The sequence below is a fragment of the Rheinheimera sp. B2H12 genome, assembly GCF_059620065.1.
In genome coordinates, this window is the sequence record NZ_CM184363.1 from 2707709 (window position 1) to 2823051 (window position 115343).

General features: G+C 49.1%; 102 protein-coding genes and 5 tRNA genes (1 of these 107 cut by a window edge). 49 read left to right on the forward strand and 58 right to left on the reverse strand.

Annotation, left to right across the window (positions count from 1 at the left end; genetic code table 11):
• Nucleotides 1–629: the 5' end (the start) of a DNA gyrase subunit A gene (gene gyrA / locus AC53GJ_RS11675; RefSeq protein ID WP_496727879.1), read on the reverse strand. Its footprint begins 2017 nt before the window's first position; 629 of the gene's 2646 nt are visible here — the first part of the coding sequence; its start codon is at nucleotides 627–629; the stop codon falls past the left edge of the window.
• A 211-nt stretch (nucleotides 630–840) separates the two neighbouring features.
• Here gyrA and ubiG point away from each other — a divergent pair, with 211 nt between their 5' ends.
• From ubiG to yfaE, 5 genes are all read left to right on the forward strand, one after another.
• Complete coding sequence (ubiG, locus tag AC53GJ_RS11680; protein WP_496727880.1) at nucleotides 841–1557, forward strand: bifunctional 2-polyprenyl-6-hydroxyphenol methylase/3-demethylubiquinol 3-O-methyltransferase UbiG; 717 nt, start codon at nucleotides 841–843, stop codon at nucleotides 1555–1557.
• Entirely contained in the window at nucleotides 1554–2225 is a 672-nt protein-coding gene (locus AC53GJ_RS11685; RefSeq protein ID WP_496727881.1) for an HAD family hydrolase, read from the forward strand. The genes ubiG and AC53GJ_RS11685 overlap by 4 nt, the downstream gene beginning before the upstream one ends.
• A gap of 483 nt (nucleotides 2226–2708) precedes the next feature.
• Nucleotides 2709–4997 carry a class 1a ribonucleoside-diphosphate reductase subunit alpha gene (gene nrdA, locus AC53GJ_RS11690; protein ID WP_496727882.1) on the forward strand — a complete coding sequence of 763 codons (2289 nt, stop codon included), beginning with the start codon at nucleotides 2709–2711 and terminating at the stop codon, nucleotides 4995–4997.
• Nucleotides 4998–5099: 102 nt separating this feature from the next.
• Entirely contained in the window at nucleotides 5100–6230 is a 1131-nt protein-coding gene (gene nrdB / locus AC53GJ_RS11695; RefSeq protein WP_496727883.1) for a class Ia ribonucleoside-diphosphate reductase subunit beta, read from the forward strand.
• Between the two features lie 5 nt (nucleotides 6231–6235).
• A complete protein-coding gene (gene yfaE, locus AC53GJ_RS11700) occupies nucleotides 6236–6490 on the forward strand; it encodes a class I ribonucleotide reductase maintenance protein YfaE (protein ID WP_496727884.1) in 255 nt (84 codons plus the stop codon).
• A 99-nt stretch (nucleotides 6491–6589) separates the two neighbouring features.
• Here the strand turns inward: yfaE and AC53GJ_RS11705 are convergent, their stop codons facing one another.
• Both AC53GJ_RS11705 and AC53GJ_RS11710 read right to left on the reverse strand, forming a co-directional pair.
• Complete coding sequence (locus AC53GJ_RS11705) at nucleotides 6590–7156, reverse strand: YceI family protein (RefSeq protein ID WP_496727885.1); 567 nt, start codon at nucleotides 7154–7156, stop codon at nucleotides 6590–6592.
• A 10-nt stretch (nucleotides 7157–7166) separates the two neighbouring features.
• The gene (locus AC53GJ_RS11710) at nucleotides 7167–7736 is read right to left on the reverse strand and encodes a cytochrome b (protein ID WP_496727886.1); all 570 of its coding nucleotides are present in this window, start codon (nucleotides 7734–7736) and stop codon (nucleotides 7167–7169) included.
• 294 nt (nucleotides 7737–8030) lie between these two features.
• Here AC53GJ_RS11710 and AC53GJ_RS11715 point away from each other — a divergent pair, with 294 nt between their 5' ends.
• Genes AC53GJ_RS11715 through AC53GJ_RS11755 form a run of 9 tightly spaced genes read left to right on the forward strand, consistent with a single transcriptional unit; the run spans nucleotide 8031 to nucleotide 17436 of the window.
• Nucleotides 8031–9161 carry a methyl-accepting chemotaxis protein gene (locus AC53GJ_RS11715; RefSeq protein ID WP_496727887.1) on the forward strand — a complete coding sequence of 377 codons (1131 nt, stop codon included), beginning with the start codon at nucleotides 8031–8033 and terminating at the stop codon, nucleotides 9159–9161.
• A 10-nt stretch (nucleotides 9162–9171) separates the two neighbouring features.
• Nucleotides 9172–9537: a response regulator gene (locus AC53GJ_RS11720; RefSeq protein WP_496727888.1), complete on the forward strand. Its 366-nt coding sequence runs from the start codon at nucleotides 9172–9174 to the stop codon at nucleotides 9535–9537.
• A 10-nt stretch (nucleotides 9538–9547) separates the two neighbouring features.
• Nucleotides 9548–9862: an STAS domain-containing protein gene (locus AC53GJ_RS11725; RefSeq protein ID WP_496727889.1), complete on the forward strand. Its 315-nt coding sequence runs from the start codon at nucleotides 9548–9550 to the stop codon at nucleotides 9860–9862.
• Nucleotides 9863–9864: 2 nt separating this feature from the next.
• The gene (locus AC53GJ_RS11730) at nucleotides 9865–11964 is read left to right on the forward strand and encodes a chemotaxis protein CheA (protein WP_496727890.1); all 2100 of its coding nucleotides are present in this window, start codon (nucleotides 9865–9867) and stop codon (nucleotides 11962–11964) included.
• 27 nt (nucleotides 11965–11991) lie between these two features.
• Complete coding sequence (locus AC53GJ_RS11735) at nucleotides 11992–12489, forward strand: chemotaxis protein CheW (protein ID WP_496727891.1); 498 nt, start codon at nucleotides 11992–11994, stop codon at nucleotides 12487–12489.
• Between the two features lie 15 nt (nucleotides 12490–12504).
• Nucleotides 12505–14262: a methyl-accepting chemotaxis protein gene (locus AC53GJ_RS11740; RefSeq protein WP_496727892.1), complete on the forward strand. Its 1758-nt coding sequence runs from the start codon at nucleotides 12505–12507 to the stop codon at nucleotides 14260–14262.
• A complete protein-coding gene (locus AC53GJ_RS11745; RefSeq protein WP_496727893.1) occupies nucleotides 14249–15085 on the forward strand; it encodes a CheR family methyltransferase in 837 nt (278 codons plus the stop codon). The genes AC53GJ_RS11740 and AC53GJ_RS11745 overlap by 14 nt, the downstream gene beginning before the upstream one ends.
• Nucleotides 15086–15143: 58 nt before the next feature.
• Nucleotides 15144–16208 carry a protein-glutamate methylesterase/protein-glutamine glutaminase gene (locus AC53GJ_RS11750; protein ID WP_496727894.1) on the forward strand — a complete coding sequence of 355 codons (1065 nt, stop codon included), beginning with the start codon at nucleotides 15144–15146 and terminating at the stop codon, nucleotides 16206–16208.
• A gap of 10 nt (nucleotides 16209–16218) precedes the next feature.
• Entirely contained in the window at nucleotides 16219–17436 is a 1218-nt protein-coding gene (locus AC53GJ_RS11755; protein ID WP_496727895.1) for an EAL domain-containing response regulator, read from the forward strand.
• Between the two features lie 12 nt (nucleotides 17437–17448).
• Here the strand turns inward: AC53GJ_RS11755 and AC53GJ_RS11760 are convergent, their stop codons facing one another.
• From AC53GJ_RS11760 to AC53GJ_RS11785, 6 genes are all read right to left on the reverse strand, one after another.
• Entirely contained in the window at nucleotides 17449–17937 is a 489-nt protein-coding gene (locus AC53GJ_RS11760; RefSeq protein ID WP_496727896.1) for a chemotaxis protein CheD, read from the reverse strand.
• A 62-nt stretch (nucleotides 17938–17999) separates the two neighbouring features.
• Complete coding sequence (locus AC53GJ_RS11765; RefSeq protein WP_496727897.1) at nucleotides 18000–19565, reverse strand: methyl-accepting chemotaxis protein; 1566 nt, start codon at nucleotides 19563–19565, stop codon at nucleotides 18000–18002.
• A 107-nt stretch (nucleotides 19566–19672) separates the two neighbouring features.
• Nucleotides 19673–20071: a response regulator gene (locus AC53GJ_RS11770; RefSeq protein WP_496727898.1), complete on the reverse strand. Its 399-nt coding sequence runs from the start codon at nucleotides 20069–20071 to the stop codon at nucleotides 19673–19675.
• Nucleotides 20072–20293: 222 nt separating this feature from the next.
• Nucleotides 20294–21211 carry an oxygen-dependent tRNA uridine(34) hydroxylase TrhO gene (trhO, locus tag AC53GJ_RS11775; RefSeq protein WP_496727899.1) on the reverse strand — a complete coding sequence of 306 codons (918 nt, stop codon included), beginning with the start codon at nucleotides 21209–21211 and terminating at the stop codon, nucleotides 20294–20296.
• Nucleotides 21212–21252: 41 nt separating this feature from the next.
• Complete coding sequence (locus AC53GJ_RS11780; protein WP_496727900.1) at nucleotides 21253–21846, reverse strand: YaeQ family protein; 594 nt, start codon at nucleotides 21844–21846, stop codon at nucleotides 21253–21255.
• A gap of 58 nt (nucleotides 21847–21904) precedes the next feature.
• On the reverse strand, nucleotides 21905–22546 hold the full coding sequence (locus tag AC53GJ_RS11785) for a LysE family translocator (RefSeq protein WP_496727901.1): 642 nt from the start codon (nucleotides 22544–22546) through the stop codon (nucleotides 21905–21907).
• Between the two features lie 219 nt (nucleotides 22547–22765).
• On the opposite strand from AC53GJ_RS11785, the gene AC53GJ_RS11790 reads away from it, so the two are divergent.
• A complete protein-coding gene (locus AC53GJ_RS11790) occupies nucleotides 22766–25207 on the forward strand; it encodes a TonB-dependent receptor (protein ID WP_496727902.1) in 2442 nt (813 codons plus the stop codon).
• 66 nt (nucleotides 25208–25273) lie between these two features.
• On the opposite strand, the gene AC53GJ_RS11795 is transcribed toward AC53GJ_RS11790, so the two are convergent.
• The 3 genes from AC53GJ_RS11795 to AC53GJ_RS11805 all read right to left on the reverse strand — a co-directional run bounded on the left by AC53GJ_RS11795 (nucleotide 25274) and on the right by AC53GJ_RS11805 (nucleotide 29303).
• Nucleotides 25274–25660: a VOC family protein gene (locus tag AC53GJ_RS11795; RefSeq protein WP_496727903.1), complete on the reverse strand. Its 387-nt coding sequence runs from the start codon at nucleotides 25658–25660 to the stop codon at nucleotides 25274–25276.
• A gap of 116 nt (nucleotides 25661–25776) precedes the next feature.
• The gene (gene ydiJ, locus AC53GJ_RS11800; protein WP_496727904.1) at nucleotides 25777–28815 is read right to left on the reverse strand and encodes a D-2-hydroxyglutarate dehydrogenase YdiJ; all 3039 of its coding nucleotides are present in this window, start codon (nucleotides 28813–28815) and stop codon (nucleotides 25777–25779) included.
• Nucleotides 28816–28991: 176 nt separating this feature from the next.
• Complete coding sequence (locus tag AC53GJ_RS11805; protein WP_496727905.1) at nucleotides 28992–29303, reverse strand: hypothetical protein; 312 nt, start codon at nucleotides 29301–29303, stop codon at nucleotides 28992–28994.
• A gap of 261 nt (nucleotides 29304–29564) precedes the next feature.
• Here AC53GJ_RS11805 and AC53GJ_RS11810 point away from each other — a divergent pair, with 261 nt between their 5' ends.
• The gene (locus AC53GJ_RS11810) at nucleotides 29565–30263 is read left to right on the forward strand and encodes a substrate-binding periplasmic protein (RefSeq protein WP_496727906.1); all 699 of its coding nucleotides are present in this window, start codon (nucleotides 29565–29567) and stop codon (nucleotides 30261–30263) included.
• A gap of 119 nt (nucleotides 30264–30382) precedes the next feature.
• On the opposite strand, the gene AC53GJ_RS11815 is transcribed toward AC53GJ_RS11810, so the two are convergent.
• The 3 genes from AC53GJ_RS11815 to seqA all read right to left on the reverse strand — a co-directional run bounded on the left by AC53GJ_RS11815 (nucleotide 30383) and on the right by seqA (nucleotide 35273).
• The gene (locus tag AC53GJ_RS11815; protein WP_496727907.1) at nucleotides 30383–32878 is read right to left on the reverse strand and encodes a glycogen/starch/alpha-glucan phosphorylase; all 2496 of its coding nucleotides are present in this window, start codon (nucleotides 32876–32878) and stop codon (nucleotides 30383–30385) included.
• Nucleotides 32879–33089: 211 nt separating this feature from the next.
• A complete protein-coding gene (gene pgm, locus AC53GJ_RS11820; protein ID WP_496727908.1) occupies nucleotides 33090–34739 on the reverse strand; it encodes a phosphoglucomutase (alpha-D-glucose-1,6-bisphosphate-dependent) in 1650 nt (549 codons plus the stop codon).
• Between the two features lie 9 nt (nucleotides 34740–34748).
• The gene (gene seqA / locus AC53GJ_RS11825) at nucleotides 34749–35273 is read right to left on the reverse strand and encodes a replication initiation negative regulator SeqA (protein ID WP_496727909.1); all 525 of its coding nucleotides are present in this window, start codon (nucleotides 35271–35273) and stop codon (nucleotides 34749–34751) included.
• 125 nt (nucleotides 35274–35398) lie between these two features.
• Here seqA and AC53GJ_RS11830 point away from each other — a divergent pair, with 125 nt between their 5' ends.
• From AC53GJ_RS11830 to fldA, 4 genes are all read left to right on the forward strand, one after another.
• Nucleotides 35399–36160, forward strand: coding sequence for an alpha/beta fold hydrolase (locus AC53GJ_RS11830; protein WP_496727910.1), 762 nt, complete (start codon nucleotides 35399–35401; stop codon nucleotides 36158–36160).
• A 61-nt stretch (nucleotides 36161–36221) separates the two neighbouring features.
• On the forward strand, nucleotides 36222–36443 hold the full coding sequence (locus AC53GJ_RS11835) for a DUF2788 domain-containing protein (RefSeq protein WP_496727911.1): 222 nt from the start codon (nucleotides 36222–36224) through the stop codon (nucleotides 36441–36443).
• Nucleotides 36443–36715, forward strand: a complete 273-nt coding sequence (gene ybfE, locus AC53GJ_RS11840; protein ID WP_496727912.1) for a LexA regulated protein — start codon at nucleotides 36443–36445, stop codon at nucleotides 36713–36715. The genes AC53GJ_RS11835 and ybfE overlap by 1 nt, the downstream gene beginning before the upstream one ends.
• A gap of 12 nt (nucleotides 36716–36727) precedes the next feature.
• Nucleotides 36728–37258: a flavodoxin FldA gene (fldA, locus tag AC53GJ_RS11845; protein WP_496727913.1), complete on the forward strand. Its 531-nt coding sequence runs from the start codon at nucleotides 36728–36730 to the stop codon at nucleotides 37256–37258.
• A gap of 70 nt (nucleotides 37259–37328) precedes the next feature.
• Here the strand turns inward: fldA and AC53GJ_RS11850 are convergent, their stop codons facing one another.
• On the reverse strand, nucleotides 37329–37805 hold the full coding sequence (locus AC53GJ_RS11850) for a DUF4442 domain-containing protein (protein ID WP_496727914.1): 477 nt from the start codon (nucleotides 37803–37805) through the stop codon (nucleotides 37329–37331).
• Between the two features lie 156 nt (nucleotides 37806–37961).
• Here AC53GJ_RS11850 and fur point away from each other — a divergent pair, with 156 nt between their 5' ends.
• On the forward strand, nucleotides 37962–38402 hold the full coding sequence (gene fur / locus AC53GJ_RS11855) for a ferric iron uptake transcriptional regulator (protein WP_496727915.1): 441 nt from the start codon (nucleotides 37962–37964) through the stop codon (nucleotides 38400–38402).
• Nucleotides 38403–38502: 100 nt separating this feature from the next.
• On the opposite strand, the gene AC53GJ_RS11860 is transcribed toward fur, so the two are convergent.
• The 3 genes from AC53GJ_RS11860 to AC53GJ_RS11870 all read right to left on the reverse strand — a co-directional run bounded on the left by AC53GJ_RS11860 (nucleotide 38503) and on the right by AC53GJ_RS11870 (nucleotide 40825).
• A complete protein-coding gene (locus AC53GJ_RS11860) occupies nucleotides 38503–38922 on the reverse strand; it encodes a hypothetical protein (RefSeq protein WP_496727916.1) in 420 nt (139 codons plus the stop codon).
• Nucleotides 38923–39149: 227 nt separating this feature from the next.
• On the reverse strand, nucleotides 39150–40076 hold the full coding sequence (locus tag AC53GJ_RS11865; RefSeq protein ID WP_496727917.1) for an electron transfer flavoprotein subunit alpha/FixB family protein: 927 nt from the start codon (nucleotides 40074–40076) through the stop codon (nucleotides 39150–39152).
• Nucleotides 40076–40825 (reverse strand): electron transfer flavoprotein subunit beta/FixA family protein, encoded by a 750-nt coding sequence (locus AC53GJ_RS11870; protein ID WP_496727918.1) that lies wholly within the window; start codon nucleotides 40823–40825, stop codon nucleotides 40076–40078. Before AC53GJ_RS11870 ends, AC53GJ_RS11865 begins: the two co-directional genes overlap by 1 nt.
• A 229-nt stretch (nucleotides 40826–41054) precedes the next feature.
• On the opposite strand from AC53GJ_RS11870, the gene AC53GJ_RS11875 reads away from it, so the two are divergent.
• A complete protein-coding gene (locus tag AC53GJ_RS11875) occupies nucleotides 41055–42689 on the forward strand; it encodes an electron transfer flavoprotein-ubiquinone oxidoreductase (protein ID WP_496732790.1) in 1635 nt (544 codons plus the stop codon).
• Between the two features lie 51 nt (nucleotides 42690–42740).
• Here AC53GJ_RS11875 and AC53GJ_RS11880 read toward each other — a convergent pair whose 3' ends face one another.
• Nucleotides 42741–43703: an aldo/keto reductase gene (locus AC53GJ_RS11880; RefSeq protein ID WP_496727919.1), complete on the reverse strand. Its 963-nt coding sequence runs from the start codon at nucleotides 43701–43703 to the stop codon at nucleotides 42741–42743.
• Nucleotides 43704–43918: 215 nt separating this feature from the next.
• On the opposite strand from AC53GJ_RS11880, the gene AC53GJ_RS11885 reads away from it, so the two are divergent.
• From AC53GJ_RS11885 to AC53GJ_RS11905, 5 genes are all read left to right on the forward strand, one after another.
• A complete protein-coding gene (locus AC53GJ_RS11885) occupies nucleotides 43919–45739 on the forward strand; it encodes a sensor histidine kinase (RefSeq protein WP_496727920.1) in 1821 nt (606 codons plus the stop codon).
• Nucleotides 45732–47141 carry a sigma-54-dependent transcriptional regulator gene (locus AC53GJ_RS11890; RefSeq protein ID WP_496727921.1) on the forward strand — a complete coding sequence of 470 codons (1410 nt, stop codon included), beginning with the start codon at nucleotides 45732–45734 and terminating at the stop codon, nucleotides 47139–47141. The genes AC53GJ_RS11885 and AC53GJ_RS11890 overlap by 8 nt, the downstream gene beginning before the upstream one ends.
• A 207-nt stretch (nucleotides 47142–47348) precedes the next feature.
• Nucleotides 47349–48707 (forward strand): dicarboxylate/amino acid:cation symporter, encoded by a 1359-nt coding sequence (locus tag AC53GJ_RS11895; protein ID WP_496727922.1) that lies wholly within the window; start codon nucleotides 47349–47351, stop codon nucleotides 48705–48707.
• On the forward strand, nucleotides 48694–49671 hold the full coding sequence (locus AC53GJ_RS11900) for a porin (protein ID WP_496727923.1): 978 nt from the start codon (nucleotides 48694–48696) through the stop codon (nucleotides 49669–49671). The genes AC53GJ_RS11895 and AC53GJ_RS11900 overlap by 14 nt, the downstream gene beginning before the upstream one ends.
• Before the next feature lie 73 nt (nucleotides 49672–49744).
• The gene (locus AC53GJ_RS11905; protein ID WP_496727924.1) at nucleotides 49745–51157 is read left to right on the forward strand and encodes an SLC13 family permease; all 1413 of its coding nucleotides are present in this window, start codon (nucleotides 49745–49747) and stop codon (nucleotides 51155–51157) included.
• A gap of 80 nt (nucleotides 51158–51237) precedes the next feature.
• On the opposite strand, the gene AC53GJ_RS11910 is transcribed toward AC53GJ_RS11905, so the two are convergent.
• The 9 genes from AC53GJ_RS11910 to AC53GJ_RS11950 all read right to left on the reverse strand — a co-directional run bounded on the left by AC53GJ_RS11910 (nucleotide 51238) and on the right by AC53GJ_RS11950 (nucleotide 55724).
• On the reverse strand, nucleotides 51238–51495 hold the full coding sequence (locus tag AC53GJ_RS11910) for a CBU_0592 family membrane protein (protein WP_496727925.1): 258 nt from the start codon (nucleotides 51493–51495) through the stop codon (nucleotides 51238–51240).
• A 308-nt stretch (nucleotides 51496–51803) separates the two neighbouring features.
• Nucleotides 51804–51879, reverse strand: a tRNA-Gly gene (locus tag AC53GJ_RS11915).
• A gap of 48 nt (nucleotides 51880–51927) precedes the next feature.
• A tRNA-Leu gene (locus AC53GJ_RS11920) sits at nucleotides 51928–52014 on the reverse strand.
• A gap of 30 nt (nucleotides 52015–52044) precedes the next feature.
• A tRNA-Cys gene (locus AC53GJ_RS11925) sits at nucleotides 52045–52118 on the reverse strand.
• Nucleotides 52119–52158: 40 nt separating this feature from the next.
• Nucleotides 52159–52234: transfer RNA gene (locus AC53GJ_RS11930), tRNA-Gly, on the reverse strand.
• Nucleotides 52235–52368: 134 nt separating this feature from the next.
• Nucleotides 52369–52911 carry a CDP-diacylglycerol--glycerol-3-phosphate 3-phosphatidyltransferase gene (gene pgsA, locus AC53GJ_RS11935; protein ID WP_496727926.1) on the reverse strand — a complete coding sequence of 181 codons (543 nt, stop codon included), beginning with the start codon at nucleotides 52909–52911 and terminating at the stop codon, nucleotides 52369–52371.
• 21 nt (nucleotides 52912–52932) lie between these two features.
• The gene (gene uvrC, locus AC53GJ_RS11940; protein WP_496727927.1) at nucleotides 52933–54762 is read right to left on the reverse strand and encodes an excinuclease ABC subunit UvrC; all 1830 of its coding nucleotides are present in this window, start codon (nucleotides 54760–54762) and stop codon (nucleotides 52933–52935) included.
• 7 nt (nucleotides 54763–54769) lie between these two features.
• Nucleotides 54770–55456 carry a UvrY/SirA/GacA family response regulator transcription factor gene (uvrY, locus tag AC53GJ_RS11945; protein ID WP_496727928.1) on the reverse strand — a complete coding sequence of 229 codons (687 nt, stop codon included), beginning with the start codon at nucleotides 55454–55456 and terminating at the stop codon, nucleotides 54770–54772.
• A gap of 177 nt (nucleotides 55457–55633) precedes the next feature.
• Nucleotides 55634–55724, reverse strand: a tRNA-Ser gene (locus tag AC53GJ_RS11950).
• Between the two features lie 212 nt (nucleotides 55725–55936).
• On the opposite strand from AC53GJ_RS11950, the gene ansA reads away from it, so the two are divergent.
• Nucleotides 55937–56953 carry an asparaginase gene (gene ansA / locus AC53GJ_RS11955; protein ID WP_496727929.1) on the forward strand — a complete coding sequence of 339 codons (1017 nt, stop codon included), beginning with the start codon at nucleotides 55937–55939 and terminating at the stop codon, nucleotides 56951–56953.
• 70 nt (nucleotides 56954–57023) lie between these two features.
• Here ansA and AC53GJ_RS11960 read toward each other — a convergent pair whose 3' ends face one another.
• The 5 genes from AC53GJ_RS11960 to AC53GJ_RS11980 all read right to left on the reverse strand — a co-directional run bounded on the left by AC53GJ_RS11960 (nucleotide 57024) and on the right by AC53GJ_RS11980 (nucleotide 63400).
• On the reverse strand, nucleotides 57024–59744 hold the full coding sequence (locus AC53GJ_RS11960; RefSeq protein ID WP_496727930.1) for a DUF349 domain-containing protein: 2721 nt from the start codon (nucleotides 59742–59744) through the stop codon (nucleotides 57024–57026).
• Entirely contained in the window at nucleotides 59734–60039 is a 306-nt protein-coding gene (locus AC53GJ_RS11965) for a YeaC family protein (RefSeq protein WP_496727931.1), read from the reverse strand. Before AC53GJ_RS11965 ends, AC53GJ_RS11960 begins: the two co-directional genes overlap by 11 nt.
• Nucleotide 60040: 1 nt before the next feature.
• The gene (locus tag AC53GJ_RS11970) at nucleotides 60041–60364 is read right to left on the reverse strand and encodes a zinc ribbon domain-containing protein (RefSeq protein WP_496727932.1); all 324 of its coding nucleotides are present in this window, start codon (nucleotides 60362–60364) and stop codon (nucleotides 60041–60043) included.
• Nucleotides 60365–60587: 223 nt separating this feature from the next.
• Nucleotides 60588–61712 (reverse strand): M14 family metallopeptidase, encoded by a 1125-nt coding sequence (locus AC53GJ_RS11975; protein WP_496727933.1) that lies wholly within the window; start codon nucleotides 61710–61712, stop codon nucleotides 60588–60590.
• 212 nt (nucleotides 61713–61924) lie between these two features.
• A complete protein-coding gene (locus AC53GJ_RS11980) occupies nucleotides 61925–63400 on the reverse strand; it encodes a glyceraldehyde-3-phosphate dehydrogenase (RefSeq protein WP_496727934.1) in 1476 nt (491 codons plus the stop codon).
• 134 nt (nucleotides 63401–63534) lie between these two features.
• Here AC53GJ_RS11980 and AC53GJ_RS11985 point away from each other — a divergent pair, with 134 nt between their 5' ends.
• Nucleotides 63535–64326: a DUF2989 domain-containing protein gene (locus AC53GJ_RS11985; RefSeq protein WP_496727935.1), complete on the forward strand. Its 792-nt coding sequence runs from the start codon at nucleotides 63535–63537 to the stop codon at nucleotides 64324–64326.
• A gap of 26 nt (nucleotides 64327–64352) precedes the next feature.
• Here the strand turns inward: AC53GJ_RS11985 and msrB are convergent, their stop codons facing one another.
• The 5 genes from msrB to malQ all read right to left on the reverse strand — a co-directional run bounded on the left by msrB (nucleotide 64353) and on the right by malQ (nucleotide 72936).
• Nucleotides 64353–64736 (reverse strand): peptide-methionine (R)-S-oxide reductase MsrB, encoded by a 384-nt coding sequence (msrB, locus tag AC53GJ_RS11990; RefSeq protein ID WP_496727936.1) that lies wholly within the window; start codon nucleotides 64734–64736, stop codon nucleotides 64353–64355.
• A gap of 12 nt (nucleotides 64737–64748) precedes the next feature.
• Nucleotides 64749–66227, reverse strand: coding sequence for an NADP-dependent phosphogluconate dehydrogenase (gene gnd / locus AC53GJ_RS11995; protein ID WP_496727937.1), 1479 nt, complete (start codon nucleotides 66225–66227; stop codon nucleotides 64749–64751).
• A gap of 185 nt (nucleotides 66228–66412) precedes the next feature.
• Nucleotides 66413–68479 carry a glycogen debranching protein GlgX gene (glgX, locus tag AC53GJ_RS12000; RefSeq protein ID WP_496732791.1) on the reverse strand — a complete coding sequence of 689 codons (2067 nt, stop codon included), beginning with the start codon at nucleotides 68477–68479 and terminating at the stop codon, nucleotides 66413–66415.
• Complete coding sequence (gene glgB / locus AC53GJ_RS12005) at nucleotides 68479–70650, reverse strand: 1,4-alpha-glucan branching protein GlgB (protein WP_496727938.1); 2172 nt, start codon at nucleotides 70648–70650, stop codon at nucleotides 68479–68481. The genes glgX and glgB overlap by 1 nt, the downstream gene beginning before the upstream one ends.
• 84 nt (nucleotides 70651–70734) lie before the next feature.
• A complete protein-coding gene (gene malQ / locus AC53GJ_RS12010) occupies nucleotides 70735–72936 on the reverse strand; it encodes a 4-alpha-glucanotransferase (RefSeq protein WP_496727939.1) in 2202 nt (733 codons plus the stop codon).
• A gap of 234 nt (nucleotides 72937–73170) precedes the next feature.
• On the opposite strand from malQ, the gene gap reads away from it, so the two are divergent.
• Both gap and AC53GJ_RS12020 read left to right on the forward strand, forming a co-directional pair.
• Nucleotides 73171–74181 (forward strand): type I glyceraldehyde-3-phosphate dehydrogenase, encoded by a 1011-nt coding sequence (gap, locus tag AC53GJ_RS12015; RefSeq protein WP_496727940.1) that lies wholly within the window; start codon nucleotides 73171–73173, stop codon nucleotides 74179–74181.
• A gap of 111 nt (nucleotides 74182–74292) precedes the next feature.
• Nucleotides 74293–75132 (forward strand): D-hexose-6-phosphate mutarotase, encoded by an 840-nt coding sequence (locus AC53GJ_RS12020; RefSeq protein ID WP_496727941.1) that lies wholly within the window; start codon nucleotides 74293–74295, stop codon nucleotides 75130–75132.
• Between the two features lie 9 nt (nucleotides 75133–75141).
• Here the strand turns inward: AC53GJ_RS12020 and AC53GJ_RS12025 are convergent, their stop codons facing one another.
• Complete coding sequence (locus tag AC53GJ_RS12025) at nucleotides 75142–75543, reverse strand: hypothetical protein (RefSeq protein WP_496727942.1); 402 nt, start codon at nucleotides 75541–75543, stop codon at nucleotides 75142–75144.
• A gap of 300 nt (nucleotides 75544–75843) precedes the next feature.
• On the opposite strand from AC53GJ_RS12025, the gene ccoN reads away from it, so the two are divergent.
• From ccoN to AC53GJ_RS12090, 13 genes are all read left to right on the forward strand, one after another.
• Nucleotides 75844–77271 carry a cytochrome-c oxidase, cbb3-type subunit I gene (gene ccoN / locus AC53GJ_RS12030; RefSeq protein ID WP_496727943.1) on the forward strand — a complete coding sequence of 476 codons (1428 nt, stop codon included), beginning with the start codon at nucleotides 75844–75846 and terminating at the stop codon, nucleotides 77269–77271.
• A 10-nt stretch (nucleotides 77272–77281) separates the two neighbouring features.
• A complete protein-coding gene (gene ccoO / locus AC53GJ_RS12035) occupies nucleotides 77282–77890 on the forward strand; it encodes a cytochrome-c oxidase, cbb3-type subunit II (RefSeq protein WP_496727944.1) in 609 nt (202 codons plus the stop codon).
• A 38-nt stretch (nucleotides 77891–77928) separates the two neighbouring features.
• Nucleotides 77929–78075, forward strand: a complete 147-nt coding sequence (locus AC53GJ_RS12040; RefSeq protein ID WP_496727945.1) for a cbb3-type cytochrome oxidase subunit 3 — start codon at nucleotides 77929–77931, stop codon at nucleotides 78073–78075.
• On the forward strand, nucleotides 78068–79042 hold the full coding sequence (gene ccoP / locus AC53GJ_RS12045; protein ID WP_496727946.1) for a cytochrome-c oxidase, cbb3-type subunit III: 975 nt from the start codon (nucleotides 78068–78070) through the stop codon (nucleotides 79040–79042). Before AC53GJ_RS12040 ends, ccoP begins: the two co-directional genes overlap by 8 nt.
• Before the next feature lie 64 nt (nucleotides 79043–79106).
• Nucleotides 79107–79586, forward strand: coding sequence for a FixH family protein (locus AC53GJ_RS12050; RefSeq protein ID WP_496727947.1), 480 nt, complete (start codon nucleotides 79107–79109; stop codon nucleotides 79584–79586).
• A 1-nt stretch (nucleotide 79587) separates the two neighbouring features.
• Nucleotides 79588–81990 carry a heavy metal translocating P-type ATPase gene (locus AC53GJ_RS12055; RefSeq protein ID WP_496727948.1) on the forward strand — a complete coding sequence of 801 codons (2403 nt, stop codon included), beginning with the start codon at nucleotides 79588–79590 and terminating at the stop codon, nucleotides 81988–81990.
• The gene (gene ccoS, locus AC53GJ_RS12060; protein WP_496727949.1) at nucleotides 81987–82181 is read left to right on the forward strand and encodes a cbb3-type cytochrome oxidase assembly protein CcoS; all 195 of its coding nucleotides are present in this window, start codon (nucleotides 81987–81989) and stop codon (nucleotides 82179–82181) included. Before AC53GJ_RS12055 ends, ccoS begins: the two co-directional genes overlap by 4 nt.
• Before the next feature lie 20 nt (nucleotides 82182–82201).
• On the forward strand, nucleotides 82202–82876 hold the full coding sequence (locus tag AC53GJ_RS12065) for a sulfite exporter TauE/SafE family protein (protein WP_496727950.1): 675 nt from the start codon (nucleotides 82202–82204) through the stop codon (nucleotides 82874–82876).
• A gap of 43 nt (nucleotides 82877–82919) precedes the next feature.
• Nucleotides 82920–83630: a fumarate/nitrate reduction transcriptional regulator Fnr gene (fnr, locus tag AC53GJ_RS12070; RefSeq protein WP_496727951.1), complete on the forward strand. Its 711-nt coding sequence runs from the start codon at nucleotides 82920–82922 to the stop codon at nucleotides 83628–83630.
• 92 nt (nucleotides 83631–83722) lie between these two features.
• A complete protein-coding gene (gene uspE / locus AC53GJ_RS12075; protein WP_496727952.1) occupies nucleotides 83723–84646 on the forward strand; it encodes a universal stress protein UspE in 924 nt (307 codons plus the stop codon).
• 159 nt (nucleotides 84647–84805) lie between these two features.
• Nucleotides 84806–85735, forward strand: coding sequence for a tRNA 2-thiocytidine(32) synthetase TtcA (gene ttcA, locus AC53GJ_RS12080; RefSeq protein ID WP_496727953.1), 930 nt, complete (start codon nucleotides 84806–84808; stop codon nucleotides 85733–85735).
• 561 nt (nucleotides 85736–86296) lie between these two features.
• Complete coding sequence (locus AC53GJ_RS12085; RefSeq protein WP_496727954.1) at nucleotides 86297–87925, forward strand: methyl-accepting chemotaxis protein; 1629 nt, start codon at nucleotides 86297–86299, stop codon at nucleotides 87923–87925.
• Nucleotides 87926–88116: 191 nt separating this feature from the next.
• Nucleotides 88117–88296: a DUF6435 family protein gene (locus AC53GJ_RS12090; RefSeq protein ID WP_496727955.1), complete on the forward strand. Its 180-nt coding sequence runs from the start codon at nucleotides 88117–88119 to the stop codon at nucleotides 88294–88296.
• 37 nt (nucleotides 88297–88333) lie between these two features.
• Here the strand turns inward: AC53GJ_RS12090 and AC53GJ_RS12095 are convergent, their stop codons facing one another.
• The 7 genes from AC53GJ_RS12095 to AC53GJ_RS12125 are packed head-to-tail and all read right to left on the reverse strand — an operon-like array spanning nucleotide 88334 to nucleotide 95565.
• Nucleotides 88334–88741, reverse strand: coding sequence for a 3-phosphoshikimate 1-carboxyvinyltransferase (locus AC53GJ_RS12095; RefSeq protein ID WP_496727956.1), 408 nt, complete (start codon nucleotides 88739–88741; stop codon nucleotides 88334–88336).
• A gap of 17 nt (nucleotides 88742–88758) precedes the next feature.
• A complete protein-coding gene (locus tag AC53GJ_RS12100; protein WP_496727957.1) occupies nucleotides 88759–89490 on the reverse strand; it encodes a hypothetical protein in 732 nt (243 codons plus the stop codon).
• 13 nt (nucleotides 89491–89503) lie between these two features.
• Entirely contained in the window at nucleotides 89504–90235 is a 732-nt protein-coding gene (locus AC53GJ_RS12105; protein ID WP_496727958.1) for a tyrosine-protein phosphatase, read from the reverse strand.
• On the reverse strand, nucleotides 90232–92424 hold the full coding sequence (locus AC53GJ_RS12110) for a GumC family protein (protein ID WP_496727959.1): 2193 nt from the start codon (nucleotides 92422–92424) through the stop codon (nucleotides 90232–90234). The genes AC53GJ_RS12105 and AC53GJ_RS12110 overlap by 4 nt, the downstream gene beginning before the upstream one ends.
• Nucleotides 92424–92942, reverse strand: coding sequence for a polysaccharide biosynthesis/export family protein (locus AC53GJ_RS12115; protein WP_496727960.1), 519 nt, complete (start codon nucleotides 92940–92942; stop codon nucleotides 92424–92426). The genes AC53GJ_RS12110 and AC53GJ_RS12115 overlap by 1 nt, the downstream gene beginning before the upstream one ends.
• A 9-nt stretch (nucleotides 92943–92951) precedes the next feature.
• Nucleotides 92952–94148, reverse strand: coding sequence for an outer membrane beta-barrel protein (locus AC53GJ_RS12120; protein ID WP_496727961.1), 1197 nt, complete (start codon nucleotides 94146–94148; stop codon nucleotides 92952–92954).
• A gap of 16 nt (nucleotides 94149–94164) precedes the next feature.
• The gene (locus AC53GJ_RS12125) at nucleotides 94165–95565 is read right to left on the reverse strand and encodes an undecaprenyl-phosphate glucose phosphotransferase (protein WP_496727962.1); all 1401 of its coding nucleotides are present in this window, start codon (nucleotides 95563–95565) and stop codon (nucleotides 94165–94167) included.
• A gap of 239 nt (nucleotides 95566–95804) precedes the next feature.
• Between AC53GJ_RS12125 and AC53GJ_RS12130 the strand changes: the two genes are divergently transcribed.
• Together AC53GJ_RS12130 and AC53GJ_RS12135 are read left to right on the forward strand one after the other, a co-directional pair.
• On the forward strand, nucleotides 95805–96683 hold the full coding sequence (locus AC53GJ_RS12130) for a hypothetical protein (protein WP_496727963.1): 879 nt from the start codon (nucleotides 95805–95807) through the stop codon (nucleotides 96681–96683).
• A 284-nt stretch (nucleotides 96684–96967) separates the two neighbouring features.
• Entirely contained in the window at nucleotides 96968–97819 is an 852-nt protein-coding gene (locus AC53GJ_RS12135; protein WP_496727964.1) for a PEP-CTERM sorting domain-containing protein, read from the forward strand.
• A 624-nt stretch (nucleotides 97820–98443) separates the two neighbouring features.
• Here AC53GJ_RS12135 and AC53GJ_RS12140 read toward each other — a convergent pair.
• From AC53GJ_RS12140 to AC53GJ_RS12180, 9 genes are all read right to left on the reverse strand, one after another.
• Nucleotides 98444–99832, reverse strand: a complete 1389-nt coding sequence (locus AC53GJ_RS12140; protein WP_496727965.1) for a phosphohexomutase domain-containing protein — start codon at nucleotides 99830–99832, stop codon at nucleotides 98444–98446.
• Entirely contained in the window at nucleotides 99833–101257 is a 1425-nt protein-coding gene (locus AC53GJ_RS12145; protein WP_496727966.1) for a mannose-1-phosphate guanylyltransferase/mannose-6-phosphate isomerase, read from the reverse strand.
• Between the two features lie 101 nt (nucleotides 101258–101358).
• Nucleotides 101359–102357 carry a GDP-L-fucose synthase family protein gene (locus AC53GJ_RS12150; protein ID WP_496732792.1) on the reverse strand — a complete coding sequence of 333 codons (999 nt, stop codon included), beginning with the start codon at nucleotides 102355–102357 and terminating at the stop codon, nucleotides 101359–101361.
• Nucleotides 102350–103495: a GDP-mannose 4,6-dehydratase gene (gene gmd, locus AC53GJ_RS12155; protein ID WP_496727967.1), complete on the reverse strand. Its 1146-nt coding sequence runs from the start codon at nucleotides 103493–103495 to the stop codon at nucleotides 102350–102352. The genes AC53GJ_RS12150 and gmd overlap by 8 nt, the downstream gene beginning before the upstream one ends.
• A gap of 23 nt (nucleotides 103496–103518) precedes the next feature.
• Nucleotides 103519–104304, reverse strand: a complete 786-nt coding sequence (locus AC53GJ_RS12160; protein WP_496727968.1) for a WecB/TagA/CpsF family glycosyltransferase — start codon at nucleotides 104302–104304, stop codon at nucleotides 103519–103521.
• A gap of 78 nt (nucleotides 104305–104382) precedes the next feature.
• A complete protein-coding gene (locus AC53GJ_RS12165) occupies nucleotides 104383–105528 on the reverse strand; it encodes a glycosyltransferase family 4 protein (protein WP_496727969.1) in 1146 nt (381 codons plus the stop codon).
• Complete coding sequence (locus tag AC53GJ_RS12170) at nucleotides 105528–106421, reverse strand: glycosyltransferase family 2 protein (RefSeq protein WP_496727970.1); 894 nt, start codon at nucleotides 106419–106421, stop codon at nucleotides 105528–105530. The genes AC53GJ_RS12165 and AC53GJ_RS12170 overlap by 1 nt, the downstream gene beginning before the upstream one ends.
• A gap of 35 nt (nucleotides 106422–106456) precedes the next feature.
• Nucleotides 106457–107707 carry a hypothetical protein gene (locus AC53GJ_RS12175; RefSeq protein WP_496727971.1) on the reverse strand — a complete coding sequence of 417 codons (1251 nt, stop codon included), beginning with the start codon at nucleotides 107705–107707 and terminating at the stop codon, nucleotides 106457–106459.
• A complete protein-coding gene (locus AC53GJ_RS12180) occupies nucleotides 107698–108900 on the reverse strand; it encodes a glycosyltransferase family 4 protein (RefSeq protein ID WP_496732793.1) in 1203 nt (400 codons plus the stop codon). Before AC53GJ_RS12180 ends, AC53GJ_RS12175 begins: the two co-directional genes overlap by 10 nt.
• 252 nt (nucleotides 108901–109152) lie before the next feature.
• Here AC53GJ_RS12180 and AC53GJ_RS12185 point away from each other — a divergent pair, with 252 nt between their 5' ends.
• The 3 genes from AC53GJ_RS12185 to AC53GJ_RS12195 are packed head-to-tail and all read left to right on the forward strand — an operon-like array spanning nucleotide 109153 to nucleotide 112089.
• Nucleotides 109153–109722 carry a metal-independent carbonic anhydrase family protein gene (locus tag AC53GJ_RS12185; protein WP_496727972.1) on the forward strand — a complete coding sequence of 190 codons (570 nt, stop codon included), beginning with the start codon at nucleotides 109153–109155 and terminating at the stop codon, nucleotides 109720–109722.
• Between the two features lie 45 nt (nucleotides 109723–109767).
• Entirely contained in the window at nucleotides 109768–111381 is a 1614-nt protein-coding gene (locus tag AC53GJ_RS12190; protein WP_496727973.1) for a sensor histidine kinase, read from the forward strand.
• 12 nt (nucleotides 111382–111393) lie between these two features.
• Nucleotides 111394–112089, forward strand: a complete 696-nt coding sequence (locus AC53GJ_RS12195) for a response regulator transcription factor (protein ID WP_496727974.1) — start codon at nucleotides 111394–111396, stop codon at nucleotides 112087–112089.
• 250 nt (nucleotides 112090–112339) lie between these two features.
• Here the strand turns inward: AC53GJ_RS12195 and AC53GJ_RS12200 are convergent, their stop codons facing one another.
• Together AC53GJ_RS12200 and AC53GJ_RS12205 are read right to left on the reverse strand one after the other, a co-directional pair.
• Nucleotides 112340–112873 carry an REP-associated tyrosine transposase gene (locus AC53GJ_RS12200; protein ID WP_496727975.1) on the reverse strand — a complete coding sequence of 178 codons (534 nt, stop codon included), beginning with the start codon at nucleotides 112871–112873 and terminating at the stop codon, nucleotides 112340–112342.
• A gap of 1691 nt (nucleotides 112874–114564) precedes the next feature.
• Complete coding sequence (locus AC53GJ_RS12205; protein ID WP_496727976.1) at nucleotides 114565–115080, reverse strand: hypothetical protein; 516 nt, start codon at nucleotides 115078–115080, stop codon at nucleotides 114565–114567.
• Between the last annotated feature and the right edge of the window lie 263 nt (nucleotides 115081–115343).

The window sequence follows — 115343 nt, forward strand, 5'->3', positions numbered from 1 at the left end:
TCCATCAGTTCAGGAATGGTAATATCCGGGTTGGCAATCAATGCCAGACAGGCATTGATCACTTCATTAAGGTTATGCGGCGGAATATTGGTCGCCATACCAACGGCAATACCGCTGGAACCATTGATCAATAAATTCGGGATCTTGGTTGGCAATACTGCCGGGATCATTTCAGTGCCATCGTAGTTCGGCACAAAATCGACAGTTTCTTTGTCTAAATCAGCCAGCAACTCAGTGGTGATTTTTGCCATCCGCACTTCGGTATAACGCATGGCTGCAGCCGAGTCACCATCGACCGAACCAAAGTTACCCTGACCATCCACCAGCATGTAGCGCAGTGAAAATGGCTGTGCCATCCGCACGATAGTGTCATACACAGCGGTATCGCCATGTGGGTGATACTTACCGATCACGTCACCGACCACACGGGCAGATTTTTTATAAGCCCGGTTCCACTCGTTGCCGAGTTCTTTCATCGCGAACAGAACACGACGATGCACTGGCTTTAAACCGTCCCGAACATCGGGTAAAGCCCGGCCGACGATCACGCTCATGGCGTAATCGAGATAAGAATTTTTTAATTCTTCTTCAATATTAATGGGAACGATTTCTTTGGCCAGATTTGTCATAATAAAGCTTTTTTCCCTTAAAATCAGACAGATGACTCGCGTTTAGTTTGATTATCCGCGCGGCGAGAACCGGGGATTCTAACACAATCCGTCAACCTTGCCATGCCTTCGCACAGATTGTCTGTGACAAGCCTGCTGACAGTTGCATTGCACCTTGGCGCTAACACCTTATAATAGCGGCAAAATTAAGCCAGAATCTTTGAGAGCACTGATGTCTTTTGCCCAAAACCCGAATGTTGATGCCGACGAAATTGCCAAGTTTAATCAAATCGCTTCACGCTGGTGGGACCCTACCGGCGAATTTAAACCGCTGCATCAATTAAACCCGACCCGGTTAAGTTATATCAGCGATCAACTGCAGGGCCTGTTTGGCAAAGTGGCGGTGGATGTCGGTTGTGGTGGCGGCATCCTGGCCGAAGCTATGGCCAAAGCCGGCGCTGTCGTCACAGGTATTGATATGGCCGAAGAAGCCTTGATGGTCGCCAAATTGCATGCGCTGGAAAGTGGCGTCAAGCTGGATTATCAGCAAAGTACCGCCGAAGCCTTTGCTGGTGCCCATGCCAACAGCTTTGATCTGGTCACTTGTATGGAGATGCTGGAACATGTGCCGCAGCCAGCCTCGGTGGTACAAGCATGCGCCGATTTAGCCAAACCTGGTGCGACCTTAGTATTTTCCACTCTGAATAAACACTGGAAAGCGTATCTGCTGGCCATTATTGGTGCCGAACAGCTGCTAAAACTGGTGCCGCGTGGGACCCATGACTTTAACAAGTTTATCCGCCCTTCAGAGCTGATGCGGATGATTGAACAGGCAGGTTTAGAACTGGTGGATGCCACCGGCTTGCATTACAACCCAATTCAGCAAAGTTTCCGCACCGGACCTGGCGTTGATGTGAATTATTTTGTCGTAGCAAGGAAACCGCTATGAGCGCGCAGTTGAAAACGCCGCAAGCGGTGTTGTTTGATTTGGACGGCACCCTGGTCGATACCGCCGATGATTTGGGCGCGGCACTCAATCATGTCTTGGCGCATTTTGGCAAACCACTGTGCAACAGTCAGCAATATAGACCTGTGGCATCGCATGGTGCTAAAGGGCTGTTACAGCTTGGCTTTGGTGCTGAATTGGCCAATTACGATTTTGCGCTGTTACGCCAGATGTTTTTGCACTACTACGCTGCGCATATCGCTGTGCACAGCCAGCCATTTACCGGTGCAGAAAGCTTATTACAGCAACTGGACAAGCTGCAAATGCCCTGGGGTGTAGTGACCAACAAGCCATATAAGTTGGCGGCCAGTTTATTGCGGCAATTACCGGCACTGGCAAACTGCCGGGTGTTGTTGGGTGGTGATAGTCTGGCACAGCGTAAACCGGATCCAACGCCGCTCTGGGTCGCATGTCAGCAGCTAAAAGTCGATCCACGGCAATGTTGGTATGTCGGTGATGCTGAGCGGGACATCGAAGCTGGACGCCGCGCTGGCATGCAAACAGTGCTGGCTGCTTTTGGTTATATTGCCAAAGCAGATCAACCAGAGTTGTGGCAGGCTGATGTGACCATTGCCAGTCTGACCGAATTGCAACTGCAATTGAGCGAATAGCAACCAGACGGTGGCCTATTTAGGGTGACCGTTTTGAGTGCTATGCCTGAGCTTGAGCGCCATAGTCCTGACCTAGAGTGGTGATGAAACAACCAGACCTTCTAAAAAATAACCGCTCAGAATTATTTAGTCTGGCAGCGCAAAAAAGCTTGCTTCTGCTGCAGGTTTTTCGGTTACGCGCCTCTCAAGTGAGCATCCACTAACATAAGCCAGATCAAGCTTTTTTTTCACTTTTTTCGGGGCTTGCAATTGAAACTGATCCACTCTATCTTGTGCTTCGTTAATACGAAAACCCCATATCTAGTGCATTGCCGCAGCGCGTTGTCCATTTATCCATTGATACTGGCCGACTGTCGGCGCAACCGTTTGAAGCAACGGAATTTTCGCACTTGGGGCCGAACTGCCAGTCTGGCCGAAACTTAAGCAGCGTCAGTTCTGCACTTTTGAGCATCATAACAACAATTGAAACGGAACCCTTCAGCAATGAATCAACCATTATACGTAACCAAACGTGACGGCCTGCGTGAACCTCTGGATCTGGATAAAATCCATCGTGTGATTACCTGGGCAGCCGAAGGTTTACAGAATGTCTCAGTCTCTCAGGTTGAATTACGTTCCCATATTCAGTTTTATGACGGCATTAAAACCGCTGATATTCATGAAACTATTATCAAAGCTGCAGCTGATTTAATTTCGAAGGAAACTCCGGATTATCAATACATGGCTGCCCGGCTGGCGGTGTTCCATTTACGCAAAAAAGCTTACGGCCAGTTTGAACCACCAAAGCTGTACGACCATGTGGTCAAAATGGTGGAAAATAATCGTTATGATGCGCATATCCTGGCCGACTATAGCCCGGCTGAAATCGCCGAGATCGACAGCTTCATCGATCACCAGCGCGATATGAATTTCTCTTATGCTGCCGTCAAACAATTAGAAGGCAAATACCTGGTGCAAAATCGGGTCAGTGGCGAGATTTACGAAAGCGCCCAATTTCTGTATATCCTGGTTGCAGCTTGTTTGTTTGCCACTTATCCAAAAGAAAACCGGCTCAGTTACATCCGTCGTTTTTATGATGCCGTTTCTTTATTCAAGATTTCATTGCCAACACCTATCATGTCCGGTGTGCGCACCCCAACCCGTCAGTTTAGCTCTTGCGTGTTAATCGAATGTGGCGATAGCCTGGATTCAATTAACGCCACTTCCAGCGCTATTGTGAAATATGTGTCACAACGTGCCGGTATTGGTATCAACGCTGGCCGGATCCGTGCACTGGGTAGCCCAATCCGCAATGGTGAAGCTTTCCACACCGGTTGTATCCCGTTTTATAAACATTTCCAGACTGCGGTCAAAAGCTGTTCACAAGGTGGCGTCCGGGGTGGTGCAGCCACACTGTTTTACCCACTGTGGCATCTGGAGGTTGAATCTTTATTAGTGCTGAAAAACAACCGCGGTGTCGAAGAGAACCGTGTGCGGCATTTAGATTACGGTGTGCAGTTTAACCGCCTGATGTATACCCGCCTGATCAAAGACGACATGATTACCTTATTCAGCCCGTCGGATGTACCAGGTTTATACGATGCCTTCTTCCAGGATCAGGATCTGTTTGAACAGCTGTATGTCAAATATGAAGCTGATAACAACATCCGCAAAAAACGGATTAAAGCACTGGAGTTATTTACTTTGTTTATGCAGGAACGCGCCAGCACAGGCCGTATTTACCTGCAAAACGTTGACCACTGTAACACCCATAGTCCGTTTGACCCGGCGGTGGCGCCAGTGCGGCAAAGTAATCTCTGCCTGGAAATTGCCCTGCCGACCAAACCACTGAATGACGTCAATGATCCAAACGGTGAGATCGCCCTTTGTACTTTGTCAGCCTTTAACTTAGGTGCCATTGACAATCTGGATGAACTGGAAGAGCTGGCTGAACTGGCCGTGCGGGCGCTGGATAGTTTACTGGGTTATCAGGATTACCCGATCCCGGCGGCGTTTTCTGCCTCTATGGGTCGTCGTACTTTAGGTGTTGGTGTGATTAACTACGCTTATTACCTGGCGAAAAACGGCGTGAAATATTCTGATGGTTCTGCCAATGCGCTGACGCACCGTACTTTTGAAGCCATTCAGTATTATCTGATGAAGGCTTCCACCAAGCTGGCGCAGGAATTCGGTGCTTGCCCTTTATTCCATGAAACCACTTACTCTAAAGGCATTCTGCCCATTGACAGCTACAAAAAAGATCTGGACAAGGTCTGTGCTGAGCCATTGCAGTATGATTGGGAAGCTTTACGTCAGGATGTGCTGCGCTATGGCATGCGCAACTCGACCTTATCAGCGCTGATGCCGTCTGAGACCTCGTCACAAATTTCAAATGCCACCAATGGTATTGAGCCACCGCGCGGTCATGTCAGCGTCAAGGCCAGTAAAGATGGTATTCTCAAGCAAGTCGTACCTGAGTATGACCGGTTAAAGCAGCAATATGAACTGCTGTGGGATATGCCAAACAACGATGGTTATATCGCACTGGTGGCCATCATGCAGAAGTTTATTGATCAGACCATTTCTGCCAATACCAACTATGATCCGGCTAAATTTGATGGCGGCCGCGTCCCGATGAAGTTGTTATTAAAAGATTTGCTGACTGCTTATAAACTTGGTGTAAAAACCCTGTATTACCATAACACCCGTGACGGTGCTTCTGATATTCAGGAAGATATCAAAGCCGAAGCAGCAGAAGACGACGGTTGCGCTGGTGGCGCTTGTAAAATTTAATCGATCCGGGGCTGCTTCAGCCCCGTATTTTTTCGGCAGTGTCGGCTGATGACAACTAGCCAGCGAAGTTCCCAGCATTTATTTGGAAGAGATCACGAAACAATGGCGTATACCACTTTTAATCGTACCAACAATGATCAGATGAAAGAGCCGATGTTCTTCGGAACTTCGGTCAATGTGTCGCGTTACGATCAGCAAAAATATGTCATTTTTGAAAAGCTGATCGAAAAGCAACTGAGCTTTTTCTGGCGACCGGAAGAAGTGGATGTCAGCAAAGACCGCATTGATTTTCAGGGTTTGCCAGAGCATGAAAAACATATTTTTATCAGCAACCTGAAATATCAGACTTTATTGGATTCGGTACAAGGCCGTTCGCCGAACGTGGCGTTATTGCCAATAGTGTCGTTACCTGAACTGGAAACCTGGATTGAAACCTGGGCTTTTAGTGAAACTATTCACAGCCGCAGCTACACCCATATCGTGCGCAATATCACCAATGAACCGCATAAAATCTTTGATGATATTCTGGTCAATGAAAAGATCATTGAACGGGCTGATGATGTCACCCGCTATTATGATGCACTGATTGAAGGGATAAATCTGTATCATCTGTGTGGTGAAGGCAGCCATCAGATCAATGGCCAGACCATGCAAATCAGCCTGCGCGAATTAAAACGCCGGTTATATCTGTGCCTGATGTCAGTCAATGTGCTGGAAGCCATTCGTTTTTATGTCAGTTTTGCCTGTAGTTTTGCTTTTGCCGAACGTGAGCTGATGGAAGGCAACGCCAAAATCATCAAACTGATTGCCCGCGATGAAGCGCTGCATCTGACCGGCACTCAGCATATGCTCAATATCATTGCCAATGGTGAAGATGATCCGGAAATGGGTGAAATTGCCAAAGAATGTGAAGAAGAAGCTTATGCCATTTTCCGCAAAGCGGCCGAGCAGGAAAAAGACTGGGCTGAATTTTTGTTTAAAGACGGTTCAATGATTGGTCTGAATAAAGATATTTTGTGTCAGTATGTTGAATACATCACCAATATCCGGATGCAGGCGATTGGCTTTAAACCAATTTTTGGCACCACCCAAAACCCGATCCCTTGGATCAATGCCTGGCTGGTGTCTGATAATGTGCAGGTTGCTCCACAGGAATCGGAAATTAGCTCTTATCTGGTTGGCCAGATTGATAATGAAGTTGATGGCGCTGACTTTGGCGATTTCGACCTTTAAGCCGGATGAGCAAGGTCGGCTTGCCGGATGGCAGCAGCCTGCCATTTGATGGCAGTTGCCCTACACTGCTTGAAGCGCTGGAGCAGCAAAAGCTGACGGTCAGTTATCACTGCCGCGCCGGCTTTTGCGGCGCCTGCCGCTGTAAATTACTGCAAGGGCAAGTGCGTTATTTGCAGGAGCCACTGGCTTTTGTCCGTAAAGGTGAGTTTTTGCCCTGTTGCAGTGTGCCGGTCGGCGATATTGAGATTGAAATTCCCTGACGCCTCAACAGATTGAAACTGCAACCTAGCCATGTAGCTTTGCTTGGATATAAAAAACCGCCGTGCTGGTCTCAGCACGGCGGTTTTCATCAACTGCTATTACTTGCGGACGCCTTCAACCACCAGATCCAGGTGCACGGTTTCTGAAGCCGGGCCAAGGATGTTTTTAATGCCGTAGTCAGACAAATTGATCGTGGTTTTACCTTCAAAACCGGCGCGGTAACCACCCCATGGATCTTTGCCTTCACCGGTTTTACTGGCGGCAATAGTGATTTCTTTGGTCACACCGTTAAAAGTGAAATTTCCCACTAAATCAAAGTTGTTACCATCTTTTGGCACCACTTTAGAACTGACAAAACTGGCTTTACCATGTTTGTCAACGTTCAGGAAGTCCGGGCTGCGTAAGTGTTTGTCGCGTTCAGCATGGTTAGAGTCAACACTTTTGGTATCAATCTCCAGTTGGATCTTCGAGGCTGCCAGATTTTTGTCATCGTAGCTGAATGTACCTGAAAAGGTATTAAAACGACCATGTAACCAGCTGTAACCTAAGTGGCTGACTTTAAACTGGACAAACGCATGGGCACCCTGAGTATCAATCACATAATCAGCAGCCTGGGCAGATACAGATAACACAGCCAGCGCACTGGCGATCATAAGCTTTTTCATCGGTATTCCTTCAATGATTATTAATGTCAGATTTTTTACTACCAGACCACCACATCCGTCGTAATGTGGCATCTTTATCCAGCAGGTGATGTTTGACCGCACCTGCCGCATGTAACAACACCAAGGCCATCAGGCTGTAAGCCAGCCATTGGTGCAACAACCCAGCCCGGTCTGCTTGCTCAGCAAATAATTCACCAAAGCCCGGCAACACAAACCAGTTAAATACTTCAATCCCCCGCGCATCCGCCGTCGAAATCAGATACCCGGTCAGCACAATAGCAACTATCAGCAGATACAACAGCAGATGAGTCCAGTGCGCCACACGCTGCACAAACTGACTATGGCTACTGATGGCCGCCGGTTTACCTTTTTTCCACAGCCAACCCAGTCTGATCAATAACAATATTGCCAGCACGACACCGACACTTTTATGATAATGCGGCGCCGTTTTATACCAGGCACTGTAATAAGTCAGTTCCACCATCCAGTAGCCAACACCAAATAAGGCAAAAATCATCACCGCCATCAACCAGTGCAGAACTTTACTGAGCTGGCTGTATTGTTGTACTTGTTGTTCCATCTTTTCCTCCGAGCAAGAACCACAGCATAACTTCAAGTTAAGCAAAAGAATATGGCAAAAGAGTGCTAACTTAGTTCGAAAAAATAGAATGAAACTTTCTCAGAGGTCCAGCAAAAACGGCCACAAAGCCATGCCAATGATCCTGGCTGCAGCGGCGCAGTCCCCACTGAACTAGTAAAAATCCTGAATAATTTCTGGACTTTACCTTGACACTGGCGCAACAGCGGTTATTGCTTATAGGCGGTCGGGCAAAGATTAGCGCCTGTCATTCAGAAGTATGAAAAAGGATCGGACATGCAAACCAATTCCCGTCTGCTGCTGGCGCTTGCCTTGCAGCTAATTGCACTGATGATGTTATGGCTATCCGCCGCCTGGTCAACCGCGGCGACGCTGACAGTGATAGCCGCAGCCATTTTCTGGTTGTTGTGGCCAGCCCCATCAGCGGTCAGCCCACAGCAACGGGAAACGGTTGTCACACCAGATCTCACCCCAGTGACAACCAACTGGCTGGACCTTGTGAGTCAGGTAACACCGGTTTGGTCGAAACAGTCACAATTAGTCAGACAACAAACCGAAAACGCGGTGGTCAATCTGACCGACAAGTTTCACCAGTTGCTACAGATGTTATCTGGTGAACAACAGCAGCAACATCAACCGCAAAATCAACAGTTGGTCAGCATGATCCGCCAGTCGGAGCAAAAACTGCTGGCCATGACTGCTCTGTTGGTGTCGGCCCAGCAAAATCGGTTACGCATGTTGCAAGAAGTGCAACAACTGGCCAAAGTAACCGAAGCACTGCAAAGCATGACCTCAGAGGTCGGTGACATCGCTGCCCAAACCAATTTATTAGCACTTAATGCCGCGATAGAAGCGGCCAGAGCCGGCGAAAGTGGGCGTGGCTTTGCGGTCGTTGCCACTGAAGTCAGAGCCTTGTCGAATCGCAGCAGCGAAGCGGGTAAACGGATCAAAGAACGGGTGGCTGAAGTAACACAGGCGCTCACCAAAGTGGTGCACGACAGTGAAGGCCAGGTGGAGCAGGAACAACAGATCATTGTGCAAACCGAACAGACCATCCATGGTGTGATGGCCGATTACGAAAATGCCGTGCAGGCGATCACCAGTGCGAATCAGCACCTGAATGAACAATCAGGCTATGTGCAGCAACAGTTATCAGATGTTGTGGTGAATCTGCAGTTTCAGGACAGAGCCAGCCAGATTATCAGCCATGTCATCGCAGATATGGACAAACTGGCGACTGCCGCCAGTCAGATCCGCCAGCGACTGAGCACAGGGCAACAGCCGGATCCGATTTCTGTTGCACAGTGGCTGGCACAACTAGAGCAAACTTATACTACGCTGGAACAAGTTCAGGCCCATTCAGGCCGGCAAACCAGCAGTTCGGCCGATGAAGTTACTTTTTTCTGAAGGATAAGGCATGAAAACAATTTTAATCGTTGATGATTCCATCAGTATTCGTCAGGTCGTTGGGATGACACTCAAAGCCAATGGCTACCAGGTGATCGAAGCTTGTGACGGTAAAGATGCGCTCGGTAAACTCAATGGCCAAAAAATTCATCTGATTATCTCGGATGTGAATATGCCAAATATGGATGGCATTACCATGCTCAAAGAAATCAAACAATTAGCAGCTTATCGTTTTACCCCCGTCATTATGCTGACCACCGAAGGTTCAGATCAGAAAAAAGAAGAAGGCAGAGCTGCCGGTGCCAAAGCCTGGGTGGTGAAACCTTTTAAACCCGAACAAATGCTGACAGCAGTGCAAAAACTGATTTTGCCCTGAGGAGACTGTGATGCCACTGACCATCAGTCAGAAAGCTGATTTTCTGATCGCAGAGTTTGATACTGAGCTGACTATTTTTAATGTGCGGGAGGCGCATGCGCTCCTTAGCCCTGCCCTGGCTGGTTTGCATGGCCGACTAATTTTTGATCTCACTACTTTGACAGATATTGATACCGCAGGCTTGCAGTTGCTGCTCTGGAGTCTGCAACAAATCAAAACACCGGCCGAAGCCATAGTGGCCAGCAGCGAAGATTGTGCTTTTCATCGCATCAGCCAAAGTTATGGCCTGCAATGGCCAACTGAATTTCACAGCGGGAAACATTGAGCATGGATCTGAGTCAGGCAAAAGGTTTGTTTATCGATGAAGCCCATACGCTGCTGGCAGATATGGAGCGTTTCCTGTTGGAAATTGAAGCTGGTGAAGCCAGCATGGTGCAACACATTGATGCGATATTCCGCGCAGCCCATACCATCAAAGGCTCGGCTGGTTTGTTTGGTTTTGATGCGATTGTGGCCTTCACCCACAATGTCGAAAGTGTGCTGGATAAAGTCCGGGCCGGTCAATTACCGCTCGATGAGAGCCTGATCGGTTTAATGCTGCAATGTCAGGATCATATTGCCAGCTTGATCCGACAGTTGGAGGACACTCAATGCCTGATCGATGTTGCAACCGGGACTCTTTTGCTGGAGGCTTTGCATCAGTATCTGGATCCACAACCCGCCAGCACGCCGGCAGCACCGGCTCACACGGCGCCGGAACACTGGCAGATTGATATTCAGTATGGTCAGGATGTATTTCGCGACGGCATGGACCCACAGTCGCAGCTGAATTATCTGCAGAGTCTGGGGCAACTGTTATCCATTGCGCTGCAGAGCCATTTTCCTGAAGCAAACTTGTTTGATCCGGAAAGTTGTTATTTGCAGTTAACTTTGGTACTGGACAGTGACGCCAGTAAGCAGCAAATCGAAGATGTATTTGAATTTATTCAAGATACCAGCAAAATTAGTATCAGTAGCCCGGAAAAAGTCCGCCAAACTCTACAGCAGATGCCAACCGTCGATGAAAAAATTGGCACTTTATTGGTCCATGCCGGCGCAGTCACTGAACGTGAATTACAGCATGCGCTGAGTCATCAGAAACAACAGCCGCAAAGCGATAAAGCACTTGGACAGGTATTAATTGAACAAGGTGCAGTCAGTACTGAAGTCGTGGCAGCTGCGCTTGATAAACAAAAAGCCACCGAGCATAAAAGGCCGGCAGATTTTCAGTTCCTGAAAGTTGAAGCACGTAAACTGGATGAATTAATTAACCTGGTTGGTGAGCTGGTCACCGCCGGTGCGGGCATTGATGTGCTGGTGCAACAACTGGCTGACGAAAAACTGCGAGAATCTTTTGGTGTGTTAACTTCCTTGCTGGAACAAATTCGCGATGGTGCACTCGGCCTTCGGATGGTGCAAGTCGGTGAATCTTTTAGCCGGTTAAAACGTATAGTGCGCGATGTTTCGAAAGAACTGGGCAAAGATATTGAACTGACGATTGCCGGCGCTGATACCGAACTCGATAAAAGCATGGTGGAAAAATTATCCGATCCATTAATGCATATTGTCCGCAATGCTTTAGATCATGGTATCGAAAACAAAGAGTTACGCCTGTATAAAGGCAAACCGGCACAGGGGCAACTGAAACTGAGCGCCTGCCACGAAGCTGGTTCGGTGGTGATTGAGATTGCAGACGACGGAGCGGGCCTCAATGTTGAACGGATCCGCGCCAAGGCAATCGAAAAAAACATTATTCCGGCGGATAAAGAACTCACTGAAGAAGAAGTCTACAAACTAATTTTTGCACCCGGTTTTTCCACAGCAGCGGCGGTCACCAATCTGTCAGGTCGTGGTGTCGGTATGGATGTCGTCAAACGCAATATCGAAGAATTACGCGGCCAAATCCAAATCAGCTCAGTGCCGGATCAAGGCACTAATTTTAAAATCCGCTTACCACTGACGCTGGCGATTATTGATGGTTTTCTGGTGAGTGTTGGCGATACTTTTCTGGTGCTCCCGCTCAATATGGTGCAGGAATGTATCGAGTTTAAGCAGCATCAACTGGACAACGAGCGCAATTATCTGGATTTACGTGGCGAAGTCTTGCCTTTCATCCAATTACAACAGTTGTTTGAGCTGCCTGCAGGCAAATCCAATCGTGAAAACATTGTGGTGGTGCAATATGGCAACCAACGTGCCGGCCTGGTGGTTGATCATCTGCACGGTGAACTACAAGCCGTGATTAAACCACTGAATTCATTGTTCCGCTCGTTAAAAGGCATTGGCGGTTACACCATTCTGGGCTCAGGTAAAGTTGGCCTGATCCTGGATATTCCACAGCTGGTGCAATTTGCCACCGCAGTTGAAAGTCAGAGTTTTGAACATTAACTGCCATCAAAGCAGAAGGAGCAGGATGTGGACGAACAATTTAATAAAGATCCGCTGAGCCATCAGCATTTTTTAACCTTTTTACTCAGAGATGAATGTTTTGGCATCAGTATCAACTCAGTGAAAGAAATCATTGAATATGACAATGTCACCCCTATCCCGCTGATGCCTGATTTTGTGAAAGGAGTCCTGAATTTACGGGGTGATGTGGTACCGGTGATTGATTTATCGATCCGCTTTAATAAAGCGCCGACCGAAGTGCAGAAAAGAACCTGCATTGTGATTCTGGAAATTATTTTTGAAGATCAGATAGTCACTATTGGTGCCGTGGTCGATAGTGTCAGTGAAGTGATTGAAATTAATATGGATAATATTGAACCTGCGCCGACTTTTGGTGCCAGGATCCGGGCACAGTTTATTCTTGGTGTCGCTAATGTTGGTGAACAGTTTGTGATCCTGCTGCGTGGTGAACGGGTACTGTCGCTGGATGAAATGGCGGCTATTATCGAGAAAGTGGCGGACTAAGCACAGGAGTTGTCGATGTTCGATCAAATGTCGTTATTCGCCCGCCAGGGGTTATTGGCCCTGAGCATGATCCTGTTGCTGATTTTATCCGGGCTGCTTGGGCTGCGGGGCATTTGGCTAGAACAACAAAGTATGGCGACTATGTATCAGGATCGGGTGGTTCCGATGCAACAACTGATCACTGTGTCCGATCTGCTGTCAGACCTGCTGCAAAAGCAGCCGCTGCAGATCCAGCAGCAAGGTTTTGCCACTGCGCCACAACTGGAGCAACAGCGCCAGCAACAAACTGAGTACCAGCAACTATGGCAACAGTATCTAGCCACCCGGCTGACCACGGAAGAGCAGCGCTTAGTTGACGCGATCAAAGCCGATATCGCGCAAGTCAATGCACAACTACAACAATTACAGCAATGGTACCAACCGCTGAACGCAGCAGCACTGGCTGCTTATTTACAACAAGAGCAAGTAGCCTTAGTGCCAGAGCTACAACAGCAATTTCGCCAGCTCATTGCATTGCAAACCCGGGAGTCTGCGCTGCTGTATCAACAATCCAGCCAGAATTACCAGCATAATCTGCAGTTGATGCTGGGTCTGATGCTGCTGAGCCTGGCGGTTGCCGTGTTACTGGCAGTCCTGATCAGCCGCAGCATTCTACGTCAACTCGGCGGTGAACCAGCAGCCGCAGTGCAAGTGATCCAACAAATAGCTGCTGGTGATTTGAGTGTGATAATCCCGGTTGCAGCGACCGATCAACACAGTATGTTGCGCCACTTACAACAAATGGTACAACGACTGGCACAGATTATTAGCCAGGTCCGCAGCTCGGCGGATACCTTATCATCGGCTTCAGCCCAGATGAGTGGCACGGCCCAAGGGTTGAGTCAATCTTCCACTGAACAAGCAGGCAGCGTTGAACAAACCAGCAGTGCAATGGAACAAATGTCGGCTTCAATCGCGCAAAATAATCAAAACTCGACAGTCACTGAAGCGATTGCCAAGGACAGTGCCAGCGATGCCGTGATCGGTGGTGAAGCTGTGCGCAATACCGTCAAAGCTATGCATCAGATAGCCCAGAAAATCAGTATTATCGACGATATCGCTTACCAGACCAATTTATTGGCGCTCAATGCTGCGATAGAAGCTGGCCGGGCTGGTGAACACGGCCAAGGCTTTGCCGTGGTCGCTGCTGAGGTGCGCAAGTTAGCGGCACGCAGTCAAACCGCAGCCAAAGATATCGGTGACGTTGCAGCCAGCTCAGTCGCACTGGCTGAACAGGCAGGACAACTGCTAGACCAAATGCTACCAGCCATTCAGCGCACCTCAGAATTAGTCCAGGAAATTTCCGCCGCCAGCACTGAGCAAAGCCAGGGCGCCGGCCAGATTAATACTGCCATCAGCCACATTACCCAAGCCACGCAACAAAATGCCGCAGCCTCGGAGGAGCTATCCGCCACTTCGGAAGAATTAACCGCTCAAGCACAACAGTTACAGCAACTGGTGGCCTATTTTCAGTTACCAGGGCAATCACATGAACCCCGCCGTATTGGCACTATCAGCCCCGCGGCTGCCAAATCATCAACTGAGGCGAATCACGGCAGGAAAAAGACGGTGTCGCAGCCGCCACGTGCAGCTAAACCAGCTACGCCAGCACCATCAAAACGTTTGCCTGCCACAACCCGCTCTGTCAAGGTGAAAATTCCAGCCATGTCAGTCCAAACAACAGCCGGTGTCAGACCCCGGCAGGATGATGATTTTGAATATGAAAAGTTCTGAAGCCGGCAGCGGAAACCGGCTTCATACTTTATCCAAAGCGGAATTTGTGCAATTTCGTGACTGGTTGTATCAGCAGGCCGGCATCCATCTGGCAGATGTGAAAAGTAGTATGGTCAGTGGTCGCCTGCAAAAAAGGCTCAGTGCCCTGCAACTATCTGGTTTTGGCGCTTATCTGGAATATTTGCGGGTGCCGGCACATCAACAGGAGCGGCAGACTTGTTTGAATTTGCTGACCACCAACGAGACCTATTTTTTCCGTGAAGAAAAGCATTTCGCTTTTTTGCAAAAACTGTTGCAACAACAACCTGGTTACCGGCAATGGCAGATCTGGAGTGCGGCAGCGTCTTCCGGTCAGGAAGCCTATTCCATTGCCATGGTACTGGCTGCTGAACTTGGCTTGGAGACCCCCTGGAAAATCTGTGCCACTGATATCAATACAACAGTGCTGGAAAAAGCACAACGCGGTATTTATCCAATCGAGGAGATCGAAAAAATTCCGTTGCCGATGCTGAAAAATTATTGTGAAAAAGGCGTCGGTAAAGATCAGGGCTGGTTCAGAGTCGGTCAGCCAGTACGTCAGCATGTCCAGTTCAGTCTGGCTAACTTATTTAAACTGGACGCTAAATTACCGCAGTTTGACGTCATTTTTTTACGTAATGTATTGATCTATTTTGAATTGGAAGACAAAAAGCTCATCGTATCAAATGTGGTGCGGCAATTAAAACCAGGTGGCACCTTATTGGTTGGTCACTCGGAAAGCATCCATGGTTATCACCCCTCACTACAGCAGGTACAACCGAGCTGCTATTGTTATCAGAAGTAGTGTTCAAAAGTAACGGCCGACAATATCAAGCTGATAGTTATCACTGTTTGGAGTTTAGATGCAAGCACGACGGATCAAAGTTTTAATCGTTGACGACTCCGCCCTGGTTCGACAAGTGTTGACCCAGCTGTTGGAAGGTTTTGCCGACATTGAAGTATTGGGCAGTGCGCCTGATCCGTTATTTGCCATGAATAAGATGAATAAGGATTGGCCTGACGTCATTACGCTGGATGTCGAAATGCCACGGATGGATGGCATCACCTTTTTAAAACAAATTATGCAAACCAGACCGACCCCGGTGCTGATCTGCTCATCCTTAACTGAAAAAGGCGCCGCTACCACAGTTCAGGCGATGCAAGCAGGCGCCGCTGGTATTTTTACCAAGCCGCAGCTTGGTGTGAAAAATTTCTTGCAGGCCAGCAAACAACAATTCGCCGATGCGATCCGGGAAGCAGCCCGCACCAATACCCGTAACCTGTTACCGAGACAGTTACAACCGCCAGCTCCACTGTTGCAGCCTGTGGTCAACACTGACACCCAGGCAATGGCACGCACCACAGAGCGAGTGATTGCCATCGGCACCTCCACCGGCGGTACTATCGCACTGGAGTTTCTGCTATCGCAACTCACATCAGTCTGCGAAGGCATTGTCATTGTTCAGCATATGCCAGAGAAATTTACCGCAGCTTTTGCGGCGAGGCTCAATTCCATTTGTGCCATTGAAGTACGCGAGGCAAAACATGGTGACAGGATCCGGCCAGGTCTGGCACTGATAGCCCCAGGCGGCCAGCATTTATCAATAGCTCGCAGTGGTGCTTATTATCAGGCACTGGTGAAGCCTGGTCCGGCGGTGAACCGGCACTGCCCTTCAGTCGATGTATTATTTCGCAGTGTGGCTAAAATTGCCGGCGCCAATGCCATCGGCATTATCATGACCGGGATGGGAGATGATGGCGCACGAGGACTGCTGGAAATGCGCGAAGCAGGCGCCCGCACTTACGCACAGGATGAAGAGTCTTCTGTGGTGTTTGGCATGCCAAAAGAAGCCATTAAGCGCCAGGCAGTAGACCAGATTGTTGGGCTGGATCGGATCCCTGCCGTCATTATGCAATACAGTCAATAAGGACATTTGCATGCAAAATCTGAAATTGTTGATTGTGGATGATAGCCCGGTACAACGTGAATACATGCTGCAGCTATGCCGTGACATTGGCTTTACTGAACTAAGCTGCGCCGAAAATGGTGAAATTGCCTTACCTATGCTACAACAGCAGCAATTTGATGTGCTGATTTGTGATTTAGAAATGCCAGGTTTAGATGGTATTGAGTTATTGCACAGAGTGGCCTCGCTAAACTGCAATGCAGCCGTGATTATTGTCAGTGGACGCGAGCAAAATCTGCTCACTGCGGTTGAGCTGATGGCTCGCGCCGATGGATTGCAGGTATTGGGCAGTTTACAAAAGCCACTGGACACTGCGGCATTCAGTCAATTACTCAGTCAGTTAAAGCCGCAAACGCAAAGCAATAAAAACGCATCCCAACAGCAGCAGCAACCCCTGCTTGATTTCAAAGAGTTATCTGAGGCCTTACAGCAACATAGATTTGTGTTGCACTATCAACCCAAAGTTGACATCCAAAGTGGACAACTGACTGGGGTCGAAGCGTTGGTCAGACTGCAACATCCCAGCCGTGGCCTGATCTATCCAGGCCATTTTATTGCCGTCTGCGAACGTTTTAACCTAATCGATGCCTTGAGCTACGAAGTGCTGTTACTGGCCATAGCCCAGCTGCAGCAATGGCGTGTCAAAGGCTTTGTGCCGAATATTTCGGTAAATCTCTCAGCGACTTCGTTTGAAAATGCGTTTTTCTTGCAACAAGTGAATCAATTGCTGGCTGATTCGGCCATCGACCCCACCCAGTTAATGTTTGAAGTTACTGAAACCGCCGTCATTCGTAATATGGGCCAGGCATTGGCTTTTTTAAGCCGGCTGCGGCTGTCGGGTTTTGGCTTATCCATCGACGACTACGGCACTGGCTATTCTTCGGTCAAACAACTGTCGCAAATTCCATTTACCGAATTGAAAATAGACCGCAGTCTGATTGATGGCATCGCTAGTCGTCGGCATTTACAAGTGATCCTGAGCAGCACCTTATCCATGTGTCAGCAACTGGGTATTAAAGTGGTGGCTGAAGGTGTGGAAAATCCGGCTGATTGGAAATACTTGCAGCAATTCAATAACTTAGTGGCTCAAGGCTATTACCTGGCAAAACCCATGTCATGCCATGCACTGGAAGAATGGATCCAACAAGGTTGCCGCTGCGCCGGTGCCAGCCTGGACTTGGGCGGGTAAGGACAGCCATTGTTATAGTTTGACCTGACGCAACCAGACATGGCCAGTGCCAATCTCGAAAATCAGATTGCGATGACCCTGACCACCCACATGTTCGGCGGCAAATTTACCCCCAAGGCGCTGCACAAATTGTCGGGCGGCGCTGATATTTTGTTGGCCAATTTGCCTGGCTGAAATATCCTGGCCGCTGAACATTGAAGCACCGCCAAATAACTTCATTTGCAACTCAGACACTTGAATGCCCTGCCGGCCAAATTGTTGCAGCATGGCCTGCAAAGCACTATCGGCATAACGGCCGGCATCTTCAGCTTTTTGCTTGCTATGGGCCGTCGGCAATAAAAAATGTGTCATGCCGCCAGTTTTGCTGGCAGCGTGCCAACAAGTGACTGAAACACATGAACCTAATAAGGTGCGGATACGATAATCCTGATCAGCCAGGCACCATTCCCCGGGTTGCAAAAAAATATCTATCAGATGCGTTGGAGTGACCGGTTGTGCCATCAAACTGCTCCAGAACGGTCAACAGGCAAGCGATATCACGCCTGCCTGTCGCCGCGACCCGGCTAATAAGCGTATTGTTTGTCGGTCGATAGTTGCGAGCTGAAGCCACCACTGGCGCCTACTTTAAAGAAGCCGATTAATTCTTGCAGCTGTTCGGCCTGTCCACTCATTTCTTCAGCGGTCGCCGCCAACTCTTCGCTGCTGGCAGCATTTTGCTGAGTGATTTGATTCAGTTGCGACATCGCGATATTGATCTGACTGGTACCGCTGCTCTGCTCATCACTGGCGGCACTGATTTCCTGCACCAGTTCAGAGGTTCGCAAAATGCCCGGCACAATATCAGACAACAAAGAACCGGCTTTTTCCGCCAGACTGACACTGTTGCGGGCCACTTCGCCTATTTCCTGCGCTGCCACCTGGCTACGCTCTGCCAGCTTACGCACCTCTGCCGCCACCACAGCAAAACCACGGCCATGGGTTCCGGCGCGGGCCGCTTCAATTGCAGCATTGAGGGCCAGTAAGTTAGTCTGATAAGCGATGTCATCAATGATACTGATTTTGTTGGCGATACTTTTCATCGCTGTCACGGTTTGTTCCACCGCCTGACCGCCATCTGTGGCCAATTGCGCAGCTTTAGAGGCAATACTTTCCGTCACTTTGGCATTTTCAGCATTCTGACCAACTGAAGCGCTCATCTCCTCCACTGAAGCACTGGTTTCTTCCACACTGGCGGCCTGTTCGCTGGTCGCTTGTGACATCGTTTGCGCGGTAGAACTAACTTCTTCAGAAGCAGAAGACAAATTATCGGCCGCACTGCGCACTTCGCCAACAATGGCTGATAATTTCACCACCATCTGCGCAATACCTGCCAGCATACTACTGTGATCACCTGTCTTTAATCGAACTTGCACTGTCAAATCGCCAGCCGCAACTTGCGACACCAATTGCGCGGCATAAGACGGTTCGCCACCTAACTGACGCAGTAAATTTCTGACAATTAAGGTTGCGATCAAAATGCCCAACACCAAGCTGATACTCATCACCACCATCACCATCTGGCGGGCCGTGGCATAAATCTCATCGCCCATCAGACTGGCGTCATCCGCACCTTTGGTATTTAAGGCCGCCAGCTTGAGTGCCAGCGCTGAAGTGCTATCAAACAGCTTTTGCGATGGTCCATTAATAATCTGCATCGCTTCTTCTGTTTTTAACTGACGGGAAAGCTGGAGTACTTGTTGGTGATATTGCAGATATTGTTGGTACTCAGTACTGAACTGGTCAAACAAAGCCCGCTCTTCTTCGGTGTTAATCAGTGCCTGATAAGCTTTTTTATTGTTATTGATTTGCTCCAGCACTGTATTGAGCGTAGCTTCAAACCGCTGCATTTCAGTTTCATTGCTGGAGATAATATGCGACAGCTCAGCAATGCGAAAATCTGAGGTATTGGTATTCAAGTCTAAAATAAAACGGGTCGCTGGTAACCAGTTGGTGGTAATCACTGTGGATTGCTGATTGACTTTTTCCATCTGATTTAACGCCGAGAAACCCATGACAGCCATCAGGATCAGCACAATCGCAAAGCCGAATCCTAGCTTAGTCCCAATCTTCATATTATTAAAAGCTTCCATCAAGTCGCTCCAGTGGTTAGATCTGTTATTACAACTTTTACCCGACAACTGTCGGTGTGCCACGACGGTGTGCCACCAAGGTGTTCAAACCGTCGGTACCGTCGGTATTAATGCAGCAATCTGGCGACAGCTTTTAACAGCTGAGCCGCCACAAAAGGTTTCACCAGCCAGGCTTTAGCTCCCAACTGCTGCGCGACCAGCATTTTTTCATCAGCGGCCTCTTTGGTTAACATCATCATCGGCACAAATTTGTAGGCTGGCAGTTGTCTGGCGGCAGCCACAAAACTGAGCCCGTCCATCTGCGGCATATAAATATCGCTGATAATTAAATGTATTTTTCGTCCATCCAACAGCGGCAATGCGCTACTGCCGTCATCAGCCTCAAGTACCTGATAACCGGCAGCAGTCAAAGTGGTATTGACCACAGCACGTAGGGGTGCAGAGTCATCCACAATTAAAATTGTTTTTGGCTTTGACGGGCTTAAATCCATATCCAGCTTGTTCATCTGAATAAATTCAGTAGGTTAAATATTAATCTGACCACAAAGGTGTAGCAGTGGAATAGGATAAATAAAAGGCAAAAGCAGGTTTTTGCCAAATATTTTTTAGCATCAGCAGGAAATGACCGGACAACCTAACAACCAGTGACGAAAGAAATGCGGTTGAACCTGAGAGAGGAGATGCGCCCTGGCAGACATGGTGCCAGCCAGGGATAACCAAAGCCGTGGTTAGAAATCGACTTTACCATCGCGGATATGCTTCTCACCGCGTTTTTTTGCCAGCTCAATTTGCTTTTGCCGCTCAGTAAAAGCTGCTTTTTGTTCTGCGGTGATTTTGTCATGACAGTGCGGGCAACTTAAGCCTTTGACATAAAATTCTGATTGCATTTCTTCTACTGACAGCGGCATCCGGCAGGCATAACACTGATCATAACTGCCCTGTTCCAGACCATGTTTGACGGCAACACGCTGATCAAACACAAAACATTCGCCTTGCCATAAACTGTCCGCTGCCGGCACTTCTTCCAAGTATTTCAGGATCCCACCATCGAGGTGATACACTTCTTCAAAACCTTGTTCTTTCAAATAAGCTGTTGATTTTTCGCAGCGAATACCACCAGTACAGAACATGGCCACTTTTTTATGTTTGGCACTGTCAAGATTGTCCGCCGCCCACTGCGGGAACTCACGAAAACTGGTAGTGTTCGGATTAATGGCATTTTTAAAACTGCCAATGGCCACTTCATAATCATTCCGGGTATCAATGACGACAGTGTCAGGATCACTGATCAGATTATTCCAGTCCTGACCTTTGACATAAGTGCCAACAATATGCTGTGGATTAATACCTTCCACACCCATAGTGACAATCTCTTTTTTCAATTTGACCTTGGTGCGGTAAAATGCGGGTTCATCTGCCATCGATTCTTTGTAAGATAAACCACTAAAACGGCTATCCGCCAGCAACCAGTTTTTCACGGCATCTATGCCGTCACGATGACCGCAAATGGTGCCGTTAATGCCCTCTTCTGCCAACAACAAGGTACCTTTGACTTGATGTAACACCATGTGTTGGTAAAGTTTGTCGCGCAAGGCGACATAATCAGGCAAGGAAACAAATTTATAAAGCGCAGCTACTACGTACATAATTTACCTTTTTGCTCAGTCCGGATCGCAAATCCGGCGCATTAAAATCGCGGCGGATTATACTGCAAAGCGAGCACGCTGGTAAATCTGAATGTCATACCAGAGGTGTCACAACAGACTGATTCAGGTAAGTTGATTTCAAGCTGTTGTTGACCATCTGTGATCAGTAACTGACATTCATCGCGCCAGACCGACCATTGCATATGGCCTTTGAACATCTGACAGCAAAGCGCCAGTTGTGGCGGTGACAGTGGCAAAAAATGAACATTGGTCAGACCTTTACTGAGCTGCCGCAATTTTGCTACATCCTCATCTGTACTGACCAATAACACTTGCTCAGACTGATGTGAGGCCCGCTGCAGTTGTTTTTCATTCGGAATATCAACCTGACACCAAAGTAAAAAATGCTGATGTTGATCCTGCAGATAAAGGTCAGGCTTCTTGCCGGCATGGTCGTGGCGGGATAATTCGGGCTGAAGCTCAAACAATGCCAGATAACTCAGTAGTCGTTTGGCCAGATGTTCGGCTGCTTCATCGGCAAAAGGCGCCAGATAACAGGTCTGACGCTGATAATGATGAGATTGTTCGCAGCTATACTGCAAATCCAGCCGCATTACTTTACTGAGCATCTGCATAAAGCACCTCTTTGCTTTAGTCCGCAAGCTGGCGCTTTAGTTTACTGCCCGGCAAGGTTTAATTGCCGATAAAAGCGCTGAATACCAATTGCATAGCTAATGCCAACAATACCAGCCCCATGATCCGGTCAAACCAATAACCATAGTTAAGCAGAAAAGCTGTCACTTTTTCGCGGGTTAGCAAAAAAGACAATAAACTGAACCAGGCCGCAGTGGCCACGGCCATGTACAGACCGTAAATAATTTTGAAACTAGTTGGCGTTTGTGGCGAAATAATGACGGCGAATAACGCCAGAAAAAATAACGTCGCTTTTGGGTTTAAACCGTTTGTCAGTAATCCGGTGCGAAAAGATTGCCATAAACTGATTTGAGGTGTGGCCGCGACGGCTACTTCAGCTGTTGGCTCAGCTGCAGGCGCACTGCGCAGTGCCATCATGCCAATGTAACCAAGATAAGCTGCAGCCAACAAAGAAAATAGCTGGAATAACCAAGGCGTGGTTTTCAGTAATAAGCCAATACCCAATAACGAATAAGCGACATGGACTAAGATGCCAAGCCCGATGCCAACGCTGGCAGCTAGCGCTACTTTGACACCATGACGGACGGCATAACGTAAAATGATGGCAAAATCAGGACCCGGGCTGGCAACGGCCACAAAATGCACTGAAGCAACAAGTAAAAACTCTGGCCAAAACGACATGTTTTTCCTCTGAAATGAAGCAAAAAACGCTATTGTACGACAGTTACAGCACTGTCAAAGACTGAATTTAATGAATTATTTTGCAAGGGATACCAGGTTTTACTCAAGGGTAAAATCTGTCATGTCGCCGCAGCGAACGATCAGAGGGCTTGTCAGCGACACCTGACTTACCGTAAAATGTTATAACATCACACGCATTTTACTTATATAGGTAGTTCGATGACGGTTCATTCATTGTTTAAACCAGCGTTGTTAGCGCTGTTAGTCAGCCTTTCTTTTCAGTCACAGGCGCAAAATCAGACGGTTAGCGGGACAGTTGTTAACAAACAAGGGCAACCGATCGCGAATGCCAAGGTGCATGTGCATGGCCGTCAGCAATATGTGTATACCAATGTCCAAGGTCAGTTCAGCATCCAGAGCCCGGCGCAGGCCGAATTACATATCGCCGCCAAGGGCTATGGCGACCAGTTTATTCAACCTACAGCCCAAACGCTGAATGTGACTTTAGCTGAAGGTGGTGTTGAACGGATCACCGTCTCCGCCTCTGGCTTACATCATTATGATCTGGACATGGCACATCCTGTGTCGGTGTTAAGCGGTGAAGCGCTTAGCCTGAAAACGGAAGCAACCATTGGTGAAACCTTAAAATCAATGCCAGGTGTGCATAGCAATTATTATGGCCCTGTGGCAGCAAGTCCGGTGATCCGGGGCCTGGATGGCCCACGGGTTAAAGTACTAAGCAATGGTCTGGATACCGGTGATGTCTCCCGTGTCGGCCCCGATCATGCCATCACCGCAGATGCCATTACCACAGAGCAAATCGAAGTGTTACGTGGCCCGGCGACACTCTTGTACGGCAGCGGTGCCATCGGCGGCGTTGTCAATGTGGTGGATAACCGCATTCCACGCCAGCTACGCCAGCCACAAACCATTGTTGACAGCAGATTTAACACTGTTGCCGATGAAACCACCCTGGCGTTGAGCCATGATGGCGCCCAGGATCAACTGGCCTGGCATTTTGATGGTTTTAACCGCGACAGTAATGATGTTGCCGTACCGGAATTTATCAATGATGAAGGCGAAACCAGTAAAAAACTAGCCAATTCCTGGCTGGATAATCAGGCCGTCAATGGCGGTTTAAGCTGGGTTGGCAGTCAGGGCCTGTTTGGTGTCACTGTTGGTCGGATTGACAGCAAGTATGGCATCCCAGGGCATCACCATCATGCAGCTGAAGAGATTGAAGTTGCTGCTGATGCACATGAAGAAACAGGTGTCTATGCCGATATGACACAAGACCGGGTTGGTTATGCCGGCGAACTCTATAGCCCTTTTGCTGGCATTGAAACACTGAGCCTAACCGGTGCTTATACCGACTATCAACATATTGAAGTGGAAGGCGGCGCCGCTGGCACCACCTTTAGCAACAAAGCGCTGGAAAACCGCTTGAGCGCCGAGCATGCAGATGTTTTCGGCTGGCATGGTCTGGTCGGTCTGCATTTGCAGCACAATGACTATCATGCTGTCGGTGCCGAAGCATTTACACCAGCCAGTAAGACAAATAGCTATGCGCTGTTTGTACTGGAAGAACAGAAATTTGGTGATATCACGGCACAATTAGGTGGCCGCTTTGAAAAAACCAAGCATAAAGCTGGTGCTCTGCTGGCAGAGCACGACCATGCGGATGAAGGCCATGACCATGCGGAGGAGCATGCTGCAGAGGCGGCACACAATTATGCTCGTTTTAACGCCAGCAGCCTGTCCGCCGGACTAGTCTGGAATTTTATGCCGGATTATCAGTGGGCACTGAACCTGAGTCGCTCAGAACGGGCACCTTCAGCTGCTGAAATCTATGCCAATGGTGCCCATATCGCGACAAAATCCTATGAAGTCGGTCTGGCTTATCAACTGGATGAAGATGGTGAAATAAGTTTGTATAACGGCAAAATGCAGCGCGAAATTGCCAATAATATTGACCTTGGTTTCCGTAAAATCACTGGTGATGTCACTTTCAGCTACAACTTTTTCTACAATCAGGTCGATAACTACCTGTACCAGAACTTCACTGATCTCACGATGGAAGATTTAGCAGGTCATAGCCATGATCATGATCACGCTGATACAGGTCATGACCATGACCATGACCATGACCATGACCATGACCATGACCACGATCATGGCCACGACTCATTTTTTGTGTATCAATATCAGCAACATGACGCCATTCTTTATGGCATGGAGTTTGAATTAGCCTACCAGTTTACCCCAACGCAACGGCTGAATGTTTTTGCCGACACAGTGCGCGCTAAACTAAAAAATGGTGGCGATACCCGTTATAGCAATGGTGATCAGTTACCACGGATCCCACCGCTGAAAGCTGGCTTGCAATACCAATATCAGGCTCAGCAGTGGAGTGCAGATCTGGGGGCGACTTTTTACGCTCGGCAGGAGCACATCCACTTTTTTGAAACTGAGACCGCAGGTTATGCAACTTTTGATGCCAGTCTGAGTTATTACTTCGACATGCAATCTGTCGATATGACCGCCTTTATTAAAGGTAGTAACCTGGCAGATAAACTTGGTTATGTGCACAGCTCTTTTATCAAAGCCGATGCGCCATTACCAGGTCGGGCTATCACACTTGGCTTAACCGCGCGTTTTTAATCGCTGCGGCAGCATGCTAAAGCCGCGCTGGGCTCAGACTCAGCACGGCTTTGTTATCACTGCCCTTCAGACTTCGGGCATATTATGTACACCCACTTTATTACCGGCCGGATCTAAAAACATGCCGATAAAGCCATATTCACCAATACTGGTTTTTTCCAATAACACCTGACCACCAGCCGCATTCACCCGCGCCAATACTTCGGCACAGTCTGTTGCCGCAAAATAAATAGTACAACCTGACGCATTGGGTTGCGCTTCAGGCCCGCACACCAGTGCGCCACCACAACCGGGTTGATTTGACTCAGCCGGAAACATCGCCATCTGATCAGCTCCCATCTCTAATCGGGTTAATTCAATCTGTAATATGGTCTGATAAAAGTTTTGGCTGACGGCCAAATCTGTCGCCGGAATTTCGAACCAACAAACAGGGTTAATTGGATTTGCTGACATACTGAACTCCTGTAATTGCTTGTGGATAGGCCCTGTGATCACACAGCGACCGGGAACAGAAGTATAGTCAACAGCACAAAAAGTGCTGCACCCAATGGAGCAGCACTATGAGGAGGTTATGGCAGCAGTTGCAGTAATTGTTGTAATGGATGCAAAGGCTTGCGGCCTTCATAACGTTTGACCTGACTACGACAGGAAAAACCCGTCACCAGAATCTGCTCAGGTTGCAAAGCAGCAATTGGCTGTTGCCAGCTCATATCATATAAAGCCCGGCTGTTGTGCTGGTTTTGTGCTTCGTGGCCATAAGTGCCCGCCATACCACAACACCCCACCGCCACCACATCCAGTTGCAGACTGGCGCGGCTAAAAATCTGTTGCCAGCTTTTCTCCGTCGCTGGCAGCGCGGTTTTTTCGGTGCAATGGGCGAACAACTTAAACGCAGCACCGGACTGTAAGGCAGGCAGTGGCTGTTGTTGCAGCCATTCATGAAACAGCTGCACTTCGAAATCACCGCGCCGATCGCCCAGCGCTTTGCGGTATTCATCGCGATAGACCAGCACCAGCGACGCATCCAGGCCCAGCATAGGCAAACCTAACGGCTGTAACTGATTCAAGAACTCAGCTGCCGTTGCCGCGGTCAATGCAAACTCACGCAAAAAACCTTTTACATGCTGCGGTTTGCCATTGGGTAAAAATGGCAATAGTTGTGGCATAAAACCAAGCTTTTCCAGCAATTGCAGCGCATCCGCTACTAAATCAGCTTCATAAAAACTGGTAAAAGGATCTTGCACCAGCAACACCACCCGGCTGCGTTCTGCAGCTGACAACTGTTGTAACAGGCCCAAATCAAACTGATAGCGGCCAGCGGTACGCTGGGCTAAAGTCGGCACCGACAACAAGGGGGAATCGACGTACCCGACATATTTTTGTAGCAAGTAGCTGACCGGTGTTAACTGCAAAGCAAAGTTGACCAGCCGCGGAGCCCTTGCCAGCAACGGCGCGGTCCGTTCAATACCCGCCACCACATAATCCTTCATTGGCCGCAGATACCGGCTGTGGTACAGCTGCAGAAAACGCGCCCGAAACGATGGCACATCCACTTTAATCGGACATTGACCGGCACAAGCCTTACAAGCCAGACAACCTTCCATCGCCGCCATCACTTCGTGTGAAAAATCTGCCTCGCCACGGGATTTACCAACGCTATTCCGCAACTTCTGCAGCCATTGCACCGGGCCTTTACCGGCTAACAACTGCTGTTCCTGTGTCAGCACATCCACACCCTGCTGTGCCATCAGCCGCAACCATTCCCGCATCAGGCCGGCCCGACCTTTCGGACTATGTTGCCGGTCTTTGCTGACCTTACTGGATGGGCACATCGGCGAATTTTCTTCATAATTAAAACACAGGCCATTGCCGTTACAGTTGGTGGCACTATCAAAACTTTGCCGCACAGCAATGGGGATCTGCCGATCGTAAAAACCGCGTTTGACGCCATCGACACTGACCAGTTGCTCATCGCTTTGCCATGGTGTACAAATCTTACCAGGGTTCATCCGGTTATCAGGGTCAAAAGCCGCCTTGATTTTACGCAGCTCATTGAAGAGTGTGTCACCAAAAAAAGCCGGTCCATATTCACTGCGATAACCTTTGCCATGCTCGCCCCACATCAAGCCGCCATATTTGGCGGTTAAAGCCACCACTTGATCAGACACTTGTCGTAGCAGTTTTTCCTGCGCCGGATCGCACATATCCAGCGCAGGCCGCACATGCAACACACCGGCATCAACATGACCGAACATGCCATAACTCAAGCCGTGACTGTCGAGTAAAGCACGAAATTCCATAATAAAATCAGCCAGATTTTCTGGCGGCACCGCAGTATCTTCAGTAAAAGGCACTGGTTTTTGCACGCCTTTGGCATTCCCCAATAAACCCACTGCTTTTTTACGCATGGCATAAATTTGCTGGATAGCGGCTAAATCGTAAGTCAACTGATAGCCAATAATACCGCTGTCACCATTGTTGAGCGCTTGTTGTAAACGTTGCTCCAGCAACTGAACTTTATCTTGCATCTCGGCGGCATCTTCAGCGTTATATTCCACCATATTCAAGCCAGCCATGGTTTTACCCGGCACGTCTTCAATAAAGTTTTTCACCTGATGCCAGATAATGTCATTACGGGCCAGATCCAATACTTTGCTGTCAACGGTTTCGACGGACGTTGCCCGGGCTGCCACCAGAAAAGGTGCATTGCGCAGCGCACTTTCGAAACTGTCATATTTGACATTGATCAGACATTTAAAAGGCGCGATCGGCGTGACATTTAACTTCGCTTCAGCGACAAAAGCCAACGAGCCTTCAGCACCGGTCAGTAACCTGCTGAGATCAAAACGGGTAAGTTCAGCATCCCAGACATGTTCCAAATCGTAGCCGGTTAAAAACCGGTTCAGGCGCGGAAATTTTTGCAGGATTTGTTGCCGGAACTCGATGGTGCTTTGCAATACTTGCCGGTAGATAGCGCCGATCCGATCAGGCTGTTGCGCCAACTGTTCGGCCTGCTGGCGGGACATCGGGCTGGTCTCAAGCACTGTACCATCCACCAGCACCGACCTCAGCGCCAGCACATGATCACTGGTTTTACCGTATACCAGCGATCCCTGGCCCGAAGCGTCAGTACTAATCATGCCACCGATTGTGGCACGGTTGGAGGTCGACAAATCTGGCGCAAAAAAGAAACCATGGGGTTGCAGAAAAGCATTCAGTTGGTCTTTAATCACGCCAGCCTGTACTTTGACCCAACGCTGCTCTGGATTAAATTCGAGGATTTGCCGCATATGACGCGACAGATCCACCACCAGATGTTCAGTCAGCGCCTGACCATTGGTACCAGTGCCACCACCGCGCGGGCTGAATTTTAAAGCAGCAAAAGCCGGCGCTTGAGCAATCCGGCTGATCGTTTGCAAATCTGCCATCGTGCGTGGCAACAACACCGCTTGCGGTAATGCCTGATAAACACTGTTATCGGTTGCCACGGCCAGCCTGGCAGCATAACTGGTTTCAATATCACCAGCGAATCCGGCCGCCTGTAAGGCCGCAGTATAATCCAGCACCAGAGGAGATAACGTTTGTTCAGGCGATAGCTTAGGGAGCATATTCAGACACAACTTGGATCAGAAAAGCTGAGTATACCACTGCCATGTCACAGATTTTAAGCGGAAAACTGAAATTCAGCGCTGTTTTAGCAAAGCTGGTGCTCCATCGCGAAAACAGCTGACAAAGCATAAGCTCAGCATCGGTATCGGCCAAAGCGCGGCATGATATCGTGGTTTTAATCCGGTTGTTTATCTGCCCGAATCACTTCACCTTCAATCACAATGCCACTCTGGCTTGCGGTCGGTGTTTGCTGCTGGTATTGCGCTTGCGCTGCCGCCATTTTTTGCAGCAATTGCCGTCGTTTCCACCACAACCAGGGTAATAATAATACCGCCAAAGTTGCAACTAACATCAGAATACCGACACCAAACACTAAGAAAAACAGCGCTGCCACGACAATCAGCAGCAAACCAAATATACCCGGTGGTTTCGAACGACCCAGCCGGAACATCATCGGATCCGGACCTTGTTGCCAGGAATTTTTCATCAATTACCTCTTTGAGACTTAACTTGCACAGCGCCACAACAACTGGCATCACACTATCATGGGGGCAGTGCAGCCAAGTTTATAGTCTGACCCGGATAAAAAAATTAAATTCCTTGCCCGCTACAGATTTAGCCTAAGCCAGACGAAGACGTGTTTACCGTTAACTTGCCGGATAATCTTGGCTCTGGTACTTTGAGAGTATAGTGATCGAGCTGAGATAACAAAATGAAACGACTGCTGCTTGCTTTGTGCTTGTGCAGCATGGATGCGTTCAGCTGTACGCTGAAAGTTCAGGTACATGATTTTCCGCCTTATTCCTATCTGGTGAACCAGCAGTGGCAAGGCAGCCGGGTCGTCTTATCGCAACGACTGGCCAGTAAACTGGGTTGTCAGCTGCAATATCTAGATGTCAGTTGGGGTCGTGCTCTGCTGCTGATGCAAAGCGGCGAGCTGGATTTAATGTTTAATCTGAGTAAAACCAAACAGCGGGGCTCCTTTATGGCATTCCTGGCCCCCCATCACAACGAAGTACTGACGCTGGCGGTGCATAAAAATCTGCCACAATGGCAACATCTGAGCAGTTTTGCTGAGTTGAAAAATTTCCCAGGCCGCATTGCCATCACGCAAGGCAGCTTTTTGGGCGAAGCCTTTCAAACCTTTGCCTCTGATCCGCAGCAGCAAGCTAAGTTATTGGCAGTGCCGCATCGCAAAGCAAAAAATGAGCTGGTGGTTAAAGGCCGGGCTGATGCGGTGATTGAAGATCAGGCTTATTTACAGTATGCCATCGCCACTTTTCCTGAATATCAACAGTTGCTGCTGACCAGTTTCGTGATTGCGGAAACTGAGGTTTATCTGGCCCTGAGTAAAAAATCCCCTTGGTTTGCCAAACAGGCAGAAATGGAACAAGCGATTGCTGAATTGCAGCACGCGGGTTTGTGGCATAGTGAGCAACAACCCTGAATCAAGGTTTCTGCTGCAAAATTAACAAGGCCGTACTGCAACACCGGATAAAACAATATCAAGTGCAGCAATACAGCCCTTTTTGCCTGCGGCCGCAACGCCGCTGGCAGCACAAAAGTTTATTGCTGTTTAATCTGGCATTTACTCAGTTTCCACACCCGCTCGACATAATCTTCAATCGAACGGTCGGAAGTAAACTTACCAACGCTGGCAGTATTGAGGATGGCCTTTTTCGCCCAGCCTGCTTTATCACGATACCAGGCGTCGATCGTTTCCTGCGCTTTGACATAGCCATTAAAATCAGCCATTACCAGATAGTGGTCGCCACCTTCAAGTAAACTGCGTTTAATCGCCGCCAATTCGCCAGGTTTACCTGGGGTAAAATAATCAGTCTCCAGCCAATCCAGGATCGCTTTCAGTTCCGGGTTATTGTAGTAATAATCCCAGCTGTTATAACCTTGTTGGTATAAGGCTTTGACTTCATCCACCGTCAAACCAAAAATGGCAATATTCTCCGCCCCAACCTCTTCGGCAATTTCAATATTGGCCCCATCCAGCGTACCGACAGTTATAGCGCCGTTTAGCGCCAGTTTCATATTACCGGTACCGCTGGCTTCTTTGCCGGCAGTTGAGATCTGCTCAGAGACATCGGCCGCCGGGATCATTTTTTCTGCCAGACTGACGCGGTAGTTTGGCATAAACACTACTTTCAACCGGTTTTTCACCCGCTTATCGTGGTTGATTTTTTCGGCGATTTTATTGATGGCATAAATAATTTCTTTTGCCAGTTTATAGCCAGGAGCTGCCTTGGCACCAAACAGGAATACTCTTGGCACCATATCGTAATCAGGATTTTGTAAAATCCGACGGTACAGCGCCAGAATATGCAATAAATTCAGGTGTTGCCTTTTGTATTCATGCAGACGTTTGATTTGCACATCAAATAACGCATGCGGATCAATCGCAATGCCAGTCAGTTGTTTCACTACATCTGCCAGCTCAGCTTTGTTTTGTTGTTTGATCGCCATAAAAGCGTCTTGCATCGCCGGATCGTCGGCAAAAGCTTTTAACTTCGTCAAATCAGTCAACTGGGTTGGCCATTGCTTGCCAATGGTATTATCCAATAATTTAGCCAAACGCGGATTACAGGCTTTCAGCCAGCGTCTTGGCGTGACCCCATTGGTAATATTGGTAAATTTATCCGGCCACAGCGCCACCATTTCCGGGAATAAATCGGATTTGACCAGCTGCGAGTGAATTTCAGCCACCCCATTGACCCGGAAGGAACCCACCACCGACAAATGCCCCATCCGCACCATCGGCTCGTGGCCTTCTTCGATAATGGAAAGTTTACGTTTTTTCTCCACATCACCAGGCCAACGCACATCCACCAGCTCCACCAGAAAACGCCGGTTAATCTCATAAATGATTTCCAGGTGCCGTGGCAGCACTTTTTCAAATAACCGGACCGGCCAGCGTTCCAGCGCTTCTGGTAATAACGTATGGTTGGTGTAGGCAAACACATGCTGGCAAATATTCCAGGCATCTTCCCAGTTCATTTCTGCCCGGTCGACCAAAATCCTCATCAGTTCCGGAATGGCCACCGCAGGATGGGTATCATTAAGCTGGATCGCAACTTGCTGCGAGAACTGACTCCAATCGTCGCCATGGGCGCGTTTATAACGACGGATAATGTCTTTCAGCGAACTGGAGCAGAAGAAGTATTGCTGAATGAGCCGCAACTCTTTGCCGGCGTCGGTATCATCATTCGGGTACAACACCTTAGAAATAGTTTCAGCTTCGATGTTTTCCCGCGCCGCATCGACATAACCACCGGAGTTAAACACGTCCCAATTAAAGAAATTACTGGCTCGGCTTTCCCACAATCTCAGCACGTTGACCGAGCTGCCGTTAAAACCGACAATCGGAATATCCCACGGCACCGCTTTAATAATCCGGCCCGGGTGCCAGACTTTTTTCATTTTGCCTTGCAGGTCATACACAGTTTCAACATAACCGTACACCGAAATTTCCTGCGCCGATTCCGGCCGGCAAATTTCCCATGGATTGCCATATTCGCGCCAGCTGTCCGGCCGCTCAATTTGAAAACCATGCTGGAACTCTTGTTTAAACAAACCGTGTTCGTAGTGAATGCCATAGCCAATGGCCGGATAATTCAGCGTTGCCAGCGAGTCGATAAAACAAGCCGCTAGCCGGCCCAACCCCCCGTTGCCGAGCGCCATGTCTTCTTCTTGCTGTTCTAAGTCAGCAATGTCCAGACCAAGCTCTGCTAACGCCAGTTTGGCAGCATCATAACAACCAAGGTTATGCAGGTTATTACTGAACAAGCGCCCCATCAGATATTCCAGACTGAAATAGTGCACAGCTCTGGTGTTTTGCTGATAGTGAGTACGCTGCGTATTGCGTAAGCCGTCATAGACGTATTCATTCACCGCAGCACAAGTCGCACGCCACCAGGCTTGTGGGCTGGCTTTGTTAACATCAGTGCCGAGGGTGCCATGTAAATGGCGAATAATTTTATCTTTCAGTTCAGCCGCAGTTGGCAGTGTCGCCACTGCGACAGTTGTGGTTGGAGCAGTCGTTTTTGCGTTCATAAGCCAGTTCCGGTTTGCCTAATCCAATGGTTGGTTGCAGTCGCGATGGCAACTGCAACCCTGCATCTGCGCAGCTTGTGAGTGCCCGCTGGCACGCTGCTTAATCGTTCTTGTAGTAAAATTACAGAATGTCAGGCAATACGTCAAGGAAACGGCAGTGAGCGGCGGCAACATGTAATTTTATTACATACGAATGCAGCCGCTTGACAGCTTATTTTATCTGCTGAAAAACCTGTGCCACAAAGGCTTTGGCATCCGTTTCCAACCGCAGCAGATGGTCCTGATCAACAAAACTTTCCAGATAAATTTTATAGCTATTTTCAGTGCCAGATGGCCTGGCGGCAAACCAGCCATTTTGGGTAACCACTTTGACACCGCCAATGGCAGCCTGATTGCCAGGCGCTTTGGTCAGTACCGCCAGGATCGGATCGCCAGCCAGCATGGTCTGGGTGACAGACTGCACATCCAGATTTTTCAGCGCATTTTTTTGCGCAAAATCGGCGGGAGCGTCCAGTCGACGGTACAGCGGCGCGCCAAATTCACGCGTCAATGCCTGATATTGCATATAAGGATCAACGCCAGTTTTGGCCATCATTTCAGCCGCCAGCAAGCCCAAAATAAAACCATCTTTATCTGTCGACCAGACCCGGCCATCAAACCGCAGAAAACTGGCGCCGGCCGATTCTTCCCCACCAAACACCAGCTCACCCTGGTGTAATCCATCGACAAACCACTTAAAGCCCACCGGTACTTCATACAAAGTACGGCCGCGGCCAGCAACGACTCGATCAATTAAGGCGCTGGAGACCAGGGTTTTACCAATTTTTTTATCCAATCCCCAACCCGGCCTGTTACTCAGCAGATAATTAATCGCCACCGCCAGATAATGATTGGGATTGAGTAAACCGCCACTGCGAGTGACGATGCCATGACGGTCAAAATCCGGATCATTGCCGATACCAATATCAAACTGATCTTTCAGTTTAATTAAATTAGCCATTGAATACGCTGAACTACAATCCATCCGGATTTTGCCGTCTTTATCCAGCGGCATAAAACTAAAGGTCGGGTCCACCACCGCATTGACTACGGTGATATCTAACCCATAAAAGCTGGCAATTTTCGGCCAGAAAGCAATACCGGAACCACCTAGCGGATCCACACCAATCTTGATGCCTGCTTTGGCAATAGCAGCCATATCAATCACATTGGCTAAATCTTCGATGTACGGTTGCAGATAATCATATTCAACGTACCCCGGCTGCGCTGTGGCAACCTGGTAATCGAGCAATTGCACGCCGGCAAGATTCGCAGCAATCAGGGCATTGGCGCGATTTTCAATCCAGAGCGTCGCATCAGTATCGGCCGGCCCACCATGTGGAGGGTTATATTTGATACCGCCGTCTTCTGGTGGATTATGCGAAGGAGTAATCACAATACCATCCGCCAGTGCCGCCGGCTTAGCTTGGTTAAATTGTAAAATAGCATGAGAAATGACAGGTGTCGGGGTAAAACCACCACCCGCTTGCACCCGTAACTGCACGCCATTGGCAATCAACACCTGCACGGCACTGACAAAAGCCGGCTCAGATAAAGCATGAGTGTCTTTACCGAGAAATAATGGCCCGGTAATACCCTGCGCCAACCGATACTCAGCAACCGCCTGGCAAATGGCCAAAATATGCGGTTCGTTAAACGATTTTTCTGCTGCACTACCGCGATGACCGGAAGTACCAAAACTCACCCTTTGCGCCTGTTCACTGGCATCAGGTTTCAAGCTGTAATATTGCGTACATAACGCAGGAATATTCGCGAGCGAAGTCGGTGGCGCTTTTTGTCCTGCCAAAGGGTGAACAGACATAAATAATCCTTATAAAAAGTCTCTGATTTGTTCGGCTTCAGTCTGGTTATAGCCCAGTTTTAAAGCAGCTTCGGTTAACATCATTTTTTTGCGGGTGGTATTGGAATTGGTGATCACCCAGAAATCACTATTGGGGATTTGTTTCGGATTGGTACTGCTACCCGCTTCCAGTAAATCGGTTTCTTTGCGGCCAAAATACAATCTATTGCGGCCCTTAATCTCCAGCACGGCAGCAAATTGTGTTTTATGGGCCCGGGCCAGCGCAGATAAAATAATTAAAAAGCGTCCAACCACACTGAGCTCTGCCTGTAAATCCTGTTTACTCAGAATATCAAACACTTTTTGGCTGCTGGCAACAGGGGCTGCGGCTTTTGCTACCACAGCTACTGGTGTGGCATCCACTGTCGCTATTTGCCCGACAGTTGCTTCAGGTAACAGCAGCCGGCGCAAAATTTCGGAAGCACTTTCCCCAATCTGCTGGGTCTGTCCGGCGATGTAATGATAGAGCTCATCATCAATTTCGATTGTTTTCATAAAGATACCTTAAAACCCACACTGCGGTGATGCATTATATAAATCGACACTGGCTGACGCCAGCCCTGCTTTTTGTTAGGCTGTGCCCAGCAAACGCCGAAATTGGCGCTGATCGAAGGAAAACCATGATATTACATAGTGACATAACAGGCCAAGGTGAACCACTGGTATTGATCCATGGACTTTTTGGTAGTTATGATAATTTAGGGGTGATTGCCAGAGCATTACACTCTCATTTTCAGATTATCAATCTGGATGTACGCAATCATGGTCGCTCGGCACATGCCGCCGGTATGAGCTATCCGGAATTGGCAGAGGATGTGGTACAAACACTGGATCAGTTAGGTTTTAGCCAGGTCGCAGTGTTAGGACATTCAATGGGCGGCAAAATTGCCATGCAATTGGCATTGAGTTGGCCAGAGCGCGTCAACAAACTGATCTTGGCAGATATTTCCCCTGTAGCCAATCATCCGCGTCACCAGCATATTCTGCAAGGCTTAACTGCTGTTGCAACTGCTGGGTTACAACAACGCAGCCAGGCGGATCAGTTACTCAGCCAGTATATTGCTGAAAGCGGTGTCCGGCAGTTTTTATTAAAAAGTCTCTACAAAACCGAAGATAGCTTGCAGTGGCGGTTTAATCTGCCGGCATTAAACGCGCAATATCCGCAAATTCTGCAAGCACCAGAGGCCAGTGGTTGTTATGCCGGACCGACCCTCTTTATCAAAGGCGGCAACTCAGATTATATCCAGGCCAGCCATCAGAGTGAGATCCTGCGGTTATTTCCCGCCGCCACCGCCAAAATCATTCAGGGCACCGGTCATTGGTTACATGCCGAAAAACCAACTGCCTTCAGTAAGATAGCGCTGGATTTTTTATTGCGTTGACGCAACATTTTTTTGCCACTTTTGTGCTATAGTGCGCGCGTTTTTTTTGAAGGTCAGCACCATGTTAAATGAATATATGGAACAAATTGAAGCGGCCAGTCTGTGGTTTTTCCTGTCCGTGTTATTTTTCTTAATTGGCATGGCCATTCAGGACGTCTTAAAAAAAGGCGATGTACCAAAATTTGGTCGGGTTTTCGTCTGGATTGTATTATTTCTGGGTTGCGCCGGTTTTTTGGCCAAAGGAGTGATCCAATTTATATATGAGTCACAAGGGTTAGGTTAATGGCCAAGATCGCCACCGATCGCACCACAATTGATTTATTTGCTGCAGAAAAGCGGCCAGGACGGCCAAAAACAAATCCTTTACCGCGGGATGAACAATTACGGCTGAACAAGCGTAATCAAGTCAAACGCGACAAGAATAAAGGTTTAAAAAGGATCGAGTGCAAGGTCACAGAGCAACTGTACCTGCAACTTGATGCCAAAGCGCAAGCACTGCAAATCACCCGCAGTGCGCTGATTGAACAACTGTTAGCTGAAGCTTTACATAAGTAGGACGGGTCTATTATGGCAACTGTAGGTATATTTTTTGGCAGCGATACCGGTAACACCGAACATATCGCCAAAATGATCCAAAAAGAATTGGGTAAAAATTTAATTGCGGTACATGATATTGCCAAAAGCAGCAAAGAAGATATCGCCGCTTACGATTTACTGATGTTCGGCATTCCGACCTGGTATTACGGCGAAGCGCAATGTGACTGGGATGATTTTTTTCCGGAACTGGAAAATATCGATTTTAACAATAAGCTAGTCGCTATTTTTGGCTGTGGTGATCAGGAAGATTATGCTGAGTACTTCCTTGATGCGATGGGCACCTTACGCGATATCATTGAACCTAAAGGCGCTATCCTCGTCGGTCAATGGCCAACGAAAGGCTACAACTTTGTCGCCTCAAAAGCCTTAGCTGACAACGATCATTTTGTTGGTCTTGGCATTGACGAAGACCGTCAGCCTGAACTGACAGAAAGCCGGGTCAAGCAGTGGTGTAAACAGATTTATGAAGAACTGAGCTTAAAAGATCTGGAAGGGCTGTAGGCCGCCCAGGGGTCATTGTGGTCAGCGAACTGAGAGACTATATCTTCCAGTTCGCTGCCACGCTTTGCTCTCAGCTAGATGCAGGCCGGTGTTGTTTTTTCTTACGAATATAAACAGTCCGGTTCACTTCACAAATAATCTGCTGCCGCTCATCTTTGATATGCACCAGAAACTGCGGAAAATATTTTTCGCCTTGTGCTGTTGCCTGTTTGATCTCAGCAAGCACAGCATCCCCCAGCCAGAACTCTGCGGTGATCTTGCCCCGGCCTGGCGTGATAAAATCGATATCGGCTTTTTTGTCCCATACCAGATACTCTTTGCCCAGAGCGCCCATCAACAGCAACGGATACATTGGATCTGTCATGGCAAACATAGCGCCACCAAACTGACTGCTGTTGATATTGCGCCGCCAGGGTCTGTCATTCAGGGTGACTCTGGCATAACGATAATCATCAGACAAAACTGCCACTTTAATGCCGTTAAAGAAAAACGGTGGCCAAAAATTTAATAAGTGCCGCATCACGGCTGGTTTAAATGCCCAACGCATCTTTCCACCTTGTCTGGTATGACCTGTAACAGGAATGATAACGTGAATTTCTGCTAACTCCAACAGTTACAAGATTAAACTGGATATTTTGCTTTTCCTATCAAAGAGAATAGCTTTATAATCCCAAGTACCTACGAATGATGAGTTGAACAGCAGATGCCCGATCACAATTCCGAATTACGCAAAGCCGGCCTGAAAGTCACCCTGCCACGGGTGAAAATCCTGGAAATATTGCAAGATCCAAGACACCAGCATATCAGTGCAGAAGATGTGTATAAAATTTTACTGGAACTGGGTGAAGACATTGGTCTGGCGACCGTGTACCGCGTACTAAACCAGTTTGATGACGCAGGTATTGTCACCCGCCACCATTTTGAAGGTGGCAAGTCGGTGTTTGAATTAAGCCGGATTGATCACCACGATCACTTGGTTTGTTTAAACTGCGGTAAAGTAACTGAATTTGAAGATGATGATATCGAACGTAAACAGCTGGAAATTGCTGAACGTAATGGTATCAAATTGACCCACCACAGTTTGTATCTGTATGGTGAGTGTGTCGATAAAGTGGCTTGCGAAAAGTTCAAAGAGAAAAACTGATACTGAGCAGACCCAAAAAGGCGCTAATGGCGCCTTTTTTATCGGCAAAACAACAGGTTCCTAGCCATGGACATGCAGTTTTCACTGCGGCTATCAGCGCCTAGCGTTCAATCAACACACATTGCTGCTGACGACACTGGGTGGCAGGTTCAATCAGCATCTGACAACTGCCTAACATGCCTAAACGTAATTGTTGTTCCTGTTTAATTTTGCGATACCGATCATTAGTGATGGCTAATAGTTTACTATCGGTTTGCGCGACAGAATAAGGCAGATATTGCTCCGGACCGCCGCAAGGTCTGCTACCGACCGCTAACACTTTACATTGTTGGTCCTCAACACAACTTTTATCTGTCGTCAGTCGCTGTAAGCGCTGATAAAGCTGCTTGGTATCCACTTGTAACTGCGCCAACGGACCATCGAGCTGAGTGACCATAGCGTCGGTATTAGCAGGAACTGTGGTACAACCTGTTAGCATCAATAATGCAGCCAAAATGGCCGTCGCATACGTCTGTATCACATCAACCTCCAATTTAAGTGGCTGTATTGTAATCAGCCACTGATTAATAACAAGTTATTCATCGTAGCCAAGTTGTAACAGCAAGTAACTGAACGCCAGCTAAACAACAGGCTGCGGACAAAAAATTTTATTCTCTTCCCTACCGCAAGGCTGTACCATCCATCCCTGGATATAAAAAAAGCCGGCGTATGACGGCCGGCTTGCTTGATGGTTCAACCAGAGCGAGATTAAATTTTCGCTTCTAATTCAGGTAAAGCCGTAAACAGATCGGCCACTAAACCATAATCCGCCACCTGGAAAATGGGGGCCTCTGGATCTTTGTTAATGGCGACAATCACTTTGGAATCTTTCATACCGGCCAAATGTTGAATGGCACCAGAAATACCCACAGCAATGTACAGATCAGGTGCGACAATTTTACCGGTTTGACCCACTTGCATATCATTAGGCACAAAACCAGCATCCACTGCGGCCCGGCTGGCGCCAATAGCGGCATTGAGTTTATCGGCGATGCCCTCGAGCAACTTAAAGTTGTCTCCATTTTGCATACCACGGCCGCCGGAAATAATAATACGGGCAGCGGTCAGTTCTGGACGAACAGACTGAGTCAGCTCTGCACTGACAAAGACCGATAACGCGGCATCTTTGGCCAGACTTAAGCTTTCAATAGGCGCCTGCTGACCGGTCGCAACAGCATCAAAGGCTGAACTGCGCACTGTCATTACCTTGATGCTGTCAAGCGATTGCACTGTGGCAATGGCATTCCCAGCGTACACCGGACGCACAAAGGTATCTGCCGCTTCCACTGCTATCACATCAGAAATTTGAGCCACATCCAATAATGCCGCTACACGTGGCAGAAAGTTTTTGCCGTGCGTGGTGGCAGCAGCCATAATATGGCTATAGTCACGGCCAATGGCCAGTACCAGTTCAGCGACGTTTTCTGCTAACTGATGCTGATAACAAGCGGCATCCGCCAGCAATACTTTGCTGACTCCGGCTAGAGTGGCAGCTTCTGCCGCGGCAGCGCTGCAACCAAAGCCAGCGACTAACAAATGGATATCACCACCAATTTTGCTGGCCGCAGCCACTGTTTTAGCAGTATCGGCTTTTAATGCCTGATGATTATGTTCAGCAATAATTAAAATAGCCATTAGATCACCTTCGCTTCTTGCTTTAATTTTGCCACCAATGTGTCAACACTATCGACCATCACCCCTGCCTGACGTTGCGCTGGTGCTGTGACTTTCAGCGTTTTCACCTGAGACTGCAAAGACACACCTAAACTGTCAGCAGCTTTGATGTCTAGTGGTTTTTTCTTTGCTTTCATAATATTGGGTAATGAAGCATAACGCGGCTCATTTAAACGAAGATCGGTGGAAACCACCGCAGGTAACTTCAGTTCAACCGTTTGCAAACCACCATCGATTTCACGGGTCACTTGCACTTTGCCATCAGCCACCACTACTTTCGAAGCAAAGGTGCCCTGACCCATGCCAGTCAGTGCCGCCAGCATTTGCCCCGTCTGGTTATTGTCTGAATCTATCGCTTGTTTGCCAATAATCACCAATTGTGGTTGCTCATCGGCCACCACTTTAGCCAGCAACTTGGCGACTTGCAATGAGTCAACCGCCAGCTCGGTTTCTAACAATAAAGCCCGATCTGCCCCTAAAGCCAGCGCTGTGCGTAATTGCTCTTGTGCTAAAGCCGGCCCGATACTGACCACTACCACTTCGCTGGCAATACCAGCTTCTTTTAGCCGGACTGCTTCTTCTACTGCAATTTCACAAAACGGGTTCAGCGCCATTTTAACATTGGCTAAATCGACCCCAGTCTGGTCGGCTTTAACCCGGACTTTGACGTTATAATCAATCACCCGTTTCACCGGTACTAAAATTTTCATGCTCTGAACCCCTGTTTAACTTTTCAGGTTTACGTGAAGGTAAACTTCAACTGTTGTTTATGCCGGACAATCTAACTACTGTTGACGTTAACGTCAACCTGAAATACCCTTGCAGATTGCAGAAAATCAAAAAGCACGTAAAGAATTACATCCATCGCCTGCGGGTGTTCACACTACAGCGGCTATTATCAATAAAAAAGCGAAGGGGTTTGCCGTGGAACGAGAATCGATGGAGTTTGACGTCGTCGTTGTTGGCGCTGGGCCATCAGGCTTGGCGGCCGCCATCCGACTGATGCAACAGGCCAAAGCAGCAGGCACTGCACTCAGTGTTTGTGTGGTCGAAAAAGGCTCAGAAGTGGGCGCACATATCTTATCCGGTGCCGTGTTTGAAACCAGAGCATTGGACGAATTATTACCGGACTGGCGTGAACTCGGGGCCCCCATCAGCACTGCGGTCAGTCATGATGATATCTACCTGCTGCAATCGGCAAGCAGCAGCCGGAAAATCCCGGCGGCACTGGTGCCAAAAACCATGCATAACAGCGGCAATTTTATTGTCTCGATGGGCAATCTGTGCCGTTGGCTGGCCAGCCAGGCTGAAACGCTTGGCGTCGATATTTTCCCGGGTTTTGCTGCCGCCAGTCTGATTATTGAAGACAATGTGATCAAAGGTGTGATCACCGGCGATATGGGGCTGGACAAAGAAGGCCAACCCAAAGCCTCCTTTACCCCAGGCATGGAGCTCAGAGCCAAATACACCTTGTTTGCCGAAGGCTGTCGTGGTCATTTGGGCAAAGAGTTAATCGAGCGCTATCAATTAGACAAAGGTAAAACCCCACAGCACTATGCGCTTGGCTTTAAGGAAATCTGGGATATAGATCCGAATAAACATCAGGCCGGGCTGGTGTTACACAGCGCAGGCTGGCCGTTAAATGCACAAACCAGCGGTGGCGGTTATTTATATCATGCGCAGGACAATCAGGTGGTGGTTGGTTTAATTATTGATCTGAATTACAGCAATCCTTACCTGAGTCCATTTGATGAATTCCAGCGGTATAAACAGCATCCGGTGATCAGTCAGTATTTAACCGGAGGTAAACGCGTTTGCTATGGCGCCCGGGCTATTGCCAAAGGTGGGCTGAACAGTCTGCCGAAAATGAGCTTCCCTGGCGGCTTATTGATTGGCTGCGATGCTGGCACTTTGAATTTTGCCAAAATTAAAGGCAATCACACCGCGATGAAATCGGGCATGCTGGCTGCTGAAGCGGTATTTACCAGCCTGGCTGGCGGTGATGAAGGCGGTCAGGATCTGGTGAGCATGCAGCAACTTTTTGCCAACAGCTGGTTATACGATGAGTTATATCGCTCGCGTAATTTTGGTCCGGCGATGCATAAGTTTGGTTCTTTGTTTGGCGGCGCCTTTAATATGATCGATCAGAACTGGTTCGGCGGTAAATTACCTTTTACCCTGAAAGATCACAGCCTGGATCACGCCAGTTTATTACCAGCCGCCCAGTGTCAGCCGATTGAATACAGCAAGCCAGATCAGGTGCTGAGTTTTGATAAACTGAGTTCGGTATTTTTATCCAATACCAATCATGAAGAAGAACAGCCCTGCCATCTGCAACTGCTCGATAGCAGTATTCCGATTCGGGTCAATCTGGCACAGTTTGCCGAGCCGGCACAGCGTTATTGCCCGGCTGGCGTTTATGAAATTGTCGGGACTGAGCAAAACGAAGCTAAATTACAGATTAATGCGCAAAACTGCATTCACTGTAAAACCTGCGATATCAAAGATCCAAGCCAGAACATTCGCTGGGTTACACCCGAAGGTGCTGGTGGTCCAAATTATCCGAACATGTAACAGGAAGTAGCACCTGCTGGTATGTGCCAGCAGGTGCTGTCTGTCACGTCATTATGGCAGCGGCTGGCCGCGACTGGTCACCCACAGCTGATACCAATGTTCCCGGCTAAGCTGCACCGCCCGCGCTTGTGCACAAGCTTGGATCCGTGCAGGATCCGTGGTCCCAATCACAGGTTGAATACCGGCTGGATGACGGCGTAAAAATGCCAGCACAATGGCTTCAGCTGAACATTGGTAGCTGGCCGCCAATTGCCGGACCAAATCTGCAGTATGGCGCTGCGCTTCGGTTTGTGGCTGGCGACCGCCGCTGAATAACCCCTGGGCCAGACTACCCCAAGCCTGAATTTGCACATGGTGTTGCTGACAATATTCGACGGTGCCATAGCTGAAAAAATGAGCCGCGCCCTGCACCATCCCTGTGAGTACGTTCTGTTCCAGCCAGTCGGTTTTGGCCAGACTCATTTCCAATTGATTCACCAACAAAGGTTCTGGCAACGCCGACTGTAACAATTGCAGTTGTGGCCAGCCAAAATTCGACACGCCAAAATGGCGCACCAGGCCACTGTGTTTTAGCTGCATCAGCACTGCGGCCACTTCATGCACATCCATCAGTGGATCTGGCCGGTGTAACAGCAGTAAATCCAGATAATCACATTGCAAGCGCCCTAACGAAGCCTGCACTTGTTGCCGGATATAATCGGCGGAAAAATCATAACGGCCAACAGCGTGCTGATCCTTAAACCTGATGGCACATTTGCTTTGAATCATCAGCTTAGCGCGTAAATCAGCATTTAACTTAAGATAATCGCCAAACACTTGTTCAGCTTTGCCGCTGGTATAGATATCGGCATGGTCAAACAGCGTAAAGCCATGGCTGATGGCACTGTCGAGCGCTCGATAAGCTTGCTGACGGGCGCTGTCTGTGATCACAGTCCCCTGCCAGTCACCACCGAGGCCCATACAGCCAAATACCAAACTGTCTGCGGCTGGAAATATTGTTGCTAATGGCTGCATCTGAGCTCCTGACTGTCAGCGGACGAGTAAAAATAAGTTCTATCGCAGTGTAACTAAATACCTGCCTGCACTGCACTCTTTTAGGCAGATTTAACCGTTTGAATACGGCTTTTTAGCGCATCGGGGCAGGACTTCAGACTTGCTGTCAGCCGGCACTGCCCTTACACTGATGGCAGCGTCAGGTGTTTCAGCGGATTTATGTGCGGGTGATGGTTTTGTTTTCTTTTCGTTTACCGCGCTGGTGGCCAGCCGCTGTCGGCGGTTATTTATTGTTGATGCTGCTGCTCGCGATCGGCGGACAACACTGGTTATTGCTGCGTCAACAACAACAAAGCGTGTTGCAGGCGGAGCGACTGGCGGCCTTTATCCAGTATGAAATCGGCCGTTATGCCGGTATCGCCGCCAAAATTGCCGCTTCCGATCAGCTCAAACATCAATTACGCCAAGGTCAGTATCAGGCCCTGAATCAATACTTGCAGGATCTACAGCAAGCCTCACAAAGTGCAGATATTTATCTGCTCGATCCAGCCGGTCTGGTGTTGGCCAGTAGTAACTACCAAAGCGCAAGTTCTTATGTCGGCCATAACTTTGCCTTCCGGCCTTATGTCAAAGCAGCACAACAAGGCCAGCCGGGTCAATATTATGCGCTGGGGCATACCAGTGGCCGGCGTGGTTATTATTACAGCGCACCAGTTTGGCAGCAGCAAAAGCTGATTGGCATTATTACCGTCAAAATAGATTTAGAGCCGATTGAGCAGCAGCAACAGGCCATAGCAGGCCTCAATGGCTGGCATTTTCTGGTAACTGGCCAAAGTGATGAAGTATTTTTATCCGATGTTGCGGCCTGGCGCTTTAAACAGTTAACCGCCACGGCGCTCAGTCAGGCCGAACAAGAACGTTATCTGACCCAACCTCTAACGGCGCTTGGCCAAAAAACCCGCCAGGCGTTATTGGCACCGGCTTTTGCAGTATGGCAAATGCCGTTTGCACAACAAACCGCCACCTTTTTGCCTTATCAACAGTCCATGCCACAGTTTGGCTGGCAACTGATTTTATTACAAAAGCCAGTGGCAGCCCCGCTCGGCTGGTTATTGGGTTCCGGCACTTTATTGTTTGCCGGTGCTGGTTTTGGCGCTTTATGGTGGCGGGAAAGGCGCAAACGTCTGGCGCAACTGCAGCAACATAATCAAGCACTGGAACAAAGAGTACTGGCCCGCACCGCCGAACTGGCTGATACCAATCAGCGTTTGGTGGCGCAAATTGCCAGACGGCAGCAAACTGAATCTGCGCTGGCACAAACCGAACAAGAACTGGTACAGGCGGCCAAACTGGCGACTATTGGTAGTTTGTCCGCGTCACTGAATCACGAGCTGAACCAACCCCTGACCGCACTGCAAAGTTACAGCCAGAATACCAGCCGGATGCTGGAGAAAAATATGCTGCCGGAAGCGCAAGCTAACCTGGCGGCGATGCTGAAATTGATTCAGCGCCTGAGCAATATTGTCGCCCAGTTTAAAGATTTCAGCCGGCCAGGTGGCGCCGGCAAAAATCAGCCACAAGCGTTACAAAAAATAGTGCTGGATGCGCTTGGTATTGTGCAGCATCAATGTCAGCGTCAGGGCGTAAAAACGAGGTTAAAACAACCAGAGCAAGCAGTGCTGGTGCTGGTGGATCCGATGCAACTGGAACAAGTGTTGGTGAATATTCTGACCAATGGGCTACAAGCCATGCAACAGAGCAGCGAAGCCGGTTTTTCGGTGGTGCTGGAGGTCAAAGCTGAGCAAGCCCAGATCCGGATCCGGGATTACGGACCTGGCATTGAACCTCATCATCTGGAACGCATTTTTGAAGCCTTCTTTAGTACCAAACAACGCGATGGTTTAGGGCTGGGGCTGTCGATTTCGCAACGTATTGTGCACTCGTTTGGCGGCAGTCTTGACGTTGCCAATCATCCGGAACAAGGCGCTGAATTTACCATCAGGTTGCCGCTGTACCAGCCCGCCACTCTAGCCGCAACAGGAGACACAGATGACTGATTCAGCACAGCCACATGCCCAAACCTCTGCGCCACAGATCTGGTTTGTGGATGATGAAGCCGATATCCGCAGCGCGGTCGCCCAGCTCTTTCAATTAGAAGGCCTTGCTTGTCAAACCAGCGCCAATCCATTTGAAGTCCTGAAACAACTCAGTGCCAATTATGCCGGTATTGTACTCACCGACATTCATATGCCGGCGCTGAACGGTCTGCAATTGCTGGAGAAAATTAAAGCCATAGATCCGGACTTACCTGTGGTGGTGCTGACGGGTTACGGTGCAGTGGCGCTGGCAGTGAAAGCGATGCAAGCCGGCGCTTATGATTTTTTAGAAAAGCCGTTTGATAATGCTCATCTGCTGGAAGTCGCGCAAAGAGCTTTAGAAAAACGCCGTCTGACTTTGGAAAACCGGGCGCTCAAAGCTGCAGTGGTGCGGGAACAACAACCAGGCCAGCGTATTCTGGGTCAAAGTCCGGCCATGCAGCAACTGAGGCTGATGATCGATCAGGTGATCAATGCGCCGGCTGATGTGCTGCTGTACGGTGAAACCGGTTGTGGCAAAGAGCTGGTAGCCAGATATCTGCACGAGCACAGTGAACGCAAACAGCATAACTTTGTCGCAATCAACTGCGGTGCTATTCCGGAACAATTGATTGAAAGTGAATTATTCGGTGCCGAAGCCGGCGCTTATACTGGTGCCGATAAAAAACGCATTGGCAAATTTGAATTTGCCAATGGCGGTACTTTATTGCTGGATGAAATCGAAAGTACGCCACTGTCGTTACAAGTCAAACTGCTGAGGTTACTCGAAGAGCGCAAGGTCACGCGTTTGGGCTCAAATCAGGCAATTGACCTGGACATCCGGGTGATTGCCGCCAGTAAAACCGATTTGCAGGCACTGGCTAAAACCGGTGAATTCCGGCTGGATCTGTATTACCGGCTGAGTTTATTACAACTGAATTTGCCACCGCTGCGCCAGCGCCGGGAGGATTTAGCGCTGCTGTTTGCGCATTTTGCCCGCATTGCCGCCGCCCGTTTTCACAAAGAGTATCTGCCGCTAGCTGCCAACCAACTGCTGCAACTACAACAGCATGATTGGCCTGGCAATGTGCGCGAACTGCGTAATCTGGCAGAGCGTTACGTGTTGCTGGGGCCACAAGTGGCACTGGCCACCTCAGGCCTGAGTGCTGAGCATGGCATCACAGGGTTAATGACCTTACAGCAAAGGGTCGAGTTTTATGAAAAAAGCCTGCTGGAAGAGGCGTTAAACGAACATAAAGGTTCAATCAAAGCTGTGATGGCTGAGCTGGGTCTGGCACGCAAAACCTTGTACGACAAAATGACGAAATATCAGCTGATCAGACGCGACTTTTTAGATAAAGCCGACCACGCCGAACAAGACTAACGCAACAGCGCTAGCAGCCTGATGGGTGGATTTGGTGACAAAGCCACTCCCGCTTTGGGTGGAACCCTACCCATTTTTTCAGTTCAATGCTGATTCTACAATCATAAGCATATGTTTTATATGAATATATCCTGAACAACAACACTGGCCTCAGCTTTGCTTTCACTGGTTGACAAGGTAAACCCTTCAACCATAAGAGCAACAACTATGAAACAAGCAACAGGTCGTTTATTGTCCAGTCTGTACGTGCAAGTCCTTATTGCCATTACCATTGGTATCCTGCTCGGTCATTTCTGGCCGACGCTTGGCGCCGCGATGCAACCGCTGGGGACCGGCTTTATCAAATTAATCAAAATGATTATCGCGCCCATTATTTTCTGTACTGTGGTGATTGGCATCGCCGGGATGGAAGATATGAAAAAAGTAGGTAAAACCGGTGGTTTTGCCCTGCTGTATTTTGAAATTGTCTCCACTATCGCACTGGTGATTGGTTTAGTGGTGATCAATGTGGTGAAACCTGGGGTTGGCATGCATATCGACCCTGCATCGCTTGATCAGCAGTCAATCAGCAAATACACGGCGCCGGATCAGATGATGGGCACTGTGGATTTTCTGCTGAATGTGATCCCAAGTAGCGTGTTTGATGCCTTTGCTCGTGGCGATATGCTACAAGTGCTGTTTTTCTCCGTATTATTTGGCTTTGCCCTGCAGAAAATGGGCGGTCGGCAGAACTTAATTTTCAGCTATATCGAAAAAAGCTCTGAGCTGCTGTTTGGCATTGTGCACATGATTATGAAAGTCGCGCCTGTCGGTGCTTTTGGTGCTATGGCTTTTACCATTGGTAAATACGGCATTGCCAGTCTGGTGTCACTGGCCAGTTTAATGGCGACTTTTTATATCACCTGTTTGTTATTTATCTTTATCGTGCTGGGTACTATCTGCCGCTTGCATGGTTTTTCAATTACCAAATTTATTCGATATATCAAAGAAGAACTGCTGATTGTGCTAGGGACTTCCTCTTCCGAATCGGTGTTACCGAGGATGATGGCGAAATTGGAAAAAGCCGGTGCCACCAAATCAACCGTCGGTCTGGTGATCCCGACTGGCTATTCATTTAATCTGGATGGGACCGCTATCTACCTGACGATGGCCGCAGTCTTTATTGCCCAGGCGACCGATACCCCAATGGATTTAACCCAGCAGTTGACGTTACTGGCAGTGTTGCTGATTACCTCAAAAGGCGCAGCTGGGGTGACTGGCAGTGGTTTTATTGTGTTAGCGGCTACCTTAGCCTCGGTCGGCTCAGTACCGGTCGCTGGCATAGCGCTGATTTTGGGGATTGACCGTTTTATGTCAGAAGCCAGAGCCCTGACCAACCTGATTGGTAACGGTGTCGCCACTTTAGTCGTCGCCAAATGGTGTGGTGAGTTGGATGAGCGCCAACTGGCAGCCGAATTGAACCAGCCAGCGGGCAACAACCACAAAACTGCGGTACCAGACGAGCAGAGCCTGGCTGCCAACACAACACTGTCAGCCAGTGCCGGAGGCCAGCATGCGGGTCTTTAACAGCACAGCGCTGATCGCCCCACTGTTGCCAGCCTGCTGCGGCCTGATGCTGTCCTCAGCCGCTGTACAGGCTGCTGACATCAATTGGTACGGTAAACTGGATGTGCAGGCGCTGTCGGTCAACCAGGGTTTATATCGTTATGCCGATCAAGGCCGGCAACTGGAGCTGCCATTTAGCCGGCTGGGCATCAAAGGCCAACAACAGCTGAACGAGGATCTGGCTGTCATTGTTGTCTATGAATGGCAAGTCAATGGCCTGGACCAAGCCAACAAACAGCACAAATTGGGCGCCCGTAATACTTACATTGGCCTGAGCGGCACCTTTGGTGAACTGGTCTTTGGTAAAAATGATACCAAATTCAAAAAATCTGAAGGCAAAGCCGACCTGTTTAATGAATATGTCGCTGATATTGCGCAGTTGACGGCAGGTCAGGACCGGCTGAAAAATATTGTCAGTTATCAATCACCGCAATGGCAAGGCCTGGCAGTGGCCGCCAGCTATCAGACTGGCGCTGGTCAGGAAGATGCTGGTGGGCATGATGTTAGCCTGAGTTATGGTGACAGTGCGCTGAAAAAGTATCCGCTGTTTATCTCTTTGGCTATCGCGACAGAATTAAATCAATTGGATGCACGGCGTCTGCTGCTGCAACTGCCATTATGGCGACCAGGGGAAGGCTTATTGGCTGCCGGCCTGATGTGGCAACATAGCGAGCATCAGCGTAACGGTAAGTCAGGTCACAGCAGCATGGCGCAGCTTAGTTATCAGCAGCAGCAATGGACAACCAAACTGCAGTGGCAGCAGGATGATAGCAGTTTGCGGCAACAGGAAGCAGCTATCATGCTCAGTCTGGGGATTGATTATCAATACAACAGTCAATTGAACTGGTATTGCCTGGCCAGCAGACTGCGATTGCCAAGCAACAATGATCATGCAATAGCGCTGGGGCTGAAGTATAGTTTCTAAGTTTAATGCAACTGACGATGCGAAGTGGCCGTCAGTTGCCTCTGTCTGATATCTGTTTAGCTGAGAAACATGGATGAATGTAAAATCACTTTTATTATTATTGGCAGGACCTGCACTATTAGTACTGACCTTAGTCACAACGCCGCCATTGGCCGGGATGTCCGCCGCTGCCTGGCACACCACAGGCTTGATGCTGTGGATGGTGTTGTGGTGGATCAGTGAAGTGATGCCGATCCCGGTCACCTCTATTTTACCGATGATTTTTATTCCGCTGCTTGGCATTGCCAACATCAATGCTGCCACCGCACCTTATGCCCATCCGCTGATTTTCTTGTTTTTTGGTGGTTTTTTCTTATCTATTGCCATGGAAAAGACCGGTTTGCATCAACGAATTGCACTGCGGGCTTTATTGTTGGTCGGGCAGAAACCGGCGGCGCAAGTGGCGGGCTTGATGGCCGTGACGGCATTTTTATCGATGTGGATGTCCAACACAGCCACCGCTGTGATGATGTTGCCGATTGGTTTGTCGATGATCAAGATGGCGCATGCCTCCAGCCAGGATAACTTTGGTAAGGCGGTGTTACTGGCGATTGCCTACAGCGCCAGTATCGGTGGTATAGCAACCTTAATCGGTACGCCGCCCAATGCTTTACTGGCGGCGTATCTGGCCAACAGTTATCAGATCCAGATCAGTTTTGCCGACTGGATGCTGCTGGGCGTGCCGCTGGCAGCCCTGATGCTCGTGATTTGCTGGGTCTGGCTGTGTAAATTTCACTTTCGGTTACCGGCGCACAGTAGCGGTGAGTCCAATCTGCCACAGGCATTGCAAGCCCTCGGGCCACTGCGGGCCAGTGAAGCACGGGTGCTGTTGGTGTTCAGTCTGGCGGCCTGCTGTTGGATCAGTCAACAATGGCTGGCAGCATTCACCGGCTTACCGCTGAACGATACCATAATTGCGTTGATCGCTGCGGTATTGTTATTTGTACTGCCTGGTGATAAACCACCACAAAGGTTGCTGGAATGGCAAGACAGTCAACAATTGCCGTGGGGCGTGTTACTGCTGTTCGGAGGTGGTTTATCGATGGCAGAACAAATTCAGCAAACCGGCGTCGCTGATTTACTGGCGCAGCAGCTCAGTTTATTGCAAGGCGTCTCCCCGCTGCTGATTTTATTAGCGGTGACCACGCTGATTATTTTTCTGACGGAAGTCACCAGTAACACGGCAACAGCAGCGGCGTTTTTGCCGCTGTTAGGGCCTGTGGCAGTGTCGATGCAGTTATCCCCGCTCTATCTGGTGGTACCCGCGGCTCTCGCCGCCAGTTTTGCGTTTATGCTGCCTGTGGCAACACCACCCAATGCCATTGTGTTTGCCAGCGGCAAATTACAAATCAAGGATATGGTCAAAGCCGGGCTGGTGCTGAATCTGCTGGGTATTGTCGCCATTGCAGCGGCCAGTCACTGGTTGGCACCGCTGTTACAACCCTGATACAGTCGTCGATAAAAAGAAGGCCAGTGCATCACACTGGCCTGCTTTTTATCTGAGCTTAACGCAATAACGGCCTTGAATCAGCCTGCCTGCCGTTTTTGCTTCAGATAACCATACAGACCAATTAAGGACGCTGCTATCCAGAAGATTTCAATGACAAAACTGGCCAGGTTGAAGTTAATGCACAAACTAAATAGTAAAAACAACGCCCCGCTCAGATTCATCAGGTTGTACAACAAGCCTTTCGGCGAGACTTTATTCAGTTGTAATAAAAAGAAAGCCCCGACCACCAGGGAGGTGCCCATCATTCCAACGATATCGGCAATTAAACTAAGCATAGTGATTTATCCAGAACAAGCTGAAGTCGTCCAAACAGGCTGGCCCTCTCCATGGGAAGGACGGTTCTCAGGTTCCATGAGACAGCTTGGTGCCGTTGCCAGATCTGCTCTGTCACGGCGTATAAACCCATATCAGCACTGGTAGCACCAACATGGGTCTGCGCTGCTTGCATCAGCAAACATCGGCAATATAGCACTCATAACTGTGCGCAACACAGTGCTGAGCGATGGCAGCCATTTTTCACGCAAACAAAAAAGCCGCATAGTGCGGCGTTTTTGTTATAGCAGTAAAAATAACTGCACCATTTTGGAGCGGGCAACGAGACTCGAACTCGTGACCTCGACCTTGGCAAGGTAGCGCTCTACCAACTGAGCTATGCCCGCAAAACTATTTTTGTTGAACCATCAACTTCTGCCTTGCAGGTCAGTCAATGGTGCCCGGGGCCGGACTTGAACCGGCACGCCCTTTCGAGCGAGGGATTTTAAATCCCTTGTGTCTACCGATTTCACCACCCGGGCAGACAACTTTTTGTTAAACCATGTAATAAATGGAGGCGGGTCCCGGAGTCGAACCGAGGTGGACGGATTTGCAATCCGCTGCATGGCCACTCTGCCAACCCGCCTTTCACTGACATAAGTCAATGGGTATTACACTGTGTTATTTGGAGCGGGCAACGAGACTCGAACTCGTGACCTCGACCTTGGCAAGGTAGCGCTCTACCAACTGAGCTATGCCCGCTTCCTAAGTGGCTTACGCCGTAACACGAGACGCATTCTACTGAGTTTAATAAATCCGTCAACCAGTAATTATCACTTTATAAATCGTTTGCTCAAAATTTAACTGAGTTGCTGCTTAAAACGGCAAGCTGTTGATTATTGATTTAAATCTGCCCAGGCCGCGCGCAAATAAGCCAGCATTGACCACAACGTTAACCAAGTCGCCAGATACAATAAAATCATGCCAAGCTGATAGATCCAATCGACCGGTTGCCAAATCAGGCCAATCAAGGCCAGCATCTGGACTGCAGTTTTCCATTTGCCAATATCAGACACTTTGACCTGAGCGCTACGCCCCACCCCAGCCATCCATTCACGCAGGCCAGAAATAATAATTTCGCGGCTAATCATTAAAAATGCCGGAATAGTCACCCACAAGGTTTGCATATCCACCGCAATCAACACCAGCGCAGCCGCTACCATCACTTTATCGGCGACCGGGTCCAGAAAAGCACCAAAGGGCGTAGACTGTTGCAGTTTACGCGCCAGATAGCCATCCAGTGCATCCGTAATAGCGGCCAGCCAGAACACAAAAGCCGCCAGGAACCGAGCCTGCTCATGGGTAGAATAGAAACAAAATACAAATACAGGGATCAAAAATATTCTGAACAAAGTTAACAGATTAGGAACGTTCCACATCAACCGGATCTCAATACGTCGTTAATTTTTATTGTGACAAGCCTGGTAAATTAATTCAGCCTGCGTTTTCGATATGCCTGGAACAGTTGCCAGCTCTTGCACTGAGGCTTTTAGCACTCCTTGCAAACCGCCGAGATATTGTAACAAAGCTTGTCGGCGTTTCTCACCTATTCCAGAGATATTTTCCAGCGGGCTTTGCACCAGCTTTTTACCCCGTTTAGCGCGATGACCAGTGATGGCAAAACGATGCGCCTCGTCGCGGATCTGTTGGATCAAATGTAACGCCGGCGCATCCGGCGGTAAACTCATATCCCGATCCGCCCCAGCTAAAATCAGTGTCTCCAAACCAGGTTTTCGACTGGTGCCTTTAGCAACTCCGAGCAACAGCGGTTTTTTTGCCAAGGTCCAACCGGCAAAAAAATCAATGGCCTGATTCAGTTGGCCGGTACCGCCGTCAATCACTACTAAATCCGGCACCCTGCTCTCATCCTGCAATTTGCCGTATCTTTTGTTCAGCGCAAACAACATCGCAGCATAATCATCACCGGGGGTAATACCTTCGACATTAAAACGCCGGTATTCGCCTTTCTCCGGCCCTTCACCATTAAACACCACACAAGAGGCTATTGTTTGTTGCCCCATGGTATGGCTGATATCAAAACATTCCATCCGGCCAATCAATGGCAGATTGAGTAACTGCGCCAGTTGCTGATAACGCACCCGCATTTGTTCGCTGAGTGAAAGTTTACTGTCGCAGGCGGTTTGGGCGTTCTTATTGGCAAGACTCAGATAACGCGACTTTTCGCCGCGTTTGGCGGCAATTAAATTAATTTTCCGCTCGGCCAACTGACTGATTGCTTCAGCAATGGCATCAGCATCGGCCAGTTCAGTGCTGACAATAATATCGCGCGGTATGGTTTGGCCACTGATGCCATTCAGATAAAATTGCAGTAAAAAAGCCGCTAACACTTCATCAGGCTCGGTATCGGCCGGTACTTTTGGATGATAGGTTTTACTGCCAAGAATTTTTTGATCGCGCACAAACAACACATGCGCCGCGGCAATGCCATGCGAATAATGAAAACCGACCACATCCATTTCAGCCTGATCACCACTGACTGTTTGTTGCTCCTGCACTTTGCGCAGCGCCTGAATTTGATCGCGCAACATGGCAGCTTGCTCAAATTGCAGTTGCTGACTGGCTTGTTCCATCAGTTGCACTAAATCATCAATCACCAACTGATTTTTACCGGATAAAAACAATTTGGTCAGCCGAACCTGCTCAGCGTAAGCTGTATCACTGATTTTACCGACACAAGGCGCCGAGCACAGTTTGACCTGATATTGTAAACAAGGCCGGGTCCGCGCCCGATAAAAGCCGTCTTCACACTGGCGCACCGGAAAAATTTTCTGTAACAGCTTCAGGCTCTCCCACACGGCACCAGCACTGGGATAAGGACCGAAATACTGACCGGCAATTTTACGCGGCCCACGATGCGACGTGATCCTGGGATGACGATGGTCAGTTAATAAAATATAAGGATAAGATTTGTCATCCCGCAGCAGCACATTGTATTTGGGCATGAACTGCTTGATAAGATTGTTTTCTAGGATCAGCGCTTCAGACTCGCTGTGGGTCACGGTAATTTCTACCTGGCGGATCTGGCTGACCAAGGCCCTGGTTTTAGTGCTATTGACCTGACTACGAAAATAACTGGCCAGCCGTTTTTTTAGATCTTTGGCTTTACCGACATAAATCACTTGCTCACGCCCATCCAGCATCCGGTAAACGCCCGGCTGCTGCGGCACTGTCGCTAAAAAGGTTTTGGCATCAAAAACGCTGGCAGACATCAATAACTCAGGCAATGTCTATCATGCCATGACGAAGCGCCAAGTGAGTCAATTCAACATCACCACTGATGCCGAGTTTTTCAAACATGCGATAACGATAGGAATTCACAGTTTTAGCACTGACATTCAGTTGATCGGCAATATCATTCACTTTGCCACCCTTGGTGATCATCAGCATAATTTGCAACTCACGCTCAGACAATTCGTCAAAAGGATTCTGGCTGCTGGACTGAATTTTACTCAGTGCCATTTTTTGCGCCACTTCATCAGAAATATAACGCTGCCCTGCGGCGACTTTGCGGATGGCCTCAATCATTTCTTTCGGTGCGGCATTTTTCGAGATAAAACCTGCAGCCCCCAGTTGCATCACTTTGGTCGGTACCGGCTCTTCAAATGAAACAGATAACGCCAACACTTTGATGTCCGGACAATAATGTAAAATGCGTTTGGTCGCTGCCATACCGCCCATGCCAGGCATGTTCATATCCATCAACACCACATCCGGCGTGATGACCTCGGTACTGTCATTGCGGCAAAATTGTACTGCCTGTTCGCCAGAGCAAGCTTCACCAACCACTTTAAAACCACGCTCATCTTTCAGGATCCGGCTGATGCCGTGTCTGACAAGTTCATGATCATCAACTAACAGAATGTTAATCAATTCAACACCTACCACTGTTATTTCTGGCTGCACAGCAGCGCTTCATAGCGGCTAGCATAGCTGAGCCGACTTCATTTTGCTATGGCTAATGTCAGTGGAAATTCAGATGATAAAAAATTATATTTTACAAAGAGTTAGAAAATATTGTACCGATAGTACTGCAAGCTTAGAAAGCAAAAACCCAGCATAGTTGCTGGGTTTTAAATTTAGTGGCGGAGAGAAAGAGATTCGAACTCTTGAAGGGCTACTAACCCTCGCCGGTTTTCAAGACCGGTGCATTAAACCGCTCTGCCATCTCTCCGCGATGGACGGCATAATAAAAACTCTGTCGAAACTTGTAAAGTGGTTTTTCAAAGATACCGGTCTGTTTGCTCAGCTTTTCAACAAAAAGCGGCTACTTGCTGCTTTTTACCGCAATCAGTTGCCAAAACCAGTCGAGCCTGGCCTGACAGCACTGGCAGAACCAACTACAATAGCGCCACCTTTTTTAACGTAATGTCAGGCGGCTTTGTTATGACACAAAAACGTATCTATGTCGCTTATACCGGCGGCACCATCGGGATGCAGCAATCAGCCAATGGTTTTATCCCGGTGCCTGGGTTCTTATCCGCCACTGTCAAGGCGATGCCAGAGTTTTACCGACCGGAAATGCCCAATTTCGACATTCACGAATACCACCCGGTGATTGACTCATCTGATATGACGCCGGCGCACTGGCTGCATATAGCTGAAGATATCCGAAATAACTATCAGCAATACGATGGTTTTGTGGTGCTGCATGGCACAGATACCATGGCGTATACTGCGTCTGCCTTGTCATTTATGCTGGAAAATCTGGGCAAGCCGGTGATTGTCACCGGCTCACAAATTCCGCTGGCACAACTGCGTTCCGATGGGCAAGTCAACTTACTGAATTCATTATATCTGGCAGCCAATTACCCGATTGCCGAAGTGGCTTTGTACTTTAATAATCAGTTATTTCGGGGCAACAGAGCCACCAAGGCCGATGCGGATGGCTTTAACGCCTTCGCCTCGCCAAACTTTCCGGCCCTGCTGCAAGCTGGCATCCATATCGACATGCTGGCAGGTCAGCTGGCCGCACCGCCGCAGCCAACAACGCAGCTGCAAGTGGCGCAAATCACGCCGCAACCTATCAGTGTGGTGACTTTATACCCTGGCATTAGTGTTGATGTGATCCGCAATATGGCAGCAGCACCAGTACGGGCCTTGATTATCAAATCCTACGGTGTCGGTAATGCCCCGCAAGCGCCGGCATTGCTGCAAGCACTGACCGATGCCGCAGCACGCGGCACTGTCATCGTCAATTGTACACAATGCTTTAAAGGCAAAGTCAACATGGGCGGTTACGCCACCGGTAATGCCTTGCGCCAATCTGGGGTGATCAGCGGTTTTGATATGACGTTAGAAGCAGCTTTAACGAAATTGCATTATTTACTCAGCCAGCCGCTCAACGCCGACCAAATCCGGCAACAGATGCAAACCAATCTGCGCGGGGAAATGACGCTGTAAAACATCAGCTTACCGGTTGCACAAAATATAAAGGCCGCTAAGCGGCCTTTATTTATTCTCAAATACAGTATTAATCCGGCAGATATAACGCCCGCACCCGGCGTAATAACGCCTGCTCATGGGGTGCAACGGCGCCAAACTGCAACCAACGCGATAACAACTGCGGCTGGCTGATAGTCTCACCACTGTTATGTTTATCGGTGAGTAATAACATCTGCACTTGTTGCCGTCTGGTTTGCTCTGCTGACGGCGAAGTCACACCTGCCGCCCACTCCAGCGCCAAGGTCAAATCAGACCGGCTTAACAATTTTTCCTGCTGCTGATTAAATACCAGCCGGTAAATGGCAGGTAAATCGGCCAGTACCAGCTCTGGCTGCGCCAAAGCATCAAACAATTGACGGAAGTTATCATGCAAAGCGGCCCCTGCCAACAGCTGTAACTGACTGTCCAGTTGTTGTAACAACTGCTGTTTGCGCTGCACTAATGCCGCGATATCCGCCGTATCCAGTTGCTGCAGTTGTTGCTGCAATTGCCGCAGTACGGCTGCTTCCGAAGTTTGGCCAACTAAGGTCGCTAATTGCTCAAGTTCAGTGCTCGCTTGCTGTAACTGCAGTTGTTGTTGCTGTTGCTGTTGTTGCCGCAATGCATCACGCTGTGCAAACCAGCCATCACAGACCGCACGGAATTCAGTCCACAGCTGTTGATCGAGTTCCCGCCCGGCAAAGCCGAGTTGTTTCCATTGTTGTTGCAATACTTTTAATTGTGCTGCCACATTGTCCGTATTGTCCTGGCTGGTTAAGGCAGTGGCGGTGGCGATTAATTGCTGTTTTGCCTGCACATTCTGCTGTTGACCCGCTTTTTGTAGCTGTCGCAACTGGTCAAGCAATTGCTGATATTGCGGCTGTAAGCTGGCATAAACCGCTTTTTCCACCTGCCCACTGGCTTGCCATTGTTTGGTCGCCTGACTGAGCAGGGTGTCTAAGGCTTTACCACTGATCCCTGCAGTCACAGCTTCGGCTAACTGGGTAATAATTTGCTGTTTTTGTTCGGCATGCAGCAGTCGTTCTGCATCTAACCTGGCAAAATGTTCACGACAAGGCGCAAAAGCCTGTTCACAGGCCAGATTAAAATCATCATTGAGTTGTTGTTCCAGCGCAGCATCGGCCCGGCCTAAGCTATTCCAGACGGATCTGGCTTGCTTGACTTCACCGGCCCGCTCTGTCGCATCAACCTCAGATTGAGCAGCTAATTGCTGCATTGTCGCCAATAATTCCTGCTTGCGCGGCGTCGCAATATAAGCTTGCAGTTCAGACAGATCCTGCAGCTGTTTTTCCAGCAGTTCTAAATCTTTTGTTAATAACTGCTGCTGTGATACTGTCAAGGTCTGGCTGTCAGCCTGGATCCCCTTAAACAGACCAAACAACACATTAAACTTGCCAGCCTGATGCAAGCGTTTAAATTCAGCAACTTTGGCTTTGATTTGCCGTAATTGTTTTTCTTGCTGCGCCAATAACGGTTCACAATGCTGTTGCCATTGCTGGCAAAGTTGCTGATAGCTGATGCTGAAACTGGTCGGTAAATACTGTTGCAGCACTTTACTTTGCCGCTGCCACTGCTGTTGCCACTGTTTAAAGGCTTGATAAGCCCCCGCAACATCAGCATCTGCTGCCGGTAAGGATTGCGCAGCAAATTCGGCCAGCAAACGCGCAGCCTGCGCCAGCGCTTCTGCCAGTGCTGGTAAACGGTCCAACTGCGCAGTTAACTCGCGGACAGCTTTATGCAACTGCTGTTGTTGCTGCGCTGATAAAACTGCGGTACTGATTTGCTCTGACAACTGGCTGACAGCGGTTTGCAGCATTTGTGCTTGCTCTAATTCACCAGCAGCAAGCTGACTGCTCAGTTGCTCGGTCAGCAGTTGTAATTGCTGCTCAAAATAGCCACATTGTTGTTGTTGCTGTTGTAACGCTTGTTGTTTTTGTTGCTCTGCTGCTAAAGCAGCCAGCCGCGGCTGCAGTGATTTTTCTGTCAGATCAATCACTTTATTATATTTTGCAATAAATTCAGCCTGTTCTGGTAAACAGGGTAAATCAACAGTAAGTTGCTGCCATTCTTGCTGATATTGGGCCAGTCGCTGCTGAATCTCAGTGAGGTCAGTTTTTTCACGTAATGAATTTAGTTTGGCTAACAGCAGCACCACCTGCTTACGCACCCGCTCAGGTTTTTGCTTTTGCTCCAACCGGTCTGCCAGCATCTGCTGCAAAGCTGTTGCCACTTCACCTTCAACCTGCCGACTGAGCTTTTCCAGCGCCTTGTCTTCCTTAATCAGGGCTAACAACGCAATCCGTTGCGCTGATGTCAGCACCGGATCTGATACCGCGGCGACAAATAAATCTTCCCGCTGTAACCGCAGCAACAACTGATATTTTAATTCGCTGTCGGTTTCAGCCTGCGCTAACTTTTCCAGGATACTGCTGCGATGACATTCAGCGATGAATTGCTGTTTGAGCTGAGCCGAGACTTTATTTTCCAATAACATCTGAATTAATTGTTGTTCGGCAAATTGTTTTAACCGATCAGCAGATTCATGTTTACTGGCTTGCCACCACAACGAAAACTCATTCAGCCGTTCCAGTGCTGTGCGCCTGACCGCTTCAGCACCATCATTAAAAGCCAGCTCATGTAAAATTTCTTTTTGTTGCGGCGTACTGTGATCAAGACTGGCAATTGCCAACTGACGTACTGCAGCATTTTCATGCTGCCACTTTGGCTTGAACCAACGTTTAAAGATCATCGTGTGTAAACCTTGCAATTGTGTCGATCGGCGCTGCCGCAGTGGCAGCACTGGAGGAAAGTTGTTGTTTCATCTCAGCTTTGGATTTCAGTACCATCTGGCCATCAGCGCCAATGGTAAAAGGTTCTTCCGAGCGCAGCACTTTGGCCTGATAGGCCATTACCAGTTGCATCGTTTGAGCATGTTGATCATCAGTCAACAACTGACCATCAGCCCAACGTCTGGTCGCAACGGCATCAACCAGTTTTTGATAGGTCTCGTCGGACATTGCCGCAACGAGAGAATGAAAATCCATATTATTTTCTCTTGAACAACACGATACGGGCTTTGGTCACCACATACCACACACAACCAATCACCATCGCGATATTCACAGCATGTAACTCCAGTGAATCCTGCTCAGGTACCCGGTAATAATACCAACAGAAACTGCCTAAAAAGATCACCAGCGCAATCATCGCCTGGTTGTTCAGACTCTGGCTTTGCGCCAGTCTGCTATCACGACTGAATCTTTCTAACTGCTCTGGCGTCACTTCAGCCAGATTGCCACCACACTTACTACAGGCAGCGGCTTTATCTGAAACTTTTTGCTGACAATAAGGACAAGAAATAATAGCCATCTACATCACCTCTTTTAACCAGCGCACTATAAAGCAAAATGTTGCTGTTGCAAACCACCCTCAAGCCAGGCTTGACGCTAAACCAGTTTGACCGAAGCAATGAATTTGGTTGGCTGCATCGCATTGAACGCCATCGCCATGCATTGACAGCAGGATGCAAGCAGCCGGGCTGGCACTGCGAATAAAAAATGGCACCCGCAGGTGCCATCTTCAGCTTGATCACTCAGAGCTTTTCAACCACAGCCCGGATAGCCACCAAGGTATCCTGGCCTAATTTCATTGAACGGATATCAGACCAGCCAAATTGCTCATCAGGCAGGTTGGCATTGTCTTTAAATGGCATTTCAACGGTATAAGCCAGACAATGGAATTGTTCCGCCACCCAGGTTGAAGCAATCGTCAGATTAGCCTGACCAGGCGCATCCAGTTCATAACCATACTGCGTCTGGAATTCGGGGGTTACCGTTAATAAAGCTTGCTTAAACAGCGTCTCTAATTCGGCCATTTTGGCTGAATACGAAGGCACGCCTTCGGCACCTGCTACAAAGTTATAAGGCAGATTTTCATCACCATGAATGTCAAGGAACATATCGACACCCACTTCCAGCATTTTTTGCCGCACCAGGAAGACTTCCGGGCTTTGCGCCATGCTCGGTGTCTGCCATTCACGGTTGAGGTTGACCCCGGCAGCATTGGTTCGCAAATGACCACGGACACTGCCGTCCGGATTCATATTTGGCACTATATAAAACACTGCTTGTTGCAGTAATTGCCGCGCCACACCATCGTCTTCATCAAGTAAACGATCCAGTACACCTTCGACAAACCACTCAGCCATACTTTCACCCGGATGCTGCCGCGCTGTGATCCAGATGTTCTTTTTGCCTGCAGCCGGCTCACCAACGATCAGTAAACTCATATCGCGGTTATCCAGCGTATAGCCAAGATCAACCAACTGACACATGCCACTGGCTTGCGCCTGGGCTAACAAGTCCTGATGCCGCTCATAGCTGTAAGGAGCAAAATAAGCAAAATATACCGATTCTGCTTCCGGATAATGATGAATCGTCAGCTCTTCACCATCAAATTCAGTCGGCACCCGGAACCAGGTCTCCCGATCATAAGATGCCACCGCCTGATAATCTTTCCAGCCACCTGGATAGGCTGAAGACCCAGCGTTGGTAATACGGATAGTGTGGGGTTCAAAACTGGTTGAATGTAAACGGAAATGGAACCACTGATAAAAATCTGAATTGTGGTCCTTGCGGATCGCCAGTTGGATATTATCCACACTGTCAGCCTGAATCACTTCAATATTGCCGCTGTCAAAGTTACTGGTAATTTTCATCTGGATAAATCCCGTCAAAATAAAAAGGAGCCGAGGTTATCACACTCAGCTTACGCTGCAAACGCAACTGCGGCTTTTTCACCAGTTGGCAGGCTCACTGAAGGCCAGCAGCTATGGCTTGTTAGCAGCGATGTGCTAAAAACCACCGCTGCGAACTGGTTTGGCCTGCAGATATAAAAAGCCGCACGAGGCGGCTTTAGCATCTGAGGATATTAACGTGCTAATGGCAGGGTTGGATAAGCAATACCGGCCATTTCGTTCATCACCCGGATCACCTGAGTGCTGTAACCAAACTCGTTGTCATACCACACGTACAACACACAACGATCACCATCGACAATGGTGGCTTGTGAATCAACCACACCAGCATAACGAGAACCGACTAAATCGCTGGACACGATTTCAGTGGAACTGGTGTAATCAATCTGATCCTGCAATTCAGAAAACAGCGAAACTTTTTGCAAATAGGCGTTCAGGGCATCCCTGTCGGTTTCTTTTTGCAGATTTAACGACAGAATCGCCATCGACACGTTGGGTGTTGGCACCCGAATCGCGTTGCCGGTCAGTTTGCCTTTTAACTCAGGTAAGGCTTTGGCGACAGCTGAAGCGGCACCTGTCGAGGTGATGACCATATTCAGCGGTGCAGCGCGGCCGCGACGCTCAGCTTTATGGTAGTTATCAATCAGGTTTTGATCGTTAGTGTAAGAATGCACGGTCTCGACATGACCATTGCGAATGCCGTATTCATCATTCAGCGCTTTCAGCACTGGGGTAATGGCATTGGTGGTACAGCTCGCCGCCGACACAATGGTATCTTCGTTGCTGATCATTTTATGGTTGACGCCATAGACCACGTTTTTGACGTTGCCTTTGGCTGGTGCAGTCAAAAGTACCTTGGCTGCGCCTTTGGCTTTAAAATGAATGCTCAGTTCCTGATCATCTTTCCAGATGCCGGTGTTATCAACCACCAGAGCATTTTCGATGCCGTACTGGGTATAATCGACCTGATCGGGTGAATCGGCATAAATCACTTTGATAAAGGTACCGTTGGCCTTAATGCCGCCATTTTCCTGATCAACAGTGATACTGCCGTTAAAAGGACCATGGATAGAGTCGCGGCGTAACAAACTGGCACGTTTTTCCAAATCACCCTTGCGACCACCGCGCACCACAACGGCACGCAGCCGTAGTTTAGCGCTTGGACCTGCTCGCTCGATCATCAGGCGGGCTAACAGCCGGCCAATCCGACCAAATCCATAGAGCACAACGTCTGTCGGTTTGATGTTGTCATCGTGATCCAGTAAATCTTCCAGCTCACGGCGTAAATATTCGTCAAGAGAAGCGCCGCCCGCTGCATTTTTATAGGTATAGGCAAACGCCAGTTTGCCTAAATCAATCCGGCCTGGAGCCAGATTTAGCTTACTGATAGCTTCCAGTACCGGAAAACTTTCCCGTAACCGTAATTTTTGTTGTTCGAAACGCTCAACAGTTTTGTGCGCTTTAATGATGTCAATGGTGGTGGCATTGACTAACGGTTTGCCATAGACCACCAGCTCAACCGCTTTGTTGCGGTACAAACGGCCAATGATCGGCTGCATGTTTTCAGCAATTTCCTGGCGTTCCTGCCAGCTGCGTTGATACTGTTCTTCGTGAGATAAAGTCATGCTGTTGCCTTTTACGTCATTCATTGATTCTGTTGAGGTACGGGTGCCTTGTCGAAGGCGGCTTATTGTAATTGAATCTGTAACCATACAACAACAATTACAAAAGATTTTTTCGGCATTTTTGTTTAGACTCTAGCAGTCCTGAACGGAGTTTGTTTATGAAAACAGCAGTAATGTTGCTCGCGATGCTGGCCTTGGCCGGTTGTACAGAAGAACTGACAGTTACCAAAATCTGCAATGAAAACCCGCGCCTGTGCTCGGATTTGAATGAAGATTCACATTGTAATATCCAGCGGCGCGAAGTTATTTTTGAACGTTATGCTGAAGCCAAATTACCGTCCGACAGTAATAAATTTAAGCTTTTGGTTGGATTTGAAAAATACTCAAAATGCATTGAGCTTGCCGCTGGCATCGAGCATATCAAGCTGAAAGAAAAGACCACCTCGAGAGTCAATGGTTATCTGACCAGCCTGGCACAAATTAAACGACTGACCGAAGAAACCGTCAGTTCAGATGATCCGAATCTGTTGTATTACCATTGGTCACGCCAGCAAAGCGAAACACATTTACAGAAATTTTTAGCTGCTGAACAAGCCAGACAACTGGAAACCCCCGAGTTGCAACTGGCACTGGCAAGTTATTACATCAAACGGGATTTAGCCAAAACCACCCAGATCCTGCATCATGCGCTGGCGCTTTCAGCGGCTGGCAGCAAGATAGATCCAGAGATTTATACCATTTTGACTACCATTTATTACAAACAAGGCAATTATCCGCTGTCATTTCATTGGGCCTTGGTGGCAGAAAATGCTGGAGTTGAACGGATAGAATTTGCGCTGATCCGCAAGGAACTGAAACAGCAACAACTGGATATGCAACGAATAGAGCAAATGGCAGATAGCACCATAGCGGCACTTGAATTGGGTAAATTTGTCGCGCCTGAATTATAACAAGCGGCTACCAGCTTAATGCCGGTTCAGTCCGTCTTGCTAAATTGTAATGACACTGAATTGACACAATAACGCTGACCGGTCGGTACCGGACCATCATCAAAGACGTGCCCCAGATGCGCATCACAATGCGCGCATAAAATTTCAGTGCGACGCATGCCATGCGTCAAGTCTGGCTGGTAGCTGACCTGGCCGGGGATGGCAGCACTGAATGATGGCCAACCACAACCGGCATCAAATTTGTTGTCAGAACTAAACAATGGCTGCTGACAACAAACACAATGATAGATACCGGTGTCAGTGTTGTGTAATAAGGTACCACTAAAGGGATATTCGGTACCTTTTTGCCGGGTGATGTAAAACTGCTGTTCGGTTAACTGCTGCTGCCATTCTGCATCTGTTCGTTTCATCACCCGCTCCTGTTACTTAATTTTCAGCATCAAACGCTCTGGCTGACTCCAGTCAACATGAAAAAATTTGCCTTTCGCTTTATCCGTGCGCTCAAAGGTATGAGCACCAAAATAATCGCGTTGCCCCTGCAGTAAATTAGCTGGCAGTACCGCTGTGCGGTAAGAGTCATAATAGCTCAGCGCTGAACTTAAGGCCGCCACCGGCACCCCAAGCAAGGTCGCATCAGCCACGGCCCGGCGCCAGTTCATCTGGTAAACCGAAATTTGCTTCGCAAAAAACGGATCCACCAACAGATTGGCCAGCTCATCGTCGCGCTCATAAGCATCGGTGATCGATTGTAAAAATACCGCGCGGATAATACAACCGGCGCGCCAAATTTTCGCTATTTCGGCAAAATTCAGCTGCCAGCCATGTTCAGTTGCCGCCGTTTTCATCAAATCAAAACCTTGCGCATACACACAGATTTTGGCGCAATACAAAGCATCATGTAATTGCCGAATGGCCAGATCACGCATAGCTTCCGTTGGCTTATCCTGGACCGGACCTGCCAGTAAGGTTGACGCTGCGACACGCTGTTCTTTTAACGTTGAAATAGAGCGCGCAAACACAGCCTCAGCAATAGTCGGTGCCGGACAGCCAAGTTCCAGGCTACTGACTGCAGTCCATAACCCAGTGCCTTTCTGACCCGCTTTGTCCAAAATCACATCGACCAGCGGTAAACCGGTTTCTGAATCTTTGGTGGCCAGCACCTGGGCACTGATTTCCATCAGATAACTGTTCAGAATACCTTGGTTCCATTCTTTAAACACCGCCGCCACTTGTTGTGCCGTCATCCCCAGGGCATCACGCATCACCTGATAAACTTCACAAATCAGCTGCATATCGGCATATTCAATGCCGTTATGCACCATTTTGACATAATGACCAGAGCCACCAGGCCCGATGTAGGTGGCACAGGACTCGCCTTCAGTGACCGGATTACCAGGCTCAAAGCGTTCAATCGGCCGTCCTGTGGTCGGATCGACTTTGGCAGCAATAGCGCGCCAGACTGGTTCAATCCGGGTCCAGGCATAAGGATCGCCACTTGGCATCAAGGAAGGACCAAAACGGGCTCCTACTTCGCCGCCTGACACCGCAGTACTGAAGAAAATGAATTTACCTTCGTAGGTTTTTTCCCGTCGTACTGTATCAGTCCACAGACTATTACCAGTATCAACAATAATGTCATCAGCCTGAATACCGGCATCAATTAACTTTAAACAGACATCATCAACAGGTTTACCAGCGGGGACGGACAGAATGACTAAATGGGGGGAACTTAACTTGGCGAGTAACTCGGTGTAGGAACTGCAGGCAACCACTCTCCCCCCTTTACCACCGGTTTCCAACTGGTCCTGCTGGATCACCGATTCGAGTTTTTTGTGGTCTAAATCAAAAGCGGCCACTCGATAACCATGATCTGCCAGATTCAGGATGAGATTCTTTCCCATCACGCCTGCGCCCACAAAACCAATATCACACTTTACTGTTGTGTCTGTCATCCAACCCTTCTCCGAAGTACCGGCACTGCAAAATGCCGGCGATTATACTGGAAAAGCCGCCGACAAAGCAGCTGTCGGTGAAAAAGAATCTGCTGTTCCGACCATCTGCCACTTCGGCTGCATCAGCCGCTCCCTCAGTAAGCCCCTAACTCCAGCCAGATGGATAACGAACAAGACTGTTGCAAATAAGGGAAAGCAGGGTCGTGCAATACCGAGGCAAGGCCTTGCATCACCGCCGTATCCAATACACAACGCCAGCCTGCGCCTGGTAATTGAAAAGGGACATCCAACGGACTGGCATTGATACTGAGCAACAGCTGATGATGTGTCGTGGTATTGCGGATAATAAACTGGCAATAACTCAGCGCATCATGTTGCCAGTCCGAGGCCTGCTTGACGCGCCCATCAGGGTGATACCATTCGATATGATGTTTATCACCATGCAGTACATAAGCATCATCTAATAGTGATAGTTGTTGCAAACAACTAAATTGCTGCCTGAGCTGCACCAGCAGTTTGACAAAGGTTAAAAACTGACTGGCATGATAATCCAATTGCCAGTTCAGCCAGCTCAGTTCGTTGTCCTGACAATAAGCGTTGTTATTGCCTTGCTGGCTATGGCTTAACTCGTCCCCACCCAGCCAATGCACCATGCCCTGGCTAAATAACAATGAGGCTGCCAGATTGCGTTTATGCCGGTAGCGTTTTTCAATAATACTGACATCCTGGGCCGGCCCTTCGACGCCATAATTCAGGCTCAGATTATGATCATGACCATCCCGATTTTGCTCACCATTAAGCCAGTTATGCTTTTGCTGATAACTGACCGCATCCTGTAAGGTAAAACCATCGTGATAGGTCAGATAATTGACAGAACAACAAGCAGCTTTGTGATGTTTCTGGAAAATATCGCGCGAGCCCAACAAGCGGGTGGCGAATTCAGCTAAGGTGCCTTGATCACCGCGCCAGAAACTGCGCATTGAATCGCGGAATTTGTCATTGAGTTCTGACCAATGCGCCGGAAACTGGCCTAACTGATAACCATAAGGTCCGACATCCCAGGGTTCAGCAATCAGTTTAACTCCGGATAACACCGGATCCTGCGCAATGATTTGCAACAAAGCGGCCTGCGGATTAAATCTTTTATGCTCACGGGCCAGAGTGACAGCCAAATCAAAACGAAAGCCATCCACCTGCATTTCAGTCACCCAGTACCTGAGCGCATCCAGCACCATTTTTTGCAGCGCCGTCGAGGTCAGATCCAGCGTATTACCGCAGCCACTATAATTGCTGTAATGTTGATAATCAGTCGTTTCGCCATTACTTTCAAACAGATAATAGTGACGATTAGCCAGTCCTCTGAAACTGAGCTGATAGTTATCCGCTTCAGCTGTGTGGTTAAACACCACATCCAGAATCACTTCAATGCCATGCTGATGATAGGTGCGCACCAGTTGCTTAAATTCCTGCACCGCATCTTCATACTGGTAACGCGGATCTGGCGCAAAAAAATTCAGTGGGTTATAACCCCAGTAGTTGCTCAGCCGCAGTTTTTCCAGCCGTGGTTCTGTCATAAATGCGGCCACTGGCAACAGCTGTACCGTGGTAATGCCAAGTTCCAGCAAATGTTGCAGCACGGCGGGATGATAAAACCCGGCATAGGTGCCGCGTAATTCAGCCGGCACCTCTGGATGTAAGGCTGTCATCCCTTTGATATGGGCTTCATAAATAATGGTTTTTTCGCGCGGGATCGCAGGTTTACGGCTGCCTTGCCAATCGAAAGGCCGCACGTCCAGCACCCCTTTGGCCAGCATATAATGGCTATGGCTATGATACAGCCGCTCATTAAAAACCAGCGCCCGGTTCAGCTGTTTACAATAAGGATCCAACAATAAGCGTTCATCATCAAATAACAAACCTTGCTCAGGCTGGAATGAACCCTGCACTTTCAGGCCATACAAAGTACCAACTGGAATGCCAGCGACTTCAAGATGCCAGATTTCGCCGGTACGGGCTAAAAATGGTAATTCGGCCAGCAGCTCTTCAGTGTCAGGTAAAAACAAACATAATTTCACGCCGGTTGCATCTGGGGCAAACACAGCAAAATTCCAGCGCTGAGCAGCCAACAAGGTAGGCCCAAGCGGTGCCGGCTGACCAAAAGCGCAGCCAAAGGCAGTCACAACCGAAGTTGGCAAGCCCATCATTGCTGGCCACGCCGACGCAGGTAAAGAGTGGCTAAAGGCGGTAGATCCAGTGTCAACTGCCACTGACCAGTCAGCAAGGCTTGCCTGGCCACACAACATTGTCCGACCGGGAAATTACTGCCCCAGTAATAACTGCTGTCTGTATTCAGAATAACCTCATAGTCGCCCTCAGTTGCCACATTCAACAGATGGCCGGGTCTAGGCACCGGGGTAAAATTGCTCACGACATAAACCTGACCACCGCTGCTATCCAGCCGCGCAAACGACAAAGTACTGTGTTCGGCATCCTGATAATCAATCCAGCTAAAACCTGCCGCAGCATGGTCTAACTCATACAAAGGCCGGCAACGCCGGTAAGTATGATTTAAATCCCGGCACAATTGCTGCAAACCACGGTGTTTGTCAAATTCCAGCAAATACCAGGGCAAGCCCTGATTGTGATTCCACTCTGAACCCTGGCCAAATTCATTGCCCATGAAATTTAGTTTTTTGCCAGGATGCGCAAACATAAACGCATAATAAGCGCGTAGATTTGCGGCCTGTTGCCATTCATCGCCCGGCATTTTGTTCAGAATACTACCTTTGCCATGTACCACTTCATCATGCGATAACGGCAGAATAAAGTTTTCATTAAAGGCATAGACCAGTGAAAACGTCAGATCATTGTGGTGGAATTTGCGGTAGGCCGGATCTTTGCTGATATAACGCAGACTGTCATTCATCCAGCCCATATTCCATTTAAAACCAAAACCCAGGCCACCCAAATCAACAGGCCGGCTCACACCGTTAAAAGAGGTCGACTCTTCGGCAATAGTGATGGCTTTGGGGTATTTCTGATAAACCTCAGTGTTCAGCCATTTAAATAAACTGATGGCTTCATAATTGTGATTACCGCCATCGACATTCGGGATCCAGTCGCCCTGTTCGCGCGAATAATCCAGATATAACATTGAGGCAACCGCATCGACCCTTAAACCATCAATATGGAAATAATCTAACCAGAACAAGGCACTGGCGACTAAAAACTGCCGGACATAGTCTTTGCCATAGTCATAAATACAGGAATTCCAGTCCGGATGCCAACCACGGCGTGGATCGGCATATTCATACAAATGGCTGCCATCAAAACGGGCCAGACCATGGCCATCTTCCGGAAAATGCGCTGGTACCCAATCGAGCAACACGCCAATATCGGCTTGGTGGCAAGCGTCGACAAAAGCTTTAAACTGATCCGGACTGCCATATCTGGATGTGACTGCAAACAAGCCAAGCGGCTGATAACCCCAGGAGCCGCTGTACGGATGTTCCATAATCGGCATTAACTCGATATGGGTGTACCCCATGTCTTTAATATAGGGAATTAACTGCGCGGCAAGTTCAGGGTAAGTCAGCGGCGAACCGTCAGCGTGGGTACGCCAGCTGCCGGCATGTAATTCATAAATCGACATCGGACTTTGATAAGGCGCGTGCTGGCGTTGTTGCCAGTCACTATCCTGCCATTGATAGTGCTGATGGTCATACACCAATGAAGCATGCGATGGATACTGTTCGGCAGCAAAGGCCATCGGATCGGCTTTGTGCGGTAATAAATGTCCGGCCGCATCCTTGAGTTCGTATTTATAGCGCACTCCGGCAGCCACTTCAGGCATCACCAGCACCCAATGGCCACAGGCGGTTTTTTCCATTGGGTGGCAACGACCATCCCAGTCATTCATATCGCCAATCAAACTGATGCTGCTGGCATGCGGCGCATACACAGCAAAGCGGGTCGCTTTGATCGACTTTTTCGCCAGTTGCACTGTGATTAACTGAGCGCCCAATTGCCGATACAGATTTTCCGGCTGCATATTGACATAATGCACCGCAAAATAAGCTTCATCTTTAAATTGATAAGGATCAATCAGTTGATATTGATAACTGCCGTTTTGCACCTGTAAATAATAAGGTTCGGTTTTACGTTTACGCGGCAACTGCAGGCAAAAAACACCGGCGACAACATCGTCTGCTGTCAGTTCGCCGAGCAATTTGTCATCGGCCACACTAAAAGCGCTCACTGCAGTTGCTTTGGGTAAATACACCCGGATCAACCAGCCTTTTGCTGCCGGTTGCCAGCCAAGTACATCGAATGGCCGGGCACAACGAACTTCAGGTAACAAAGCAACAGTCATCTCATATCCTTTGAATCTGTATCGTTTAAGTGAAGGTAATATGCTGGAAAAATCCGGCCAGTGCAAGCCACTGACCGGTTCTCGTCATGCTGAATATAAGCCTGAACGACGGCTTGCTGTCAAATTTTGCAGATGCTGGCGTAAATGTGGTTGTGCTTCCAGTTGTTCCAGTGTCACGCTGAGCTTGCGCCGCCAGTTCGGATATTCATCACTGGTGCCCGGGACATTCACAGGCTCGGTCATTTCCAGCCAGTCTTCCAACTGCAGGCATAATAACTGGCAGTTGCCTTTAGCCAAATGTTGCTGCAGCGCAAAATTCAGTGTTCTGTCCATCGCCAGATGCTCGACACTGCGCGGATAATCGGCCGGTAATGCCTGATGTCCGTGCAATGAATCCAGGATCCGTTGTTTCGCCTTGTGCCGGTCAGCATAAAGTCCGGGCAACATAGCTTCAGTATAAAGACCCAGTTCCAGCCCTAACTTTAAGTCAGAGCAATGCCAGAAACCAATCAAGGTCGGCATATCGTGCGTGGTTAATGCCGACATCGCCTGCACCGGATAATGTGCAGTTGAAATATAACCGCCATCTTCGGCCTGGGCAAAAAAGAAAATGCGATACGAATACATGCCAAATTGCTGCAGCAATTCAAAAATACCATCTGGCACAGTGCCTAAATCTTCGCCAATGACCACAGCTTGCTGACGCTGACTTTCCAGCGCCAGAATACCGAGTAAATCCATAATGGGATAATACAGATAAGCCCCTTCCCCTGCACTTTGTGCTCCCTTAGGTACCCACCATAATCTGAGCAAGGCCATCACATGGTCAATCCGCAAGGCACCTGAGTCTTGCATGTTAGCCCGAAACAGTTCAATCATCGGCCGGTAAGCCTGACGGAATAACTGGTAAGGCAACATCGGTGGTAAGCCCCAGTTCTGGCCCTTCGGACCAAGAATATCAGGTGGCGCACCCACACTGGCATCGCGGCAATATAATTCGGCATTGGCCCAAATTTCAGTCGAGGCTTCGCTGACGCCAACGGCCAAATCGCGGTATAAACCCAGTAACATGCCGGCAGCTTTCGCTTGCTGCTGTACCTGCTCCAGTTGTTGCTGGGCGCAAAATTGCAGGTAACTGAAAAATTCGATGTCGTCCTGATGTTCAGCCGCAAAAGCCTGCACTGCTGCGCTGCCTGCCTGCTGATACTGGGCCGGCCAGTTTGGCCAGCCCCAGGCATGCGGGTCCTGCGCTATTAAATGCAGGTGCAAGGCATCATACAAAGCCAACTGCCGTAAACTGGCACCGCCCTGCTGTTTAAAGTTGTCAAAGGCCGCTACCAGCTCAGGATAGTCAGCCTGATGCTCACTGAACCAGTGAAACAGCGTTTTTAATGCCGGTAATTTCAATTGCATCACGCCGCTATAATCGACCAGCGGTTTTTGCCGTTGTAATTGTAATTGTTGCTGAAACTGCGGCGCATTGACTAAAGCGGCCGTCTGCTGACATTGGCCATAACCCGGTAATAACGGCACACTCAAATAAATGATATTGAGCCAACGCCTGGATGATGGGCTGTAAGGGCTGGCAGATTCAGGCATGGCCGGATACAAAGCATGAATAGGGTTTAAGCCGACAAAATCGGCCCCTTGCGCCGCCAGATAACTCACCAATCTGGCTAAATCAGCGAAATCACCGATGCCCCAGTTGCTGTCCGACTTCACGCCGTATAACTGAACTGACACCCCCCACTGTTTTTGTTGCACAAACTGGGTTGGCTGATAACAACGTTCTGGGGTGATGATCAAGGATTGGACAAATTGATCCTGATCATCGGCCAATTGGAATACCAATTGATGATACCCCAGTGGCAACGGCAGACTAAACTGGTAGTCGTACTGTTGATACTCTTCATCATCAAACACCATAGCTGCGGTTAATTCGGCATCTATCGCAGTAAAACTAAAGTGATGAACCTCACCTTGTTCCGTGGTCAGGGTCAGTTGAATAACGGTATGCACATCGTCAATCGGTAACCGGACCTGCACCAGATAACTGTCGGCTTTGGTCTGGACGGACACCGGATCTAACGGCTCCAGCCAGTGTTGTTTTTGCCGTTGCTCCAGTTGCTGACGGGCCAGCACTTCATTATCAGTGGCAAATCCAAGTGCAGTAAGTAGTTTAAGCTGATCCGGCTCGGCGACTTCGGTGGCATTCCCCCAGGCGTCCGTAAAGGCGGTTTCGATACCATTAAACTGAATTAAATCAGCGAGAAGTTGTTTATCCATAGGGGCTCCAAAATCAGATGCGTCGCTTTGTCAGTGCCGGTTTACAGTATAAGAGTCAGATGACAACCCGGCTGTTGCCAACGCAGTATACGTTGGAAAAAATTAGTTTCGATGGCTAAATGCAGTTTTATGTCATTAAATTACATAAATACGATTGCATAACGTTTTTATGCTTGAAAAGTGCTGAAAAACATGTAATTTTACTACACAAATTCTCATTATCAGGGGTATATCATGACTATCCGCGTTGCTATCAATGGTTTTGGCCGGATCGGCCGTAATGTTTTACGTGCTTTGTACGAAAGCAAAAAGGCATACGACATCAAAATCGTCGCCATCAACGATTTAGGCGATGCGGCTATCAATGCTCACCTGCTGAAATACGATACAGCACATGGTATTTTTGCTGCCAATGTTGAACATTCTGACAAAGCTATTTTTGTCAATCAGGATGAAATCCGCACGCTGAGTGAACGCAACCCGGCCAATCTGCCCTGGGCTGAGTTACAAGTCGACGTCGTGCTGGAATGTACCGGCCTTTTTACTGATCGTCAGACCGCTGGCGCGCATTTAACAGCTGGCGCGAAAAAAGTCATCATCTCAGCACCAGCGAAAGATGTTGATGCCACTGTGGTCTATGGCGTTAACCATGACGTGATCACGGCAGATATGACTATTATTTCCAATGCCTCATGCACCACCAACTGTTTGTCACCTATTGCCAAACCACTGAACGACGTACTTGGCATCGAATCAGGCCTGATGACAACTATCCACGCTTATACCAACGATCAGCGTCTGAGTGACGTCTATCATACTGACGTGCGCCGCGCCCGTGCTGCCGCCATGTCGATGATCCCAACCAAAACAGGTGCTGCGGCAGCTGTTGGTTTAGTGGTGCCGGCGTTAAAAGGTAAATTTGATGGTTTAGCCGTGCGGGTGCCAACGCTGAATGTGTCACTGGTTGATTTAACCTTTATTGCCGGTCGCAATACCACGGTTGAAGAAGTCAATGACATTATCCGCCAGGCTGCAGCGCAGTCACCGATGGATCAGGTACTGGCAGTAAATGATTTACCGCTAGTATCGGTCGATTTTAACCACAATCCAATGTCATCTATTTTTGATGCCACTGAAACCCGCGTCAATGGTCGTTTGGTCAAAGTGATGGCCTGGTATGACAATGAATGGGGTTTCAGCAACCGGATGCTGGACAACACCGTTGAGCTGATGAAACACAGCTGAGTTTTTGTTGCGAACATTTCGCAACATCCAATAAAAAAACCAAGGCGGCTGTGACCGCCTTTGTTATGATTGCCGCTTACAGAACTTTCTCACCTTTTCAGGTTGTTTCATATGTCAGACACTATATTCAATGTCACTGGGATCGCCGGACTGGCCGACTTGCCTTGTGATGTGCTGCAATTTGGCCAGGCCTGCGTGGTTGTCAGTCCTTACGGTGCCCATGTACTGTCTTATCAGCCAGAGCCGGGGCAGGAACTGCTCTGGATTTCACCCAAGGCAGTGTGGCAACAGCAAACGCCAATTCGAGGCGGTGTGCCAATCTGCTGGCCATGGTTTGGTGCTGCAGCAAGCGTGTTTCAGACCACAGCGGCGACATTGCCGAACCATGGCCTGGCCCGCACAGCGCTGTGGCAACTGACAGCCAAAGGGCAAGACGCCACGGCCAGCTGGCTCAGATTCAGTCTTGAACTTGCCGCATTACCCTATTGTGCTGAAGCTGTCACGCTGCATTATGATATCCGGTTATCAGAACAGCTGGAACTGACGCTGCATTGTGACAGCCCGGTGCTGCAACAGGCTGCATTACACAGTTATTTTCAGGTGCCGGATAGCCATCAGACCAGAGTCGAGCCATTGCCGTTCCAGTGGCAGGACAAAGTAGCCCAGGACAACTTATGCAGTGAACAGAGCTGGTTGCAATTTAGCGGCGAAATCGACCGGATTTATCAATCAACGTCGGAAAAACTGAAACTCAGCGCCAGTTCGTTGCAGCTTACCCTGCAACAGCAAGGTCATGATGCTTCAGTGTTATGGAATCCAGGCGCTGAGCGCAGTCGCAAAGTGCCAGATTTAGCCGCGGATAGTTACCAACATTTTGTTTGTGTTGAAACCGCCAAACTGGCACTGACTGCAGCCCCCCTGCACTTGCGGCAAGTGATCAAAGCTAGTTAACCAGTTGGGTTAATACAGACTGGAAATAAATTGATCTTCCAGTTGTATTTTCTGACCCGCCACAGTGGTCAATTCCAGCGTGAGCCGCCAGCGCATCTGCGGCTCGGTGCAAGCACCGAGCATAAACTGACTTTGCCAGCGTTGGCTGGCCACATCAAAACTGAAACTAAGCGGGATTTGCCCCATATAGTTACTGATACCTTCAATCTTACCTTTGGCACTGACAATCGGCTGGGCTGGAGTTAATTGCAGGGTTAGCAGTGATTCCACCGGCAGCCTGGCCGGGCTGTATTCAAGCTGATGGCCGGCAATCTGGACCTGATGCGTCAAAGCCAGACTCGGCACCGCAACATCATCAGGCTGACAAGCAAGCAGTAACAATAACGCAGTTAACGAAAATATAAGTCTCATAACATCAGTTCAACATCAAGCCGGGTTTTGCTAAATGTGGTTATTGTACACCTTTTTATCCCCGACTGAGAAAATGGCCGGATGCTGCGTAAAAACTGTACAGCAACATTGTTCTACATCATAAAACTGGCGTGTTCACCTATCTTTTTAGGGGTAAAACTCGTATTATCGCGCCCAAAGATTGGCAGGCAAAACAAGGCTGTTTTCAACAAAGCTTGCTAGACTGTCAATCTATTATAAGAAGGGTCGCCCCCAAGGGTGTGTTTTACTAACTAGCAAAAAACTGCAGCGGAACTCAACATGAGCCAGACCAAATCGTTAAATGTTGACTACAACTACACGGTTGTCCGCCTCTTTGCCCTCACTACGGTGTTATGGGGTATAGTCGGCATGAGCGTGGGTGTATTATTAGCGGCACAATTATATTGGCCAGCACTGAACTTCGACACAGCATGGCTGACTTATAGCCGCCTTCGTCCTCTTCATACCAATGCGGTAATTTTCGCCTTTGGTACCAGCGCCTTGTTCGCAACTTCTTATTATGTGGTACAACGTACCTGTCAGGTCCGGCTTTATGCGGAAAAACTGGCGATGTTTACCTTTATCGGCTGGCAAATTGTCATTATCGCTGCTGCCATTACCCTACCTCAGGGCATTAGCCAGAGCAAAGAGTACGCTGAACTGGAATGGCCAATCGATTTATTGATTGCAGTGGTCTGGATCAGCTATGCAGTGGTATTTTTTGGCACCATGATTAAACGTAATACCAGCCATATCTATGTTGCTAACTGGTTCTACGGTGGTTTTATTATTACCGTTGCTGCACTGCATATCGTCAACAGCATGGTGATCCCGGTTTCTTTAACCAAATCTTATTCTATCTACGGCGGTGCCGTCGATGCGATGGTGCAATGGTGGTACGGGCACAACGCGGTAGGTTTCCTGCTGACTGCCGGTTTCCTGGGGATGATGTACTACTTTGTACCAAAACAAGCTGGCCGTCCGGTCTATTCATACCGCTTATCAGTGGTGCACTTCTGGGCACTGATCGCGTTATACATCTGGGCTGGTTCACACCACTTACATTACACTGCCTTACCTGACTGGACTCAGTCTGTTGGTATGGTGATGTCAGTCATTCTGTTTGTCCCAAGCTGGGGTGGCATGATCAACGGTATCATGACGCTGTCTGGCGCCTGGCATAAACTGAAAACAGACCCGATTTTACGTTTCCTGATCGTCTCGTTATCTTTCTACGGCATGTCAACCTTTGAAGGTCCGATGATGGCTATCAAGTCGGTTAATGCGCTGTCTCACTACACTGACTGGACCGTTGGTCACGTTCACTCAGGTGCTTTAGGCTGGGTAGCGATGGTGTCTATCGGTGCTTTGTATCACTTAATCCCGGCAGTCTTTGGTCAAGGCCGGATGTACAGTGTCAAACTGGTCAATACCCACTTCTGGTTACACACCACAGGCGTCGTGCTGTATATCGTTGCCATGTGGATCAGCGGTATTATGCAAGGCATGATGTGGCGTGCGGTCAACACTGACGGTACTCTGACTTACAGCTTCGTTCAATCGCTGGAAGCCTCTTATCCGTTCTACCTGATGCGCTTTATTGGTGGTGTGTTTGTGGTCACAGGTATGCTGGTGATGGCGTACAACGTGATTAAAACAGTCCGTGCCAAAGAAGGCGTGTTAGAGCCAGTAGCTGAAGCGGCCTAAGGAGCTTATTGTGTCTAAGAATTATCATGAAAAAGTAGAAAAAAGCGCCGGCTGGCTGGCTATTCTGACCGTGGTTGCCATTAGTTTTGGTACCCTGGTTGAAATTACGCCGCTGATGTTTATCAAAGATACCACCACCCCGGTTGATGGCCTGAAGCCATATACCGCGCTGCAGATGGAAGGCCGTGATATCTTTATCCGCGAAGGCTGTACTAACTGCCACAGTCAGATGATCCGCCCGTTCCGGCATGAAGTGGAACGTTATGGTCATTATTCAGTTGCCGGCGAGAGCATCTGGGAACACCCGTTCCTGTGGGGCTCGAAAAGGACTGGTCCTGATTTGGCGCGGGTTGGTGGTCGTTACAGCGATGACTGGCACTATGCTCACTTAATGGATCCACGTTCTGTTGTACCACAGTCCAACATGCCAGCTTATCCATGGCTGGAAACCAATGTGCTGGACGGTAAGTTAACTGCGAAAAAGCTGGAAATTTTCCGCTCATTTGGCGTGCCTTACACTGACGAAGATATCGCTGGTGCTGAAGCTGCCGTGAAAGGGAAAAAAGAAATTGACGCCCTGATTGCTTACCTGCAATCACTCGGCACAGCGTTGAAGTAAGCCTTATGGATTACGCAACTATACACAGCTTTTACACCGTGATTATATTTGCGGCTTTTATCGGTCTGCTGATTTGGGTCTTCCTGATCAAACGCAAACCTGATTTTGATGATGCAGCGAACGCGATTTTCGCTGACGAAAAAAAGCCGCAAAAACAACAACAACAGGAGTCGGATCATGAGTAGCTTTTGGAGTGCTTGGATCATTGTTTTAACTATCGCATGTATTGTGCTTTGCACCGTGTTGCTGACGTGGAACCTGAAAAACCACGTTGGCGTGCCGGAAGGTGAAACTACTGGTCACGAGTTTGATGGCATTGAAGAAATCAACAATCCACTGCCAAAATGGTGGACCATTATGTTTTACGCCACCATCGTCTGGTCGGTGTTTTACTTCGCAGCTTATCCTGGTTTAGGCAACTGGAAAGGTTTGCTGGGCTGGACCAGCTCGAATCAGGGTATTACTTCACTGGCAGAATCCAAAGCTGCGATTGAAGCAAACAAAACTGCTGGTACCCTGTCAGAGCTGGACCGCGAATATGCTAAAGCAGAAAAAACCTTTGCGGTGGAATTTGCTAAATATACCAGCCGTCCGGTGGAAGAACTGGCCTATGACCCACAGGCTTTAAAAGTTGGTCAGCGGTTATTCCTGCAAAACTGCGCTCAGTGTCATGGTTCAGATGCCCGTGGTCAACGTGGTTTCCCGAACCTGACTGACAATGACTGGTTGTATGGCGGTACTGTCGATAAGATCAAAGAGACCTTATTACACGGCCGTAAAGCAGCCATGCCAGCCTGGGGTGATGCTTTAGGTGAACAAGGCGTGAAAGAAATGACCGCTTATGTGTTAAGTTTGTCTGGCCGTAAAGTCAATGACAAAGACGCTGAAGCTGGTAAAGCCAAGTTTGGCATGTGCGCCGCCTGTCACGGTGCCGATGGCAAAGGCAGTCTGGCGCATAATCTGCCATTTGGCGCGCCAAATCTGACCGATACCATTTGGTTATATGGTGGCTCTGCCGGCAGTATCGAACAAACGCTGTTAAAAGGCCGTAACGGTCAGATGCCAGCCTTTAAAGATACGCTGGGTGAAGATAAGATCCATGTAATCGCTGCTTACGTTTACCGTCTGTCCCGTCCGGACGACACTAAATAACAGTGCAGTAACTGCTGTGATAAGCCCCGGGAACGGGGCTTATTGTTATCAGCTGAGGTGAACAATGCTCGTAAAACCCTGGTATAAACAATTCTGGCCCTGGTTACTGATCGCTATCCCAATTGCGACTGTGCTGAAAAGCGGCCACACCATCTATTTGATGAACCAACAAAGCCCCGATCTGGTAATTGATGATTATTATGCCGAAGGCAAAGCCATCAATATGAATCTGGCGAAATTCCGTGAAGCCGCCCTTCGCAACCTGCAGGGTCATATCTTACTGGCCGGCAATAAAGCGATAGTCCGATTTGAAAAAAATGTCGCTCTGGACCAGGCACTTACATTGCAGTTCGTCCATAACACTGTGGCTGCCAAGGACTTTACCGTCAAAGCCGAGCGCAGTGGAGAAAACCTGTTTGTGGCAGAATTACCAGCCACTTTAACCGGCAAATGGAATTTACTGGTGACGGATGACAGTCAGCAATGGAAATTACGCAGCACGATGATGTTGCCGCAAACGACTGAAATCAAGCTGACGTATTAATATGCCCGAAACCTCCGTAGTCGCTTGTTTTCATTGCGCTGAAGCAGTGCCAGCCGGCAGCAATTACAGCTTGTTATTTGATGGTCAGATGCGGCAATTTTGCTGCCCTGGCTGTCATGCTGTCGCCGAAACCATTATCGAGCAGGGTTTGGCGGATTACTACCGCTTTCGCACCAGCCCGGCCAGCAAAGCCAGTCCCCTGCCCGACAAATTGCAACAGCAACTGCAAAGTTATGACAACGCCGAAGTGCTGGGTGATTTATCCAGCCGTGATGGTGACTGGCAACAGGTTGAACTCTCGATTAGCGGCATGAGTTGCGCGGCCTGCGCCTGGCTGATTGAAAAACAACTGACGCAAGATCCAGCTATTGCCAAAGTATCGGTCAATTCCGGCACCGCACGCTGTGCTTTACGCTGGGATCCGGCACAAACCAAACTCAGCACCATCTTAGGGCGGATTGCCCAATTGGGTTATCAGGCAAGCCCTTATATCAGCGATCAGGAAGAACAAAGTTACCAGCAGGAAATGAGCGCTTACCTCAAACGGTTGGCTGTATCCGGCATTATGTCAATGCAAGTGATGATGCTGGCCTTTGGCTTGTATTTTGGTGATTACACCGGCATCGAACAGCAATATGAAGGTTATTTACGCTGGATCAGTCTATTCCTGACCTTGCCTGTGATGTTTTTTGCCGCCGCACCTTTTAGTAAAAGTGCCTGGCGGGCACTGCGCAGCAAAGAGCTGAATATGGACGTGCCGATAGTACTGGCGCTGTATTACACCTTTGCCGCCTCCACCTATGGCACCATCACCCATAGTGGTGAAGTGTATTTTGAATCCGTCTGCATGTTTGTTTTTCTGCTGCAGTTGGGTAAGTTTTTTGAATTCCGCGCCCGCAAACAAGCGCGGGATGCGACCAGTAATTTGTTGAAAATTATGCCGGTTACTGCCCAGTTATGGGATGGCGAGCAAGCGATTGGCACTTCAGCCCGCAGGCTGCAAGCCGGTGATCTGATCCTGGTCAAAGCGGGCGAAACCCTGCCGGCCGATGGGATCATCAATCAAGGCAGCAGCAGTGTTGATGAGTCCATGCTGACCGGTGAATACCGCGCTGTGGCAAAACAAAGCGGTGATCAGGTGCTGGCAGGCTCGGTCAATCATGACGGCGTCCTGATCATTGAAGTCAGTAAAGCCCTGACCGAATCAAGGCTCGGCCAAATCATTCAACTGCAGCAGCAAACCCTGCATCAGAAACCTCAATTACTTGAAAAGACTGACAAAATCGCTCGTTTTTTTGTGCAGCGTTTACTGGTAATTGCCACTTTAACCTTTGGTGTCTGGTACTTTTTTATTGATGCGGATCGGGCTTTTTGGGTGACCTTGTCGGTGCTGGTTGCCACCTGCCCTTGCGCCTTGAGTCTGGCCACCCCAACCGCTATTACTTGTGCCCTGGCGCGGCTCAATCGCAAAGGCATTCTGATTAAAAACCAGCAAGTACTGGAGTTTTTACCCAGGTTAAGCCGGTTGTTTTTTGATAAAACCGGCACTTTAACCGCCGGTCAATTCAGTATTGCCCGTATTAAGCAATGCCAGACTGAATTTAGCGAAGCGCAACTACTGGATCTGATAGCCAACTTAGAGGCCTATTCTGAGCACCCGATTGGCCGGGCTTTTGCACCATTTTTACAACAACGACTGACCTTGACCGAGGTCGAGCTAGTGGTTGGCAGTGGTATCAAGGCAAAGTGGTTAAGCAATTCAGGTCCACGGCTGTTACAGATCGGCAACGCCGCGTTTTGCCAGCAACAGGCTCAAGCCGATATGCAGGTGTATTTTTGTATCGATGGCCAGTTACATGCGCAATTGCAGCTGGCCGATGCGTTAAGAGCAGAAATACCGGCGCTGATCCCAGCGCTCAATGCCTTAGGTATTCGCTGTGGCATTCTGACCGGAGATAGCTCAGATCAGGCTGAACAGATAGCGAAACAACTTGGCATCACTGATTTAACCAAATCCTGTAGCCCGGAACAAAAAGTTGCTCAGATAAGCAACGCAGTGGCGCAAGGTGATATAGTGCTGATGGTCGGTGATGGTATCAATGACAGTCCTAGTTTTCATGCCGCCCACGTTTCGGTGGCGCTGGACAGTGGCACTGATTTATCGAAAAATCAGGCTGATGTGGTGTTATTGCACAATGACCTGAGCCTGCTGACTGAACTGATCAGCGGGGCCCAATTGGCGAAAAAAGTCGTGCGGCAAAATCTGGCTTGGGCTGTTGGTTACAATCTGGTGATCATACCGCTGGCGGTTTGTGGTTTTGTTTCTCCTTACATCGCGGTGATTGGGATGTCTTTTAGCTCTTTGCTGGTGGTATCCAATTCTTTGAGGTTATTAAAACAATGAGCATTATTTATGTGCTGATCCCAATCGCAGTGCTGTTTGTGATGATTGGCCTGGCGGTGTTTTTCTGGGCTGTGCGCTCGAAACAATTTGATGATCTCGACAAAGAAGCTTTTAGTATTTTATTTGATGAAAAAAAACCTGCGGCTGTGCAAAAACCAACCCCGGCTGAGCCGGCAAAACAACCAGACTAAGCCGGCTTGGAACCGACCGCATGACTGAACCACTGAACTTTGCTGCTGCAGTGCTGATTGGACTGCTGGGCAGTGGTCATTGCCTGGTGATGTGCGGCGGCATTGTCAGTGCCTTGCAATTGTTAATGCCTGATCAAAGTCAGAAGCTTAAGTTACAACTGGCTCTCAGCGCAGGTCGCTTATTGTGTTACAGCCTGCTGGGTGCGCTGGTCGGTGCCCTTGGCGTGCTGGCGATGCAGCTGGCCGGCGGTACTATGCACAGTTTGCGTTTATTATCCGGTCTGATGTTGCTCCTGATGGCGCTTTATGTCAGTAAGCTCTGGCCGGTGCTGGCACTGCTGGAACAAGCGGGTCGCCCGCTCTGGCGTCTGATCCAACCCTGGACCCGCCGGTTGTTGCCGCTCAATAGCCCCGGCAAAGCCCTGGCTTATGGTCTGGGTTGGGGTTTATTGCCCTGCGGTCTGGTCTACTCCAGTTTAAGCTGGAGTCTGGCTAGTGGCTCCGCCTGGCAAGGGGCGCTGTGGATGCTTTGTTTTGGTATTGGCACCTTACCGGCATTATTGCTGGCAGGCCAGGCCGCCACTGCGCTCAATCAATTTAAACAACAGCGCTGGGTACGCTGGAGTATTGCCGCCATGCTGGCACTTTACGGACTCTATACAATTTACCTTGCACTGGCGCATTTAGTTTTTTAAGCTGTGCTGGTATTTTTTTGGCTATAAAATGGAAAACCAACCGATGAGCGCGATTAACTGCCAGGATTGTGGCTTTAGCCAGTTATGTTTGCCGTTTTCTCTGAATGATGCCGAGCTGGATAAGCTGGACCATATTATTCAGCGCAAACGCCCTTCGCACAAAGGTGATCATCTGTTTGAAGCAGGTAAACCCTTGCATGCTCTTTATGCGGTTCGTACCGGTTCGTTTAAAACCTACACCCTGTCCGAACAGGGTGAAGAGCAAATTACCGGTTTTCATCTGCCTGGTGATGTGATTGGTTTTGATGCTATCGGCAATCAGTGCCATCCAAGTTATGCCATGGCGCTTGAAACAGCCATGGTCTGTGAAATCCCTTATCAGAATTTGGATAATTTACTGGATCAACTGCCTAAATTGCGGCAACAACTGATGAGGCTGATGAGTCAGGATATCTCTGGCGATCAGCAGATGATGTTGTTATTAAACCGGAAAACCGCAGAAGAAAAATTAGCCGCATTTTTAACCAATCTGGCGCAACGTTTTGGCAATCGTGGTTTTTCCCGCAAAGAATTCCGCTTGACGATGACCCGCGGTGAAATTGGTAACTACCTGGGTCTGACGGTAGAAACTATCAGCCGGCTGCTTGGTCGTTTTCATAAAGACGAGCTTATTCATGTTGATGGCAAACTGATCGTGATTAGCAATTTTGATGAACTGAGCAAAATTGGCGGCATCAGTAAAACGCCCTGTTAAGCAAGGCTTTGATCTAAACCAAGGTTTGTCACTGCAGACTCCGGTAACTTAGCTAAACTGTATTGGTCAGTTGGTTTATAAGGAGATCTGCAATGGCAACATATCAGGATGTACTGGTGGTGCTTGACCCCAGTCAGGAAACGCAAAAAGCACTGGACCGTGCCATCGAATTATCCACCCACACAGCCTGTCACCTTACCGCTTTTTTATCCATTTACGATTTCTCTTATGAGATGACTACCATGTTATCCGGCGAAGAACGGGAGTCAATGCGCCAGGCCGTGATCACCGACCGTGAGCTTTGGATTGAACAACTGCTGGCCCCAGCCCGGCAAAAAGGGATTAATGCCAGTATCAAAGTGGTGTGGCATAACAGACCCTTTGAAGCCATCGTGAAAACAGTGCAGGATCATGGCTATGATTTGGTGATCAAAGCGACCCATCAGCATGATGTGCTGAAATCACTGATTTTCACCCCAACCGACTGGCATATCCTGAGAAAATGCCCCTGCCCGGTATTATTGGTCAAAGAACATGCCTGGCCTGCTGCTGGCCATATTCTGGCGGCAGTGAATGCAGGTAGTGAACAACCGCATCATAAATCGCTGAATCAGCTGATTATCCGCCAGGCGCAAGCGATGGCGACTTTATTAGGTGCCACAGTCCATCTGGTCAACGCCTATCCCGGTACCCCTATTCATGTGGCAATTGAAATTCCGGAATTTAATCCGGCTGAATATAATGACAGCATGAAACATCATCATCAGGATGCAGTCCGTGCTTTGGCGCAAAATTATGGCATCAGCCCGCAATGTACCCATGTCCTCGAAGGCATGCCAGAAGATGTGATCCCGAAAGTTGCCCGCAGCATTGATGCCGAAATGGTGATTATTGGCACTGTCGGCAGAACAGGTTTATCTGCTGCTATCATTGGTAACACCGCTGAGCATGTGATAGACCGGCTAGAATGCGATATCCTGGCGTTAAAGCCTGACAAGGATGTAACAGCGTCCTGACCGTGCCAGCCCTCAGCGACTAACCACTGTGGGGCTGGCTGTCCGAGCCTTGTTTCATGCCCACTTCCGGCCATGTCGGCAAAATTGCTGCTCTGAAGCTGATTGGCAAAGTCTGCCGATCCGTTATAATGTGCGCCATTTTTCCCAACAGGTGTTGTTATGTCTCACTCGGCTGAAGCGAAAGCTCAATATAATCTGAACAAATTACACAAACGTCTGCGTCGTGGTGTGGGTCAGGCCATTGCTGACTTCGGCATGATCGAAGAAGGCGATAAAGTGATGGTTTGTTTGTCCGGTGGTAAAGACAGTTACACCTTACTGGATATCCTGCTGAATCTACAGCAATCTGCCCCGATCAATTTTTCGCTGGTGGCGGTCAATCTGGATCAAAAGCAACCTGGTTTTCCAGCCGAGGTGCTGCCAGCTTATCTGAGTCAGCTTGGCGTTAATTTTCAAATCGTCACTGAAGACACTTACGCTATCGTCAAAGAAAAAATTCCGGAAGGAAAAACCACTTGTTCTTTATGCTCGCGGCTGCGTCGTGGCATTTTATATCGCACCGCAAAAGAGCTGGGCGCGACCAAAATTGCGCTCGGACATCACCGTGATGACATGATTGAAACAATGTTTTTAAACATGTTTTATGGTGGCAAACTGAAATCAATGCCACCAAAGTTACAAAGTGACAATGGCGAACATATCGTGATCCGGCCGCTGGCTTATTGCCGGGAAAAAGATATTGAAAAATACTCCGACGCGAAACAGTTCCCGATCATCCCTTGTAACCTCTGTGGTTCACAAGATGGTTTACAGCGCCAGGTGGTGAAAGAAATGCTGCAGGACTGGGACAAACGTTTCCCAGGCCGGATTGAAACTATGTTTCAGGCCATGCAGAACATTGTACCTTCCCATATGATTGATAAAAATCTATTTGATTTTAAAGCTGTCAGTCACAACACTGATGTGATGGAAGGTGATACCGCTTTTGATAAGGTTGCTGTGCCGGCGATTCCGGTTGGCCTGCTGGCTGAAGACGAAGAAGACATCGCGACATCGGCTGTGATGGTACAAAAACTCGAGCTGGTCTAACACCCGCCTTCATCTGAGTCGTGCCTGCCATGAACCGCTCATCCTAAACTGCTGCTTTATCTACCATGTCCTGTAGCTCGGATTCGCCGCATAGCAGCAGTCCGAGCTACGATTGAACAGAATCCTAACCTATTGATTTAAAATACACGAATGGATCTACGCGCGGCGTGCGACGCGCGGCGTCCGACCCTCTGCATAGCACTGCGGTGATCCTTCGCGCTTCGCTGGCTATGCTGCGAACATCCATCGATAAAATCAATTAAATCTCACCATTTTATGCGTTAGATAGTGCAACCATTGTTCGTTAGTATCTAGCGGCCTCAGGGTTTTACTGTGAGCAATCAGCAGGTGTCGTAATTTTTAACTTCAAAGCCCGGATTTGGCGCATACTGCGAAGCTCTGTTAATTTGCGCTCAGCGTGAACAACACAAGGGCAACACCGAGGTCAGCTTTCGGCTTTGACTTCGCCAGTCGTTCATCACAAGGCTGTTTCAGGCAAAGCGACCTGCACAGAGCGGACAAAGGCTGATGTTTTTTACGTTTAAATGAGACAAGGTGCATATGAAAATAATTAAACGTCTTTATACAGGTTTTGCTTTTCTGCTGGTCATTATGCTGGGGATCACGATTTTAGGCTTGGTGAAAATCGGCATCGCTAATGACAATTTAACTCAGTTATCTGAACAAACTGCGATAGAGCAGCGCCAAACTATTAATTTTCGTGGCAGCGTGCATGACAGAGCCATTTCAATTCGCGATGTGGTGCTGGCAGCAAACATGGAAAGCGCCAAAAGCCACCAGCAAGACATCATCAGACTGAATAACTTTTATCAGCAGGCTGCCAGTACGCTGGATCAGTTATTTATGAAAAATATGCCAAGTTCAGTAGAAATGTCACTGCTCAAAGATATTCAGCAGACAGAGCAACTGACTGTGGCCAACACGGCTCAATTATTGACCATGCTTGACAATGATCAGTCGGCAGCAGCGAAACAATTTCTGCAAGACACCGTCTCACCAGGCTATAGCGAGTGGCTTAAACGCATCAATAAATTAATTGATGTCCAGGAAAGTAAAATACAACAAGAAGTGAAAGCTGCTCGGGAACAAACCAATAGTTTTCAATCGATTATGACTACAGTCACCTTAATCGCGCTGATTGTTGGTGCTGTTGTCGCGGTGCATCTGGTCAGCGCTTTAAAGCGCATTATCGGTGGCGAACCTGAGTATGCTGCCCTGGTAATTAATCAGATCACTGCAGGTGATTTAACGGTGAGTGTGAGCGCGAGTGGAGAGCATAGTATTTTAACTGCAGTCAAACATCTGACCCAGCACCTGACGCAGATGACCAATAATTCGATGCGTGCTGCCGCCGAGTTATTAGTGGCTTCCAGCGCCTTGTTACATACCTCAAAACAAAACGAGTTGTTAACCGGTAATCAAAAGCTGGAAACTGAACAAGGTGCCAGCGCCGTCACGCAGATGTCAGCGACAGTGCTGGAAGTAGCGAATCACACCAGTGCAGCAGCAAGTTTAGCTCAAACAGCCATGGATGAGTTTAGTGCGGGTCAGCAAGAGGTTAGCAAAACGCAGCAAAGTATTAATGCCCTTGCCGATAAAGTCAGCGAAGCTGCTGATGTTATTCACAATTTGTCAGAAGATGGCCGGCAGATTGGCACTGTATTAGAGGTGATCCAGGGCATCGCAGAGCAGACGAATTTATTAGCGCTAAATGCTGCAATTGAAGCGGCAAGAGCTGGCGAACAAGGTCGCGGTTTTGCAGTGGTGGCAGATGAAGTGCGTAATCTGGCGCGCCGGACTCAGGAATCGACCCGCCAGATCCAGGCTGTGATTGAAAAAATGCAACAGAGTTCGACTCTGGCGGTGAAAGTGATGAATGAAGGCAAGCAGCAGGCACAGCTGAGTGTGCAACAAGCGCGTTGTGCCGGTGACTCCTTAGATGTGATCAATTTGTCAGTCACCCGGATCAATGATATGAACATGCAAATAGCCACTGCAGCCGAAGAACAATCTGTGGTTGCCACCGAGATCAACAGAAACTTTAGTCAGATCACCCAGTCAGCCCTGAAGGCCGAACATGAGGCAACCAAAATTACCGATGCCAGCAATCAGTTAACCGCCTTGGCCAGCAAACTTGAATCTAATGTCAAACAGTTCAAAATCAGTTAAAGGTTTGATTCTGGCACCAGAGCAGCAGCGGATGCAAGCCGCCGGACTGTCCCTGTTTGCAAGGGCAGTCCAGCTGGCGCAGGCTGTCGCTGGCGAGCGGAATAAATAACTTTGCGATCGGACTGACCATCCCGCCTCTGTCTTACGTATACCGAGCATCATGTTCAGACAACAATGCAGGATTGAGAGTGATGTTCAGTTTTTTTAAGCGCGACCCGGTGAAAAAATTACGTCAGCAGTATGATGCAAAAGCAGAGCAAGCCATGCTGGCACAACGCAAAGGTGATATGCGGTTATTTGCCGATTTAACCGCAGAGGCAGAAGCGTTGTGGCAGCAGTTGGAAACATTGCAAACCGGGCGCAGCCAATAACGCCAGCTTCATTGAACAGTGGGACAAGTCTGTTCTGTTACAGGCTTTTAAACCAGTGCCAGATCCCAAATGAATAACCATCGAGTAAGTCAATGCCAAGGGCGGATTTAACTAAATACAGCAGCAATAAACCAGCCAGCATACAGAAAGATAACAACAGACTGATCATCAGTGCCTGGCCCAGCAAAGACAACTGGCGGGCGTGCCGGCTTTGCTCGCGCACGTTGCGACCGGCGACAAACACATAATAATATCGAAAGCGCCACAACGACAAAGTACCGCGTACATCAATGCGGTGTTTTCCCCACTGCCTGGCGCCTAATGCCACTCTGAGTTCAGCCAGTTGCTGCTCAGTGAAACTTTGCTGTACTGCAGCCGGCATCCGGCTAAGCAGCTTTTGAATGGTTGGATCTTGCCGGATATCTTCAGGCACTGAAACTGTCATCGCGTATCCCGTTCTGATTAACTTTTTGGCTGGCTGGGGCGACAAAAATCTCGTTGCACTCTTTGCTCGATGAACGGTGATGCCTGCCGCAGCTGAGTGCGCAAATAGATACAACCCAGCCGCTGCATCTGATAATTACGCACCAGGGGTAAGGTTTTGCTATAAATCGCATGAGGCGAAGCCACCACCTGCGCCAGCGTCTGATACGCCAGTGCTTTTTGCTGCACCGTCAGGTAACTCCAACGCGAAAATGCCACTGCTAAAGTGCGATGCTGCACATCGTCCAGATAAGGCCCATACTGTTTTGCCAGGGCAATTTGCTCAAAAGCATCGGTTAAACGAAACTGGACTGAAGCTAAATACCAGGCATAATCGGCATAAGCCACAGCCCAGGCTGGGCGCAACCGAATGGCATCAGTATAATACTGCTCCACCCCAGCCATCTGCTCGCTGGCCAAATAACCTTTAAACCAGCCCCACTCCTGCACTTTGGCCATCATTAATAAATAGTGCGGGTGCGCAGGTTCCAGTTGCAGCACCTTGTGCATGGCTGCATCGGCCGCCTGAAACTGCGCTTCGGTCAGTTGGCTGCTGTCACTGTTCCACTGATATAACCAATGTTGCACCTGAAAATAATTCATGCTGGCCCAACCGGCTCGCCACACTAATGTCAGCAACCAGACGACTGTCACAGCCAGCAGCACAATGATCAATCGTTTGGTGTTAAGTGCCAGTGGCGCTGTGTGCATGACTGATTCCTTATCAGGCCGGAAAGTGCATTGACTGTGCGATCAATGCCGGATGTTCGTTCACCAGCCGACTGGCATAGCTCGCATCCGTCAGCGCGGCGACGGCGGCAAAAGCGGCGGCCAGTTTTGGTGGCCGACGCTGCAGATTGTGACAGTCTGTCGCCATAATGGTGAATAGTCTTTGTTGTAACAAGGCTGCTGCACATTGCTGATGCCGCTCGCCCAAATCACCCAGCACCGAAGATGCCGTCAGTTGAAACAAACAACCAGCGCGGATCAGTGGGTTTAACACCGAGAGATCGGCCTGCACTTCCCTATTGCGCTCAGGATGAGCAATCATCGGCACAATATTACGCTGCAACAGCCACTTCATTAATTTGTCACTGCCAGGCGGAATATGACTATGCGGAAACTCCAGTAATAACACTTGCTGGCCTTGCCAGGTGCCTAGCATCGGCAACTGTTGCTGCGCAACGGCCAGCATCAGATCGGCAGTGACTCTGACCTCAGCCGCAGCTGATAACTGGATGTTGATGCCAGCGGCTTGCGCCGCCTGTTGTAACACCACCAGGCTTTGTTGAATAGTCAACGGCGTATTATCAAAATAACCAGGATTAATATGCGGTGTGGCGACCATATGACTGATGCCATCGGCCACAGCTAAGCGTAACAACGCCAGCGATTCAGTCAAATCACTGGCGCCATCATCGATGCCCGGTAAAATATGGCAATGCAGATCAATCATGCTGATTCTGATTTTTCCGCATAATACTGATAATAACCGTATGAACCATAATATTTTTCCGCTTTTTTCATATCCAGATCGTTCAGCACCACACCAAAAACTTTGGCATGAGCTGTCACTAGCTTCGACAGCGATAACTGGATCAAACCACTGCGGGTGTGATCAGCTTTGACCACCACCACCACCGCATCAGCAAAACGCGATAACACCAAGGCATCGCTGACCGCATGGACCGGCGGCGTATCGATAATAATTTTACTGTAACGCGATTTAAGCTCAGTTAATAAAGCTTCAAAACGTGGGTTTGACAATAATTCCAATGGATTGAGCGGAATTGCGCCTGCAGCCAGAATATCCACCCCACTCTTTTCATCGGTGACAATACAATCGGCCAGACTTTCAGTTTCCGCCAGATAGTTGGCTAAACCGGGCTGGAAAGCTGGTAACCCAAAACGCTTGGCGACTGTTGGTTTACGCATATCGGCATCAATCAACAACACTTTTTCCAGCTGGGCATAAGCAAAAGCGATATTGCTTGACACTGTTGATTTGCCCTCTTCCGGAATAGAAGATGTTACTTCAATCACTTGCAGTGGTTTATCAATCGCCAGTAACGAAATACTGGTTCTAATACTGCGCACCGCTTCACTGAATTGCCGCTGCTCTGGATCGAAGAACAGTTTATTCCGTTCGGTATCCGCCATTTTACCCGGTACCGAAGGCAACATGCCAAGCGCGCGTTGTTGCAACAATTGTTCGATATCCTGGTTCGTTTTGATGGTATCGTTCAGCGATTCCATCACAAAAGCCACAATAACGCCAAAACCGAGCGCGGCGATAAATGCCAGTACCACAATCAACTTGCGCTTTGGTTTAAATGGATCCGTCGCAGGCATAGCCCGATCGGTAAAACGGGCTATGGCAGAGTTAAAATCACCCGCCACTTCGGTTTCTTTTTGTCGCGCCATAAAGGTATCAAACAACTGACGGTTGGTTTCTACTTCACGTTGCAACCGTTGGTATTCTGTTTCTTTACCACTTAAATCCTGATACTGCACTTTGGCGCGCGACATTTCCGCTTCCAGTGAATTCAGGTTCTGCGTCGCGGTTTGAGCTTCGCTTTCGATACCGGCAATCAGCTTACGGATCTGTTCACGCAGGTTGTCCTGCACCGACACCAATTCTGATTTAGCTGCCAGTAATTTCGGGTGTTTCGGGCCGTAAATTTTGCTCAGCTCAGACACTTTACGTTCCGCCGTCACTTGCTCGCGCTTGACGTTTTGCACGCCAGGATGGGCGGTAATTTCCGGTAAAGATTCTATGCGGTCAATTTTATCGCTGCCGTATTGTGAAATAACCCGGATAAAACCATCGACCTGGGCTTTTTTCGCCCGGGCAACGGTAATTTCAGTGCCAAGCCGCTCCAGCTCCTGGCTGCCCAGACTACGCACACCGGCCACATCAATCAGACCTTCCCGAATGCGGAATTCCTGCAACGCTTGTTCTGATTGGTCCAGTCTTAACCGCAGTTCACCTAAACGGCCACCAAGCCAGGTATTCGCCTTTTGTGTGATGCCCATTTTGGCTTCTAACTGGCTTTCAATGTAGGCATCCCCTACTGCATTCGCCACCGCAGCCGCCAGTTTTGCATCATGCGATTCAAAAGTGATATTCACCAACTGGGTTTTGCGCACCGGCTCAATGCTCAAGCGACCGACAAATTTTTCGATCAGTTTCTCTTTAGCCCGGGCAGCTTTATCTTCCGGCGATAAAGCTGCGGTTTCTGCCGGTAAAAATGGCAGTTGCTCTTTAATCATGCTGGTCAGGGAAGGCTCCGGAATAAAATCCGGATGTTCAGCCAGCTTTAACCGGTCAATCACGGTTTCTGCAATACTACGGGATTTTAAAATCTCAAACTGCGTCAGGTAATATTCCTGCTGCATCGAGTTGATACCGTACACTTCTTCAATTTTTACCGCCTTGGCCTGCTGTGCTTCAATCAGCAGGGTGGCTTTGGAACTGAACAAAGGTTTCATGTTCAGCACCACAAATACCGTCAGTGCAGCGACCAGAATTGCCAGTAATAAAATGCGCCACTTTGCTCTGTTGATCACAGCAAAATATTTACGCAGGTCGATCACTTCTTCCCTGGCCTGGTTTGAGCCTTGCGATTCAACAATTAACGACATTAGAAAAATCTCTGTTCAATGGTGATGGTATCACCGGCGCTGATCCGGCTGGTTAAAGTACCATTTTGCGTGGTGTTTTTGTCGCCTTCACGGGAGATAAAAATTTTCTCCCGTGAGGCACGTTCTGTCAGACCACCCGCCAGTGCTATCGCCTGGTTGACTGTCATGCCCGGCTGATAAGGGTATCCGCCGGGTTTTTTCACTTCACCATGAATATAAAATGGCCGGTATTGCACAATACCGACAAAAACGTTTGGTTCGACGAAATAATCGCCTTTCAAGCCCTGATATACATGCTGCTCAACCTGTTTAATGGTCATACCGGTCACTTTGATTGTGCCCAGAAACGGATAATTGACTGTGCCATTATCCGTCAGCTGAGTTTCAAGTTTAAGTTCATCCTCACCAAAAACCTGGATCACAATAATATCTCCAGGGCCCAGGATGTAATTGTCAGCTTCCTGAGCCTGAACTAACACCGAGCATACCAATATCCATACGAGCAGCAGGTACTTCATCACTTATCCTTACAGAGTAAACGCGGCGGTGAGGCCGAAAATAGTCCGATCATATTCAATTGCCGCCACTGAAGAATTACGATCTTCCAGTTGCGCAAAAGCAGTCAATTTTAGCCAGCGTAACATTTGGTGACTGAGTTCTGCCGTGGCAATACGGCTGGTATCAGTCCGGTTCAACACGTTGTATTCGTTATCCATATACTCAAGCGATAATTTGGTGCTCCAGCTTTCGCTCCAGTCATGGTTCCAGCCAACTGCTGCACTGGTTTCCAGAATGTAGTCGCCTGTCACGTTGACAGAGTCAACGTCTTTAGCGCGACGACCGGCAGCAAAATCAACCGCGGTATAGGTCAGCGGTTGCCAGACAAAAGTGGCTTCCCAGGCAAAACCGCCGAAATCTTCCCGCTGGGCGATTTCAAAGTTTTTGTCCTGATAACCCAGTTTCAGCGCACCCACGCTCACCGTGGTAAATGCCCATTCCACACCAAGACGGTAGTTGGTGTCGCGGTTGTCACGGCTGCCTGTTGGATCAACCAGTTGGTAGATAATATCTGCACTATTGATTTCCGTCACCGCTTTAAAAGCAGAAGGTAACTGATATAAGAAACCGGCACCAAACAACACCGAATCGAAATCACGATATTGCGTGCTTTGACGGAAGTTTGAATACTCTTTGTTGTACAAACGGGTATTGACCCGCACTTGACCCGGCGTACTGACGGCGCCGTATTTATATTCGGCATCTAAGGTACGATCAATAAAATTAACCACCTCTGCCTGAACCAGACCATTGCCCTGGGTGATACCAGTACCACGTTCTTCATGTAACCAACGGTTATTTAAGCTAAATTTAAAATTATCGCGGCTGGATGGAGAAATCACTGCTTCCGCTTGCAGGTAACCATCGGTGAAGTTATCGGCTTCACTGCTGTAGTAACGACCATTGGTCAGGGCACCAGATAAGGTATAGACATCGGCGCCATCGGCAATCATCGCTTTTAATGAAGGTGTTAGTACACCAACCCAACTGCTGATTTCGTTGACGTTTGAACGGGCAACGTTGTCATCATGTTTCAGCGTACTGGTCAGCGCCGGCACAAAATCAATCCCTGACTCTGTGGTAATCACACCGGCTTCTTGCGCAGCGGCCACACCTGCAAAGCTAAGCAATGCAGTGCTGATGATAATAGCTGTGTTAGTTTTCATAAATTTCCCTTGTTTTTCAGTACACATTTTTTCCACCAAATCCCTTAAATAAAGTTTTAAAAATAATTTTTACATCCCACCACAACGACCAGTTACGGATATAAAATAAATCGAATTCAACCCGTTTCTCCATTTTATCCAGAGTATCGGTTTCACCGCGCCAGCCGTTAATTTGCGCCCAGCCGGTAATGCCTGGTTTGACTTTGTGCCGCAGCATATAAAAAGAAACATGGTTACGGTAATGTTCGTTGTGAGCAACCGCATGAGGTCTGGGGCCAACCACTGACATCTGGCCACAGAGCACATTAATAAACTGCGGCAGCTCATCGAGTGAAGTGCGGCGCAAAAAAGCCCCGAGTGGCGTCACTCTTTTGTCGCCCTTAGTCGCCTGTACCACAGTGTCAGCATTTTCCATCACTTTCATACTGCGGAATTTGTAGACACCAATTTTCTTGCCATCCAGACCATAGCGGTCTTGTTTAAACAACACCGGCCCTTTGGAAGTTAATTTAATCAGCGCGGCAATAATCAGCAGCACGGGCAATAAACCAATCAGTGCCGCTGTACTAAAGAGGATATCAAAAGTGCGTTTGAGGTAGTTTTGCACGCCATAATGCGGCGACTCAAACACACTGATAGTGTCGATGTCACCGACATTGCTCAAGCGGCCATGCATCATATTGATAAACAACAGATCTGGCACCAAAAAAACATCCAGCGTGGTATCACCCAGTTGCTGCACAATTTGCTGGATCCGTTTATCGGCATGCAAAGGTAAACTGATGTATAACCGGCTGATCACACCTGACTGTGCCGTCAGCACCGAATCATTCACTGTGCCCAACACAAACTGACGATATTCTTCCGGAAAACGAGCCACTTCCCTATCATCGAAAAATCCGATACATTGGAATCCAAGCTCTGGGTGGTTGTTAAATTCATGAAAGAGTTGCACGCCGCGCGGGGTTAACCCGACAATGGCCACTTTTTGTAAATTCACGCCATGTTCCAGTTGTACTTTACGGATCAGACGTAACAAAATTCGCCAGCTGAGCATCAGTTGTAAAGAAAAAAGGAACCACAAGCCAATGACGACCCTGGAAAAGCTGGCACCCGCTTTAAACAAAAATAACACACTGGCCAGCACACCAAAGGCAATAATCAAGATCACCATCACCAGCCAGAGCATTTTTGAAAACCGGCCAACACGCCAATAACGATATAATTGCAACGCTTCGGCTATATAAGTAAAAACGACGATGTGCGCGAGTAATAAAATCAAATAATTTTTATCAAAATCAACGCCGTAAACATGACAAGTGAGTAATAAAACTATGATAAGTATAGAGATATCGATAAATCGATATAAGAAGGCATAGCCGTTATTCGCGACTTCAAGCGGGTTTGACTTATTCAAAACAATACTCTTCCGTGATTACAAAATGTGACATTTGTATTGCCAGGCGGCGATTTTACTCATTGCGCTACTTGGTTGCAAACAGAAATCTTCAACAAGGTATCTCAATTTAGTAACAGCTAAAGCAATACAGTTGTAATATAACACCATTTTATCAGATCCCCTATCGGCACATTTTGTTATCATGACTAAGTCATCACTGTGCAGACCAGTGACAACAACAGAGGATCCATTTTCAGATGCAATTACCGTTTTTTTATCGGTTCGGCTGCCTGGCGCTGTTGCTATTAACCAGCAGTTGCAGCCAAAAGCCCGACATTAATCAATTTGTGTTACTGCCTGATGAAATTAGTGAAAGCTCTGCCTTGTTGTGCCTCGACAACGGCCATTTCCTCACGTTAAACGATTCTGGTAATAGTAGTGAGTTGTTCGAAATTGACCATCAGGGCCGGATTTTGCAGCGGACAAAACTAGCTGTCAGCAATACCGACTGGGAAGCCATGACACAAAGCCAGCACCAGATCTGGATTGGTGACATTGGCAATAACAGTGGCAGCAGAAAACAAACCTGGTTGTGGCAGTTGCAAAAGCCCTGGCAGCAACCGCAGGTACCGCATCAGATCCTGTTACAGCGACCTGACTATCCTACATCGCTACCAGCGCCATATCAGCATGATCTGGATGCCGAAGCTTTGGCTTACGCCAATGGCAGTGTCTGGCTGTTCAGTAAAAGTTGGTTCAGTGGCAGCACACAGGTTTTTCAGTGGGCAGCCGGGCAACCACTGCGCCAAGCTGCTGCTATTGCGGGCTTAACCGGCCTGGTGACCGACGCCGCTTTTAGTGAAGCGGAACAATTGTTTGTGTTGGTCGGTTATGCCGATATGCGGAAAAACCCGCTGCAGTTTATCTTCAGCAACAACTACCAGCCCTTTCTGGCGCTGGTTGACACTGATTTCCAATTGATCAGGCAAATACCGCTGCAGAGCAGTGGCCAGGTCGAGGCGGTTTGTGTTGATAAGCAACAACAAGTATGGCTGACGCAAGAAGAGTCTAAAGCGCAACCTGCCATGTTATGGCGGTTAGGCACAGTTGGATCGCTGCGCTCTGGCGGCCAATAATCTGGCTGTTGCGATACTTTTGCAGTGGCTTGATGCAGGGGCGTCAAGAAAACAACATAAAGTCTTAACAATTTAATCAGTGCTTTTACGCTGGTTGTTGCGTAAAATTCAGTGACTAGTTTAACAGGCAGTAAATTGTTACATCTGTCCGCAGTAAGCGTCAGTATACTTTACAAGGCACTTAAGCGCATTTTGTTGAGCCCCTTGTAAATCAATGAGTTGCAATTTTAGGCATGGTTTTTGCTTAATTGCTTGGTGTATTTTAAAATGTCACAGGAGTGTCAATGTTGTCTAATCATTTATTAAAAGCAGTTGCAGTGATTGTGGGTTTATCCTCACTGCATGCCAATGCATCCCTAATCAAAAACGGAAGTTTTGAAGATGCTTTCGACGGCGTTGCTGAAAGTGTAAAAATGTCGAATCAGTATATCTACCAACCTTCACGTCATATTGACTCTTTAGGTTCGCAAGCGACTGATAATCGTTGGGGTGTATACAACTACCTGCCGGGTTGGAGCATGTTGTATAACACTGGTGTTGAAATCAACCACAGCGGTGTGACCACTGGTGTCAACGGTGTTTCTACATCTTTTGATGCGCAGGATGGCAATCGTTTCCTGGAATTAGATACACACTTTGACGTTCGTAATGGTGCACTGTCAGGTTCTTCTAACGCTGGTATTTACCAGGGTCTGGAAAATCTGGTGATCGGAAAAACCTATGAACTGACATTTTGGTACCGTGCCCGTAACACTAACCTGGATGACAACCTGTTAGATGTGTACTGGTTAACTCAGGATGATTTACCAAACTATGCTGGTAATCAGACTGCAACAATCGACTTCAACAGTGCAGTGATTGTTGACAACAAAACAGTGAATAACCACGAAAACTGGGTGCAGTACAAATTTGATTTAACTGCTACTTCTGCCAGCATGGTATTAGGTTTTGGTGGCGCTGGTCAAAAGTCAGTTTCTTTTAACTGGCAAAATAAGCAATACACCAGCGTTGACGGTAACAAGCAAGGTGCGTTACTGGATAACGTTAGCCTGGCTGCCAAAATTCCTGAACCTGCAACTTTTGCAATGTTCGGTTTAGCAGCTGCCGGCTTACTGGCTCGTCGCCGTAAAGTCTAAGCATAAAGCTATCAAAAAGCGGCTAAGGCCGCTTTTTTTATGTCTGTATCATTTGATGCCGGGTAGGTTGGCTGCTGTGATTGGTAGGTCGGGACTTGCCACGAAGTGCGACAAAGCGTGAAGCGCTGCGGCAGTCCGACAGGTGCGATCGGTGAATCATCGTTTGGTTGGCTGTGAGATTATTGGCATAACATATCGGACTGCCCCGGCGGGGCCGTGTCGCACTTCGTGGTGAGTCCGACCTACAGATCCGTAGCAAATCCGATCTTGGTAAATGGTAGATAAATGCGTAGGTCGGACTCGACCAACTGCATAGCAGTTGGGCTGTCCGACAGGTGTAATGGGCGAATCATGGTTTGGTTGGCTGTGAGATTATTGGCATGACATGTCGGACTGCCCCGGCTTTTTCGCCGGGTCGAGTCCGACCTACAAATCCATGGCGAGTCGAAAAGGTGCGATCGGCGAATCATGGTTTGGTTGACTGTGAGATGATTGGCATAACATGTCGGACTGCCCCGGCGGGGCCGTGGTGCACTTCGTGGCCAATCCGACCTGCGGTGACTGATATATACGCGCCAGCCGCATGTAATGCCAAATAAATCAGTCAGTTATATAGTGCCATCACTATTCTTGTTGTTGTAATAACAACGCCACCACCTCGGCCGTTTTTTGTTGCATCAAGGCGATATCGCCGCGGCTTTCAACATTGAGCCGTACTAAGGGTTCTGTGTTAGAGCTGCGTAAATTAAAGCGCCAGTTGCCAAACTCCAGGCTGATCCCATCGGTCTCATCCAGACTCAAAGCAGTTGCTGCATAATGACTTTTCAGTCGCAATAAGGTTTGCGCCGGTTCTGCGATGGTGAAATTCAGCTCACCTGACGAAGGATAAGCGGCAATCCGCTCATCAACCAGAGCCGACAAGGCTTTGCCTTTGACACACATCAACTGCGCAACTAGCAACCAGGGGATCATACCGCTGTCGCAATAGGCAAAGTCGCGAAAATAATGATGAGCGCTCATCTCACCACCATAAACCGCGTCCTCCAGTCGCATCCGCTCTTTAATAAAGGCGTGGCCGGTTTTAGACTGAATGGCATGACCACCCGCTTGTTGCACCAGTTCAATCGTATTCCAGGTTAACCTTGGATCATGGATCACGCGTGCACCAGCATGCTGTTGCAAAAAGGCTTCTGCCAGCAGGCCAACAATATAATAGCCTTCAATAAAACGTCCGGTTTCATCAAACAAAAAACAGCGATCAAAATCACCATCCCAAGCCACACCAAAATCGGCTTGATGCTTGAGCACTGCAGCACTGGTGTCGGCTCGATTTTCCGGCAATAACGGATTAGGGATCCCATTGGGAAAAGTCGGATCCGGTGCATGGTGCACTTTGATAAATTCAATCGGTAACTGCAATTGTGCAAACCGCTGCTCCAGCGCATCCACCACATGACCGGCAGCGCCATTACCGGAATTCACCACAATTTTTAATGGCTTAAACAACTCAGGCTGGATATAACCGAGTAAATGTGCCACATAAGCCGCCAGCACGGATTGTTGCCGGTATTGGCCCTGCCGGGCTGGCGTGGCAAAGTCGCCCTGCTCTGCCAATTGCCGGATCTGCTGCAAACCACTATCACCACTGATCGGCTTAGCGCCAGCCTGCACCAGTTTCATGCCATTGTAATCCAGCGGGTTATGACTGGCAGTGACTTCAATACCACCACAAACACCCAGCTCAAATGTGGCAAAATACACTTCTTCAGTACCGGTCATACCAAGGTCTATCACATCGGCACCAGCATCTAACATGCCTTGCGCCAGCGCCAGTTTTAATTCTGCTGAAGTGGCACGAACATCACCACCGACCACCACAGTCTTGGCCGCTAAAAACTCAGCAAAAGCACGACCGAGCCGATAAGCAACATCGGTATCGAGTTGCTCAACTAATTTACCGCGAATATCATAAGCTTTGACGCAGTCAATAGCGCGAAATCCGATGCTGTTCATTTATGACCTGCCATAGCGGTCAGCAAACCGCACAATATCGTCTTCACCCAGATAAGAACCAGATTGTACTTCAATCAGTTCTAACGGCACCTTGCCCGGATTTTCCAGTGCATGCACCGCCGTGATCGGGATATACACCGACTGATTTTCCGTCAGATACTGATCCTGGCCATCAATTGTCACTTTGGCAGTGCCTGACACCACAATCCAGTGTTCAGCTCTGTGATGGTGCATCTGCACCGATAATTTGGCACCGGGTTTTACCGTGATCCGCTTCACCTGAAAACGCTCACCATGGTCCACGGAGTCATATTTGCCCCAAGGCCGATACACTTCGCGATGAAAGGTCGCTTCGGGCCGGCCGGCCTGTTTCAACCTTTGCACTATGGCTTTGACATCTTGTGCCTGATCTTTATGGGCCACCAGCACCGCATCTTTGGTGCTGATCACCACCAGATCCTGCACGCCGACAGTGGCAACCAGTTGTTGTTCGGACCGCACATAACAATTTTCGGTCTGATGCGTCATCACATCGCCATGCAACACATTACCAGCAGCGTCTTTCTGATCGACCTGCCATAACGCAGCAAAACCACCGACATCATTCCAACCAGCAGCCAATGGCATCACCACCACGGCATCAGGTTGCGTTGCAGTGAGTGGTTCCATAATGGCGTAATCGACAGACTCATCCGGGCAGGCAATAAAAGCAGCCTCGGTAATACGAACAAAATCCAGATCCGGTGTCAGCTGTGCCAGCGCGTCCTGACAACATTTCAGAATATCTGGCCTAAATTGCTGTAACTGTTGTAAATACACCGAAGCGCGGAACATAAACATGCCGCTGTTCCAGTAATAATCCCCGCTTTGCAAATAACGTTCTGCCGTCTGCAGATCCGGTTTTTCGACAAAAGCAGCCACATAAAAACCCTGCTGTGTTGCTGTTTCATCACCACGGCGGATATAACCGTAACCGGTTTCGGCATGAGTCGGCACGATGCCGAAGGTCACCAGCTTGCCAGCTTGGGCGGCAGGTAACGCTTGCTCAACTGCAGCACGAAACACAGCTTCGTCGCCAATCACATGATCAGCTGCCAGCACCAGCAATATGGGATCTTCACCTTGTAACTGCGATTGGATCGCTGCCAGTGCGATGGCCGGCGCCGTATTACGGCCAACCGGTTCCAATAAAATGGTGCTATTGCTGATCTGTAGTTGCCGGCATTGCTCGGCGGCAATAAACCGATGTTCTTCATTACAAATCAACAGCGGTGCGCTATGCGACAAACCGCGCAGTCGCAGAATAGTCTGTTGCAACATCGTTTCTTTGCCGTTGAGTGCCAGAAACTGTTTCGGGTAATTGCCGCGTGACAGTGGCCATAATCTGCTGCCAGATCCGCCCGCCATAATGACCGGTTTAAGCATAAAAGAATTCCTTGTACAATTTTTTGGCAATAAAACCAGTGTGGGTAAACATCAAAGCCCTGTCAAACCACGCGACGAAACCAGCGATATCCCAGCAAACATTAACATCTTAGCGTAGCCTGATGCTGTAAAAACCACTGATAGGTCTGCTCTAAACCTAGCGGCAACGACCACTGCGGTTGCCAGCCACAACTTTGCAGTTTACTGATATCTAATAGTTTTCTGGCAGTACCTTCCGGCTGTGTCGGGTCAAAACTCAGTTGGCCCTGATAACCGACCACTTGCGCAATCATGGCGGCCAGTTCAGCAATACTGACATCCTCACCGCAACCGACATTGATATGGCGTTGTTGCGGGCTGGTCAATTGCTGATAGTCGTCGCTACCAAGCGCAAGCAAACGCCAGATGGCACTGGCCGCATCATCCACATGCAAAAATTCGCGTTTCGCCAGGCCGGAACCCCAAATAGGTACCGTCGGCGCCGCCGCCAGTTTGGCCTGATGAATTCTCAGCAGCAGCCCCGGGATCACATGGCTGTAATTTGGATGAAAATAATCAGCTGGACCATATAAATTGGTCGGCATCACAGCACGAAAATCGGCGCCATACTGCCGAAAATAACTTTCACAGAGTTTAATCCCGGCAATTTTGGCAATGGCATAAGGCTCGTTGGTCGGTTCCAGCGCGCCGGTCAGCAACTCGGCCTCAGCCATTGGCTGCTGCGCCAATTTGGGGTAAATACAGCTTGAACCTAACACCATCAACCGCTCTACCCCCTGCTGCCAGGCTGCATGCAGGATATTGGCCTGGATCAGCAAATTCTGATACAGAAATTCGGCCGGCTGTTGCTGATTGGCTACAATACCACCGACCTTCGCCGCCGCAATAATCACCCAATCCGGTGCTGTGGCGGCAAAAAACTGTTCGACCTCGGCCTGACGGGTTAAATCCAGCTGCGAGCGCTGTGCCAACACTAATTCAATACCAGGCTGCTGGCTGAGTAAACGACATAAGGCCTGACCCACCATGCCCTGATGGCCGGCAATAAATACTTTTAACGCCGTGCCCGACCGCGTGGTCGCTTGCTGCAGCTCAACCATACGGATACTCACCAAAACCATGCTCGGCTAATAAACGCGATTTTTGCGCTTGTTGCAAATCATGTAACATCATTTCCTTGCACAAAGCGGCAAAATCGACACTCGGCTGCCAACCAAGCACGGCCTTGGCTTTACTGGCATCGCCTAATAATGCATCCACTTCCGCCGGACGGAAATAACGCGGGTCCACCCGTACGATCACGCTGCCAGCGCGCAACTGGGGGGTGCGGGCCGGATCTGAGCTGACGATAGTGGCGACTTCGTTTAAACCTTCGCCAGAAAATGCCAGCTCAAGTCCAATCACGGCAGCACAGTGCCTGACAAAGTCACGGACCGAATATTGTTCACCGGTGGCAATCACATAATCATCTGGTTGTTGTTGTTGCAGCATCTGCCACACCATCTGCATATAATCGCGGGCATGGCCCCAATCGCGCCGCGCGTCAAGATTGCCAAGATAGAGGCAATCCTGTTGCCCGGTGGCAATGGCTGCCAGAGCACGGCTAATTTTACGGGTCACAAAGGTCTCACCACGGCGCGGGGATTCATGGTTAAACAAAATGCCGTTACAAGCAAAGATGCCATATGATTCCCGGTAATTGACGGTGATCCAATAAGCATACAACTTGGCAACGGCATAAGGTGAGCGTGGATAAAACGGCGTTTTTTCGTTTTGCCGGTCACTTTGCACCAGGCCATACAATTCTGAAGTCGAAGCCTGAAAAAAACGGCAACTGTCGGCTAAACCTGCCTGGCGAATGGCTTCCAGCATCCGCAAAGTGCCAAGCGCATCAACATCAGCGGTATATTCAGGTGCTTCAAAGGACACCGCCACATGGCTTTGGGCAGCCAGATTGTAAATTTCATCCGGTTTAATTTTGGCAATCAGCCCTGCCAGATTACTGCCATCGGTCATATCGCCATAATGTAAAAACAACCGTGGTTCGGCGCAATGCGGATCCTGATAAATATGATCAATGCGTTCGGTGTTGAGCGACGAGGAACGCCGTTTCAGGCCATGGACCAAATAGCCTTTTGCCAACAACAATTCAGCCAGATAAGAGCCATCCTGACCGGTAATGCCGCTGATCAAGGCGACTTTTGCTGCGGGCTTAGCGTTGGTGCTATTGTTTTGCATTGCTGTCCTTAACATACTACCGCTTAAGGCTTTATCTTACTGCGGATCCATTGCCAACCAAAGTGAAGAATAAAACGCGGGTTATGCTTTAAATACCGGCCAGACAGCCGCTTTGGCTCCAATGATAACCGGTATAACCATTCCAGACCCAGTTGCTGCAACAGCTTAGGGGCATGACTTTTACTGCCGGCCAGATAATCAAAGGCCGCTCCCACGCCAAACATCAGCGGTGGCGTGCGCTGCAACTCAGCCGACAGTGTGGGCCAGTGCGCCTGATGTAATGCCATCCAGCGCTCTTGTTTCGGGCAACCCAGCCCGACCAGTAAAATCTGCACTTGCTGTTGCTGGATTAATTGTAGCGCCAGTTCGTCGACTGGCAGTTCGGCCGGAAAATAAGGCGGCGCATAACTATAGACAATGTTCAGCGCCGGAAAACGACGGCACAGCTGCTGCTCTAACTGCAACAACAATTGCTGATTGGAGCCGCCGTATAAGCCGACTCTTAGCCCTTCAGTCGCCGCTTTTTCACACAAGGCCAACACCAAATCATAACCACGGATCTGAGCGGCTTGCTGGCAACCGGATAAGCGCTGCGCCCAGTAAATCGGCCGGCCATCGGCCAGTACCAACTGCGCTTGGAGCAGAATGCCGGCAAAAGCCGGATCATCATAGGCTTCCATACACATATGCACATTGGCCAGACACACGTAACCGCCGGCAGCTTGCTGCAAATTTTGGCTGATAGCGGTTAAAGCACCAGCCAGCGTGGTGCCATGGGTCGGTAACGAAAGCACTGTGCAATTTTCCAAACAACAAACCTTTCAGATCCTTGAAAAACAAGATGATACCATCTCAGGCTGATGAGATGCCAGCCTGAACCGCAGCCGCTAGCAGCACTGAGCGACACCCCGGCTAAAATGAGTAACCATGGCCGCCATACTATAAAGTTCGGCACTTTTTAACGCCCCATCCGCCAGTGTGGCCAGTTTTGCCGGCTCTTGCTGCAAGGTCTGTAACGCGGCAACCAGTGCCTGTGCTTGCATCGGCAGTTGCAGACCATTGATCTGATGTTGTAAGTAACTGATTTCCGGACTATGACCGGCAAAATCAGTGGTGATAAAAGGCAAACCTGCCGCAAAGGCATCCAAAATTGCCAGCCCGACCAGGCCGGGATTCAACACCAGATCCGCCTCTGCAAAAGCCTGAACTTTATCTTCGGCAAAACAAGCGCCCCGATAATCCAGCCAGGCTGGCGGCGTTGTCGTCAGCAGAGAACGCAGTGGTCCATCACCAAGCACTATCAGTTTGGCGACGGCACCAATGGCCACAGCATCGGCGCAGACCTGAAGCAGCAAAGGCAATTGTTTGTCCTGATACAAGGCACCACAAAATAACAGCACCAGTGGCCTGGCGGGCTGGGCTGGGGTCAATTGCGTTGGGACTGCGGCTCGTCTTTGTTGCCGTAGTGTCAGCACTTGCTGGCCAAACTGCTGATTATCCAGGCTGTTATTTAAGGTGGTGATCCGCTCAGCCGCCACCCCCTGTTGTTGCAAATACTGACTAACGGTCTGGGTATAACTCAGCCAGTGGGCAGGATAACGCAATAACTGACGTTTGAGCCATTCGCCAAAGCCGGTTGGTGCTTGATGATTAAAGCCATGCCCCCAAAACACCAGTCTGGGTTTTTGTCCGCCGGGCCAGCAACGGGCCGGTAGCAGGGTTAAATTCAGCAACAACCACCAGTTAAACAGATGTTTATTCGCCTGTTCCACCACAATCACGCGTGCCTGGCGCCAGCGCGGTGGCTGCTGCCACACCAGAGGCCCAAAACTGCACAGCCTGATGAGCTGATACCAGGGTGCTGGCGCTGCAGTCAGGCAATCGCCTTTGCTGATTTCGGCCCCTGCCGGTGCACTGAATACCAGCCGATAAGCAATGCCTTGCCGGTCTAGCTGCTGATAAACGCCATCATGCAGCGGTAAACGAAAGTTTTTCAGCAGTTGCTGCACCACTAAAACTTCTGGTTTTGTCATCAGGACAACTCCCGTTGCGACCACCACAACCATAATGCCGGGCAGCAAGCACGCAATTGCACTTTCAGCCACAGCAAAGGCCAGAGCGGACCGCCGTGACAACGGACAAAATAAGCCCATTCGCCAGCGGGAGCCCAGACATTGGGCCTTTGTAAACTGCGCAAACGGGCAAAAAAAGGCCGTTTTTTATTCAGTACCGACAAAGCCGGATCATGCAGCGGACAGACGCCATGAAAACCGCTGGCCAGCCACAGGCTAAAACCGGCGCGCGCCAACCGCAGGCCATAATCATAATCCGCCATGCTATGGGTAAAACGCTCGGACAAAATGCCAATAGCGTCAACCGCAGCGGCTGGGATTAAACACAAATTACCATTAATAAAATCACAGGGTTGCGACTCTGACTGCGGCTGCAGCACAGCACCCAATTTAAGCGGGAACCAGCGAGACACCCGGCATCGGCCGCCGTAACTGGCGACAAGGTCGCGGTCTGACGAGGTCGGCAGTGCTGCGACCATAGTGCCTACCACAGCCCCTACCTTGTTGCCCGCTGCCAGCAGTTGCTGATAATCGGCCAACAGCCGCGCCAGCGCATCCGGCACCAGTTGCACATCATCGTTTAGCCAAAGATACAGCTCCGCTGGCTTGCTCAAAGCTTGTTGCCAGGCCTGACGCATGCCACCGGCCCAATATAAATCGGCATGACCGGGAATGACACGTACCGCCGGAAACTCAGCCGCCACGGCCTCAGCAGTACCATCCATACCGGCATCCAACAGATAAACCTCTAGCGCATACTCAGCCATATCTACTTGCGACATGAGAGTACGTAAACAAGCCAGCGTGTGCAGTCGCCGGTTAAAACAAGTGATAAGAACTGCTACCCTTGTCATGTTGTCATCCTGTCTGTCACCTTTATTCATCCAAATCATTGGGTCGGGTCGTCACGAAGCGCAACCCGGCGCACCGCCAGTGCTAATAACCTCGCCATCCAGAGTTCACTGAGGATCACCGCCACTAAACTCCAGACCGGCGACCAGCAGCCTAAAAATAATGCCACCAGCACCACCGATAACAGCGCTGGCCACAGAGCAGTGCGTGCTAAAGCGGCAAATTGGTCCTGCACCTGCAACTGCAAAGTGGCACTGCTGCGCCAGGTGCGTAAAAAACTAAGCACAGCCCACAGCAGCACCGCCAGCAAAAACTGCTCCGCTGGCATGGCTTTGTCCGCTAACCAGGCTTCCAACTGGCTGGCTCCAAGGCTGAGCAGCAACAACACCAGCACGCAATTGACCACCCACAACCACAAAGTATGCCAGCGATAGCGCCGCACTAAGGCCGGTAAAGCTTGTCCGGCTTGCCAGGCTTGTAATAACTGGCCACGCGCCAGTTGCGAAAAATTAGTCAGCAATAAAGCACAAGGCCGAAACAACATCGCGGCAGCAGCAATAGGCGCAAATGCTGCAGGCCCGGCCAATAAAGTGATCAGATAACTGTGGGCATTGGCCGCAGCTTCGCCGCTGCAGACTCCGATCAGCGCAGGTTTGCCCTGTTGCGCATACCCCAGTTGCCATTCTGACCAATCCAGCTGCCGCCACAACTGGCCATGCGGACGCCAGAAACCAGCACCGGCGCAAACCAGACTCACAAAGGCCGCCAGTGCATTCAGCAGCGCCAGCTGCTGCAAGCTAATCTGCTGCAGCCACCACAATAACGCCGTACCGCAGAGCGCCACCAGACTAAAACTGGCATCGACCCGGATTAACGCACTGCTATCGGCGCTATTTTGCAGCAGACTGCGGCCAAACCAGCGCCATAATTGCAAAGCTGTCGCCAACGCCAGCCAACAGGCGGTGACTGGCGCAATCTGATAACAGCTGGCCAGCAACCAAATCAAGCCGCCCCCCGCCAGTACAAACAGCAGTTGCAGCAAGATAAAACTGCCAATCGCGACTGAAACCTGCCCGGCTGGCGGATTTTGCCTGCTCAGTAACGGCGCGCTGAATAAGGCGGAACTTATCCCCAGCAATAACCCCTGCACCACCTGCAAAAAAGCAAAAAAACCATAATCCGCCAGGGAGGCATAGAACAATAACGCCAATTGCATCAATAGTGCACAGAGCGCCGCAGTACCACTACCAGCCAGCACCGCCAACATCCGGCATGAAGTTAGTTGCATGGCCGGACCGACCTTCGACAAACCGTCTGTGCCTGCCGGTAGATCGCCAGCAATTGCTGATAATTCTGCTCAGGCAGATAATGTTGCTGCGCACTCTGCCAGCCAGCTGCTGCCAACTGCTGCCTCAAGCTGCTGTTTTGTAGCAATACATCGGCCTGAGACAGTAAATCTTTGCTATTCCCCGGCAAAAAGTGCCAGCCATTCTGACCATGTTGCACTAAATCAGCCAGTGCGCCATGCCCGGCGACCAGCACCGGCAGCCGCTGCCAAAACGCTTCCAGTACCACCAGGCCAAAACTTTCCAGACCAATGGACGGCACCAGCAACAAAGTGGCTTGTTGCATCAAAGCCTGTACCTGACTGGCCGATTGCTGACCCAGCGGCCGGATCCACGGATTGAGTGCCGCCGCTTGTTGCACTTCAGCCTGTAACGGTCCACTCCCCACCAGATACAAAGGGCTCTGCCGATGTTGCCAGGCTTGCAGTAACAGCAGCAGGCCTTTTTCCGCAGCCAACCGCCCGACATAAAGACAGGCACCGGCCGGTAATAGCGGCTGCGTTGCCATCAGCTGCACTGAAGTCAGCGCAGGCGGCGGCAGGATAAAATTGGCTTTTAGCGCAATTTTCTCTACCGGCCAACCCGCCTGCCGGTAGATCTGGCGCTGCGATTCAGACAAGGCAATAAACACATCCACCTGCTGCTGCCAGGTGCCAAACCGGCGATGCAGCACCACCATCAGATACAACAAAAAAGTGCCGGCATAAGACTGACGATAAATTTTTTGCCGCACAGTCCAAAATGGGCTCTGACTAATACTGCGGGTATTAACCTGCTTTCCGTCAAATAAGGTGGCGGAGGGGCAAATAGCACGGAAATTATGCAGGCTGTGCACCACAGGCACGCCGGCTTTTTTGGCGGCATAAAAAATGGCGGGCGATAACAGCGGAAAATAATTATGCACATGCACCAGATCCGGCTGCTGTTCGGCCAAAAACGCCAGAAAACGCCGGTAATGCCGCAGTGAAAAAATGCAATAGAGCAACAACATCAACCGCTGCCAGATGGAGTTCAGGCTGTTATTGTGCACAACATAGCTCAGCACCTGATGGCCATGGCTCTGCAGTAATGCTGTTTCTGCCGCAACCACCTGATCTTCACCACCCGCCTGCTGGTAGTAATTGTGCACTATCACAACTTTCAACGAACCGTCCTGCCGTTTTTTGCTTTCAATAAGTGATGATGGCTGAGGCAAGCCCCGGCTGTCTATAATTTCCAGTGGTTTTTTCCGCTGCAATCACAACTGGCGTGCAGCCCAGCACCGACAACCAGCCTGTCATCTGATATTCATCTTGCTGACAGGCTGAAATCATCTGACTGACCCATAGCTTACCCCGTAGCCATCTTATGCTGCTTATATTGTTATCAACGACTCAGGAGTCAGAAGATGTCTTTTACTATGTTTCGGCCAACCCTCATCGCCAGTGCTTTGGTATTCAGTTGCAGCCTGCCTGTGATGGCAACAACTGCGGCAGCACCACAGCAAATCACTGCTGCAGAAGTAACGGCAGCCCAACAAGCCTGGGGGCAGGCCCTGATCCAAATCAGTACCGACTACCACAAAGCTGGTTTAGCACAGGCGACCAAAACGGCGAAAGCTGTGTTGGATCAGGCTTACGCCTACCAAGACGGTCCGGTACTGTTTAAACCAACACTGGCATCAGGCGCACAAACCTTCAGAACCAGTTACGAAGGCGCTTTGTCCTATTTTGTGGGTGGCAATGCTAACTTCAGTCAGGATCAGGGATTTGCCCTCAAAGGCTGGCAGCAATACAGCTTTAAAAACGCTGCAGTACATCTGAATGGCGATATGGCTCTGACCATGGGTCATGTTATGTTAACGGACAAATATGGTAAAGTAACCACGGTCGATAAAACCTGGGGCTTTAAAAAAGGCCAGGATGGTCAGATCCGGATCGTGCTGCACCATTCATCGTTACCTTACGCAGCCAAATAATCATCATTAGCGCCGCTGGTTTGACGGGCAGTTCGGGGTGAAAAATTGTTCAGAACCAAACTTTATCTGGCTTTTTTTGCCCTGGTACTCATTACCCTGCTCCAGGCCACACTGGCCAGCTGGGCTGGGCAGACTGCCAGTAACCAGGTGGAACGGGGCCGTATTGCCAATCAACTGCTGACCGACTTTATTGCGCTTGGCGCTGATAAACAGCGGCTGAAGGTCTGGCTGGCGCAAGCGCTGCTGACCAAAGAAGCCCCGCTGGCACAACGCGATAATTACCTGCAACGGATGCAACAAAGTTTAACCAGTATCGACAACCTGCTCCAGCAGGACCAAGCGCTGGCCAGTAGCAGTGAAGATTTTACTGTGATTGCCATGCAGATGAAAAATCTAGCGATCTTAGAAACCAATGTCGATGCGCTTAAACGCAGCCTGCATGCCAAGTCCAGCCAGAAACAACAACCCCGCTCTGAAGCTGAAATCTGGCGGTTATTGATCCAAACCTTTGATAACCTTGAAGGCCTGGATTTAAAACAGCTTATCGCCGGCTCCATTGAGATCCAGAAACAGCGTTCAGCCGCTGCCGAGCAAGCGGCCACAGCAGCGCTGGCACAGGCCAAAATATTGCTGATCAGTTGTGTGGTGCTGGGCTGTCTTTGTGCGGTGTTATTTGCCCTGTTGTTGGCCAAAGCCAGTTACCGGCCTTTACAATCGTTGCTGCAAGGCACCGCCGCCATCAGCCGCGGTGAACTGAGTTACCGGCTGCCAGAACAGGGTTATGCTGAGTTTGCCTTGTTATCCCGCAGTTTTAATCAAATGGCGACTGCGCTGGAGCGGGCGCATCAGGCTGAACAAGCGCATTCGCAACAAACTGAATTGGTCGTCAAGGAGCGCACCGCCCAGCTACAACAAGCGCTGGCCGAACTGCAGCAGGCGGAAGTATCGCAGAAACGCTTCCTGGCCGATGTCAGTCATGAATTAAGAACACCGGCCACCGCCATTCGGGGTGAAGCGGAAATTATGCTGCGCGGCCCGGACAAAAGCAGCAGCGAATATAAAGACAGTTTGCTGCGGATTGTCGACACCAGCATTCAGTTGTCTGGCCGGATTGATGAATTGCTGATGCTGGTGCGCGGCGACAACGAATTGCAGATCCGCTTTAAACATTACCAGCTGTCACAACTGTGGCCCGATTGGACAGCGCTGGCGACAAGATTACAACAAAGTAGCTCGGTTGAGATCCAATGGCCACAATTGTCGCCCGCTCAACTGCAACTATTGTTATATCTGGATGCCGAACGCAGCCTACAGGCGTTACAAATTGTGCTGGATAATGCCATCCGCTACGGCGACGGTTCGACTATTGTGGTCACGCTGGCAGTGCAACCAGAGCAATTACAGTTACACATCTGTGACCAGGGCATCGGAATTCCGCAGCAGGAGCAACATCAACTTTTCAGCCGTTTTTTCCGCGCCAGTAACGCCAGAGCAGAACGTGCTGATGGTCTTGGTATTGGGTTAGCACTTTGCCGCAGCATAATGCAGGCACAACATGGCGATATCGGGCTGCAAAGCCCGTGGCAAGCCGATACTGTGCGTGGTACCCGCGTGATCTTAAGCTGGCCACTGGCGAGTGCCGATGATGAATTCAGTTAAACCGGAGCTATTTTGTACCAGATCCTGATTGTCGAAGATGATAAAAAAGTGGCGGATTTTCTGTCCCGTGGGCTTAAAGCCGAAGGCTATTTCACCACTGTGATTGCGGATGGTGCCCAGGTACTCGCAGCCTTGTCGAGCCTGCAACCGGATTTACTGATCCTGGATCGGATGCTGCCGCAACTGGATGGACTGACGATATGTCAGCTGATCCGGGCACAGCAAAATCCGGTACGGATCCTGATGCTCTCGGCATTGGCGGATACCAAAGAACGGGTGCAGGGGTTAAAAAGTGGTGCCGATGACTATCTGACCAAACCTTTTGCCTTTGAAGAATTATTGGCCCGGATAGAAAATCTACTGAAAAGACCAGCGCTGCAGCACTCGGCCCGCAGTTTAAGCTTTGCCGATTTAACATTAGATCTGGAGTTGATGCAGGCCCGCCGTGCCGGCAAACTGTTGCAATTAACCGCCACTGAGTTACGTTTGCTGGAATTGTTGCTGGCCAGTCCGAATAAAGTGCATAGCCGCGAGCGGATCCTCAGTAACGTTTGGGACATGAATCAGGATCCGCTGACCAATGTGGTGGACGTTTATGTCAAAAGGCTAAGGCAAAAAGTAGATACAGGTTATCCAATCAAATATATCCGTACCCTGCGCGGCATTGGTTATTTTCTCAGTGCGGATCCGACCACAGACACACAATAACTCCACTTAGCAATATCATTAAAAATCAATATCTTGAGAAGATGTTGGTAGGTCGGACTCGACCAGGCGACGCCTGGGCAGTCCGACATGGTGTCATGAATCAAGATTGCTGTGGGTCATGTCGGACTGCCACGGCTGTGCCGCGTCGAGTCCGACCCTGTATGAATTTTTTGTAAATCAATAATTTGACGTGATTCACACCACATCCGACCTGTCCTTGCATCGTAAGATTCTACCGATAAGAAAGTTGTTATTCGCCATAACCCACATCTTGGTTAAATTCATTGTGCAACTGCTCGCAGCCACCCCAATTAGCTTGATACCAACCCATATCCACATAAAAATGAAAGGTCGAAAAGGGCCATTCTTTCACGGAACTGACTAACTGATGTTTAACCGGATTCCAGTGAATATAATTCAGATGATTGCAAAAATCCTGTTCATCACGGACCAAATGCTCCCAGTAGCGATGTTGCCAGATTTTAGTGGTTGAGCGGCTGCTTTGAGCATGCTTTAACTTCTGCAGCGCCCTGCTAAACAACATTTTGATCAGCATAAATCTTAATGGATAACGACAATCCCCCGCCGGCAATTCAAGTAAACAATGGAAATGATCCGGCATCACCACCATGGCATGTAATTTAAACGGATACCGACGCTTAACTTGCCCAAATGCGTGTCGCAGTAAATCAATATGCTCGGTTAACAAGGGTGTTGTACGATCAGCTATTACATGAGTAAAAAAATAACAGGCACCCGCGGTATGGATTCGGCGATATAACATCGTTGCTTTTTGTTTATAAAAACATATTTAAATTGTGTGCAAGTTGAGTTTATTTTCAAGTTCAGATAGAAAATAAATGCCTTGAAATGAAATCCGTAGGTCGGACTCGACCAGGCGACGCCTGGGCAGTCCGACATGGTGTGATGAATCAAGATTGCTGTGGGTCATGTCGGACTGCCACGGCTGTGCCGCGTCGAGTCCGACCTACTGAAAATTCATTAAAATCAATACCTTGATAGGCGCTTGGTAGGTCGGACTCGACCAGGCGACGCCTGGGCAGTCCGACATGGTGTGATGAATCAAGATTGCTGTGGGTCATGTCGGACTGCCACGGCTGTGCCGCGTCGAGTCCGACCTACTGAAAAATCATTAAAATCAATACCTTGATAGGCGCTTGGTAGGTCGGACTCGACCAGGCAACGCCTGGGCAGTTCGACATGGTGTGATGAATCAAGATTGCTGTGGGTCATGTCGGACTGCCACGGCTGTGCCGTGTCGAGTCCGACCTACTGAAAAATCATTAAAATCAATACCTTGATAGGCGCTTGGTAGGTCGGACTCGACCAGGCAACGCCTGGGCAGTTCGACATGGTGTGATGAATCAAGATTGCTGTGGGTCATGTCGGACTGCCACGGCTGTGCCGTGTCGAGTCCGACCTACTGAAAATTAATTAAAATCAATGCTTTGATAGGCGCTTGGTAGGTCGGACTCGACCAGGCGACGCCTGGGCAGTCCGACATGGTGTGATGAATCAAGATTGCTGTGGGTCATGTCGGACTGCCACGGCTGTGCCGCGTCGAGTCCGACCTACTGAAAAATCATTAAAATCAATACCTTGATAGGCGCTTGGTAGGTCGGACTCGACCAGGCAACGCCTGGGCAGTTCGACATGGTGTGATGAATCAAGATTGCTGTGGGTCATGTCGGACTGCCACGGCTGTGCCGCGTCGAGTCCGACCTACTGAAAATTCATTAAAATCAATGCTTTGATAGGCACTTGGTAGGTCGGACTCGACCAGGCGACGCCTGGGCAGTCCGACATGGTGTGATGAATCAAGATTGCTGTGGGTCATGTCGGACTGCCACGGCTGTGCCGCGTCGAGTCCGACCTACTGAAAATTAATTAAAATCAATACCTTGATAGGCGCTTGGTAGGTCGGACTCGACCAGGCAACGCCTGGGCAGTCCAACATGGGGTGATGAATCAAGATTGCTGTGGGTCATGTCGGACTGCCACGGCTGTGCCGTGTCGAGTCCGACCTACTGAAAATTAATTAAAATCAATACCTTGATAGACGCTTGGTAGGTCGGACTCGACCAGGCGACGCCTGGGCAGTCCAACATGGGGTGATGAATCAAGATTGCTGTGGGTCATGTCGGACTGCCACGGCTGTGCCGTGTCGAGTCCGACCTACTGAAAATTAATTAAAATCAATACCTTGATAGGCGCTTGGTAGGTCGGACTCGACCAGGCGACGCCTGGGCAGTCCGACATGGGGTGATGAATCAAGATTGCTGTGGGTCATGTCGGACTGCCACGGCTGTGCCGTGTCGAGTCCGACCTACTGAAAATTAATTAAAATCAATACCTTGATAGGCGCTTGGTAGGTCGGACTCGACCAGGCGACGCCTGGGCAGTCCGACAGACATCGCAGGAACTTTACATCAATAATTTAAATACAGAATTCGTTTAACCCATCAACGCTGCGATGCTTTTCATCTGTTCAGCAGAATAGTCCTCTTTTTCCGCCGCTTTCAACAGCCCACTTTTCATGCTGCTAATCATTTTTTGCAAATCTGAGATTTCGGCTTGTAAGGCTTTTAACTTTTCTTCTTTTTGTTTGCCCTGCAAACTGGGATCCTGCTGCGCTTTCACCAGCTCTTCCTGCTTCTGTTTCAGCCGCTCCTGATTGCGCCGGATCATTTTTAGCGTTTGTTTGACATGGGAAGGTAATTCACTGTCTTCGATATCTTTATCTTTATTTTCCTGCTCCAGCTTTTTGCGGCCGAGCGCAGAAATATCGACACGCACACTTGGCTGAGCTTTGGCCGACTCTTCGCTCTGCGCTGGCATCGTTGTCGCTGCAGGCTGAGCCACCAGATTTGCACTGTTCGCCAGCGGCGTCGCTGTTGGATTGTCATTTTGCCCCGTCGGGCCAAAGTTCGCAGTCGCGAGTACTGGCTTGAGATATTGTAATGGGTTCATCGTTTGAAGGTCCTTCTGCCACCAGATGCCGCTGCTAAAAACAGCAGCCGCTGCCATAGATGTTGCTAATATCGGCACCAAAGCAATAAACTTTAGCGCCGTATCTGGTAAAGTCTACGGCAGATGCATAATCAGCGTAGTGCTGACAGCACACAGCCCAACTGCGAATAAAGGCCTGACATCAAACCAAATTAATCCCGTACATTACTATTTTTTTAGCAGCCTCTTCTGCTGGGTTTATTAGCGCTTATACTGGGCAAAAT

Bases quoted from the DNA above. Each gene is read 5' to 3' on its own strand.
- ubiG (WP_496727880.1), top strand. From the start codon at position 841: ATGTCTTTTGCCCAAAACCCGAATGTTGATGCCGACGAAATTGCCAAG.
- AC53GJ_RS11685 (WP_496727881.1), top strand. From the start codon at position 1,554: ATGAGCGCGCAGTTGAAAACGCCGCAAGCGGTGTTGTTTGATTTGGAC.
- nrdA (WP_496727882.1), top strand. From the start codon at position 2,709: ATGAATCAACCATTATACGTAACCAAACGTGACGGCCTGCGTGAACCT.
- nrdB (WP_496727883.1), top strand. From the start codon at position 5,100: ATGGCGTATACCACTTTTAATCGTACCAACAATGATCAGATGAAAGAG.
- yfaE (WP_496727884.1), top strand. From the start codon at position 6,236: ATGAGCAAGGTCGGCTTGCCGGATGGCAGCAGCCTGCCATTTGATGGC.
- AC53GJ_RS11705 (WP_496727885.1), bottom strand. From the start codon at position 7,156: ATGAAAAAGCTTATGATCGCCAGTGCGCTGGCTGTGTTATCTGTATCT.
- AC53GJ_RS11710 (WP_496727886.1), bottom strand. From the start codon at position 7,736: ATGGAACAACAAGTACAACAATACAGCCAGCTCAGTAAAGTTCTGCAC.
- AC53GJ_RS11715 (WP_496727887.1), top strand. From the start codon at position 8,031: ATGCAAACCAATTCCCGTCTGCTGCTGGCGCTTGCCTTGCAGCTAATT.
- AC53GJ_RS11720 (WP_496727888.1), top strand. From the start codon at position 9,172: ATGAAAACAATTTTAATCGTTGATGATTCCATCAGTATTCGTCAGGTC.
- AC53GJ_RS11725 (WP_496727889.1), top strand. From the start codon at position 9,548: ATGCCACTGACCATCAGTCAGAAAGCTGATTTTCTGATCGCAGAGTTT.
- AC53GJ_RS11730 (WP_496727890.1), top strand. From the start codon at position 9,865: ATGGATCTGAGTCAGGCAAAAGGTTTGTTTATCGATGAAGCCCATACG.
- AC53GJ_RS11740 (WP_496727892.1), top strand. From the start codon at position 12,505: ATGTTCGATCAAATGTCGTTATTCGCCCGCCAGGGGTTATTGGCCCTG.
- AC53GJ_RS11745 (WP_496727893.1), top strand. From the start codon at position 14,249: ATGAAAAGTTCTGAAGCCGGCAGCGGAAACCGGCTTCATACTTTATCC.
- AC53GJ_RS11750 (WP_496727894.1), top strand. From the start codon at position 15,144: ATGCAAGCACGACGGATCAAAGTTTTAATCGTTGACGACTCCGCCCTG.
- AC53GJ_RS11755 (WP_496727895.1), top strand. From the start codon at position 16,219: ATGCAAAATCTGAAATTGTTGATTGTGGATGATAGCCCGGTACAACGT.
- AC53GJ_RS11760 (WP_496727896.1), bottom strand. From the start codon at position 17,937: ATGGCACAACCGGTCACTCCAACGCATCTGATAGATATTTTTTTGCAA.
- AC53GJ_RS11765 (WP_496727897.1), bottom strand. From the start codon at position 19,565: ATGGAAGCTTTTAATAATATGAAGATTGGGACTAAGCTAGGATTCGGC.
- AC53GJ_RS11770 (WP_496727898.1), bottom strand. From the start codon at position 20,071: ATGAACAAGCTGGATATGGATTTAAGCCCGTCAAAGCCAAAAACAATT.
- trhO (WP_496727899.1), bottom strand. From the start codon at position 21,211: ATGTACGTAGTAGCTGCGCTTTATAAATTTGTTTCCTTGCCTGATTAT.
- AC53GJ_RS11780 (WP_496727900.1), bottom strand. From the start codon at position 21,846: ATGCAGATGCTCAGTAAAGTAATGCGGCTGGATTTGCAGTATAGCTGC.
- AC53GJ_RS11785 (WP_496727901.1), bottom strand. From the start codon at position 22,546: ATGTCGTTTTGGCCAGAGTTTTTACTTGTTGCTTCAGTGCATTTTGTG.
- AC53GJ_RS11790 (WP_496727902.1), top strand. From the start codon at position 22,766: ATGACGGTTCATTCATTGTTTAAACCAGCGTTGTTAGCGCTGTTAGTC.
- AC53GJ_RS11795 (WP_496727903.1), bottom strand. From the start codon at position 25,660: ATGTCAGCAAATCCAATTAACCCTGTTTGTTGGTTCGAAATTCCGGCG.
- ydiJ (WP_496727904.1), bottom strand. From the start codon at position 28,815: ATGCTCCCTAAGCTATCGCCTGAACAAACGTTATCTCCTCTGGTGCTG.
- AC53GJ_RS11805 (WP_496727905.1), bottom strand. From the start codon at position 29,303: ATGAAAAATTCCTGGCAACAAGGTCCGGATCCGATGATGTTCCGGCTG.
- AC53GJ_RS11810 (WP_496727906.1), top strand. From the start codon at position 29,565: ATGGATGCGTTCAGCTGTACGCTGAAAGTTCAGGTACATGATTTTCCG.
- AC53GJ_RS11815 (WP_496727907.1), bottom strand. From the start codon at position 32,878: ATGAACGCAAAAACGACTGCTCCAACCACAACTGTCGCAGTGGCGACA.
- pgm (WP_496727908.1), bottom strand. From the start codon at position 34,739: ATGTCTGTTCACCCTTTGGCAGGACAAAAAGCGCCACCGACTTCGCTC.
- seqA (WP_496727909.1), bottom strand. From the start codon at position 35,273: ATGAAAACAATCGAAATTGATGATGAGCTCTATCATTACATCGCCGGA.
- AC53GJ_RS11830 (WP_496727910.1), top strand. From the start codon at position 35,399: ATGATATTACATAGTGACATAACAGGCCAAGGTGAACCACTGGTATTG.
- AC53GJ_RS11835 (WP_496727911.1), top strand. From the start codon at position 36,222: ATGTTAAATGAATATATGGAACAAATTGAAGCGGCCAGTCTGTGGTTT.
- ybfE (WP_496727912.1), top strand. From the start codon at position 36,443: ATGGCCAAGATCGCCACCGATCGCACCACAATTGATTTATTTGCTGCA.
- fldA (WP_496727913.1), top strand. From the start codon at position 36,728: ATGGCAACTGTAGGTATATTTTTTGGCAGCGATACCGGTAACACCGAA.
- AC53GJ_RS11850 (WP_496727914.1), bottom strand. From the start codon at position 37,805: ATGCGTTGGGCATTTAAACCAGCCGTGATGCGGCACTTATTAAATTTT.
- fur (WP_496727915.1), top strand. From the start codon at position 37,962: ATGCCCGATCACAATTCCGAATTACGCAAAGCCGGCCTGAAAGTCACC.
- AC53GJ_RS11865 (WP_496727917.1), bottom strand. From the start codon at position 40,076: ATGGCTATTTTAATTATTGCTGAACATAATCATCAGGCATTAAAAGCC.
- AC53GJ_RS11870 (WP_496727918.1), bottom strand. From the start codon at position 40,825: ATGAAAATTTTAGTACCGGTGAAACGGGTGATTGATTATAACGTCAAA.
- AC53GJ_RS11875 (WP_496732790.1), top strand. From the start codon at position 41,055: ATGGAGTTTGACGTCGTCGTTGTTGGCGCTGGGCCATCAGGCTTGGCG.
- AC53GJ_RS11880 (WP_496727919.1), bottom strand. From the start codon at position 43,703: ATGCAGCCATTAGCAACAATATTTCCAGCCGCAGACAGTTTGGTATTT.
- AC53GJ_RS11890 (WP_496727921.1), top strand. From the start codon at position 45,732: ATGACTGATTCAGCACAGCCACATGCCCAAACCTCTGCGCCACAGATC.
- AC53GJ_RS11895 (WP_496727922.1), top strand. From the start codon at position 47,349: ATGAAACAAGCAACAGGTCGTTTATTGTCCAGTCTGTACGTGCAAGTC.
- AC53GJ_RS11900 (WP_496727923.1), top strand. From the start codon at position 48,694: ATGCGGGTCTTTAACAGCACAGCGCTGATCGCCCCACTGTTGCCAGCC.
- AC53GJ_RS11905 (WP_496727924.1), top strand. From the start codon at position 49,745: ATGAATGTAAAATCACTTTTATTATTATTGGCAGGACCTGCACTATTA.
- AC53GJ_RS11910 (WP_496727925.1), bottom strand. From the start codon at position 51,495: ATGCTTAGTTTAATTGCCGATATCGTTGGAATGATGGGCACCTCCCTG.
- pgsA (WP_496727926.1), bottom strand. From the start codon at position 52,911: ATGTGGAACGTTCCTAATCTGTTAACTTTGTTCAGAATATTTTTGATC.
- uvrC (WP_496727927.1), bottom strand. From the start codon at position 54,762: ATGTCTGCCAGCGTTTTTGATGCCAAAACCTTTTTAGCGACAGTGCCG.
- ansA (WP_496727929.1), top strand. From the start codon at position 55,937: ATGACACAAAAACGTATCTATGTCGCTTATACCGGCGGCACCATCGGG.
- AC53GJ_RS11960 (WP_496727930.1), bottom strand. From the start codon at position 59,744: ATGATCTTTAAACGTTGGTTCAAGCCAAAGTGGCAGCATGAAAATGCT.
- AC53GJ_RS11965 (WP_496727931.1), bottom strand. From the start codon at position 60,039: ATGGATTTTCATTCTCTCGTTGCGGCAATGTCCGACGAGACCTATCAA.
- AC53GJ_RS11970 (WP_496727932.1), bottom strand. From the start codon at position 60,364: ATGGCTATTATTTCTTGTCCTTATTGTCAGCAAAAAGTTTCAGATAAA.
- AC53GJ_RS11975 (WP_496727933.1), bottom strand. From the start codon at position 61,712: ATGAAAATTACCAGTAACTTTGACAGCGGCAATATTGAAGTGATTCAG.
- AC53GJ_RS11980 (WP_496727934.1), bottom strand. From the start codon at position 63,400: ATGAATGACGTAAAAGGCAACAGCATGACTTTATCTCACGAAGAACAG.
- AC53GJ_RS11985 (WP_496727935.1), top strand. From the start codon at position 63,535: ATGAAAACAGCAGTAATGTTGCTCGCGATGCTGGCCTTGGCCGGTTGT.
- msrB (WP_496727936.1), bottom strand. From the start codon at position 64,736: ATGAAACGAACAGATGCAGAATGGCAGCAGCAGTTAACCGAACAGCAG.
- gnd (WP_496727937.1), bottom strand. From the start codon at position 66,227: ATGGGAAAGAATCTCATCCTGAATCTGGCAGATCATGGTTATCGAGTG.
- glgX (WP_496732791.1), bottom strand. From the start codon at position 68,479: ATGGGCTTGCCAACTTCGGTTGTGACTGCCTTTGGCTGCGCTTTTGGT.
- glgB (WP_496727938.1), bottom strand. From the start codon at position 70,650: ATGACTGTTGCTTTGTTACCTGAAGTTCGTTGTGCCCGGCCATTCGAT.
- malQ (WP_496727939.1), bottom strand. From the start codon at position 72,936: ATGGATAAACAACTTCTCGCTGATTTAATTCAGTTTAATGGTATCGAA.
- gap (WP_496727940.1), top strand. From the start codon at position 73,171: ATGACTATCCGCGTTGCTATCAATGGTTTTGGCCGGATCGGCCGTAAT.
- AC53GJ_RS12020 (WP_496727941.1), top strand. From the start codon at position 74,293: ATGTCAGACACTATATTCAATGTCACTGGGATCGCCGGACTGGCCGAC.
- AC53GJ_RS12025 (WP_496727942.1), bottom strand. From the start codon at position 75,543: ATGAGACTTATATTTTCGTTAACTGCGTTATTGTTACTGCTTGCTTGT.
- ccoN (WP_496727943.1), top strand. From the start codon at position 75,844: ATGAGCCAGACCAAATCGTTAAATGTTGACTACAACTACACGGTTGTC.
- ccoP (WP_496727946.1), top strand. From the start codon at position 78,068: ATGAGTAGCTTTTGGAGTGCTTGGATCATTGTTTTAACTATCGCATGT.
- AC53GJ_RS12050 (WP_496727947.1), top strand. From the start codon at position 79,107: ATGCTCGTAAAACCCTGGTATAAACAATTCTGGCCCTGGTTACTGATC.
- AC53GJ_RS12055 (WP_496727948.1), top strand. From the start codon at position 79,588: ATGCCCGAAACCTCCGTAGTCGCTTGTTTTCATTGCGCTGAAGCAGTG.
- ccoS (WP_496727949.1), top strand. From the start codon at position 81,987: ATGAGCATTATTTATGTGCTGATCCCAATCGCAGTGCTGTTTGTGATG.
- AC53GJ_RS12065 (WP_496727950.1), top strand. From the start codon at position 82,202: ATGACTGAACCACTGAACTTTGCTGCTGCAGTGCTGATTGGACTGCTG.
- fnr (WP_496727951.1), top strand. From the start codon at position 82,920: ATGAGCGCGATTAACTGCCAGGATTGTGGCTTTAGCCAGTTATGTTTG.
- uspE (WP_496727952.1), top strand. From the start codon at position 83,723: ATGGCAACATATCAGGATGTACTGGTGGTGCTTGACCCCAGTCAGGAA.
- ttcA (WP_496727953.1), top strand. From the start codon at position 84,806: ATGTCTCACTCGGCTGAAGCGAAAGCTCAATATAATCTGAACAAATTA.
- AC53GJ_RS12085 (WP_496727954.1), top strand. From the start codon at position 86,297: ATGAAAATAATTAAACGTCTTTATACAGGTTTTGCTTTTCTGCTGGTC.
- AC53GJ_RS12090 (WP_496727955.1), top strand. From the start codon at position 88,117: ATGTTCAGTTTTTTTAAGCGCGACCCGGTGAAAAAATTACGTCAGCAG.
- AC53GJ_RS12095 (WP_496727956.1), bottom strand. From the start codon at position 88,741: ATGACAGTTTCAGTGCCTGAAGATATCCGGCAAGATCCAACCATTCAA.
- AC53GJ_RS12100 (WP_496727957.1), bottom strand. From the start codon at position 89,490: ATGCACACAGCGCCACTGGCACTTAACACCAAACGATTGATCATTGTG.
- AC53GJ_RS12105 (WP_496727958.1), bottom strand. From the start codon at position 90,235: ATGATTGATCTGCATTGCCATATTTTACCGGGCATCGATGATGGCGCC.
- AC53GJ_RS12110 (WP_496727959.1), bottom strand. From the start codon at position 92,424: ATGTCGTTAATTGTTGAATCGCAAGGCTCAAACCAGGCCAGGGAAGAA.
- AC53GJ_RS12115 (WP_496727960.1), bottom strand. From the start codon at position 92,942: ATGAAGTACCTGCTGCTCGTATGGATATTGGTATGCTCGGTGTTAGTT.
- AC53GJ_RS12120 (WP_496727961.1), bottom strand. From the start codon at position 94,148: ATGAAAACTAACACAGCTATTATCATCAGCACTGCATTGCTTAGCTTT.
- AC53GJ_RS12130 (WP_496727963.1), top strand. From the start codon at position 95,805: ATGCAATTACCGTTTTTTTATCGGTTCGGCTGCCTGGCGCTGTTGCTA.
- AC53GJ_RS12135 (WP_496727964.1), top strand. From the start codon at position 96,968: ATGTTGTCTAATCATTTATTAAAAGCAGTTGCAGTGATTGTGGGTTTA.
- AC53GJ_RS12140 (WP_496727965.1), bottom strand. From the start codon at position 99,832: ATGAACAGCATCGGATTTCGCGCTATTGACTGCGTCAAAGCTTATGAT.
- AC53GJ_RS12145 (WP_496727966.1), bottom strand. From the start codon at position 101,257: ATGCTTAAACCGGTCATTATGGCGGGCGGATCTGGCAGCAGATTATGG.
- AC53GJ_RS12150 (WP_496732792.1), bottom strand. From the start codon at position 102,357: ATGGTTGAGCTGCAGCAAGCGACCACGCGGTCGGGCACGGCGTTAAAA.
- gmd (WP_496727967.1), bottom strand. From the start codon at position 103,495: ATGCAAAACAATAGCACCAACGCTAAGCCCGCAGCAAAAGTCGCCTTG.
- AC53GJ_RS12165 (WP_496727969.1), bottom strand. From the start codon at position 105,528: ATGACAAAACCAGAAGTTTTAGTGGTGCAGCAACTGCTGAAAAACTTT.
- AC53GJ_RS12170 (WP_496727970.1), bottom strand. From the start codon at position 106,421: ATGACAAGGGTAGCAGTTCTTATCACTTGTTTTAACCGGCGACTGCAC.
- AC53GJ_RS12175 (WP_496727971.1), bottom strand. From the start codon at position 107,707: ATGCAACTAACTTCATGCCGGATGTTGGCGGTGCTGGCTGGTAGTGGT.
- AC53GJ_RS12185 (WP_496727972.1), top strand. From the start codon at position 109,153: ATGTCTTTTACTATGTTTCGGCCAACCCTCATCGCCAGTGCTTTGGTA.
- AC53GJ_RS12200 (WP_496727975.1), bottom strand. From the start codon at position 112,873: ATGTTATATCGCCGAATCCATACCGCGGGTGCCTGTTATTTTTTTACT.
- AC53GJ_RS12205 (WP_496727976.1), bottom strand. From the start codon at position 115,080: ATGAACCCATTACAATATCTCAAGCCAGTACTCGCGACTGCGAACTTT.